The organism is Pseudomonas sp. Leaf58 (genome assembly GCF_003627215.1).
In the GTDB taxonomy this organism is placed as follows: Bacteria; Pseudomonadota; Gammaproteobacteria; order Pseudomonadales; family Pseudomonadaceae; genus Aquipseudomonas.
Genome location: NZ_CP032677.1, coordinates 3,652,074 through 3,767,416, shown reverse-complemented (window position 1 = coordinate 3,767,416; position 115,343 = coordinate 3,652,074). Strand labels below are relative to the sequence as shown.

General features: G+C 63.5%; 97 protein-coding genes, 1 other RNA gene and 2 pseudogenes (2 of these 100 cut by a window edge). 51 read left to right on the top strand and 49 right to left on the bottom strand.

Annotation, left to right across the window (positions count from 1 at the left end; all coding sequences use genetic code 11):
* From DV532_RS17520 to DV532_RS17470, 10 genes are all read left to right on the top strand, one after another.
* On the top strand, positions 1–24 hold the 3' portion of the coding sequence (locus DV532_RS17520; protein WP_162241140.1) for a chemotaxis response regulator CheY. 351 nt of this gene lie to the left of the window's left edge; the window shows 24 of its 375 coding nt (coding positions 352–375); its start codon lies beyond the left edge, outside the window; its stop codon occupies positions 22–24.
* Positions 25–44: 20 nt separating this feature from the next.
* Positions 45–833, top strand: a complete 789-nt coding sequence (locus DV532_RS17515; RefSeq protein ID WP_056805246.1) for a protein phosphatase CheZ — start codon at positions 45–47, stop codon at positions 831–833.
* Positions 834–845: 12 nt separating this feature from the next.
* On the top strand, positions 846–3,074 hold the full coding sequence (locus DV532_RS17510; protein ID WP_056805249.1) for a chemotaxis protein CheA: 2,229 nt from the start codon (positions 846–848) through the stop codon (positions 3,072–3,074).
* Positions 3,075–3,120: 46 nt separating this feature from the next.
* Positions 3,121–4,251, top strand: a complete 1,131-nt coding sequence (locus DV532_RS17505) for a chemotaxis response regulator protein-glutamate methylesterase (RefSeq protein WP_056805252.1) — start codon at positions 3,121–3,123, stop codon at positions 4,249–4,251.
* The gene (locus DV532_RS17500) at positions 4,251–4,991 is read left to right on the top strand and encodes a flagellar motor protein (RefSeq protein WP_056805255.1); all 741 of its coding nucleotides are present in this window, start codon (positions 4,251–4,253) and stop codon (positions 4,989–4,991) included. The genes DV532_RS17505 and DV532_RS17500 overlap by 1 nt, the downstream gene beginning before the upstream one ends.
* A 3-nt stretch (positions 4,992–4,994) precedes the next feature.
* Positions 4,995–5,852 carry a flagellar motor protein MotD gene (motD, locus tag DV532_RS17495; protein WP_056805260.1) on the top strand — a complete coding sequence of 286 codons (858 nt, stop codon included), beginning with the start codon at positions 4,995–4,997 and terminating at the stop codon, positions 5,850–5,852.
* 221 nt (positions 5,853–6,073) lie between these two features.
* Positions 6,074–6,862, top strand: coding sequence for a ParA family protein (locus DV532_RS17485; protein ID WP_056805263.1), 789 nt, complete (start codon positions 6,074–6,076; stop codon positions 6,860–6,862).
* Complete coding sequence (locus DV532_RS17480; RefSeq protein WP_056805264.1) at positions 6,862–7,734, top strand: CheW domain-containing protein; 873 nt, start codon at positions 6,862–6,864, stop codon at positions 7,732–7,734. Before DV532_RS17485 ends, DV532_RS17480 begins: the two co-directional genes overlap by 1 nt.
* 41 nt (positions 7,735–7,775) lie before the next feature.
* On the top strand, positions 7,776–8,255 hold the full coding sequence (locus DV532_RS17475; RefSeq protein ID WP_003254393.1) for a chemotaxis protein CheW: 480 nt from the start codon (positions 7,776–7,778) through the stop codon (positions 8,253–8,255).
* A gap of 1 nt (position 8,256) precedes the next feature.
* Positions 8,257–8,658, top strand: coding sequence for a DUF2802 domain-containing protein (locus DV532_RS17470; protein WP_056805265.1), 402 nt, complete (start codon positions 8,257–8,259; stop codon positions 8,656–8,658).
* Between the two features lie 18 nt (positions 8,659–8,676).
* Here DV532_RS17470 and DV532_RS17465 read toward each other — a convergent pair whose 3' ends face one another.
* The 3 genes from DV532_RS17465 to DV532_RS17455 all read right to left on the bottom strand — a co-directional run bounded on the left by DV532_RS17465 (position 8,677) and on the right by DV532_RS17455 (position 13,345).
* Positions 8,677–11,394, bottom strand: a complete 2,718-nt coding sequence (locus tag DV532_RS17465; RefSeq protein ID WP_056805430.1) for a dermonecrotic toxin domain-containing protein — start codon at positions 11,392–11,394, stop codon at positions 8,677–8,679.
* 68 nt (positions 11,395–11,462) lie between these two features.
* Positions 11,463–11,792 (bottom strand): EscU/YscU/HrcU family type III secretion system export apparatus switch protein, encoded by a 330-nt coding sequence (locus DV532_RS17460; protein ID WP_056805268.1) that lies wholly within the window; start codon positions 11,790–11,792, stop codon positions 11,463–11,465.
* Positions 11,789–13,345 carry a flagellar hook-length control protein FliK gene (locus DV532_RS17455; RefSeq protein WP_056805271.1) on the bottom strand — a complete coding sequence of 519 codons (1,557 nt, stop codon included), beginning with the start codon at positions 13,343–13,345 and terminating at the stop codon, positions 11,789–11,791. The genes DV532_RS17460 and DV532_RS17455 overlap by 4 nt, the downstream gene beginning before the upstream one ends.
* A gap of 265 nt (positions 13,346–13,610) precedes the next feature.
* Here DV532_RS17455 and ccmA point away from each other — a divergent pair, with 265 nt between their 5' ends.
* From ccmA to DV532_RS17385, 14 genes are all read left to right on the top strand, one after another.
* A complete protein-coding gene (gene ccmA / locus DV532_RS17450; protein WP_056805273.1) occupies positions 13,611–14,243 on the top strand; it encodes a cytochrome c biogenesis heme-transporting ATPase CcmA in 633 nt (210 codons plus the stop codon).
* Positions 14,231–14,908, top strand: coding sequence for a heme exporter protein CcmB (gene ccmB / locus DV532_RS17445; protein ID WP_013973563.1), 678 nt, complete (start codon positions 14,231–14,233; stop codon positions 14,906–14,908). Before ccmA ends, ccmB begins: the two co-directional genes overlap by 13 nt.
* Before the next feature lie 46 nt (positions 14,909–14,954).
* A complete protein-coding gene (locus DV532_RS17440; RefSeq protein ID WP_056805275.1) occupies positions 14,955–15,722 on the top strand; it encodes a heme ABC transporter permease in 768 nt (255 codons plus the stop codon).
* The gene (gene ccmD, locus DV532_RS17435; RefSeq protein WP_056805277.1) at positions 15,719–15,895 is read left to right on the top strand and encodes a heme exporter protein CcmD; all 177 of its coding nucleotides are present in this window, start codon (positions 15,719–15,721) and stop codon (positions 15,893–15,895) included. The genes DV532_RS17440 and ccmD overlap by 4 nt, the downstream gene beginning before the upstream one ends.
* Positions 15,892–16,347 (top strand): cytochrome c maturation protein CcmE, encoded by a 456-nt coding sequence (ccmE, locus tag DV532_RS17430; RefSeq protein ID WP_056805279.1) that lies wholly within the window; start codon positions 15,892–15,894, stop codon positions 16,345–16,347. Before ccmD ends, ccmE begins: the two co-directional genes overlap by 4 nt.
* Before the next feature lie 11 nt (positions 16,348–16,358).
* Complete coding sequence (locus tag DV532_RS17425) at positions 16,359–18,332, top strand: heme lyase CcmF/NrfE family subunit (RefSeq protein WP_177339550.1); 1,974 nt, start codon at positions 16,359–16,361, stop codon at positions 18,330–18,332.
* Positions 18,329–18,865, top strand: coding sequence for a DsbE family thiol:disulfide interchange protein (locus DV532_RS17420; RefSeq protein ID WP_056805285.1), 537 nt, complete (start codon positions 18,329–18,331; stop codon positions 18,863–18,865). Before DV532_RS17425 ends, DV532_RS17420 begins: the two co-directional genes overlap by 4 nt.
* Positions 18,862–19,338, top strand: coding sequence for a cytochrome c-type biogenesis protein (locus DV532_RS17415; protein ID WP_056805288.1), 477 nt, complete (start codon positions 18,862–18,864; stop codon positions 19,336–19,338). The genes DV532_RS17420 and DV532_RS17415 overlap by 4 nt, the downstream gene beginning before the upstream one ends.
* Positions 19,331–20,527, top strand: coding sequence for a c-type cytochrome biogenesis protein CcmI (gene ccmI, locus DV532_RS17410; RefSeq protein WP_056805289.1), 1,197 nt, complete (start codon positions 19,331–19,333; stop codon positions 20,525–20,527). Before DV532_RS17415 ends, ccmI begins: the two co-directional genes overlap by 8 nt.
* Positions 20,528–20,539: 12 nt before the next feature.
* Positions 20,540–20,959 (top strand): hypothetical protein, encoded by a 420-nt coding sequence (locus DV532_RS17405; protein WP_056805292.1) that lies wholly within the window; start codon positions 20,540–20,542, stop codon positions 20,957–20,959.
* Positions 20,960–21,730: 771 nt separating this feature from the next.
* Positions 21,731–22,519 carry a PhzF family phenazine biosynthesis protein gene (locus DV532_RS17400; protein ID WP_056801503.1) on the top strand — a complete coding sequence of 263 codons (789 nt, stop codon included), beginning with the start codon at positions 21,731–21,733 and terminating at the stop codon, positions 22,517–22,519.
* Positions 22,520–22,566: 47 nt separating this feature from the next.
* Positions 22,567–22,974, top strand: a complete 408-nt coding sequence (locus DV532_RS17395; protein WP_056801501.1) for a GFA family protein — start codon at positions 22,567–22,569, stop codon at positions 22,972–22,974.
* A 75-nt stretch (positions 22,975–23,049) separates the two neighbouring features.
* Complete coding sequence (locus DV532_RS17390) at positions 23,050–23,388, top strand: FKBP-type peptidyl-prolyl cis-trans isomerase (RefSeq protein WP_056801500.1); 339 nt, start codon at positions 23,050–23,052, stop codon at positions 23,386–23,388.
* A gap of 240 nt (positions 23,389–23,628) precedes the next feature.
* A complete protein-coding gene (locus tag DV532_RS17385; protein WP_056801498.1) occupies positions 23,629–24,291 on the top strand; it encodes a hypothetical protein in 663 nt (220 codons plus the stop codon).
* Positions 24,292–24,331: 40 nt separating this feature from the next.
* Here DV532_RS17385 and DV532_RS17380 read toward each other — a convergent pair whose 3' ends face one another.
* Positions 24,332–24,769 carry an Lrp/AsnC family transcriptional regulator gene (locus DV532_RS17380; protein ID WP_056801496.1) on the bottom strand — a complete coding sequence of 146 codons (438 nt, stop codon included), beginning with the start codon at positions 24,767–24,769 and terminating at the stop codon, positions 24,332–24,334.
* A gap of 133 nt (positions 24,770–24,902) precedes the next feature.
* On the opposite strand from DV532_RS17380, the gene DV532_RS17375 reads away from it, so the two are divergent.
* Complete coding sequence (locus DV532_RS17375) at positions 24,903–25,799, top strand: DMT family transporter (protein WP_056801494.1); 897 nt, start codon at positions 24,903–24,905, stop codon at positions 25,797–25,799.
* 55 nt (positions 25,800–25,854) lie between these two features.
* Positions 25,855–26,781: a class I SAM-dependent methyltransferase gene (locus DV532_RS17370; RefSeq protein ID WP_056801492.1), complete on the top strand. Its 927-nt coding sequence runs from the start codon at positions 25,855–25,857 to the stop codon at positions 26,779–26,781.
* A 72-nt stretch (positions 26,782–26,853) separates the two neighbouring features.
* On the opposite strand, the gene DV532_RS17365 is transcribed toward DV532_RS17370, so the two are convergent.
* The 8 genes from DV532_RS17365 to gcl all read right to left on the bottom strand — a co-directional run bounded on the left by DV532_RS17365 (position 26,854) and on the right by gcl (position 36,422).
* Positions 26,854–27,852 (bottom strand): sulfate ABC transporter substrate-binding protein, encoded by a 999-nt coding sequence (locus tag DV532_RS17365; protein ID WP_056801490.1) that lies wholly within the window; start codon positions 27,850–27,852, stop codon positions 26,854–26,856.
* A gap of 164 nt (positions 27,853–28,016) precedes the next feature.
* Positions 28,017–28,838 carry an ion transporter gene (locus tag DV532_RS17360; protein ID WP_056801488.1) on the bottom strand — a complete coding sequence of 274 codons (822 nt, stop codon included), beginning with the start codon at positions 28,836–28,838 and terminating at the stop codon, positions 28,017–28,019.
* A 45-nt stretch (positions 28,839–28,883) separates the two neighbouring features.
* Positions 28,884–29,756, bottom strand: coding sequence for an urea transporter (locus tag DV532_RS17355; RefSeq protein ID WP_056801486.1), 873 nt, complete (start codon positions 29,754–29,756; stop codon positions 28,884–28,886).
* Positions 29,757–29,884: 128 nt separating this feature from the next.
* Positions 29,885–31,300, bottom strand: coding sequence for a pyruvate kinase (pyk, locus tag DV532_RS17350; RefSeq protein WP_056801484.1), 1,416 nt, complete (start codon positions 31,298–31,300; stop codon positions 29,885–29,887).
* On the bottom strand, positions 31,297–32,571 hold the full coding sequence (locus tag DV532_RS17345; RefSeq protein ID WP_056801482.1) for a glycerate kinase: 1,275 nt from the start codon (positions 32,569–32,571) through the stop codon (positions 31,297–31,299). The genes pyk and DV532_RS17345 overlap by 4 nt, the downstream gene beginning before the upstream one ends.
* Before the next feature lie 244 nt (positions 32,572–32,815).
* Positions 32,816–33,709 carry a 2-hydroxy-3-oxopropionate reductase gene (locus tag DV532_RS17340; protein WP_056801481.1) on the bottom strand — a complete coding sequence of 298 codons (894 nt, stop codon included), beginning with the start codon at positions 33,707–33,709 and terminating at the stop codon, positions 32,816–32,818.
* Positions 33,710–33,806: 97 nt separating this feature from the next.
* Positions 33,807–34,589 (bottom strand): hydroxypyruvate isomerase, encoded by a 783-nt coding sequence (hyi, locus tag DV532_RS17335; RefSeq protein ID WP_056801477.1) that lies wholly within the window; start codon positions 34,587–34,589, stop codon positions 33,807–33,809.
* 57 nt (positions 34,590–34,646) lie between these two features.
* Entirely contained in the window at positions 34,647–36,422 is a 1,776-nt protein-coding gene (gcl, locus tag DV532_RS17330; RefSeq protein ID WP_056801476.1) for a glyoxylate carboligase, read from the bottom strand.
* A 257-nt stretch (positions 36,423–36,679) separates the two neighbouring features.
* Between gcl and DV532_RS17325 the strand changes: the two genes are divergently transcribed.
* Positions 36,680–37,120 carry a heme-binding protein gene (locus DV532_RS17325; protein ID WP_056801474.1) on the top strand — a complete coding sequence of 147 codons (441 nt, stop codon included), beginning with the start codon at positions 36,680–36,682 and terminating at the stop codon, positions 37,118–37,120.
* A 135-nt stretch (positions 37,121–37,255) separates the two neighbouring features.
* Here DV532_RS17325 and DV532_RS17320 read toward each other — a convergent pair whose 3' ends face one another.
* Positions 37,256–37,867 carry a TetR/AcrR family transcriptional regulator gene (locus tag DV532_RS17320; protein WP_013973538.1) on the bottom strand — a complete coding sequence of 204 codons (612 nt, stop codon included), beginning with the start codon at positions 37,865–37,867 and terminating at the stop codon, positions 37,256–37,258.
* A 132-nt stretch (positions 37,868–37,999) separates the two neighbouring features.
* Here DV532_RS17320 and DV532_RS17315 point away from each other — a divergent pair, with 132 nt between their 5' ends.
* On the top strand, positions 38,000–38,914 hold the full coding sequence (locus tag DV532_RS17315; RefSeq protein ID WP_056801472.1) for a DUF808 domain-containing protein: 915 nt from the start codon (positions 38,000–38,002) through the stop codon (positions 38,912–38,914).
* 149 nt (positions 38,915–39,063) lie between these two features.
* Here DV532_RS17315 and DV532_RS17305 read toward each other — a convergent pair whose 3' ends face one another.
* Positions 39,064–41,007 (bottom strand): LTA synthase family protein, encoded by a 1,944-nt coding sequence (locus DV532_RS17305; RefSeq protein ID WP_056801470.1) that lies wholly within the window; start codon positions 41,005–41,007, stop codon positions 39,064–39,066.
* Between the two features lie 151 nt (positions 41,008–41,158).
* Here DV532_RS17305 and DV532_RS17300 point away from each other — a divergent pair, with 151 nt between their 5' ends.
* Positions 41,159–41,452 (top strand): hypothetical protein, encoded by a 294-nt coding sequence (locus tag DV532_RS17300; protein WP_236707524.1) that lies wholly within the window; start codon positions 41,159–41,161, stop codon positions 41,450–41,452.
* A gap of 89 nt (positions 41,453–41,541) precedes the next feature.
* Here the strand turns inward: DV532_RS17300 and DV532_RS17295 are convergent, their stop codons facing one another.
* From DV532_RS17295 to puuE, 7 genes are all read right to left on the bottom strand, one after another.
* Complete coding sequence (locus tag DV532_RS17295; protein ID WP_056801468.1) at positions 41,542–42,324, bottom strand: outer membrane protein OmpK; 783 nt, start codon at positions 42,322–42,324, stop codon at positions 41,542–41,544.
* 352 nt (positions 42,325–42,676) lie between these two features.
* The gene (locus tag DV532_RS17290; RefSeq protein ID WP_056801556.1) at positions 42,677–43,462 is read right to left on the bottom strand and encodes an outer membrane protein OmpK; all 786 of its coding nucleotides are present in this window, start codon (positions 43,460–43,462) and stop codon (positions 42,677–42,679) included.
* A gap of 142 nt (positions 43,463–43,604) precedes the next feature.
* Positions 43,605–44,960, bottom strand: coding sequence for a nucleobase:cation symporter-2 family protein (locus DV532_RS17285; RefSeq protein ID WP_056801466.1), 1,356 nt, complete (start codon positions 44,958–44,960; stop codon positions 43,605–43,607).
* Between the two features lie 224 nt (positions 44,961–45,184).
* A complete protein-coding gene (locus DV532_RS17280) occupies positions 45,185–46,513 on the bottom strand; it encodes a urate hydroxylase PuuD (RefSeq protein WP_056801464.1) in 1,329 nt (442 codons plus the stop codon).
* A gap of 45 nt (positions 46,514–46,558) precedes the next feature.
* Entirely contained in the window at positions 46,559–47,062 is a 504-nt protein-coding gene (locus DV532_RS17275) for an ureidoglycolate lyase (protein WP_056801462.1), read from the bottom strand.
* 49 nt (positions 47,063–47,111) lie between these two features.
* Complete coding sequence (gene uraD, locus DV532_RS17270) at positions 47,112–47,627, bottom strand: 2-oxo-4-hydroxy-4-carboxy-5-ureidoimidazoline decarboxylase (protein ID WP_056801460.1); 516 nt, start codon at positions 47,625–47,627, stop codon at positions 47,112–47,114.
* Positions 47,627–48,553: an allantoinase PuuE gene (gene puuE / locus DV532_RS17265; protein ID WP_056801458.1), complete on the bottom strand. Its 927-nt coding sequence runs from the start codon at positions 48,551–48,553 to the stop codon at positions 47,627–47,629. Before puuE ends, uraD begins: the two co-directional genes overlap by 1 nt.
* 399 nt (positions 48,554–48,952) lie before the next feature.
* Between puuE and uraH the strand changes: the two genes are divergently transcribed.
* The gene (gene uraH / locus DV532_RS17260; protein WP_003259496.1) at positions 48,953–49,306 is read left to right on the top strand and encodes a hydroxyisourate hydrolase; all 354 of its coding nucleotides are present in this window, start codon (positions 48,953–48,955) and stop codon (positions 49,304–49,306) included.
* A gap of 190 nt (positions 49,307–49,496) precedes the next feature.
* Here the strand turns inward: uraH and DV532_RS17255 are convergent, their stop codons facing one another.
* Positions 49,497–50,846 carry an NCS2 family permease gene (locus tag DV532_RS17255; RefSeq protein ID WP_056801455.1) on the bottom strand — a complete coding sequence of 450 codons (1,350 nt, stop codon included), beginning with the start codon at positions 50,844–50,846 and terminating at the stop codon, positions 49,497–49,499.
* 284 nt (positions 50,847–51,130) lie between these two features.
* Between DV532_RS17255 and DV532_RS17250 the strand changes: the two genes are divergently transcribed.
* Positions 51,131–51,886 (top strand): GntR family transcriptional regulator, encoded by a 756-nt coding sequence (locus DV532_RS17250; RefSeq protein WP_056801453.1) that lies wholly within the window; start codon positions 51,131–51,133, stop codon positions 51,884–51,886.
* Positions 51,887–52,036: 150 nt separating this feature from the next.
* Complete coding sequence (gene aqpZ / locus DV532_RS17245; protein ID WP_056801451.1) at positions 52,037–52,735, top strand: aquaporin Z; 699 nt, start codon at positions 52,037–52,039, stop codon at positions 52,733–52,735.
* Here the strand turns inward: aqpZ and guaD are convergent.
* The 4 genes from guaD to xdhA all read right to left on the bottom strand — a co-directional run bounded on the left by guaD (position 52,732) and on the right by xdhA (position 58,813).
* Positions 52,732–54,036, bottom strand: coding sequence for a guanine deaminase (gene guaD, locus DV532_RS17240; protein ID WP_056801450.1), 1,305 nt, complete (start codon positions 54,034–54,036; stop codon positions 52,732–52,734). The genes aqpZ and guaD overlap by 4 nt on opposite strands.
* Positions 54,037–54,046: 10 nt before the next feature.
* On the bottom strand, positions 54,047–54,892 hold the full coding sequence (xdhC, locus tag DV532_RS17235; protein ID WP_056801448.1) for a xanthine dehydrogenase accessory protein XdhC: 846 nt from the start codon (positions 54,890–54,892) through the stop codon (positions 54,047–54,049).
* A 74-nt stretch (positions 54,893–54,966) separates the two neighbouring features.
* Positions 54,967–57,366 (bottom strand): xanthine dehydrogenase molybdopterin binding subunit, encoded by a 2,400-nt coding sequence (xdhB, locus tag DV532_RS17230; RefSeq protein WP_056801446.1) that lies wholly within the window; start codon positions 57,364–57,366, stop codon positions 54,967–54,969.
* Positions 57,359–58,813 (bottom strand): xanthine dehydrogenase small subunit, encoded by a 1,455-nt coding sequence (gene xdhA, locus DV532_RS17225; protein WP_056801444.1) that lies wholly within the window; start codon positions 58,811–58,813, stop codon positions 57,359–57,361. The genes xdhB and xdhA overlap by 8 nt, the downstream gene beginning before the upstream one ends.
* A gap of 268 nt (positions 58,814–59,081) precedes the next feature.
* On the opposite strand from xdhA, the gene DV532_RS17220 reads away from it, so the two are divergent.
* The 8 genes from DV532_RS17220 (at position 59,082) to recR (ending at position 70,637) form a co-directional block, all read left to right on the top strand.
* Positions 59,082–59,741, top strand: coding sequence for a GntR family transcriptional regulator (locus DV532_RS17220; RefSeq protein ID WP_056801442.1), 660 nt, complete (start codon positions 59,082–59,084; stop codon positions 59,739–59,741).
* Positions 59,742–59,744: 3 nt separating this feature from the next.
* Positions 59,745–63,233 (top strand): chromosome segregation protein SMC, encoded by a 3,489-nt coding sequence (gene smc / locus DV532_RS17215; RefSeq protein ID WP_056801440.1) that lies wholly within the window; start codon positions 59,745–59,747, stop codon positions 63,231–63,233.
* Positions 63,234–63,438: 205 nt separating this feature from the next.
* Complete coding sequence (zipA, locus tag DV532_RS17210) at positions 63,439–64,326, top strand: cell division protein ZipA (RefSeq protein WP_056801438.1); 888 nt, start codon at positions 63,439–63,441, stop codon at positions 64,324–64,326.
* A gap of 239 nt (positions 64,327–64,565) precedes the next feature.
* Complete coding sequence (ligA, locus tag DV532_RS17205) at positions 64,566–66,896, top strand: NAD-dependent DNA ligase LigA (RefSeq protein ID WP_056801436.1); 2,331 nt, start codon at positions 64,566–64,568, stop codon at positions 66,894–66,896.
* A gap of 177 nt (positions 66,897–67,073) precedes the next feature.
* Positions 67,074–67,170: signal recognition particle sRNA small type (gene ffs / locus DV532_RS17200), an RNA gene on the top strand.
* A gap of 281 nt (positions 67,171–67,451) precedes the next feature.
* A complete protein-coding gene (dnaX, locus tag DV532_RS17190) occupies positions 67,452–69,476 on the top strand; it encodes a DNA polymerase III subunit gamma/tau (RefSeq protein ID WP_056801434.1) in 2,025 nt (674 codons plus the stop codon).
* Between the two features lie 64 nt (positions 69,477–69,540).
* Entirely contained in the window at positions 69,541–69,876 is a 336-nt protein-coding gene (locus tag DV532_RS17185) for a YbaB/EbfC family nucleoid-associated protein (RefSeq protein ID WP_056801432.1), read from the top strand.
* Between the two features lie 158 nt (positions 69,877–70,034).
* A complete protein-coding gene (recR, locus tag DV532_RS17180; RefSeq protein WP_056801430.1) occupies positions 70,035–70,637 on the top strand; it encodes a recombination mediator RecR in 603 nt (200 codons plus the stop codon).
* Positions 70,638–70,674: 37 nt separating this feature from the next.
* On the opposite strand, the gene DV532_RS17175 is transcribed toward recR, so the two are convergent.
* From DV532_RS17175 to ccoN (DV532_RS17095), 16 genes are all read right to left on the bottom strand, one after another.
* Positions 70,675–71,223 (bottom strand): adenine phosphoribosyltransferase, encoded by a 549-nt coding sequence (locus DV532_RS17175; protein ID WP_009683910.1) that lies wholly within the window; start codon positions 71,221–71,223, stop codon positions 70,675–70,677.
* 54 nt (positions 71,224–71,277) lie between these two features.
* Complete coding sequence (fnrA, locus tag DV532_RS17170; protein WP_016711709.1) at positions 71,278–72,012, bottom strand: Crp/Fnr family transcriptional regulator FnrA; 735 nt, start codon at positions 72,010–72,012, stop codon at positions 71,278–71,280.
* Between the two features lie 187 nt (positions 72,013–72,199).
* Positions 72,200–73,582: an oxygen-independent coproporphyrinogen III oxidase gene (hemN, locus tag DV532_RS17165; RefSeq protein ID WP_056801428.1), complete on the bottom strand. Its 1,383-nt coding sequence runs from the start codon at positions 73,580–73,582 to the stop codon at positions 72,200–72,202.
* A 156-nt stretch (positions 73,583–73,738) separates the two neighbouring features.
* On the bottom strand, positions 73,739–74,422 hold the full coding sequence (locus tag DV532_RS17160) for a sulfite exporter TauE/SafE family protein (protein WP_056801426.1): 684 nt from the start codon (positions 74,420–74,422) through the stop codon (positions 73,739–73,741).
* Positions 74,415–74,630 (bottom strand): cbb3-type cytochrome oxidase assembly protein CcoS, encoded by a 216-nt coding sequence (gene ccoS, locus DV532_RS17155; protein ID WP_056801423.1) that lies wholly within the window; start codon positions 74,628–74,630, stop codon positions 74,415–74,417. The genes DV532_RS17160 and ccoS overlap by 8 nt, the downstream gene beginning before the upstream one ends.
* Positions 74,609–77,083 carry a heavy metal translocating P-type ATPase gene (locus tag DV532_RS17150; RefSeq protein WP_056801421.1) on the bottom strand — a complete coding sequence of 825 codons (2,475 nt, stop codon included), beginning with the start codon at positions 77,081–77,083 and terminating at the stop codon, positions 74,609–74,611. The genes ccoS and DV532_RS17150 overlap by 22 nt, the downstream gene beginning before the upstream one ends.
* A gap of 142 nt (positions 77,084–77,225) precedes the next feature.
* A complete protein-coding gene (locus tag DV532_RS17145) occupies positions 77,226–77,753 on the bottom strand; it encodes a FixH family protein (RefSeq protein WP_056801419.1) in 528 nt (175 codons plus the stop codon).
* Positions 77,754–77,768: 15 nt separating this feature from the next.
* The gene (gene ccoG, locus DV532_RS17140) at positions 77,769–79,184 is read right to left on the bottom strand and encodes a cytochrome c oxidase accessory protein CcoG (protein ID WP_056801417.1); all 1,416 of its coding nucleotides are present in this window, start codon (positions 79,182–79,184) and stop codon (positions 77,769–77,771) included.
* 296 nt (positions 79,185–79,480) lie between these two features.
* On the bottom strand, positions 79,481–80,458 hold the full coding sequence (ccoP, locus tag DV532_RS17135; protein ID WP_056801415.1) for a cytochrome-c oxidase, cbb3-type subunit III: 978 nt from the start codon (positions 80,456–80,458) through the stop codon (positions 79,481–79,483).
* On the bottom strand, positions 80,455–80,646 hold the full coding sequence (locus DV532_RS17130) for a CcoQ/FixQ family Cbb3-type cytochrome c oxidase assembly chaperone (RefSeq protein WP_056801413.1): 192 nt from the start codon (positions 80,644–80,646) through the stop codon (positions 80,455–80,457). Before DV532_RS17130 ends, ccoP (DV532_RS17135) begins: the two co-directional genes overlap by 4 nt.
* A gap of 5 nt (positions 80,647–80,651) precedes the next feature.
* The gene (gene ccoO / locus DV532_RS17125; RefSeq protein ID WP_003254286.1) at positions 80,652–81,260 is read right to left on the bottom strand and encodes a cytochrome-c oxidase, cbb3-type subunit II; all 609 of its coding nucleotides are present in this window, start codon (positions 81,258–81,260) and stop codon (positions 80,652–80,654) included.
* Positions 81,260–82,702 (bottom strand): cytochrome-c oxidase, cbb3-type subunit I, encoded by a 1,443-nt coding sequence (gene ccoN / locus DV532_RS17120; RefSeq protein ID WP_056801411.1) that lies wholly within the window; start codon positions 82,700–82,702, stop codon positions 81,260–81,262. Before ccoN (DV532_RS17120) ends, ccoO (DV532_RS17125) begins: the two co-directional genes overlap by 1 nt.
* A gap of 483 nt (positions 82,703–83,185) precedes the next feature.
* Positions 83,186–84,127, bottom strand: a complete 942-nt coding sequence (gene ccoP / locus DV532_RS17110) for a cytochrome-c oxidase, cbb3-type subunit III (protein ID WP_056801409.1) — start codon at positions 84,125–84,127, stop codon at positions 83,186–83,188.
* Entirely contained in the window at positions 84,124–84,330 is a 207-nt protein-coding gene (locus DV532_RS17105; protein ID WP_056801407.1) for a cbb3-type cytochrome c oxidase subunit 3, read from the bottom strand. Before DV532_RS17105 ends, ccoP (DV532_RS17110) begins: the two co-directional genes overlap by 4 nt.
* A 5-nt stretch (positions 84,331–84,335) precedes the next feature.
* Positions 84,336–84,944 (bottom strand): cytochrome-c oxidase, cbb3-type subunit II, encoded by a 609-nt coding sequence (gene ccoO, locus DV532_RS17100; RefSeq protein WP_013973492.1) that lies wholly within the window; start codon positions 84,942–84,944, stop codon positions 84,336–84,338.
* A 13-nt stretch (positions 84,945–84,957) separates the two neighbouring features.
* Entirely contained in the window at positions 84,958–86,382 is a 1,425-nt protein-coding gene (gene ccoN / locus DV532_RS17095; protein WP_056801405.1) for a cytochrome-c oxidase, cbb3-type subunit I, read from the bottom strand.
* Positions 86,383–86,433: 51 nt separating this feature from the next.
* Here ccoN (DV532_RS17095) and DV532_RS17090 point away from each other — a divergent pair, with 51 nt between their 5' ends.
* A complete protein-coding gene (locus DV532_RS17090) occupies positions 86,434–87,126 on the top strand; it encodes an alpha/beta family hydrolase (protein WP_056801404.1) in 693 nt (230 codons plus the stop codon).
* 113 nt (positions 87,127–87,239) lie between these two features.
* On the opposite strand, the gene DV532_RS17080 is transcribed toward DV532_RS17090, so the two are convergent.
* Both DV532_RS17080 and DV532_RS17075 read right to left on the bottom strand, forming a co-directional pair.
* A complete protein-coding gene (locus tag DV532_RS17080) occupies positions 87,240–87,524 on the bottom strand; it encodes a pyrimidine/purine nucleoside phosphorylase (RefSeq protein ID WP_056801402.1) in 285 nt (94 codons plus the stop codon).
* A gap of 71 nt (positions 87,525–87,595) precedes the next feature.
* The gene (locus DV532_RS17075; protein ID WP_056801401.1) at positions 87,596–88,147 is read right to left on the bottom strand and encodes an exonuclease domain-containing protein; all 552 of its coding nucleotides are present in this window, start codon (positions 88,145–88,147) and stop codon (positions 87,596–87,598) included.
* Between the two features lie 170 nt (positions 88,148–88,317).
* Between DV532_RS17075 and DV532_RS17070 the strand changes: the two genes are divergently transcribed.
* The gene (locus tag DV532_RS17070; RefSeq protein ID WP_056801554.1) at positions 88,318–89,118 is read left to right on the top strand and encodes an ABC transporter substrate-binding protein; all 801 of its coding nucleotides are present in this window, start codon (positions 88,318–88,320) and stop codon (positions 89,116–89,118) included.
* A gap of 61 nt (positions 89,119–89,179) precedes the next feature.
* Positions 89,180–90,193 carry a GNAT family N-acetyltransferase gene (locus tag DV532_RS17065; protein WP_056801399.1) on the top strand — a complete coding sequence of 338 codons (1,014 nt, stop codon included), beginning with the start codon at positions 89,180–89,182 and terminating at the stop codon, positions 90,191–90,193.
* A gap of 79 nt (positions 90,194–90,272) precedes the next feature.
* On the opposite strand, the gene DV532_RS17060 is transcribed toward DV532_RS17065, so the two are convergent.
* Complete coding sequence (locus DV532_RS17060) at positions 90,273–90,803, bottom strand: RNA polymerase factor sigma-70 (protein ID WP_028613383.1); 531 nt, start codon at positions 90,801–90,803, stop codon at positions 90,273–90,275.
* A 344-nt stretch (positions 90,804–91,147) separates the two neighbouring features.
* On the opposite strand from DV532_RS17060, the gene DV532_RS17055 reads away from it, so the two are divergent.
* On the top strand, positions 91,148–104,104 hold the full coding sequence (locus DV532_RS17055; RefSeq protein ID WP_120715359.1) for a non-ribosomal peptide synthetase: 12,957 nt from the start codon (positions 91,148–91,150) through the stop codon (positions 104,102–104,104).
* 89 nt (positions 104,105–104,193) lie between these two features.
* Here the strand turns inward: DV532_RS17055 and dsbG are convergent, their stop codons facing one another.
* The 3 genes from dsbG to dsbD are packed head-to-tail and all read right to left on the bottom strand — an operon-like array spanning position 104,194 to position 107,502.
* Positions 104,194–104,952 (bottom strand): thiol:disulfide interchange protein DsbG, encoded by a 759-nt coding sequence (gene dsbG, locus DV532_RS17050; protein WP_056801397.1) that lies wholly within the window; start codon positions 104,950–104,952, stop codon positions 104,194–104,196.
* Between the two features lies 1 nt (position 104,953).
* The gene (locus DV532_RS17045; RefSeq protein WP_056801395.1) at positions 104,954–105,790 is read right to left on the bottom strand and encodes a TlpA disulfide reductase family protein; all 837 of its coding nucleotides are present in this window, start codon (positions 105,788–105,790) and stop codon (positions 104,954–104,956) included.
* Positions 105,790–107,502: a protein-disulfide reductase DsbD gene (gene dsbD / locus DV532_RS17040; RefSeq protein WP_056801392.1), complete on the bottom strand. Its 1,713-nt coding sequence runs from the start codon at positions 107,500–107,502 to the stop codon at positions 105,790–105,792. The genes DV532_RS17045 and dsbD overlap by 1 nt, the downstream gene beginning before the upstream one ends.
* Positions 107,503–107,745: 243 nt before the next feature.
* Here dsbD and DV532_RS17035 point away from each other — a divergent pair.
* The 6 genes and pseudogenes from DV532_RS17035 to DV532_RS17015 form a co-directional block, all read left to right on the top strand.
* Positions 107,746–108,423, top strand: a pseudogene (locus DV532_RS17035) (xanthine dehydrogenase family protein molybdopterin-binding subunit); the annotation flags it as partial.
* Positions 108,409–108,513, top strand: a pseudogene (locus tag DV532_RS30715) (XdhC family protein); the annotation flags it as partial. The pseudogenes DV532_RS17035 and DV532_RS30715, both read left to right, overlap by 15 nt.
* The gene (locus DV532_RS17030; RefSeq protein WP_056801388.1) at positions 108,510–109,073 is read left to right on the top strand and encodes an NTP transferase domain-containing protein; all 564 of its coding nucleotides are present in this window, start codon (positions 108,510–108,512) and stop codon (positions 109,071–109,073) included. The pseudogene DV532_RS30715 and the gene DV532_RS17030, both read left to right, overlap by 4 nt.
* Positions 109,074–109,803: 730 nt before the next feature.
* Entirely contained in the window at positions 109,804–110,487 is a 684-nt protein-coding gene (locus DV532_RS17025) for a response regulator transcription factor (RefSeq protein ID WP_056801386.1), read from the top strand.
* Positions 110,484–111,806 carry an ATP-binding protein gene (locus tag DV532_RS17020; RefSeq protein ID WP_056801385.1) on the top strand — a complete coding sequence of 441 codons (1,323 nt, stop codon included), beginning with the start codon at positions 110,484–110,486 and terminating at the stop codon, positions 111,804–111,806. The genes DV532_RS17025 and DV532_RS17020 overlap by 4 nt, the downstream gene beginning before the upstream one ends.
* Before the next feature lie 208 nt (positions 111,807–112,014).
* Positions 112,015–113,406 (top strand): aspartate aminotransferase family protein, encoded by a 1,392-nt coding sequence (locus DV532_RS17015; protein ID WP_056801383.1) that lies wholly within the window; start codon positions 112,015–112,017, stop codon positions 113,404–113,406.
* Between the two features lie 41 nt (positions 113,407–113,447).
* On the opposite strand, the gene DV532_RS17010 is transcribed toward DV532_RS17015, so the two are convergent.
* The gene (locus tag DV532_RS17010; protein ID WP_056801381.1) at positions 113,448–114,569 is read right to left on the bottom strand and encodes a cupin-like domain-containing protein; all 1,122 of its coding nucleotides are present in this window, start codon (positions 114,567–114,569) and stop codon (positions 113,448–113,450) included.
* 142 nt (positions 114,570–114,711) lie between these two features.
* Between DV532_RS17010 and DV532_RS17005 the strand changes: the two genes are divergently transcribed.
* On the top strand, positions 114,712–115,343 hold the 5' portion of the coding sequence (locus tag DV532_RS17005) for an alpha/beta hydrolase (protein WP_056801380.1). 337 nt of this gene lie beyond the right edge of the window; the window shows 632 of its 969 coding nt (coding positions 1–632); it begins with the start codon at positions 114,712–114,714; its stop codon lies off the right edge, out of view.

Here is a 115,343-nt window from a genome sequence, read left to right as displayed (position 1 = left end):
ATCTTCGAACGCGTCAACGGCTGAGTCACGTCAGGGGGCGCGCCATGGAATCATCACAAACCTCTTTGGGCGAGTTCGAATCGACCCTGAAGAAGCATGCCCAGGAGCTGGTCGAGAGCCTGGAGCGGGGCCGTTTTGGCGAGGCGGTACAGCTGATTCACGAGCTGAACCAAACCCGCGACCGCGGTCTGTACCAGGAAGTGGGCAAACTGACGCGCGAGCTGCACAGTGCCATCGTCAGCTTCCAGATCGACCCGACCATGCCCCAGGCTGAAGAGGTGTCGCAGATAACCGACGCCACCGAGCGCTTGTCCTACGTGGTCAAGCTCACCGAGGGCGCGGCTAACCGCACCATGGACCTGGTCGAAGAAAGCACCCCGGTGCTCAACGACCTGGCCAGCGAGGCCAAGGCCTTGAGTACTGATTGGCAGCGCTTCATGCGCCGCGAAGTGGCTGCGCCGGAATTCCGTGACCTGGTCAAACGCGTCGACAGTTTCCTGACGCACAGTGCCGCAGGCAACCGCAAGGTCGCCGGCCACCTCAACGACATTCTGTTGGCCCAGGACTACCAAGACCTGACCGGCCAGGTGATCAAGCGCGTCACCACGTTGGTGACCGAGGTGGAGAGCAACCTGCTGAAATTGGTGCTGATGGCCAGCCAGGTGGACCGCTTTGCCGGCATCCAGCATGACCACGATCAATTGCGCGCAGAAAAAGATCTAGAAAAACATCCGACTCGGGGTGAAGGTCCGCAGATTCATGCCGATAAGCGTGAAGACGTCGTGTCCGGTCAGGACGATGTCGATGATTTGCTGTCCAGCCTGGGTTTTTAAGGAGCACGTTTGATGAGCTTCGGCGCCGATGAAGAAATCCTCCAGGATTTCCTGGTAGAAGCCGGCGAAATTCTTGAGCAACTGTCCGAGCAACTGGTCGAGCTGGAAAGCCGGCCCGACGATGCCGACCTGCTCAATGCGATCTTTCGCGGTTTCCACACTGTAAAAGGGGGCGCCGGCTTCCTTCAGCTGAACGAGCTGGTGGAGTGCTGCCACATCGCCGAGAACGTGTTTGACGTCCTGCGCAAAGGTGAGCGCCGGGTCGATGCGGAACTGATGGATGTGGTGCTCGAGGCATTGGATACGGTCAACAGCATGTTTGGCCAGGTGCGCGAGCGTGGTGACGTGACCCCGGCTACCCCCGAGCTGCTGGCGGCATTGTCACGCCTGGCCGAACCCGGTGCTGCCGAAGCCCCGGCAGCGCCAGAGCCTGCGGCGCCGGCGCCGGTGGCCGAGGCACAGGACATTACCGACAGCGAGTTCGAGCAGCTGCTCGATTCGCTCGATGCGGTCAAGGCGCAAGCCGAAGCCGATGAGCAACTGCAGGGCGAGACCCTCAGCGGCGAAGGCGATGACATCACCGACGCCGAGTTCGAGTCGTTGCTCGACCAGTTGCACGGCAAAGGCCAGTTCAGCGCCGAGGTCGCCGTGCCAGCGGCCACCAGCACGGTGGAAGCGGCCAGCGACGAAATCACCGACGATGAATTCGAGTCGCTGTTGGACCAACTGCACGGCAAGGGCACTTTCCAGGCCGATGCTTTGCCTGCCGTCAAGGCGCCGGCACCTGCCGTGGCCGAGGCCAGTGCAACTGCCGCAGCCAGCGATGAAATCAGCGAGCACGAGTTCGAGGCGTTGCTCGACCAGTTGCACGGTAAGGGCAAGTTCGGCGGCGACGTTGCCGCCGTCGAAGCCCCAACTGCGGCCAAGGTGCAGGCACCTGCTGCGGGCAAAGCCGACCGCCAGCCGGTTGCACAGCCAGCGGCCCCGGCCCCGGCCCCGGCGCCAGCCACCAAGCCGGCCCCAGCAGCGCGCGCGCCAGCACCGGCCGCCGACAAGCATGCAGTCAGCGAAGCGGAAACCACCGTGCGGGTCGACACCGCGCGCCTGGACGAGATCATGAATATGGTCGGCGAACTGGTGCTGGTGCGTAACCGCCTGGTGCGCCTGGGCCTGAACAGCGGCGACGAGGCCATGTCCAAGGCCGTGTCCAACCTCGACGTGGTCACAGCCGACCTGCAGACCGCGGTGATGAAAACCCGCATGCAGCCGATCAAGAAAGTTTTCGGCCGCTTCCCGCGCCTGGTCCGCGACCTGGCCCGGCAGCTGAAGAAAGAGATCAACCTGGAGCTGGTCGGTGAAGAGACCGACCTCGACAAGAACCTGGTCGAGGCCCTGGCCGACCCGTTGGTGCACTTGGTGCGCAACGCGGTTGACCATGGTGTCGAGATGCCCGACGAGCGCGAGGCCGCTGGCAAGGCGCGCACTGGCCGGGTGGTGCTGTCGGCCGAACAGGAAGGCGACCACATCCTGCTGTCGATTTCTGACGACGGCAAGGGCATGGACCCGAACATCCTGCGCGCCAAGGCCGTGGAAAAGGGCCTGATGGACAAGGACGCCGCCGAGCGCCTGAGTGAGTCGGACTGCTACAACCTGATCTTTGCGCCGGGCTTCTCGACCAAGACCGAGATTTCTGACGTGTCTGGCCGTGGCGTGGGCATGGACGTGGTGAAGACCAAGATTTCCCAGCTCAATGGCTCGATCAATATCTACTCGGCCAAGGGCCAGGGCTCGAAGATCGTCATCAAAGTGCCGCTGACCCTGGCGATCATGCCTACCTTGATGGTGATGCTGGCTAATCAGGCGTTCGCCTTCCCGCTGGTCAACGTCAACGAGATCTTCCACCTCGACCTGTCGCGCACCAACGTGGTCGACGGCCAGGAAGTGGTGATCGTGCGCGACAAGGCGCTGCCACTGTTCTACCTCAAGCGCTGGCTGGTACAGGGCCAGGTGCACGAAGAGCAGCATGAGGGCCACGTGGTGATCCTCTCGGTCGGCACCCAACGCATCGGTTTTGTCGTCGATCAACTGGTGGGTCAGGAAGAAGTGGTCATCAAGCCGCTGGGCAAGATGTTGCAGGGCACCCCGGGCATGTCCGGGGCCACCATCACCGGTGACGGTCGCATCGCGTTGATTCTCGACGTCCCGAGCATGCTCAAGCGTTACGCCGCGCGGCGTATTTGATTTCGGTGGCGCACCCTGGCGGGTTGCGCCGCCTAATGGAGTGTTTATGGCAGTCAAGGTCCTGGTGGTGGATGATTCCGGTTTCTTCCGCCGCCGCGTCTCGGAAATCCTCTCGGCGGATCCGACGATCCAGGTAGTGGGTACCGCGACCAACGGCAAGGAAGCAATCGACCAGGCGCTGGCGCTCAAGCCCGATGTCATCACCATGGACTACGAAATGCCCATGATGGACGGCATCACCGCGGTGCGGCACATCATGCAGCGCTGCCCGACGCCGGTGTTGATGTTCTCGTCGCTGACCCATGAAGGCGCCCGTGTCACCCTCGATGCACTGGATGCCGGTGCGGTGGATTACCTGCCGAAAAACTTCGAGGACATTTCGCGCAACCCCGACAAGGTCAAGCAGCTGTTGTGCGAGAAGGTGCATACCATTTCCCGCAGCAACCGCCGTTTCGGCAGCTACGCCAGCCACGCGCCGGTTGCCGCGCCTGCGCCGGCCAGCGGCCACGCCACGGCCAGCAGCCTCAGCAGCCCGGCGCCGGTGCGCCCGCCCGTGCCTGCCCGTGCGCCGGCCCCGGCAGCGGCGCCAGCGCACTCGCCGGCACCCAAGCGCAAGCCTTATAAACTGGTAGCCATCGGCACCTCCACAGGTGGCCCAGTTGCTCTGCAGCGGGTGCTGACCCAGTTGCCAGCCAACTTCCCGGCACCGATCGTGTTGATTCAACACATGCCGGCGGCGTTCACCAAAGCCTTTGCCGAGCGCCTGGACAAGCTGTGCCGCATCAGCGTCAAGGAGGCCGAGGACGGCGACCTGCTGCGCCCAGGCCTAGCCCTGCTGGCACCCGGCGGCAAGCAAATGATGATCGACGGCCGTGGCACGGTGAAGATCTTGCCCGGTGACGAGCGCCTGAACTACAAGCCGTGCGTGGACATTACCTTCGGCTCGGCGGCCAAGTCGTATGGCGACAAGGTGCTGTCGGTGGTGCTCACCGGCATGGGTGCCGATGGCCGCGAAGGCGCGCGCCTGCTCAAGCAGGGCGGCAGCACAGTGTGGGCCCAGGATGAAGCCAGCTGCGTGATCTATGGCATGCCCATGGCCATCGTCAAGGCCAACCTGGCCGACGCGGTGTACAGCCTGGATGAAATCGGCAAGCACCTGGTGGAGGCGTGCGTCTGATGGACGTGCTCAGCCTGATTGGCCTGATCCTTGCCTTTGTTGCCATTGTCGGTGGCAACTTCCTTGAAGGCGGCCATGTCGGCGCCCTGGTCAATGGCCCGGCGGCGCTGATTGTGTTGGGTGGCACCTTGGCGGCGGCATTGCTGCAGTCGCCACTGTCGTCTTTCAAGCGCGCCTTGCAGATTCTGCGCTGGATCCTGTTCCCGCCACGGGTCGACCTGGCTGGCGGGATCGACCGTGTCGTCAACTGGAGCCTGACCGCGCGCAAGGAAGGCCTGCTGGGCCTGGAGGGGGTGGCGGATGCCGAGCCTGACCCGTATGCGCGCAAGGGCCTGCAACTGCTGGTGGACGGCGCCGAGCCGGAAGCTATCCGCAGCATCCTTGAAGTTGACTTTCTGACCCAGGAAAGCCGTGATATCCAGGCCGCCAAAGTGTTCGAGAGCATGGGCGGCTACGCGCCGACCATCGGCATCATCGGTGCGGTGATGGGCCTGATTCACGTGATGGGCAACCTGGCCGACCCGTCGCAGCTGGGCAACGGCATTGCTGTGGCCTTCGTTGCCACCATTTACGGCGTGGCCAGCGCCAACCTGGTGCTGCTGCCGGTTGCCAGCAAACTCAAGGCCATTGTCATGCGCCAGTCGCGCTACCGCGAGATGCTGCTCGAAGGCCTGCTGTCGATTGCCGAGGGCGAAAACCCGCGCTCGATCGAGATGAAGCTGCAAGGCTTCATGGAGTAACCCATGCGCCGTCGACGTCATACCGAGGAACCGGAAAACCACGAACGCTGGCTGGTGTCGTATGCTGACTTCATCACCTTGCTGTTTGCGTTTTTTGTGGTGATGTACTCGATTTCCTCGATCAACGAGGGCAAGTACAAGGTCATTTCCCAGGCGTTGTTGGGGGTGTTCAACGACCCAGAACGCAGCATGAAGCCGATTCCCATTGGTGAACAGCAGCCGCTGAGTGTGCGCCCCGCCGAACCGCTGGTGAAGGACAGCGAGCAGACCGAAGCCGGCCTTGCGGCCACCCATGTCGACCCGCTGAAAACCATCAGCGATGACGTGCGCGATGCCTTTGGCGACCTGATCAATAGCAACCAGATGACCGTGCGCGGCAATGAGTTGTGGATCGAGATCGAGCTCAATTCTTCGCTGCTGTTTGGCAGCGGCGATGCCATGCCCAGCGACAAGGCGTTTGCCATCATCGAGAAGGTGGCCAACATCCTCAAGCCGTTCGCCAACCCGGTGCATGTCGAAGGCTTTACCGACAACCTGCCAATTCGCACCGCGCAGTACCCGACCAACTGGGAGCTGTCGTCGGCGCGGGCGGCAAGCATCGTGCGCCTGCTGGCCATGGAAGGGGTGAACCCGGCGCGCATGGCTTCGGTGGGCTATGGCGAGTACCAGCCGGTGGCCGGCAACGACACGGCTGACGGGCGTGCGCGCAACCGCCGTGTGGTGCTGGTGATTTCGCGCAACCTCGAAGTGCGCCGCAGCCTGACCGGCTCGGGCAGCGCCCATGCCACGCCGGATGCGGCACTGCGCCGGGCTGGCACACAAAGTGCACCGGCAACGCCAGCAACGGTGGTGGGGCAGTAACTCGTCAATTCTCTGTCACCGTTATCGAGTTGATGAGATTGTCGGCGATCCCTGTGGGAGCGGGTTTACCCGCGAAGAAGGCGACACGGTGCATGGCACCGGCTGCGCCGGTGTTCGCGGGTAAACCCGCTTCCACACTGATCGCGCGAGCTTTTAAATTTTTGAGCAAGACAGTTGCCCCCTACAGTGTCCCTGCCAAATCAATAGATAGAGTTTGCTTGATGAGAGTCTGGGCAGTAGCCAATCAAAAAGGTGGCGTCGGCAAGACCACCACTACCATCGCCCTGGCCGGCCTGCTGGCCGAGGCCGGCAAGCGTGTGGTCGTCGTCGACCTCGACCCGCACGGCTCGATGACCAGCTATTTCGGGCACAACCCCGATGCCCTGGAGCACAGCTGCTACGACCTGTTCCTGCACAAGGGTACAGTGCCCGATGGGCTGCCTGGGCAATTGCTGCTGCCCACCAGTGACGAGCGCATTTCGCTGCTGCCGTCGAGTACCGCACTGGCAGTGCTGGAGCGCCAGTCGCCGGGGCAGAATGGCCTGGGCCTGGTGATCGCCAAGAGTCTGGCGCAGCTGTGGCAGGACTTCGACTATGCGCTGATCGACAGCCCACCCTTGCTGGGTGTGCTGATGGTCAATGCTCTGGCAGCCAGCCAGCAGTTGGTGATCCCGGTGCAAACCGAATTTTTGGCGGTGAAGGGGCTGGAGCGCATGGTCGGGACCCTGGCCATGGTCAACCGCTCGCGCAAGCAGGCGCTGCCCTACCAGATCGTGCCGACTTTGTTCGACCGCCGTACCCAAGCCTCGCTGGGCACCCTCAAGCTGCTGCGTGATACCTACGGCCAGCAGGTGTGGCAGGGCTACATTCCGGTTGATACCCGCTTGCGCGATGCCAGCCGCAAGGGTGTCACGCCCTCGCAGTTCGACAGCAAGAGCCGGGGGTTGATCGCCTACCGGGCGCTGCTCAAGCACCTGTTGACCTACAAGACCGCAGCGCAGGTGGCCTGATGACCCAGACCCGGCAAACCAGTACCCGGCCACAAATGGCCCTGCAATCTTACCTCGACGGCCTGCTGCAGGAAGCCACCGAGGCCGAAGAGCTGGTCGAGCCCCCGGCCACGGCGGACGCGTTCGCCGAAGCGGTGCGCGAGGAGCAGACGCGTGATGCCCTGGGGCCGGCCGAGGCCGCTGCCAAGGCTCGACCCTTCGCCGAACCGAAGTTAGCGGTATTGCCCAGCGTATTGCCGGTGCAAGCGCCAGTGGTGGCGGTGGTCGAGCAGAAGCAGGTGGCCGAGGCCACCCTTGCGGTAAAGGTCGTAGAACAAACCGTGGAACCGGCGGTGCCGCTGGTGGATGTGCACCTGCCTGCGCCCAACCTGCCGGAGCCACCGACAACCGTCGATGGCCGCCCGGCCTGGGCGGCCGAGCCGTTCGAATGCCTGCTGTTCGACGTCGCCGGCTTGACCCTGGCGGTGCCGCTGGTGTGCCTGGGCTCGATCTACACCCTGGCCGGCCAGGAACTGACGCCGCTGTTCGGCCAGCCCGACTGGTTCCTCGGCATCCTCACGTGCCAGGCCGGTAACCTGAAGGTGCTGGACACGGCGCGTTGGGTGATGCCCGACCGCTACCGCGAAGATTTTCGCCAAGGCCTGCAATACGTGATTTCCGTGCAGGGCTATGAATGGGGGCTGGCCGTGCATCAGGTCAGCCGCTCGCTGCGCCTGGAGCCGTCCGAGATCAAGTGGCGCAGCCAGCGTGGCCAGCGCCCGTGGCTGGCCGGCACGGTGATCGAACACATGTGTGCACTGCTCGACGTCGCCGCACTGGCCGAGCTGATCGCCAGCGGCGCGGTCAAGCAGATGCATGCCAAACAGAAATGACACCGAACACACCGCCAATGGCGGATTTTGAGGGTAGGGGAATGAAAAAGTCGTCCGCACAAGGTTCTGAAGATCCGATCCTGCAGTGGGTTACCTTCCGTTTGGACAACGAGTCCTACGGCATCAACGTGATGCAGGTGCAGGAAGTGTTGCGCTACACCGAGATCGCCCCGGTGCCGGGTGCGCCAAGCTACGTGCTGGGCATCATCAACCTGCGCGGCAACGTGGTGACCGTGATCGACACCCGCCAGCGCTTTGGCCTGATGCCGACCGAAGTCACCGACAATACCCGTATCGTCATCATCGAGGCTGACAAGCAAGTGGTCGGCATCCTGGTCGACAGCGTGGCCGAGGTGGTGTACCTGCGCCAATCCGAGATCGAGACCGCACCGAACGTGGGTAACGAAGAGTCGGCCAAGTTCATCCAGGGCGTGTGCAACAAAAACGGTGAACTGCTGATCCTGGTCGAGCTGGACAAGATGATGACCGAGGAAGAGTGGTCCGAGCTGGAGAATATCTGAGTTGATCCTAGAGGTTGCTGTCATCTTCCTGGCGTTGGTCTGGGCGCTGAGCCTGTGGTTTTTTCTTAACTACAGCAAGCGCCAGCGCGAGTTGGCCGCGCAGCAGGCCGAGGGCGATGCCCTGCGTGACCAGCGCATCAAGGACCTGGCCAAGCGCCTGGACGATTACCAGAACGGTAACGTGCGCATGGGCGAAGCGCTGCACGAGTTGAGCGTGGCGGTTGCGCCGCTGCCAGACAAAATCCAGCAGCTGGAGCAGCGCGACCCCAGCAATGTGACTTTCAGCCAGGCGGCCAAGCTGGTAGGCATGGGCGCCAGCGTGGCCGAGCTGACCGAAAGCTGCGGCCTGACCCAGGCCGAGGCGGAGCTGATGAGCAAACTGCATCGCGGCGAAAGCGCGTAGCCTGGCTTGTACCAACAGCTACGTTCTGCTCCAGGAATGATTCGCGCCGACCTTAGCGAACCGGTTGAGGGGTAACAGCGTATCCATCGCCTGCTGTGCCCCTGGCAGGTCGACGAATTGGTAGGCATTGATCCGCGGCATGATGCACAGGTTGGTAATTTGCCTGAGCGTGCGCAGCGCGGGCAGGTGGCGGTCCACCACATCCGTGAGCAGGGCCGGGCCGGTCAGGCGGCTGAGGCGGTTGGCGTAGCGGTAGAAATTGGCCGGGTCCTGGCTCAGGCTGGGTTTGCTGTCATAGAAGTCCAGGTTGTTCTGGTAGCGCGCATGCATCTCTTCGGAAATCGCTTCCAGCAGTGGGTTGCCGGGCTGGCTGCCGATGAGGCTGGAGTTGTACAGGCAGTTCATGCCCAGCTTTTCATTGGACATTGGCGGCGCCAGTAGCAAACCATCGGAAGCTGCCAGCAGGTCGACCTGGTTGATCGCCTGCGCAGACTCAGCGGGCGCCAGCAGCGCATCATCCACATCCATGTACAACCCCCCTTCATGGTGCAGCATCGGGTAACGCAGCACGTCGGACGCCGATGCATAGTTGCTGGCGATGCCGCCATTGCCGTCCAGCGCCGCGTTGTACTGGGCGTAGAACTTGCTTTGGCGAAAGGCCCTGAAGAAAGCTTGTTCTTCCAGCGGTAGCACTTGCAGCCCAGGCGCCTGTGCTTCCAGCAAGCGCAGGTTTTCGGCGTAGGCCTCCGGCGCAGCACTGGAGAGGAACAAACGCAGGTCGTACTCGGTGCCCTGTAAGCGCGTGGCGTTGCTGGCCAGGTTGGCCACCAGGTACGGGGCGATGACCTTATCGCCCACCCACAGGCAAGAAATCTGCTTGGGTATCGGCGTGCTGCCTACCGGCAAAGAAGGGATTTCCACCGGCAGTGGCAGGTCGACGCCCAGCGCCCGCAAGCTGCGCATGCGCATGGCGTTGGTCACAGTGCGGCCGGCGGGGGCAGGCTGCAGGTCCATGTGACCTTCCTGGGCGATGTAACCTGCCGGGTCGACCTCGTTGAGGTCTTGTTCGCGGATGAACACGTCCCGTTCCATGTCGTACACCACGCGATCGTTGTAGGTGTCTATCCGTGCATCGAGGGTGTCGACCGCGCCGTCGTAGAGCGGCACCCTGATGACTGAATCGGCAATGGCGGGGTCACCGTCGGGCAGTGACGGGATGGGGTCGCGGGTATGGAAATAGGCAGCGCCCTCGGGCTCGGGCCAGCGCGGCGGCGAAACCGGGCTCAACGGGTAGCCAATCTGCTCGTTGAGGCGGCTGGGTGGCACGAAGCCGTCGCCCTTGAACTCGAACAGCGCCTTGGCCCGGTTGGCGGCGCCCAAGGCCAAGGGCAACGCATTGAAAACGCCCCAGGTGATGTTGCCGACACCTTCCTGCTGCTCTTGCAGCGTCTGGCCATTGATGGCTTGGTCCAGACCAAACCCCAACTGGGCGATGCCGCCAACCGCCAGCAGCGGCGCCAGGCCCGGTACCACCAGGCACAAAGGCGCCAGCAGGTTCAGCGTGGTTACCAGGTAACCCCGCCACTTGGCCTTGGTGACATCGCTGTCGCGGGTAATGAGGTAGTCGGCATCGTCGTAACTGCGTTGGCGCTGGCGCTCGGCCATGGCCTGGAACAGGTCGCCGGTGATCCTGGGGTTGTACTTACCAGGGTGGTAGTTGACGTAAAGGCGGGGAGGCCACACGCCGTCGTCATTGAAGTAGCCGTGTTCAGGCGGTAGGCGGTGGGTATTGGGGTAGGCGCCAAGGCCCTCCAGCGCGGTGTCCAGCCCACTGAAGTCGAGGCCCTGGCGGCGGTCGGCCAGCCGGAAGTGCTGCTTGAGCGCTTGGCGCTTGGCCGGGTCTTTGCACTGCTCGCCGAGCCAGTCCTTCATCAGCCCTTCGCTGGCGAACTCCAGCAGCGGCGACCGGTTACCGGGCAGGTAAAGCACCGTGAGGTCGCTGGCCGGCGCTTTGAGGTAGAGCAGGTCGGTGGCCGCGTAGCCGTAGATGTTCAGGGTGCTCATGCGAAAGGCACCGGCGGGTGGCTGCAACCCCGCCGCTTGCCAGATCAGCGTTTGCGCTGCCTCGCTCAGGCTGCCCTCACTGACCTGCTGGTTGCAGGCGGCGATGAAGTTCAGCTTGCAGGCCAGGCGGTGGCCTGGCAGATGCTCACGCCAGTAGCTGTCCAACTGCTGCTTGAAGGGGGTGTGGAAGTCCAGCGCTTCGATGAAGGCCTGAAACGCCTCGGCGGCTACCGGTAGATGCGTTGTCGCGTCATAGCGCTGCGGCTCAGTGCGGCGGAACAGGCCATTGAAAATGCCGAATGGCTCGCCGTAATGGTTGAACGCCGGGGCTGGCAGGGCTTCGACCAGCCGTATTGCGCCGTCGGGCAGCGAACCGGCCCAAGGGGCGCGGAACAGTGCACCGAACAGGTCGTTGGCGGATTCGCCTTGCCAGTTGCCCAGTACCGCCTGGGTCAGGCTCATGGATTGACTGACAGCCGCCAGGTAATTGCCGGGGGTTTCGGCATGGTAATGCAGGGTCACGACGTCGATCTGGTCGGGGTCGGCTTCGTGGCCCTGCTGCTTGAGCCATTCGCGGATCGCCTGGCTGGCTGCGCGATCCGGGCGGGGAATGTGGCTCAGCTGGTCGACGACATACTGCACGCCAGCAGCATTGATGCGGCTTGTGGACATGATCAACACCTTGCTCATTAAAGGGATGGCAAGGCTGAACGGGCAGCGCTGGAAGGGGTGGTAGATAGTTACCTGTTGGCGCCAGGGGGAGCGGGGCTAACGTCGCGTGGCGCGGCAGGCTCGTCACTGAAACCCACCGGAACCTTGCCGCGCAGGTGCCAGGCAAAGGCAATGATTTCGGCAATGGTCAGGTACAGCGCCTCAGGGACCTGCTCGCCCAGTTCCAGGCGCGCCAGCAGGCGCACCAGCTCGGCGTTTTCGTAAATCGGCACCTCGTGTTCGCGAGCCAGGGCCAGGATGGCCTCGGCCAGCGCATCGTCGCCTTTGGCGCTGAGCGTAGGGGCCTGCTGGCCGTCGTAGGTCAGGGCAATGGCCTGGCGCGTGTCGTTCTGGCTCATGCGTTTTCATCCACCCAGCGTTGCTCTACCCGTGTGCGCGGGCCTTGTGGTGGCGTGCCGGGGTGGCATTCCAGGTCGCCGACATCCAGGCCGCGCGCCAGCAGGCGTTCGCGCAGGGCGCTGAGTTGGGTGTCGATCAGCCGCGCGGTTTGTTCGCGTTCGGCCCACAGCTGGCCGCTCAAGCGGCCTTGGTTCAGTTGCGCCTGCACCTGCAGAGGGCCAAGGGGCGGCAGGTCGAAGGCCAGTTCGATGCGCCACAGGGCTTGCAGCGGGTCCGACGGTTCCTGCTGGCGGTCGGCCTGCTGTTGTGGCGTTTCCTCGCGCTGTAGTTTGACCTGCAGCGGGATGAACTCCTGGCCGTGGCGGATCGGCACTTCGGTTTGCCAGGTGGTCTGCAGGTTGCCGTTTTCCAGGTTGCCGGTTTGTTGCAGGCTGCTCATGGCGTGGCTTTGCAGGCGCGAAATGGCCGCTGCGGCCAGGCGCAGCAGTTGTTGCAGGTCGCCTTCTTCCTCCATGGCTTTGAGCAGGCGCGACGGCAGTGGGAACGCACCCGGCTGTAGCTTGGGGGTGACCCGTTCAAGCATGCCCAGCGCACTGCGCGCCAGCATTGGCATGGTCGCGGCCAGGCTGGCGGCGGCCAGGTTAGGCGCGCCAGGCATGCTTGCTGGGGCCTGGGCCATCAACCGCAGCAGGTTGGCCTTGAGGTCGGTGGCGACAGTGGCGGGGAAGCCGCCCAGCAGTTTTGCTTCAAGAAAGGTGCCGCTGTTGTTCAGGGCCTGGGCGAGCGCCTTGGTATCGCCCAGTTGTTTAGCGTCCGGCAGGCTTGCCAGCAGGCGTTCAGCGCTGCTGCGCAGCTCGCCGTCGGCACCTGGGTCACGGCTGAGCTGTTGCAGGGCATTGAGTAGGCCGCTTAGCGAGGCCTGGCGGTTTTGCTGGGCAAGCAGCTGCTGGGCAATGCTGAGCTGGTCCTGGCGGCTACTGAGCGGCACGAAGCGCAGCGACTGGTCGCCCTGCACCTGTGCGCTGAGCAGGCTGCCGACGGCCAGCGGGCGCGGGCTGTCCACGGTCAGGGTAGCGCCGGCCTGGGCACTGTTGAGCAAGCTGACCAGCGCTCGATAGATGGCGGGCTGGCCGGGCGCCTGAGCCAGTGCCTGGTTGGTCAGGACCTTGCCCTGCAGCAGGGTGCCGACCGGCACCTTGTTGGTATCCAAGCGGGTGAGGGTGGTGATTTGGCTGGAACTGGCCTGCTGCAGCATGATCGCCAGGCGATTGCTTTCAGTCTGGCTGACCGTGACCTGGCTGCCCTGGGGCAGAGGCTGGCTGGCGCTGGCCTGCAGTTGGGTCTGGGCGCCGTTGGCCTGCATCAGGCGCAGCACTAGCTGGAAGTCCTGGCCCACCTGGCGCAACGAAATGACCTCGGCCTGCGCGGTCTCGCCGGGGGCCATCAAACCGGGCTGCGGCTGCGCCAGGCGCAGCAGTTCGCCGGTCATGCCGGCCTTGATGGCCTGGGGGCTGATCGCGGTTTGTGCGCCGAGACTATTGATTTCAGTCATGATTGTATACAACCTGTCGAGCCCGCCCTCTTGGCAGCACGGCGGCGCGTGTAATAATGCCGACCGCCCGTGGTTGCCAGTATAACGGCAGCGAGGGGGGCGACTTGAGACACAGGGCTTCAGGCCGGTGTCGCCTGGTTCGCGGGCAAGCCCGCTCCTACAACTATTTGTGCTGCCCTCGAGGCCTGCACTGCACTTGTAGGAGCGGGCTTGCCCGCGAACCAGGCGACACCGCCCCGAAGCCCTACAAAGATAAGGCGAAACCGTGACCCTTCACCTCCAAGCTGCGGGCCTGGCCTGCGAGCGCGACTGGCGCCTGCTGTTCGAGCACCTGGCATTCGAACTGCGGCCCGGCGACATGCTGCAGATCAGCGGCCCCAACGGCAGCGGCAAGACCAGCCTGCTACGGCTGCTGGCCGGGCTGATGCAGCCGACTGCCGGGCACATCCTGCTGGGCGGCAAGCCCTTGGCCGAGCAGCGTCACGCCCTGGCCAGCATCCTGCTGTGGATTGGCCATGCAGCCGGTATCAAGGACCTGCTCACCGCCGAGGAAAACCTCACCTGGCTGTGCGCCCTGCACCAGCCCGCCAGCCACGAGGCGATTTGGGCAGCGTTGGCGGCGGTCGGCCTGCGCGGTTTCGAAGACGTGCCATGCCACACCCTGTCCGCCGGCCAGCAGCGCCGCGTGGCGCTGGCCCGGCTGTACCTGGCCAGCCCGCCGCTGTGGATTCTCGACGAACCGTTCACCGCCCTCGACAAACAGGGCGTGGCGCAACTCGAAGCGCACCTGGCGGCCCATTGCGAGCAGGGCGGCACGGTGGTGCTCACCACCCACCACACGCTGCAACGCAAGCCCTCTGGCTACCGTGAACTGAACCTGGGGCAATGGGCGGCATGAGCGTATTCATCCTGTTGTTGCGCCGCGAAGCGCGCCTGTTGTTCCGTCGCCCAGCCGAACTGGCCAACCCGCTGGTGTTCTTCGCCATCGTGGTGGCGTTGTTCCCTCTGGCGGTCGGCCCGGAAAGCCAATTGTTGCAAACCTTGTCGCCGGGCTTGGTGTGGGTGGCGGCATTGCTGGCGGTACTGTTGTCGCTGGACGGCCTGTTCCGCAGCGATTTTGAGGATGGCTCGCTGGAGCAGTGGGTGCTGTCACCGCACCCGCTGGCGCTGCTGGTGCTGGCCAAGGTGCTGGCACACTGGATCTTTTCCGGGCTGGCGCTGGTATTGTTGGCGCCGCTACTGGCGCTGATGCTGGGCTTGCCCAGCCATTGCCTGCCGGTGCTGCTGGGTTCCCTGCTGCTAGGCACGCCGGTATTGAGCCTGCTGGGCGCGGTGGGCGCGGCGCTGACGGTTGGTCTGAAACGCGGTGGCTTGCTGCTGGCATTGCTGATTCTGCCGTTGTATATCCCTGTATTGATCCTGGGCAGTGGTGCGTTGCAAGCGGCGTTGCAGAATATGCCAGCAACCGGCCACCTGCTCTGGCTCGCTAGCTTGACGGCCCTGGCCGTGACGCTGGCACCCTTTGCGATAGCGGCCGGCCTGAAGATCAGCGTCGGCGAATAACGAGTCCCGGGCTTTCAAGCCCGGCCAATACCCTGGATGTACCCTGATGAAAATAAGCTGGACGTGGTTCCACAAGCTCGGTTCCCCCAAATGGTTCTATGCCATCAGCGGCCGCATGCTGCCGTGGCTTGCCGGCGCCGCCGTGCTCCTGCTGCTGGTCGGCATCACCTGGGGCCTGGCCTTTGCCCCCCAGGACTACCAGCAAGGCAACAGCTTCCGCATCATCTACATCCACGTGCCAGCGGCGATGCTGGCGCAGTCCTGCTATGTGCTGCTGGCAGTGGCCGGGGTGGTAGGGCTGGTGTGGAAGATGAAGCTGGCCGATGTCGCCCTGCAATGCGCTGCGCCCATCGGTGCCTGGATGACCGCCGTGGCGCTGGTCACCGGCGCCATCTGGGGCAAGCCAACCTGGGGCAGCTGGTGGGTCTGGGATGCCCGCCTCACGTCCATGCTTATCCTGCTGTTCCTGTACTTCGGCATTATTGCGCTCGGCCAGGCAATCAGTAATCGTGACAGTGCAGCCAAGGCTTGCGCGGTGCTGGCGATTGTCGGGGTAGTGAACATTCCGATCATCAAGTACTCGGTGGAGTGGTGGAACACCCTGCACCAGGGCGCCACCTTCACCCTCACCGAAAAACCGGCGATGCCAGCAGAAATGTGGCTGCCGCTGCTGTGCACGGCACTGGGTTTCTATTGCTTCTTCGGTGCCGTGCTGCTGCTACGCATGCGCTTGGAGGTGCTCAAGCGCGAAGCGCGTGCCAGTTGGGTCAAGGATGAAGTATTGAATAGCCTGGGGCGGAGGGCCGCACCATGAGTTTTGCCACCTTCGGTGACTTTCTCGCCATGGGCCACCATGGCCTGTACGTGTGGTCGGCCTATGGTATCTGCCTGGCGGTGCTGGCGCTGAACGTCGCCACGCCCCTGCTGGCCCGCCGTCGCTACCTGCAAGATGAGGCGCGCCGTTTGCGCCGGGAGAACAACCAGTGAATCCGCAGCGCAAGAAACGCCTGTTGCTCATCGTCGGCCTGTTGGTCGGTGTCGGGGTTGCCGTCGGCTTTGCCTTGAGCGCATTGCAGCAGAACATCAACCTGTTCTACACACCCACCCAGATCGCCAACGGTGAAGCGCCGCTGGACACCCGCATCCGCGCCGGCGGCATGGTCGAGAAAGGCTCGGTGCAGCGCTCGGCCGACTCGCTGGATGTGCGCTTCGTGGTCACCGACTTCAACAAGTCGGTAGCCATTACCTACCGTGGCATCCTGCCCGACCTGTTCCGCGAAGGGCAGGGCATTGTCGCACTTGGCAAGGTCAACACCGAAGGCGTGGTGGTGGCAGATGAAGTACTGGCCAAGCACGATGAAAAGTACATGCCACCCGAAGTGACCAAGGCCCTGAAGGAAAGCAGCCAGGCCGCCACGGGTGGGGAGGGCAAGCCATGAACGCGGCGCTGGTGATACCCGAACTTGGCCAACTGGCGATGATTTTGGCCATTTGCTTTGCCTTGGTGCAGGCCAGCGTTCCGCTGCTGGGCGCCTGGCGTGGCGACACCCTGTGGATGAGCCTGGCGCGGCCAGCGGCGTGGGGGCAGTTCGCCTTCCTGGCGTTTGCTTTTGCCTGCCTGACCCATGCCTTCCTCACCGACAATTTCTCGGTAGCCTACGTGGCCAGCAACTCCAACAGCGCGTTGCCTTGGTACTACAAGTTCAGTGCCGTGTGGGGTGCCCACGAAGGCTCGTTGCTGCTGTGGGCGTTGATCCTCGGCGGCTGGACCTTTGCCGTATCGGTGTTTTCGCGGCAGTTGCCGCAGGTGATGCTGGCCCGTGTGCTGGCGGTCATGGGCATGATCAGCGTGGGCTTTCTGAGCTTCCTGATCATCACCTCCAACCCGTTCCAGCGCCTGCTGCCGCAAGTGCCGACCGATGGTCGCGACCTCAACCCACTGCTGCAGGATTTTGGCCTGATCGTTCACCCGCCGATGCTGTACATGGGCTACGTGGGTTTCTCGGTGGCCTTTGCCTTTGCCATCGCAGCCTTGCTCGGCGGCCGCCTGGACGCTGCCTGGGCGCGCTGGTCACGGCCGTGGACCATCGTCGCCTGGGCCTTCCTCGGCGTGGGCATCACCCTGGGTTCGTGGTGGGCCTACTATGAGCTGGGCTGGGGGGGCTGGTGGTTCTGGGACCCGGTGGAAAACGCCTCGTTCATGCCTTGGCTGGTGGGCACGGCGCTGATCCACTCACTGGCGGTGACCGAGAAGCGCGGGGTGTTCAAGAGCTGGACCGTACTGCTGGCAATTGCGGCATTCTCACTGAGCCTGCTGGGTACCTTCTTGGTGCGTTCCGGCGTGCTGACGTCGGTGCATGCCTTTGCCGCCGACCCGTCACGGGGCGTGTTCATCTTGATCTTCCTGCTGTTCGTGGTGGGCGGGTCGCTGACCCTGTTCGCCCTGCGTGCGCCCGTGGTCAAGAGCCAGGTCGGTTTTGCCCTGTGGTCTCGCGAAACGCTGTTGCTGGCCAACAACCTGGTGCTGGTGGTGGCCGCTTCGATGATTCTGCTCGGCACCCTGTACCCGCTGGTGCTCGATGCGCTGACCGGGGCCAAGCTGTCGGTCGGCCCGCCGTACTTCGATGCCTTGTTCTTGCCACTGATGGCGCTGCTGATGGTGGTGCTGGGCGTGGGGGTGGTGGTGCGCTGGAAGGACACCCCGGGCAAATGGCTGGCCAGCATGATGACGCCGGTACTGATCGGCAGTACGGTGCTGGCCCCGGTGGCCGGTTTTATCGTCGATGACTTCGACTGGCCGACCCTGAGCGCCTTTGCCCTGGCCGCGTGGGTGGTGCTCAGCGGCCTGCGCGACGTGCTCGATAAAACCCGCCACAAAGGCGTGGCCAAGGGCATGCGCGGCCTGACCCGCAGCTACTGGGGCATGCAGTTGGCGCACTTGGGCCTGGCGGTGTGCGCGCTGGGCGTGGTGCTGTCGAGCAACAACAGCGCCGAGCGCGACCTGCGCATGGCCCCGGGCGAAAGTGTGGAGCTGGGCGGTTATCACTTCCTGTTCCAGGGTGCCAAGCATTTCGAAGGGCCGAACTTCATCTCCGACAAGGGCACCGTCGTGGTCAGCCGCGATGGCCGAGAGGTGACCACCTTGCATCCCGAGAAGCGCCTGTACACCGTGCAGCAGTCGATGATGACCGAAGCCGGCATTGACGCAGGCTTTACCCGCGACCTGTACGTCGCCCTCGGCGAGCCGCTGGAGAACGGCGCCTGGGCGGTACGCGTGCATATCAAGCCTTACGTTCGCTGGATCTGGCTGGGCGGTCTGCTGACCGGCCTGGGCGGGTTGCTGGCGGCCCTCGACCGGCGCTACCGCGTCAAGGTCAAGACCCGGGTGCGTGATGCCCTGGGCGTGTCTGGAGCAGCTGCATGAAGCGTTGGATCATGGTAGTCCCCCTGGCGGTGTTCCTGCTGGTGGCGGTGTTCCTTTACAAAGGGCTGTTCCTCAAGCCTGACGAGTTGCCTTCGGCAATGATCGGCAAGCCGTTCCCGGCGTTTTCTCTGGCTTCGACCCAAGGTGATCGCACCCTGACCCAGGCCGACCTGCAGGGCCGCCCGGCCCTGGTCAACGTGTGGGCCACTTGGTGCCCGTCGTGCAAGGTCGAGCACCCATACCTGAACCAACTGGCCCAGCAGGGCGTGGTGATCCATGGCGTCAACTACAAGGACGACAATGGGGCGGCGCTGAAGTGGCTGGCGGAGTTCCATAACCCCTACCAGCTGGATATCCGTGACGAGCAGGGCAGCCTGGGCCTGGACCTAGGCGTGTACGGCGCACCGGAAACCTTCCTGATCGATGCCAAGGGCATCATCCGCTACAAGCACGTGGGAGTGGTCGATGCCACGGTCTGGCGTGAGCAGTTGGCGCCGCTGTACCAGGGCTTGGTCGATGAGGCCAAGCCATGAAGCGCTGGTTGGCAGCTGCAGTGCTGGGCCTGAGTGTGATCAGTGTGGCCAAGGCGGCGATCGACACCTACCAGTTCCGCGATGAGGCCGAGCGTGAGCGCTACCAGCAGCTGACCAAAGAGCTGCGCTGCCCCAAGTGCCAGAACCAGGATATCGCCGACTCCAACGCGCCGATCGCCGCCGACCTGCGCCGGGAAATTTTCCGCATGCTTGGCGAGGGCAAGAGCAACCAGCAGATCGTCGACTTCATGGTCGACCGCTATGGCGACTTCGTGCGCTACAAGCCGGCGCTCAGTGGGCGCACCTGGCTGCTGTGGTTCGGCCCGGGGATCCTGCTGGCCGGTGGTTTCGTGGTGCTGGCGGTGATCGTGCGCCGCCGCCGCGGGGCGGCCGTCCAGGGCGCCAATGAGTTATCTGCCGAAGAACGCGAGCGTCTCGCCAAACTGCTGGAAAAAGAACAGACCCATGATTGAATTCTGGCTTAGTGCGGGCCTGCTGCTGCTCGCTGCCCTCAGCTTCCTGCTTGTTCCGATTCTGCGTGGCCGTCGTCGCCAGCAGGAAGAAGACCGCACCGCCCTGAACGTGGCCCTGTACCAGGAACGTGTCGGCGAACTAGCCGCCCAGCAGGCCGCTGGCGTGCTCGACGAGGCACAGCTGGCCAAGGGCCGTGATGAAGCGGCCCGTGAACTGTTGGCCGATACCGAAGGCGCAGCGCCGGCGCGCCAGGGCCACTTGGGCAAGGCCTTGCCACTGCTGGCAGCGGTGTTGGTGCCATTGATGGCATTGGGGCTATACCTGCACTTTGGCGCGGCTGACAAGGTGGCGCTGACCCAGGAGTTTGCCGAAGCGCCGAAGTCGATGGAAGAAATGACCACGCGCCTGGAGCGGGTGGTGCAGGCGCAGCCGGAGTCGGCCGAGGCCATGTACTTCCTTGGCCGGGCCTATATGGCTGAGCAACGCCCGGCCGATGCTGCGCGAACCTTCGAGCGGGCCGTGGCCCTGGCCGGTCGCCAGCCCGAGCTGCTGGGGCAGTGGGCTCAGGCGTTGTACTTCGCTGCCGACAAGCAGTGGAGCCCGCAATTGCAGGCGCTGACCGACGAGGCGCTGCAAGCCGACCCTAACGAAGTGACCAGCCTGGGCTTGCGCGGTATTGCCGCCTTTGAGGGCGAGCGTTACCAGCAAGCCATCGATTACTGGAAGCGCCTGCTGGCGCAGTTGCCAGAAGGCGATACTTCACGTGCGGCCTTGCAGGGCGGGATCGACCGCGCTGTCGAGCGCCTGCAGGGTTCGGCTGGCCAGGCCGCGCAGCCGGCGCCGGTGGCGGCGCGCTTGAAAGTGCGGGTGGAGCTGGCGGCGGCGCTGAAGGACAAGGTCAAGCCGCAGGACACGGTGTTCATCTTCGCCCGCGCCAGCAACGGCCCGCCCATGCCGCTTGCGGCCAAGCGGGTGACCGTGGCGCAGTTGCCAATTGAGGTGGAGTTGTCTGATGCTGACGCGATGATGCCGCAGATGAAACTGTCCGACTTTGCCGAAGTCCAACTGGTTGCACGTGTCTCGCGGGCCGGCCAGCCTACCCATGGCGAGTGGATTGGCCAGGGCATGCCATTGCCTAGCGCCACGCAGGCCACCCAGCACCTGACCATCGACAGCCCCGACCCGTAAGAGAGCAATGCCATGCACAGCACCGTCCGCCTGACCCTGATCACCCTGGCCCTGGGTTTGTCTGCGTGTACGGTGCATGAGCCGTACGAGCAGCCCGAGCCACCGATCGAGCGCGTGCCGCCGCATCAGGGGCCGGCGGTCAAGCCGCTGCCGGGCGGGCAGCCGTCTACCCAGCCGAGCAAGCCGGCGGCTATTCCCAAGCCGATGCCGCGTACCTCGGCAAGCTTTGCACCGCCGCCTGGCGGGGCTAGCCATTGGGACCCCAAGCTGGGGGTGTATGTGCTGGAGAAGAAGCCCAATACCTTTTACCGCCAGCGGACCTATTACCGGTTCGACAACGGCTGGAGCTGGTCGCTGAGCCCGGATGGGCCTTGGCAGGAGACTGACAGCAGCGGTGTGCCGGGTGGCTTGGGACGTGCCTTTGCCCAATAGCTGCAACGTTGCTAATTGCTAATTGCTAATTGCTAGTTGCTTTTGCTTCTAAGCGCGCGATAGTTCAGGCGCCGCCGATTGCGACTTCAGGAGCAAGACCGTAGCGAGGGAACCCCGGAGCGCAGCGTCGGGGCCGGATGATGGCGACCTTCGGCAATGAATGTTGACCCCGTTTTCAAAGCCTATGCCCGAAAAGCGAAAAGCGAAAAGCAGGATAGCGCTGGTTTTTCTATTGCGCATAGTCCAGCAGCGATGGCGACACTGACTCACCTTTTCGCCCTTACGGCGAGTCACTTTTTGTCAAACGCGACAAAAAGTAACCAAAAAACGCTGCGCTCCCATCATCCGGCCCCTACGCTGCGCTCCGGGGTCCCCTCTCTCCGGCCTTGCTCCCGGGAGGACCGCGCTGCAGGCCCCATCCTGGGGCCCAGCGCTTGACGGGCATCCATGCCCGTCACCTCCCTCCGCAAGACCTGCGTTCGGCCTCCTGAAGTCGCGAAGATCAAGATCAAGATCAAGATCAAGATCAAGATCAAGATCAAGGTCAAGAGCGCAAGCGCAAGCGCAAGCGCAAGCGCGAGCGCGAGGGTAGGAGCTGTAGCGGTACAGTACAGTTATGGCTCGTTATTTCGGTTGACTGTACTGGCTGGTGAGTCCGCATAATGCCCCTCGAAATGATCCGAAGGTGGTCTGCGTGCTGATGGAAATCGTCGACGATGACCACCTTTTTCAGACATCAGCCTGGCCGCGACCAGGCACAAGGAGTCGTGCATGCAGCTCGAGATATTCCAGGTCGATGCTTTCTCCGCCGAACCCTTCGGCGGCAACCCGGCAGCAGTGATCCCACTGCAAAGCTGGCTGCCGGATGATGTGCTGCAGCGCATCGCCGCAGAGAACAACCTGTCGGAAACCGCGTATTTCGTGCGCAACGGCGAAACCTACGACCTGCGTTGGTTCACCCCGGCCGTGGAAGTCAACCTGTGCGGCCACGCCACCCTGGCTTCGGCCTACGTGCTGTTCGAGCAACTAGGCGAACAGGCGCAGGTGCTGCGCTTCAATACCCGCAGTGGCGAGCTTCGCGTCAGCCGCAGCGCCGACGGGCTGCTGGCCATGGACTTCCCGGCCAAGCAGCCGGTCGCCGTGGACATTCCGGCAGGCCTACTGCAAGCGCTGGGCCTGAGCCAGGCGCTGGCGGTGCTGCGCAGCGATGACTATGTGGTCGTGATCGATGACGCCCTGTTGCTCGACACATTGCAGCCGGACTTCGTTGCCCTGTCGGCCTTCGACGTGCGCGGCATCGCCGTGACGGCCGCAGGCCGTGGCTTTGATTTCGTCACCCGCTGGTTCGGCCCGCGGGTAGGCTTGAACGAAGACCCGGTGACCGGCTCGGCGCACACCTCGCTGGCACCGGTGTGGGCCGAGCGGCTGGGCAAGCAAGTACTGGACTGCGAACAGGGTGGCCGGCGCAAAGGCCAGCTGCAGTGCCAAGTGCCGGGTAATGGCCGGGTAATCATCAGCGGGCGGGCGGCGTTGTACCTGCGCGGAACTGTATACATCTGAACTGGCATCTATACTTGCTGGCCCATCTTCCGCTCAAGGAGCCAACCATGGCCCTGGAAAAGCACGGCACCTGCCTGTGTGGCGCGACCCGGCTGACGGTCACCGTCGACAACACCCATGTCAGCGCCTGCCATTGCAGCATGTGTCGCAAGTGGACCGGTGGTCCACTGTTGGTGGTTGACTGCACACGCCCTCCACTGATCGAAGGGCGGGCGCCCAGCGTCTACGACTCCTCCGACTGGGCTCAGCGAGCTTTTTGCGGCCAGTGCGGCACACACCTGTATTATCGACTCAAGGCCAACGACTTCCATGCCGTGCCAGTCGGCCTGCTCGACGGCGACCAGGAGTGGGATTTCAACATGCAGATTTTCGTCGAAGAAAAACCCGCTTGGTACTGCTTCGCCAACCAGACCAAGCAACTGACCGGCCAAGAAGTGTTCGAGCAAAACAGCTGAAAGGCCAGGCGAACTTGCCAAACCGGTGCATTCCTGAGAAAAGGGCGGCTTTGTTTTCAGCGTTGGAGTGTGCCTGTGAGCCAAGAACTGCAGATCATCGAGTTGGTCGAGGGTGATGGCAAAGCCGCCGTCAAAGGCGCCCTGATCACCACCCAGTACACCGGCTGGCTGGCCGACGGCAGCGAGTTCGATTCGTCCTGGTCACGTGGCAAACCGTTCCAGTGCGTGATCGGCACTGGCCGGGTAATCAAGGGTTGGGACCAGGGCCTAATGGGGATGCGCGTGGGCGGCAAGCGCAAGTTGCTGGTACCGGCACACCTGGGTTATGGCGCACGCAGCGTAGGCACGATTCCGCCGAATTCGGATTTAACCTTCGAGATCGAGTTGCTGGAAGTGCTGACGCGGGATGATTGAGTGGGCCACATTGCAACCCCTTGTTCTCGTTCGCTACACAATTCAGCAACACCCATCCTCTAACGTAAGCCTTGCCTAGGGAACGGCATTCACCGCCAGGGAGGAACCAAACGGGTTCAGGGCACTCTGACCCTCACTCGTTGCCAAGGATGGCCTTCACTACAAGGATGCCCTGCAATGCTGCAGGCAGGGCAATGTGGCGGGTAACCCCGATTTTCTTTGCCACACGAGCCTGCTTTGATGAAGTTGCCACCACTCTTGCGCCGTCGTCGTCACTTGTTGCTGAGCCTGCTGCTCACAGCCATCGCCGTACCGCTGGCACTGAAGGCTGTCGAAAGGCGGGCACAACCGGTGGATGGCACCCAAACCCTGGTGTTCCTGCGCCACGCCGAGAAGCCGGGCGAGGGCTTGGGCCAGTTGAACTGCCAAGGCCTCAACCGTGCGCTGGACCTGGCTACCGTGCTGCCCGAGCGTTTCGGCAAGGCCGACTACGTGTTTGCCGCCAACCCCTCGCGGCATGTCGAGGAAGGCAGCAAGGACGAGAGCTACAGCTACATCCGCCCGCTGATGACCATCACCCCCAGCGCCATCCGCCTCGGTTTGCCGGTGAACATCGACTATGGCGCCAATGACACCGAGGCACTGGCCGATGAGCTGCTCAGCGACAAATACCGCAATGCCACCGTCTACACCGCCTGGTCCCACGGTTACCTGCCGGAATTAATCAATACCGTGGCTGGCAAGGCCTTGGGTGAACAGCGGGTGATCACCGAGGACTGGAACGGTGACGATTTCGATACCCTCTACGTACTGACCCTGACCTGGCAAGACGGCAAGGCCAGCCTGCTCAGCCGCAACGTGCGCCAGGGCCTGAATGACGGTGCGCATAGCTGCCCGAGCTGATCCGCGGGTACTGCTGGGCAGGGAGCCAGAACAGGAGACCTCAATCCATCGGTGGCAACCGCCGCTTTACCGGGGTCTTCTTGATGATCGCGGTATTGGTCCCAGCCAGCACATTGATGCGGTCGAGCAGGATGTCCAACTGCTCCATTGAGCGCACATGCAGCCGTGCGATGAAGCAATCCTCGCCGATAACCTTGTCGCACTCGGTGAACTCGGGAATGGCGATGATCTGCCGCTCAACCTCTTGCAACTGCCCGGGCAATGGGCGGATGCGTACGATGGCCTGCAACTGGTAACCAAAGGCGCGCGGGTCGACCTCCACGGTGTAACCGCGCAACACGCCGCGTTCCTCCAGCCGGCGCAGGCGCTCGCTGACGCTGGGCGCGGACAGCCCGCTGATCTGGGCCAAGGCTTTTAGCGAGCGGCGCGAGTCTTCCATCAGCGCATTGAGCAGCAATTGGTCGATGGCGTCGGTCATGGTTACCTCGTCAGGTTAATCAGCTTATTTGCCTTGATAGTAAAGGCAAGCGCGCAAACTTACCTTCGTTATCCGCTGGAAGGACGACAAGCAACCTTTGCATACTGTTGCCATGGTCAACAGGAGTTGTGAGATGGACAGTTCATTACGTCGTGGTTCGCTGGAAATGGTCGCCGCCATGTTGATTTCCGGGACCATCGGCTGGTTCGTGTTGGTGTCGGGCCAGCCGGTGCTGGAGGTGGTGTTCTGGCGCTGTGTGTTCGGTGCCGGAACCTTGCTGGTGATTTGCGCGGGGTTCGGCTTTCTGCGGCCGGGCGTGATCAGCCGCACGGCGTTCCTCCTGGCGATTGCCAGCGGTGTGGCCATCGTCGGCAATTGGGTGTTGTTGTTCGCTTCCTACTCGCGGGCGTCGATTGCCATCGGCACGGCGGTGTACAACGTGCAACCGTTCATGCTGGTGGGCCTGGCGGCGCTGTTCCTGGGCGAGAAAATCACCTTGGCCAAGGTTACCTGGTTGAGCGTGGCGTTCCTCGGCATGTTGGCAATCGTCAGTGCCCATGGTGTGGGGCAGGGGAGTGGGGAGGGCTATCTCCTGGGCATTGCCCTGGCGCTCGGCGCGGCGTTGTTGTATGCCATTGCAGCGCTGATCATCAAGCGCCTGAGCGGCACCCCGCCGCACTTGATCGCTTTGATCCAGGTGACCACGGGTATGTTGCTGCTGGCACCTTGGGTCAAATTGGGCGGGTTGCCGGGCGAAGTACCGGCGCTGGCCAGCCTGGTGACCTTGGGTATGGTGCATACCGGCTTGATGTATGTGCTGCTGTACAGCGCCATTCAGCGTTTACCCACGGCGTTGACCGGGGCGCTGTCGTTCATTTACCCGATTGCGGCGATTCTGGTGGACTGGGTAGCGTTTGGGCACCGGTTGGCGCCGCTGCAGTGGCTGGGGGTGGGGTTGATCTTGCTGGCGGCGGCGGGGATGCAGCAGGGGTGGTGGTTCCGGCCCAGGGCGCTGGCTTGCCGGCGATAGGGCGCAAAGCGCCCTCAGGGGGTAGAATGCCGCTTTTGCCAGCTTGCGACCCCTCATGACTTCGCCGATCCAGATTCTGGAGCAACACCTGCTCGCCGCCCTCGACCCTGCCCCGCAGGAAACCCGCCGCCTGTTCCATGGCCGTGGCCGCTGCTGGGCGGGCCTGGAACAGGTTACCGTCGACTGGCTGCAAGGCGTGCTGTCGGTCGCCCTGTTCCGCGAGCCGCCCGAGGGCCAGTTGGGCGAACTGGAAGCGATGTTGCGCAGCCTTGCCGAGCGCCCGCAGTGGGCGGGCCAGGCCATCATCATCCAGCACCGCTACCTGCCCGACAGCCCCGGCCAGTGGCTGCTGGGCGAGCCGTGTCAGCAACGCGAGGTGGTCGAGGACGGCCTGACCTACCTGCTGGACCTGGGGGTGCGACAGAACAATGGCCTGTTCCTCGACATGCGTTATGGCCGGCGCTGGGTGCGTGAGCAGGCGGCAGGTAAACGCGTGTTGAACCTGTTCGCGTACACCTGCGGCTTTTCGGTGGCGGCCATTGCCGGGGGCGCCGAGCAGGTGGTGAACCTGGATATGGCCAAGTCGGCGTTGTCCCGCGGCCGCGACAACCATCGCCTGAATGGCCACGATGCATCGCGGGTGGCGTACTTGGGGCATGAGCTGTTCAAATCGTGGGGCAAGGTGCGCAAGTACGGGCCTTACGACCTGGTCATCATCGACCCGCCGACCTTCCAGCGTGGCAGCTTCGTGCTGACCCAGGATTACGCGAAGATCCTGCGGCGCTTGCCGGAGTTGTTGAGCGCGGGCGGCACCGTGCTGGCGTGCGTCAACGACCCGGGGATCGGGCCGGAGTTTCTGATCGAGGGGATGGCACAGCAGGCGCCGGGGTTGGCGTTTGTCGAGCGGCTGGAGAACCCGCCGGAGTTTCCTGATGTGGACCCGGCGGGTGGGCTGAAGGCCTTGGTATTCCGCCAGGTGTGATGCTGCCTCGGCTGGCCTCTTCGCGGGTAAACCCGCTCCTACAGGCGAAGAGGCCGGGCCTGGCTACATCAATTACTGATTGGTGTAGATCTGGTCAAATACCCCACCATCATTGAAGTGGGTCTTCTGCACGGTGCGCCAGTCACCGAAGGTTTTCTCCACCGACAGAAAGTCCACTTTCGGGAAGCGATCGGTGTACTTGGCCAGTACCGTCGCATCACGCGGGCGCAGGTAGTTTTGCGCGGCGATTTCCTGCGCTGCGGGTGACCACAAGTATTTCAGGTATTCCTCGGCGGCAGCCTGGGTGCCCTTTCTGGCCACCACTTTGTCGACCACACTCACCGGCGGTTCGGCTTCAGCAGAAACGCTTGGGTAGACCACTTCGAACTGGTCGCGGCCGAACTCGCGGGCGATCATCTCGGCTTCGTTCTCGAAGGTGACCAGCACATCGCCGATCTGGTTGGTCATGAAGGTGGTGGTGGCGGCACGGCCACCGGTGTCCAGCACTGGCGCCTGCTTGAACAGCTTGCCGACGAACGCCTTGGCTTTGTTTTCATCACCGCCCTGCTTGAGCACATAGCCCCAGGCCGACAGGTAGGTGTAGCGGCCGTTACCCGAGGTCTTGGGGTTGGGCACGATCACCTGCACGCCGTCCTTGAGCAGGTCGGGCCAGTCTTTCAGCGCCTTTGGGTTGCCTTTGCGCACGATGAATACCGTGGCCGAGGTGAACGGCGCGCTGTTGTTTGGCAGGCGGGTTACCCAGTTGTCCGGCACCAGCTTGCCGTTGTCAGCCAGGGCGTTGATGTCGGTGGCCATGTTCATGGTAATGACATCGGCTGGCAGCCCATCGATCACCGCACGCGCCTGCTTGCTCGAGCCGCCGAAGGACATTTGCACGTTGACCTTCTCGTTGTGCTCGGCTTCCCAGTGCTTCTGGAAGGCCGGGTTGTAGTCCTTGTAGAAGTCGCGCATCACGTCGTAGGAGACGTTGAGCAGGGTCGGGGCAGCCTGGGCGAAATTGCCCAAGGCAAGGCCTGCGGCGAGCAGCGAGGCGGTGAAGAGTTTTTTCACGTTGCTTCCTTGTTATCGAGAAGGTGTTGGCAGTTTGCCTGCGACTATAGCCGGTGGGTTTGGGGGGGCTAAAGAACAAAAAAGACTTTGGTTATGCCGCAGCCTGGGCCGGACCTTTTGCTGTAGGAGCGGGCTTGCCCGCGAAGTGGCCGGCCCAGGCAGCCTCACTGCTTGGGAAACAGCATATTGCCGCAGCGGGAACAGAACGCTGCCCCATGCTCATGGCTCTTCTTGCTGCAGGTCGGGCAATCATGCTGCAACTGCTCCCCGCGCATGGCATTGGCCAGTTCGGCGGTAAAGATCCCGGTTGGCACGGCAATGATCGAATAACCGGTAATCATCACCAGCGACGACAGCACCTGCCCCAGTGGTGTCTTCGGCACGATGTCGCCAAAGCCCACTGTGGTCAGGGTGACGATGGCCCAGTAGATGCCTTTGGGAATACTGGTAAAGCCATGCTCAGGCCCTTCGATCACATACATCAAGGTGCCGAACACCGTGACCAGGGTCGATACCGTCACCAGGAACACGATGATCTTCTGCTTGCTGCCGCGCAGCGCCTCCATCAGGTAATGAGCCTGCTTCAGGTAGGGGCTGAGCTTTAGTACGCGGAAGATCCGCAGCATCCGTATCACGCGGATGATCAACAGGTACTGGGCGTCGCTGTAGTACAGCGCAATGATCCCCGGCACGATCGCCAGCAAGTCGACCAGGCCATAAAAGCTGAAGGCATAACGCAGGGGCTTGGGCGAGCAGTACAAGCGGGTCAGGTACTCGACCAGGAAGATCGCGGTAAAGCCCCATTCGATGGCCGCCAGAAGGCCTGCGTAGCTCTGGTGTACTTCGTCGATGCTGTCGAGGATGACCGTGACCAAGCTGGCCAGAATAATCAGCAGGAGAATCTTGTCAAAGCGCCTTCCAGCCACGGTATCGGTCTGGAAGACGATGATGTAGAGCTGCTCGCGCAGGCTCGCAGGGTTGTTCATTGGCTCGTTCCACAAAAGCGATGGGCTGAGCCTAGGGGCTGCGTTTCAGCTGTGCAAGCGGCTGGCGATTCGCTGTTTGAACTGGGCCAGGTGGCTACCCAGGTGCATCAGCCAGCAAGCGCCGACGAAGGGCGCGGTCAGGCCGGGCACCGGCAGCATTTTGAACAGCGGTTGCAGCAGCAACGCCAAGGCAATCGCCAGTAGCGTCACCCAGGGTTTTTCACCTTGCCTGCTGAAGGCCAGTGCCGCCAGCGCTGCGTTGAAGCCGTACAGGCCTAGCCACGCCGCCTGCGCCTGGTCAGCGAGCAATGCCACGCCGCCACCGATGGCCGAGCCGATCACCGCCCACATTGCCGCATAAGGGTTGGCGATGAACATGCCGACGATGATCAACAAACCGGCCAGCGGCTGGTCGAGCAAAAAGATCTGCCCCACGCCACGCGCCAGGGCATACAGCGGGTCGGCTTCGACGAAGCCGCTGGGCGAGGGGCTGGCTAGTTGCAGTGTGGCCCAGCCTAGCAACACGAACGGCGCAGTGTAGGCGACCAGCAGCTTGCCGCCGCGCTTGCGCCATTGATGGGTGATGATGCTGGACAGGCCGCCGGCGGCGATGACCAGCGGCGGCAAGATGGCTGACCAGGGCAGCACGGCACTGATCAGGATGCCGATCAGCACGCCGTTGTAGCAGTACAGGCCGGCCTGGCGGTCGGCGCGGTTGTAGCCGCGGCGCTGGGCAGTGAGCAGGCCGGCGAGGGCGCCCAGCAGCGCGCCACCGACCAGGCTGGGGGCGGTCAGCAGGATGGCCAGCAGGCAGCATAGGCCGCACAAGGGGTTGCGTAGCAGCAGCACCTGGCTGAAGCCGTTGAGTAGCGCCGTGGCCCAGTCGGGGCACGGGTTGACGAAATGTTTGCTGTACATGGGGCAGTCAGTAAGGTTGTTGGGGGCGCGGTGGGCCTCTTTGGGCCTCGGGTTTTCCGCCGTTGTGTGCGACACCACCGACCCTGTGGGGGCGGGCACGCCCGCTCCCACAGGAGAGATGCAGTGGTTTAGATCAGCGTCTCGATCCGCAGTGTGTTAGTCGACCCCGGCTTGCCGAAAGGCACGCCGGCAGTGATCAGCAGGGTGTCGCCACGGCTGGCCATACCTTGTGCTTGGGCAATCTCCAGCGCAGTAGACACCACCTCGTCCACTTGACGCAGGCGGTCGTTGACCACCGAGTGCACGCCCCAGGCCACGCTCAGGCGGCGTGCGGTGTTCAGGTTCGGAGTCAGGTTGAGGATCGGCGCCCGTGGCCGCTCACGCGCCGCGCGTAGGGTAGAGGCGCCCGATTCGCTGTAGTTGACCAGCACCGCCACCGGCAGGATGCCGCTGATTCGGCGAATGGCGCAGCTGATGGCGTCCGACACGGTGGCTTCGGCCTTCGGCCGGCCTACGTCGAGCTGAGCCTGGTAGTCCGGGCCGTTCTCCACCTGGCGGATGATCTTGCTCATCATCTGCACGGCTTCCAGCGGGTAGTCACCCGAGGCGGTCTCGGCCGACAGCATCACCGCATCGGCACCCTCGGCCACGGCGTTGGCCACGTCGGTGACTTCGGCGCGGGTGGGCGCAGGCGAGAAGCGCATGGACTCGAGCATCTGCGTGGCCACCACCACCGGTTTGCCCAGCTGGCGGCAGGTGCCGATGATGCGCTTCTGGATCTGTGGCACGCTTTCGGCCGGCACTTCCACGCCCAGGTCGCCACGGGCCACCATGATCGCATCCGCCAGTTCCGCGATGGCCTGCAGTTGTTCGACTGCCGATGGCTTTTCGATCTTGGCCATCAGGTAGGCGCGGTCGCCGATCAGCTGGCGTGCTTCGACGATGTCTTCCGGGCGCTGCACGAACGACAGGGCCACCCAGTCCACGCCCAGTTCCAGGCCGAAGGCCAAGTCGCGGCGGTCTTTCTCGGTAAGCGGGGAGAGGTCGAGCACGGCTTGCGGCACGTTGACCCCCTTGCGGTCGGACAGCTCGCCGCCGTTCAGCACTTCGGTGTCAATCGCATCGCTGTGCTTGGCAGTAACGCGCAGGCGCAGCTTGCCGTCGTCCAGCAGCAAGTCCATGCCAGGCTCGAGCGCGGCGATGATTTCCGGGTGTGGCAGGTTAACCCGGCGGCTGTCACCCGGAGTTTTGTCCAGGTCCAGGCGCAAGGCCTGGCCGCGCTGCAGCTGCACCTTGCCGTCGGCAAAGCGGCCGACCCGCAGCTTGGGCCCTTGCAGGTCCATGAGGATGCCCAGTGGGTAGTTCAGCTGCTGCTCGACTTCGCGGATCCACTGGTAGCGCAGGGCGTGGTCGGCGTGTTCGCCGTGGCTGAAGTTGAGGCGGAAGATGTTCACCCCGGCTTCGACCAGTTGGCGGATGTCGTCGATGCCGTTGATCGCAGGGCCGAGGGTGGCGAGGATTTTGACTTTTTTATCAGGCGTCATGATTGGGCAGTCTCGAGGATCAGGATGGCGCGGAAGTCGTTGACGTTGGTGCGGGTCGGCTCGGTGACGATCAGCGCATCCAGCGCAGCGAAGTAGCCATAGCCATTGTTGTTGTCCAGCTCATCGCTGGCCGACAGGCCCAGGGCTTCGGCGCGGGCGTAGCTGCCCGGGGTCATGAAGGCGCCGGCGTTTTCTTCCGAACCATCGATGCCATCGGTGTCACCGGCCAGGGCGTACACGCCTGGCAGGCCTTTCAGGTTTTCGGTGAGGCTTAGCAGGAACTCGGCGTTGCGCCCGCCACGGCCGTTGCCGCGCACGGTCACGGTGGTTTCGCCACCGGACAGGATCACGCACGGCGCCTTCAGCGGCTGGCCGTGCTGAACGATCTGCCGGGCAATACCGGCGTGCACCTTGGCCACCTCACGCGATTCGCCTTCCAGGTCGCCGAGGATCAGCGGGCTGAACCCGGCTTGGCGGGCTTTGACCGCAGCAGCTTCGAGCGACTGTTGGGGCTTGGCGATCAGCTGGAAGTGGCTGCGGGCCAGGGCCGGGTCATCGGCCTTGACGGTTTCCGAGGCCGGGTTGTTGAGCCAATCGATGACGGCTTTCGGCGCCTCGATGTTGTAACGCTTGAGGATGGCCAGGGCATCGGCCGAGGTGCTCGGGTCGGCGACGGTGGGGCCAGAGGCGATTACCGTGGCGAGGTCGCCCGGTACGTCGGAAATGGCATAGGTGTACACCGTGGCCGGCCAGCAGGCCTTGGCCAGGCGGCCGCCCTTGATCGCCGAGAGGTGCTTGCGCACGCAGTTCATCTCGCCGATGGTGGCGCCGGATTTGAGCAGCGCTTTGTTGATCTGTTGCTTATCGGCCAGGGTCAGGCCTTCGGCTGGCAACGCCAGCAGGGCGGACCCACCGCCCGACAGCAGGAAGATGACGCGGTCGTCTTCATTGAGGTTGCTGACCAGCTCCAGCACGCGTTTGGCCACGGCCAGGCCGGCGGCGTCAGGGACCGGGTGGGCGGCTTCGACCACCTCGATCTTCTGGCAGTTGGCGCCATGGCCGTAACGGGTTACGACCAGGCCGGAGACTTCGCCCTGCCAGCTTTTCTCGACCACTTCGGCCATGGCGGCTGCGGCCTTGCCGGCGCCGATGACGATGACCCGGCCGCTACGGTCGGCGGGCAGGTAGGGTTCGAGGACTTGGCGCGGGTGGGCGGCAGCGATGGCTGTGTCGAACAGCTCGCGGAGAAGTTTTTGCGGATCGACCGACATGGCAGGCTCCCAAATTATTGTTGTTCTGCAGAATCAAAAACGCCCCTGGAACTGCCTCCGTGCAGGCCGAACCAGGGGCGGGTGTTGCTCGGTGCCACCTAGGGGCCGGTGGTCGCAGGCTCCTAGGTGTTGGTTTCTTCGCGGGTGAACCCGCTCCTACAGGTACTGCACAGGGTTCAGGGATTGCGTGGTCCCTGTAGGCGCGGGCTTACCCGCGAAGAGGCCATTGAGACTTACATCAACATCACTTGTCGTCGCGGATCGAGAAGTTGGCCATGTGCTCCAGGCCCTTGATCAGCGCCGAGTGGTCCCAGTTGCTGCCGCCCAGCGCGGCGCAGGTGTTGAACACCTGTTGCGCATTGGAGGTGTTGGGCAGGTTGATGCCCAGCTCACGGGCGCCTTCCAGGGCCAGGTTCAGGTCCTTCTGGTGCAGGCTGATGCGGAAGCCTGGGTCGAAGGTACCTTTGATCATGCGCTCGGCATGCACTTCCAGAATCTTCGACGAGGCGAAGCCGCCCATCAGCGCTTCACGCACCTTGGCAGGGTCGGCGCCGTTCTTGGCGGCGAACAGCAGTGCTTCGCTGACAGCCTGGATGTTCAGGGCAACGATGATCTGGTTGGCAACCTTGGCGGTCTGGCCGTCGCCGTTACCGCCGACGCGGGTGATGTTCTTGCCCATGGCTTCGAACAGCGGCAGGGCGCGCTCGAAGGCTTTCGGGCAGCCGCCGACCATAATGCTCAGGGTCGCGGCCTTGGCACCGACTTCACCACCGGACACCGGCGCGTCCAGGTAGGCGGCGCCAGTGGCCTTGATTTTCTCGGCAAACGCTTTGGTCGCGGTAGGCGAGATCGAGCTCATGTCGATCACTACCTTGTTCGGGCCCACGCCTTCGGCCACGCCGTTTTCACCGAACAGCACGCTTTCGACCTGCGGGGTGTCGGGGACCATGACAATGATGAATTCGGCTTCCTGGGCAACCTCTTTCGGGTTGGCCAGGGCCACGGCGCCAGCGGCGATCAGGTCAGCCGGGGCAGCGTCGTGGTGGGTGGAAACGAAGATGCTGTGGCCTGCTTTCTGCAGGTTTTGGGCCATGGGCTTGCCCATGATGCCGGTGCCGATGAAGCCGATTTTAGCCATGAGAGATTACCTCGTTGTATTTGTTGGATCTCGATGGAGCAGGCGGTATAGGCCACTTGGTTGGATGCCAAATCCCACAGCGGCCTGTGCTCAGCCCTTAGATTGCATTGTGCGTCTTCAGCCAGCCCAGGCCGGCTTCGGTGGTGGTCAACGGCTTGTATTCCGCGCCCACCCAGCCCTGGTAGCCGATGCGGTCCAGGTGCTCGAACAGGAAGCGGTAGTTGATCTCGCCGGTGCCAGGTTCGTTACGGCCTGGGTTGTCGGCCAGCTGGATGTGGTTGATCAGCTTCAGGTTGGCTTCCATGGTGCGCGCCAGGTCCCCTTCCATGATCTGCATGTGGTAGATGTCGTACTGCAGGAACAGGTTGTCGCTGCCCACTTCGGCTTGAATTTCCAGGGCCTGTTGGGTGGTGTTCAGGTAGAAGCCCGGGATATCGCGGGTGTTGATCATTTCCATGACCAGGCGGATACCGGCGGCTTGCAGCTTGTCAGCGGCATACTTGAGGTTGTCGACGAAGGTTTTGCGCACGTCGGCGCACTGCAAGCCTTGCGGGCGAATGCCGGCCAGGGCGTTGACCTGGGTGTTGCCCAGCACCTTGGCGTAGGCGATGGCCTTGTCGACACCGGCGCGGAACTCTTCGATGCGGTCAGGGTGGCAGGTAATGCCGCGTTCACCTTTGGCCCAGTCGCCGGCAGGCAGGTTAAACAGCACCTGGGTCAGGCCGTTGGCGTCCAGCTGCTGCTTGATTTCGGCAGCGCTGAAGTCGTAGGGGAAAAGGTATTCGACACCGCTGAAGCCCGCATCGGCGGCGGCTTTGAAGCGGGCCAGGAAATCCTGTTCGGTGAACAGCATGGACAGGTTGGCAGCGAAGCGAGGCATGGTTGTCTCCTTGCAGATTAAAGCCCCCGGCAACCGCGGCGCGGGGGCATCAGGCAATCAGTCGAGCATCGAGATCGCGGTTGGCGCATCGTTGCCAACCAGGGCCAGGTCTTCGAATTCGTTGACCGCGTTGATCTCGGTGCCCATGGAAATATTGGTCACACGCTCGAGAATCACTTCGACCACTACCGGCACGCGGAACTCTTCGGCCATTTTCTGTGCCTTGAGCAGGGCAGGGGCGATCTCAGCCGGCTCGAATACACGGATGGCTTTACAGCCCAGGCCTTCGACGACGGCGACGTGGTCGACACCGTAGGTGGCCGCTTCAGCCGAGTTGATGTTCTCGAACGCCAGTTGTACACAGTAATCCATGTCGAAGCCACGCTGCGCCTGGCGGATCAGGCCCAGGTAGGCGTTGTTCACCAGCACGTGGACGTAGGGCAGGTTGAACTGCGCGCCCACGGCCAGCTCTTCGATCATGAACTGGAAGTCGTAGTCACCCGACAGCGCGACAACCTTGCGCTTGGGGTCGGCTTTTACCACGCCCAAGGCGGCAGGGATGGTCCAGCCCAGCGGGCCGGCCTGGCCGCAGTTGATCCAGTGGCGTGGCTTGTACACGTGCAGGAACTGCGCGCCGGCAATCTGCGACAGGCCGATGGTGCTGACGTAGCAGGTGTCCTTGCCGAACACTTGGTTCATTTCTTCGTACACGCGCTGCGGCTTGACCGGCACGTTGTCGAAGTGGGTCTTGCGCTGCAGGCTGGCTTTGCGCTGCTGGCAATCTTCCAGCCAGGCTTTGCGGCACTTCAGCTTGCCGGCGGCTTTCCACTCGCGGGCTACTTCGAGGAACACGTCCAGCGCCTTGCCTGCGTCGGAGACGATGCCCAGGTCGGGGGTGAACACGCGGCCGATCTGGGTTGGTTCGATGTCCACATGGACGAACTTGCGGCCTTCGGTATAGACGTCGACCGAACCGGTGTGGCGGTTGGCCCAGCGGTTACCGATACCGAACACCAGGTCGGATTTCAGCAGCGTGGCGTTGCCATAACGGTGCGAGGTTTGCAGGCCAACCATGCCGACCATTTGTGCGTGGTCGTCCGGGATGGTGCCCCAGCCCATCAGGGTTGGGATAACCGGTACGCCGGTCAGTTCGGCGAATTCCACCAGTTTGTCGCTGGCGTCGGCGTTGATGATGCCGCCGCCGGCTACCAGCAATGGGCGCTCGGCGTCATTGAGCAGGGCCAGGGCTTTTTCGGCCTGGACGCGGGTGGCGGTTGGCTTGTTGATTGCCAATGGCTCGTAAGCGTCGATGTCGAATTCGATTTCGGCCATCTGCACATCGAACGGCAGGTCGATCAGCACGGGGCCTGGGCGGCCGGAGCGCATTTCAAAGAAGGCCTTCTGGAAGGCGTAAGGCACTTGGCCGGGCTCCAGAACGGTGGTGGCCCACTTGGTCACCGGCTTGACGATGCTGGTGATGTCGACGGCCTGGAAGTCTTCTTTGTGCAGGCGGGCACGTGGGGCCTGGCCGGTGATGCAGAGGATCGGGATGGAGTCGGCAGAAGCGCTGTACAGGCCAGTGACCATGTCGGTGCCAGCTGGGCCGGAGGTGCCGATGCACACGCCGATATTGCCTGGGTTGGCACGGGTGTAGCCCTCAGCCATGTGCGAGGCGCCTTCGACGTGGCGAGCGAGGACGTGATCGATGCCACCGACTTTCTTCAGGGCCGAGTACAACGGGTTGATGGCAGCCCCTGGGATGCCGAACGCGGTATCTACACCTTCACGGCGCATGACCAGAACGGCTGCATCGATTGCTCTCATTTTGCTCATGGGTTGTGCCTCATCGATTTTGTAATTGTATACAACTTGCTTTGCGACAGAGTGTATTCATGGCTGGCGGCTAAGGTCAATGGGTTTTCATCGGCTGGGCTGGCTTTCGTCAGAGCGCCCGTGAAAACAGGGGTTTGCGCCATCGCATACGATCGTTTCAAAATATTGTATACAAAAAAATCTCTTGTTGTGTTCTATTTGTGTGATCGGTTTTCAACTGCCCTCAGGGCTTCTCACAACAAGAAGAGGACCTTTTCATGAACGCTTTGAACCTGAAAGTTGCCGTCAGCCTGGTGAATGCCGCGTTGGCGGCGGGCCGCAAGATCAACGCTGCGCCGCTGACCGTGGCGGTGCTGGATGCCGGCGGGCACTTGCTGGCACTGCAACGCGAGGATGGCGCCAGCCTGATTCGCCCCGAGGTGGCCACCGGCAAGGCCTGGGGGGCGATTGCCCTGGGCAAGGGTTCGCGCCTGCTGGCGCTGGATGCGCAGCAGCGGCCGGCATTTTTTGCCGCGCTGAACGGGATGGGCGAGCGGCCGGTGGTGCCGGCGCCGGGTGGGGTGCTGGTGCGTGATCAGGACGGCAAGGTGCTGGGGGCGGTGGGGATCAGCGGCGATACATCGGATATCGACGAGCAATGTGCGATCAGTGCGATCGAGGAGGTGGGGCTGCGGGCGGATGCCGGGGTCGTTGCCTGAGTCTCTATTACCTGGTCTGACCTCATCGCCGGCAAGCCAGCGCCCACAGGTACACCACAGTCTTCAGGGGCTGTGGAAGTCCTGTGGGCGCTGGCTTGCCGGCGATTGGGCTGCGAAGCAGCCCCACTGGCCCTGTCAGGCTACTTCGGGCTCACAGCCCTTGAGCACCATGCGGATGATGGTCTCGGCTGCCGCGTCATAATCGCTGTCGGCCAGCTTGGCCTTGCCGGTCACTGCCGATATCTGCCAATCGAAATCCGCATAGGTTTGCGTCGCCGCCCAGATGCTGAACATCAGATGATGGGCGTCCACATGGGCGATCTGCCCACGGTCGATCCAGCGCTGGATACACTCGATGTTATGCCGCGCCTGCTCGTTCAGCTGCGCCACCTGGTTGGGTGACAGGTGCGGGGCGCCGTGCATGATTTCGCTGGCGAACACCTTGGAGGCATGCGGCAGGTCGCGCGAAATGCGGATTTTCGAACGAATGTAGGCACTCAGCACTTCCTTCGGGTCACCGTCAGCATTGAACGGTGTAGAGGCCTGCATGATCGGCGCGATGATGCTTTCGAGGACTTCGCGGTACAGGTTGTCCTTGGACTTGAAGTAGTAATACACGTTCGGCTTGGGCAGGCCGGCCTTGGCCGCAATATCGCTGGTCTTGGTGGCGGCGAAGCCCTTGTCGGCGAATTCCTCGCTGGCCGCGCGCAGGATCAATTCCTTGTTGCGCTCGCGAATGGTGCTCATGGTCAGGGATCTTCCTCGTGTCTGGCCACCTCTAAGAGGGGTCGGGCATGGTAGCACCGGGCTCGACGGGCGCTCAAGGCAGCGGCTTTGGGCTAGAATCCGAAGCACTCACTCATTTGGACACAGGCAAACATGGCAGGAAGCAGTCTACTGGTACTGATCGACGACATCGCCACGGTGCTCGATGACGTCTCGGTGATGACCAAAGTAGCGGCGAAAAAGACCGCGGGTGTGCTTGGCGATGACCTGGCGCTGAATGCCCAGCAGGTGACCGGCGTGCGTGCCGAGCGCGAGATCCCGGTGGTGTGGGCAGTGGCCAAGGGCTCGCTGGTGAACAAGGCCATTCTGGTGCCGGCGGCGCTGCTGATCAGTGCGTTCATCCCGTGGGCGGTGACGCCGTTGCTGATGTTGGGAGGGGCCTATTTGTGCTTCGAGGGCTTCGAGAAGCTGGCGCACAAGTTTTTGCACAGCAAGGCCGAGGATGACGCCGAGCATGAAGCGCGCAAGGAGGCGGTGGCCGATGCCAATATCGACCTGGTGGCCTACGAAAAAGCCAAAATCAAAGGTGCAGTGCGTACCGACTTCATCCTGTCGGCGGAAATTATCGCCATTACTTTGGGTATCGTGGCGGACTCACCGTTGAGCCAGCAGATCATCGTGCTGTCGGGCATTGCGGTGGTGATGACCATCGGTGTGTACGGGTTGGTGGGCGGCATCGTCAAGCTCGATGACCTTGGGCTGTGGATGACTCAGAAAGCTTCACGCCTGGTTCAGGCGGTAGGTAGCGGCATCTTGCGGACAGCGCCGTACATGATGAAGAGCCTGTCGGTGATCGGTACCGCGGCCATGTTTTTGGTCGGTGGCGGGATTCTGGTGCATGGCATCGCGCCGCTGCATCACGCCATCGAGGCGTTCAGCGAGGGGCGCGGTGGCGCGCTGACCGGTGGGCTGCTCAACGGCGTGGCTGGGGTGGTGGCGGGTGCCGTGGTGCTGGCAGTGGTAGCGCTAGCCGGGAAGCTGTGGCGTGCGCTGCGCCCAGCCAATTGAGCGCCAGGCTGCGGCGAGTGCGGTCTTTGTAGGAGCGGGTTCACCCGCGAAGCAGGCACCGCGGTTGCTGGCGCGGGCTGTGCCCGTGTTCGCGGGCAAGCTCGCTCCTACAGTGATCGCGCAAGCGTTCAGGTTTGCTGTGGGCAGGTTCAGTCCTCTGTTATGACGGCGCCCTGTTGCGGCATCCAGCCCAGCAGGCCCTTGCTGAAGTCGTTGGCCGCACTCTGGTAGTAGGCAATCGCTCGCCGTACCAGCGGGTTGTCACTGTCCACAATCGTTTCCTGGCTGTTGCCCAAAGCATCCTGGTGCACGCGCATGCCGCCGCGTGGGCTGAGGATCGCCAGGTCCTTGCCGTCGAACAACCCCAGGTGCTGGTAGTTGCCGATCAGCACCCGTGGCGGCAAGGCTGCTTCGCGCAGCAGGTCACGGCCAAAGAAGGTCGAGCTGTAGCTCAGGTTGAGCAGGCCGAGCAGGGTGGGCGCAAGGTCGATCTGGCTGGCCAGTTGCGCCTCTTCGCGCGGGGCGATCAGCTTGGGTGCGTAGATCCACAGCGGGATCTGGTAATTGCTTACTGGCAGGTCTTCCACCCCGGCACTACCGGCGGTGTGGTCGGCGACGAACACGAACAGGGTATTGTCGAACCATGGCTTGCCCTTGGCCTCTTGCAGGAACTGCGCAATGGCATGGTCGGTGTACTTCACCGCGCCCTCTCGGCCTTCGCCCGACGGAATGTCGATACGGCCATCCGGGTAGGTGTAGGGGCGGTGATTGGACGTGGTCATCAACTGCAGGAAAAACGGCTGCTGCTTGGCATGGTCGGCATCGGCCAGTTTGAGCGTTTGCCGGTACAGGTCTTCGTCGGCCATGCCCCAGGCGTTCTTGAAGCTGATGTCACTCTCGGCAATGCTGCTCTGGTCGACGATGCGGTAGCCGTTACCGCTGAAGAACGCGTTCATGTTGTCGAAGTAGCCGCGCCCGCCATAGACGAACACCGCGTCATAGCCGACAGCCTTCAACTGTTGACCGAGGCTGCCATAGCCACTTTCACGGCCGATACGCTTGACGATCGAGCGGCCCGGGGTGGGTGGGATCGACAGGGTAATGGCTTCCAGGCCGCGGTCGGTACGCGTGCCGGTGGCGTAGAAGTTGTTGAAGTACAGGCTTTGCTGGCGCAGCACGTCCAAGTTGGGCGTGAGGTTGCGCGGGTCGCCGTTGCTGCCCATGTACTTGGCGCTGAAGCTCTCGATGGTGACCAGGATAATGTTCGGCTTGCGTGGTTCGCCGCTGGCGTTGATGTGGCGGCGGATATCCTCGGGTTCGCTGGCGGTAAACTGCGCGTTGGGTTCGGCCAATTCCTGCTGCATTTGCGCGCCGACTGCACTGGCATCGAGGCTGGCGTAGAACTGGGTGTAGTCGAGTTCGTTGTTACGGAACGCGGCAAAGAACTGGTAGGGCCCGTTGCTGGCCAGTTCGCGCTGATAGGCGTTGCCGCCTTGGCCACGCGGGAACTGCTGGTCGACCAGCAGCACGCTCAGCCCACCCAGCACCGCCAGCAGCGCAATGCCGCCAAGGCGCTGGCGCAAGTTGGCGTTGGGCGCCGCAAGCGCCCGGGCCAGCGGTTTGCGCAGGATCAGCGTGAGCAGCACGGCAACCACGGCGATGCTGCCCAGCAGGGTCGGCAGCGGGTAGGACTCGCGTATGTTGTCCAGTACTTCCTTGGAGTACACCAGGTAGTCGACTGCGATGAAGTTGAAGCGCACCCCAAACTCGTCCCAGAACTGCCATTCGGCCACCGCGACGAACAGCATCACGAACAGGCTGACGATCAGCACGCCGGCCATCAACCGACGATGCAGGCCCGTGCGCCACAGCGCAGCTGGGCACACCGCCAGGTACAGCCCCAGCGGCAGGGCGGCGTAAGTAAGGAAGCTCAGGTCGTACAAGGCACCGCTGAAGAATAATGAGAAGTAATCGCCATGTACTTCATCCAGGTGGGTGACCAGCAATACCAGGCGGGTCAGCAAGAAGATGCCGAACCACAGTGAGCAAACTAACAGAAGATAACGCCAAGGTGCGGCGAGGGAGGTGCGCATTAAGTAGGCCTGTTTCTTTTTTTGGGTGCGAGAAGGCCGGCATATTAAATGGGCAAGTGCAAAAAATTTGTCAAAAGTTTACAGCGATTAACTGACGCGTGGGCCTATATTGGATACTTTGCTTTTTTCCTACACGCCGAGGGGTAAAACCATGTTCGGGAAAGTATTGACATACGATGTCTACCACTTGGCCTTGTACCTGGGTTCGGCCTTGGCGTGGGGCGCCGTTGGCCTGTGGCTGTTGCTGCGTGGGGTGGGCGTAGTGGCGCTGTACAAGGGCTGTGTGGTGTTCGGCCTGGGCTTGGCACTCAGCAGCATCATATTGGTGCTGGACATCGTGCGCGTGCTCGAACACTGGCAGGTGGAACTGGGGCTGCTGCTGTTTGGGTTGTTGTTGCCGTGCGTGATTTTTTTGACTTTTAAGGCAAGGCTTAAGTATGTGTAAGAATAATCTTACTAAATTGTAGGAGAGTGCTTACATGGGGTGGCGTGACAGCATGTTGATAGACCAACGCGCTGTCACGATTCAGCGTATCAGAAGTGCACTTTTACCAAGAAACTCATGGTGTTCTGGTCGGTCGTGAAAGCATCGCTGTCCTTGATGCCGTACTTGTTCTTCCAGTAGTCGTACTCGACACCCACGTACAGCTGCTTCTCGCCCAGATGCAGCGCCTTGCCCAGGTCATACTTGATCTGCGGGTTGAAGTGCAGGTTGGCCTGATAGGTGCCACGACGGTTCTCGTCGTTGTCCACCACCCAGTCCATGAAGCCGTCGATGAGCACGTCGGAATCGCCCACCGGGATGGTGTACGACCACACCGGGGTGATTTGCCACACGTTGTCGCCGGCACGGCTGCCGTCGGTGGTGCGGTTGTAGAAGTTCAGCTGGAAGTAGTCAAAGCCTGGTATGGCCAGGTCGAAGCCGGGGCCGATCAGGTACGACTCGGTGTCACCCTCGCCAAACTCGTAGGTCATGGCCAGCAGCACGTCTTTGACTGGGCCGAATTCCAGCTTCTGGTCGAAAATCTTGCCGAACGACAGGCGTGGGCTGAATTCGCCGTAGTAGGTGTTGGGGCCGTTGTTGGCGTCCTTATTGCCTTGGTAGAAAATCTTGTCGACGAAGAAGAAGTTGTCGCCGTACTTCCAGCCATCGGCGTGCTCGAAGGTGAGGGTTTGCTGGGTCTGCGGGTTGACCTTGAAGTTCTTGCCCCACAGGTAGGTCAGGCTGTTGTTCTGCCACTGCAGCAGGTCGCCGCCGAAGGTGGTGCCACAGGCCAGCAGGCCGCCGGCGAGGATCAGGCTGTTGATGGTACGCATTGCGAGTGTCGCTCCCTTGATTGATCTGTTGTCAGCGCTCGTTATTGGCGCTTTTTTGTCTTTTGAGTCAGCTTTTTTCGATAGGCCACAGCTGTTTGGCAAGGGTTGAGCCAACTTTTCCGGGTTGGCAAAACTTTCCTGCTCGACTTCGTTCTGAACGGATGAAAAGGGTCTTTCAGGCTGGCAACACGTTGGCCAACCGCCCATATTCATTGACTGAGCGGTCAGTAAACGCAGGCAGAATCCGTTCTGCCCTGATCGAGGGGGCGCGCAGATTACTGGCTTGCGCGCCTTGCCTCAAGTGCTCCGTCCTGGAGCAGTGTGGATCAAACTTGTGCGTTTGGTCAGTTTTTTAGAAGTGTACCTTGATCAGGGCACTGGTGACGCTTTGGTTGCTGTCGAGGTTGCCCTGGCTGTCGATGCCGTACTTGTCCTTCCAGTAGCTGTACTCAATGCCCACATACAGCTGCTTGGCGCCCAGGTTCAGGGCCTTGCCCAGGTCGTACTTGACCTGCGGGTTGAACTGCAGGTTGGCGTGGTAGGTGCCGCGACGGGTTTGGTCGTTGTCCACCACCCAGTCCATGTAGCCGTCGATCAGAATGTCGGACTTGCCCACCGGGATCGTGTAAGACCAGGCCGGGGTGATCTGCCAGACGTTATCACCGGGGCGGCTGCCTTCGGTGTTGCGCACGTAGAAATTCAGGGTGAAATAGTTGAAGCCGGGGATGTCCAGGTCGAAGCCGGGGCCGATCAGGTAGGCCTCGTTGTCGCCCTCGCCACGCTCGTAGGTCATGGCCAGCAGCACGTCCTTGATCGGGCCGAACGCCAGCTTCTGGTCGAAAATCTTGCCGAATGACAGGCGCGGGCTGAATTCACCGTAGTAGCTGGTGACGCCTTTGCCCGGGTCGGGCTTGCCGTTGTAAAAGACCTTGTCGACGAACATGAAGGTGTCGCCGTACTTCCATTTGTTGGCGTGCTCGAAGGTCACCGTCTGCTGGATGCTGGGGTTGACCTTGAAGTCCTTACCGTACAGGTAGCTCAGGCTCTCGCCGTGCCACAGCAGCCAATCGCCGGCGTGGGCGGGGAGGGTGGCCAGCAGGCTGCTGCCCAGCAGTAGGGACGAAGTGATGCGTTTCATGTTGTGGTTCCCGGACTTATTGTTTTTGTTGGCGGTTTTTTTGGCGCACAGGCGCCCCGAGCGGCCCATTCCGGCGGGCCGACGGTGAAACGGTTGTTGGGCAAGCGGGCGGGGGCGGCAAACGGTGCCGCCCCCTGTTGGCTCAATGCTGGTGACAGACGTCGTTGTGCGCCGCGCGGTCAGCACCACCGAGGATGTTGAACAGTACGTTCAACACCAGGGCACTGACTGTGGCCATGGCGATACCACTGTGGGTGATGGGTTCCATCCACTGTGGCATCTGGGCGAAGAACTCCGGGCGCACCACGGGGATCAACCCGAAGCCGACGCTCACGGCAACCAGCAACTGATTGCGGCGGTCGCCGATGTCCGCCTCCTGAAGAATCTTGATCCCGGTGGCGGTGACCATGCCGAACATGGCGATGGATGCGCCGCCCAGTACCGCAGGTGGGATCGAGGCAATCAGGAAGGCCGCCTTGGGCAGCAGGCTGAGCACGATCAGCAGTGCGCCGGCGACGATGGTGACAAAGCGGCAGCGCACCCCGGTCATCTGCACCAGGCCGATGTTTTGCGCAAACGAGGAGTGGGTGAAGGTGTTGAAGAAGCCAGCGATGAACGATGCACCGGCATCGCACAGCAGGCCGCGCCGCAACATCCCAGGGGTCACTTCACGGTCGGTCACCTTGCCCAGGGCCAGGAACATGCCGGTGGATTCGACGAAGATGATCACCACCACCAGGCACATGGACAGGATCGGCGCCAGGCTGAACGTTGGCATACCGAAGTGCAGCGGGGTTACCACTTGCAGCCACGGTGCGTCGTTCAGGCCCGACAGGTCGACCATGCCGATGGAGCCGGCCAGGATGTAGCCCAGACCCATGCCCACCAGCACTGACACGTTGACCCAGAAGCCGCGCATGAAGCGGTTGATCAGCAAGATCACCGCCAGCACCAGGCCGGCCACCAGCAGGTAGATTGGCGCACCGAAGTGCTCCGCTTCTTGCCCACCACCGGCCCAGTTGACCGCCACCGGGAACAGTGACAAGCCAATCGAGGTGATCACCGTGCCGGTGACCAGTGGCGGGAAGAAGCGTACAACCTTGGACATGAACGGCGCGATCAGCATGCCGAAGAACCCGGCGGCGATGGTCGCGCCGAAGATCCCCTGCAGGCCCACGCCGGGCATGCCGGCCATGGCTACCATGCTGCCGACGGCAGCAAAACTGGCACCCATCATCACCGGCATGCGGATGCCCACCGGGCCGATACCGAACGACTGGATGATGGTAGCGACGCCAGCGACCAGCAGATCGGCGTTGATCAGAAAAGCAACTTCTTCACGGGACAGGCCGGCAGCCTGGCCGATGATCAAAGGTACGGCAATGGCGCCACCGTACATCAGCAGAACGTGTTGCAGGCCAACCAGGATCAGTTGGAACAAGGGCAGAGGCTCTCGCGGCGGCGCAATGGGGATGTGCGCCTTGCGTGACTCGGACATGCAGCACCTCGAGTTTTGTTTTTATTCTCGGATCCAAGCGCCGGCCTCGGGCAGCAGGCTCCCGGTGAAGAGAGCCTGGGGTTTGCGCCAGAGGTCGAACGCTCGATGCTTGCTTGTTGCGTAACACATCAAACGTGAGGTCGGCTGTACCGGCCTCTTCGCGGGCAAGCCCGCTCCTACAGGGGAGGTGATCCCCCGGGAACGGGTTGCCTGGCAGGGTGCTCTCAGTTGACCGGGGCGCCTTTGGCGATCCAGTCGCCGACCAGCTTGCGCTCTTCGGTGGTCATCTGGGTGATGTTGCCCAGCGGCATGATCTGGCTGGCGACCGCTTGCGCTTGAATGCGCGCGGCCTGGGCCTGGATTTGCTGCGGGGTGTCGAACATCACGCCGGCAGGGGCGGCGCTGAACAGTGGGCTGGTCGGTTTGGACGAGTGGCACACGGTGCAGCGTTCCTGGATGACATTGTGGATCTTGTCAAAGGTCTCGCCGCCGGCCTGGGCTGTGGCCTGAGCCGGGGCTTCAGCGGGGGCGGCAGGTGCTGCGGCAGCCTTGGCGGCGTCCTCGGCACGCTGTTCGGCAGCGGTCTTGCCACCGACGGCGGTCGCGGGCAGCGGTTGGTACTCGACCTTCGCAGCGGCCTGCTCAGGGCTTACGGCCATCGGCTTGGGGCCGGTGACGTAGGCCAGGCAGATCATTGCCAGGGCGCCGACTGGCAGGGTCCAGGCATACTTGTTGCTGTCGTGGCGGGTGTTGAAGTAGTGGCGGATCAGAACCGCGGCTACTGCAATGCCCGCCAGGATCAGCCAGTTGTACTGGCTACCGTAGGTGCTCGGGAAATGGTTGCTGATCATGATGAACAGCACCGGCAGGGTGAAGTAGTTGTTATGGCGCGAGCGCAGCAGGCCTTTGGCCGGCAGGCGCGGGTCGGGCGTGGTGTTGGCTTCGATCGCCGCCACCAGCTGGCGTTGGGCCGGCATGATGATGCGGAACACGTTGCCGACCATGATGGTGCCGATGATCGCACCGGTGTGCAGGTACGCACCACGGCCGCTGAACACCAGGCTGAAGCCCCAGCAGGCGGCAATGATCAGCACGAACAGCACACCACCGAGCAGCGCTGGCTTCTTGCCCAGGGGCGAGTCGCACAGGAAGTCGTAGATGAACCAGCCAGCGACCAGCGAGCCGATACCGATGGCCACGCCTTCGGCACCGCTCAAGGTGCTGCCAGGGGCCAGCAGGTACAGCGCCGGGTTCCAGTAGAACACCACGCACAGCAGGGCGATACCGGACATCCAGGTGAAGTAGGCTTCCCATTTGAACCAGTGCAGGTTCTCGGGCATTTTCGGGGGGGCGAGTTTGTATTTCTCCAGGTGGTAGATACCACCGCCGTGAATTGCCCAGAGATCACCCGACAACCCATCGCGCGGGTTGCTTCGGTTCAGGTGGTTCTCCAGCCAGACGAAGTAGAACGATGCACCGATCCAGGCGACGCCGGTGATCATGTGAACCCAGCGAATGCTCAGGTTCAGCCATTCGTGAAGGTGTGCTTCCACAGTATGTACCTCTGCCAATCACCGTGAACGATGATCGACCTTTTCTTATTGGTGGGGATTGAGGATCAGCATCTGTTCCTCGGTGAAGTAATGCTCATCGCAGTTGTTGCCAGAACCACTGCGATCAACCACCAGGAAATCATCCCGCTTTTCGATCGTCAGCACCGGGTGGTGCCAAACGCCGCGATGGTAATTAACGCCCTGCCTGCCGTTACTGCGGAAGGCGCGGACCAAGCCTGATACAGGTGCATCGCCAACGGGCGCGACCACGATCAGAAAGGGGTTGCCGAGCAGCGGGATGAAAGCCTGGCTGCCCAGCGGATGGCGTTCCAGCATGCGCACGGTCAGCGGCATGTCCAGCGCATCGGCGCGGAAGATGCTGATGATCGCCTTGTCTTCAGGCTCGGCGGTTTCCACTGTGGCGAGCTTGTGAAAACGCATGGTCGAGCCGTTGTTGATCATGAAGTGGTCGCTGCCATCGGTTTCGATCACGTCTCCGAAGGGGGCGAAGGCTTCTTTGCTCAGGGGCTCGATCATCAGGGTGCGCATGCGGGTCTCTCTTATATGTTCGTTGTACTGAATGAGGTTCGGCTGTTACTTACAGCTGCAGCAGGCGGAACAGGGCGATCAGGTTGATCTGCGCCAGGGCTTCCTTGAATTCGGCATCGGTGTCGTTGTGGATGCGTTTTTCGAAGGAGGCGAGGATCTGGTGCCGGTTGCTGCCCTTGACCGCCATGATGAACGGGAACTTGAACTTGGCCTTGTAGGCGTCGTTCAGTTCGGTGAAGCGGGCGAACTCTTCGGCGGTGCACTGGTGAATGCCGGCGCCGGCCTGCTCGTTGGTGCTCGATTCGGTCAGCTCGCCCTGCACGGCGGCTTTGCCGGCCAGGTCCGGGTGAGCGTTGATCAATGCCAGCTGGTCGGCGTGGTTGGCGCTGAGCAGGATGTCGCTCATGCGCTGGTGCAGCGCCTCGATCTCGTCCAGCTCGCCCAGTTGGCCCAGGTCGTAGGCTTTTTCGGCCACCCACGGCGAGTGCTCGTAGATGTCGGCGAAGGCCTTGACGAAGGCGTCACGGCCCAGGGCGGATGGCTTGAGGGTGTTGAAGGCAGTCATCAGGCGTTCTCTTTCTGGTACGGGTGGGTGGTGTGCCAGTGGCGGGCGATGTCCACGCGACGGGCGAACCAGACCTGGTCATGGCTTTTTGCGTAATCGACGAAGCGCTTCAGTGCAGCCAGGCGCGCTGGGCGGCCGACCAGCCGGCAGTGCAGGCCGATGGAGAGCATTTTTGGCGCTTCGGCGCCTTCGGCGTACAGCACATCGAAGGCGTCCTTAAGGTACTGGAAGAACTGCTCGCCGCAGTTGAAGCCCTGTACCTGGGTGAAGCGCATGTCGTTGGTGTCGAGGGTGTAGGGGATCACCAGGTGCGGCTTGCCGGTGGGGTTGTTCGGCTCCCAGTAGGGCAGATCGTCGTCATAGGTGTCACTGTCATACAGGAAGCCGCCTTCCTCCATCACCAGGCGACGGGTGTTCGGGCCAGTGCGGCCGGTGTACCAGCCTAGTGGGCGTTCACCGGTGATTTCGGTGAGGATGCGGATGGCTTCGAGCATGTGCTCGCGCTCCTGGGCCTCGTCCATGTTCTGGTAGTCGATCCAGCGGTAGCCGTGGCTGCAGATTTCGTGGCCGGCTTCGGCCATGGCGCGGATCACGTCGGGGTGGCGCTGGGCGGCCATGGCCACGGCGAAGATGGTCAGCGGCACGCCGCTGTCCTTGAACAGCTTCAGCAGGCGCCACACACCGGCACGGCTGCCGTACTCGTACAGCGACTCCATGCTCATGTTGCGCGCGCCCTGCAGTGGCTGGGCAGCGACCATTTCGGACAGAAAGGCTTCGGATTCCTTGTCGCCGTGCAGGATGTTGCGTTCGCCACCTTCCTCGTAGTTGAGGACGAAAGACAGCGCGATGCGAGCGTTGCCCGGCCATTGCGGGTGAGGGGGGTTATTGCCGTAACCGATCAGGTCGCGAGGGTAGTCAGCGCTCACTGCAGTCTTCCTTCTTGTGCGTTAGTGCGGGGGGTGGGCGGGCCGCGTCGGTATGTCGCACCACCGGATGGGCTGATTGTATACAACTTCTGAAATCTTTTGTAAGCCTGTTTTTCCGCATTTCTTCCCTTTTGTCGCCTCGAAGCGCGCGCTGAAAACAGTGCAAGAAACCTGCCTGACTGGTCAGCTAATGACGTTGTCGTCGGCACAGCGTCTGTATTCGCGACCGATGGGGCGTTTCTTAGCATGAACAGGAGTGCGCGGAGGAAGGGATCAAAAAATTGTGTACAATTTTGCGATGGAATGTCTTAATGGTGTCATTCCCGCACATCGCAGGCCTGCTGGCGTGCTGATGGCCGTGTATTTTTTGCCCACAGATTGAACAAGAGGCGACAAGCAATGGGACGTTTGACCACACACGTACTGGATGCCGCGCATGGCTGCCCGGGCAGCTCGATCAAAGTCGAGCTGTACCGTGTCGAAGGCCAGCAGCTGGAGCTGGTGAACACTGCCCTGACCAACAGCGATGGCCGCGTCGATGCGCCGTTGCTGCAGGGCGACGACTACCGCACTGGCGTTTACCAGCTGCAGTTCAGCGCCGGCGACTATTACCGCGCCCGCGGCGTGCAGCTGCCGGCTCAAGCGTTCCTGGATGTTGTTGTGCTGCGCTTTGGTATCGATGAGCAGCAGGAGCACTACCACGTGCCACTGTTGATCTCGCCGTACAGCTATTCGACCTATCGTGGAAGCTAGTTGGTCGCTAGAAGAATCTTCGTAGGTCCTTTGGCCCGCTCTCACACTGGCGGGCTTTTTTTCGTCTGCTGTTTTTGTATTGCCTGTGCCGGCCTCTTCGCGGGCAAGCCCGCTCCTACGGGGATGTCACGGCCTTCATGACGCACACTAAAGAAAGGGCGCCGAGGCGCCCTTGCTGGGTGCAGCAGGGTTAGAGGAACACGAACTTGGCAATGAAGATCGCGCACAGCACCCACAGGCTGGCGGAGATTTCCTTGTACTTGCCGGTACCTGCCTTCAACGCCACATAGCTGATGAAGCCCAGGGCAATGCCATCGGCGACCGAGAAGGTCAGCGGCATCATGATCACCGTGACGATTGCCGGAATGCTGTCGGTGGCTTCATCCCAGTGGATGTGCGCCATGCTGCCCATCATCAGCATCGCTACGTAGATCAACGCACCCGCTGTCGCGTAAGCCGGAATCATCCCAGCCAGTGGGGCGAAGAACATCGCTGCGACGAACAACAGGCCAACCACCACCGCCGTCAGGCCAGTACGCCCCCCCGCAGCAACGCCCGCGGCGCTTTCTACATAGCTGGTTACCGGCGGAACACCCACCACGGCACCGAATACACTCGACGCGCTGTCAGCCTTCAATGCCCGCGACAGGTTCTCGATACGCCCATCCGGTGCTACCAGGTTGGCCCGCTGCGCCACGCCCATCAGGGTGCCGGCGGTGTCGAACATGTGCACGAACAGAAACGCCAGCACTACGCTGATCATGCTGACGTTGAATACGCCCGCCACATCCATCGCCATCCAGGTCGGTGCCAGGCTTGGCGGCATCGACATCACCCCGCCGAACTTGACCAGGCCCAGGCCCCAGCCGGCCAGGGTGACGCCGATGATGCTGATCAGGATGGCGCCGAACACCCGCTTGTAGCTGAGGATGGCGATCAGCAAAAAGCACACGGCCGCCAGCAGTGGCCCTGGTTCATGCAGCGAGCCCAGCTTGATCAGGGTGGCCGGGCTGTCGACGATGATGCCCGCCGTCTTCAGGCCGATCAGCCCGAGGAACAAGCCGACGCCGGCCCCCATGGCATGGCGCAGGCTGACCGGGATGCTGTTAAGCAACCATTCGCGCACTTTCGACAAGGTCAGGAACATGAACAGCACGCCCGAGACGAACACCGCCCCCAGCGCCGTTTCCCAGTTGTAGCCCATGGTGCCAACCACGGTGTAGGTAAAGAAGGCGTTCAGCCCCATGCCCGGCGCCAGGCCCACCGGCCAGTTGGCGTACAGGCCCATCAGCAGGCAGCCCAGTGCGGCGGCGATGCAGGTGGCGACGAAGGCGGCACCATGGTCGATGCCGGCGTCGGCCATGATGTTGGGGTTGACGAAGATGATGTAGGCCATGGTGATGAAGGTGGTCACCCCGGCGATCATTTCGGTTTTGACAGTGCTGCCGTGTTGCTTGAGTTTGAAAATCCGCTCCAGCCAACTCGTTTCGAGCGGTGGGGCGAGATCCAGCGTAGGGGCTTCGGATTTGCGGCTTTCCACAGCGAGTACTCCTCAAGTCTTTCTTGTTGTTGTTGGGCCTGGAACCTGAGCGATGCACGTGGCGGCCCTACGAGGGAAGGCAGACGTCTGACCGTTTTATTGACTCAAGGGTCAAGAAGTTGCTCGATGGATTATGCTTTTGTGTACAAAGAATGCAAATAATGTTTTATCTTTTGTGCGCGCAATGCGTCGTGCAACGGCTATATAGGTGAAAACGCCCCCTGCGGAATCGCCTCAGCCTGTGTACAATGACGCCATACTTTCTCTTCGTGCCTCGAGAGCCCATGAACGAACAGCTGCAACCTCTGAAAAAACCTGCACGTGTCGGCAAGGCCGGCCGCAGCGGTACCCAGGACGACATCGTCTACGCGCATATTTTCGAGGCGATCCTCGAGCAGCGTCTGGCCCCGGGCACCAAGTTGAGCGAGGAAGCGCTGGGCGAAATCTTCGGCGTCAGCCGCACTATTATCCGCCGCGCCTTGTCGCGTCTTGCCCACGAAAGCGTGGTGCTGCTGCGGCCGAACCGCGGCGCGGTGGTAGCCAGCCCGACCGTGGAAGAAGCACGCCAGGTATTTTTCTCGCGGCGCATGGTCGAACGGGCCATTACCGAACTGGCTGTGCAGCACGCCACCCTCGAGCAGCTCAACGAGCTGCGGCAGATGGTGCGCGATGAGCGCGACAGCTTCTCGCGCGGTGACCGCGGCGCCGGTATTCGCCTGTCCGGCGAGTTCCACCTCAAGCTGGCTGAAGCCGCAGGCAATGCGCCGCTGGTGAGCTTCCAGCGCAGCCTGGTATCGCAGACCTCGCTGATCATCGCCCAGTACGAAAGTGGCAACCGCTCGCATTGCTCGTATGACGAGCACATGCAGTTGATCGATGCCATCGAGGCACGCGATGCCGAGCAGGCGGTGAGCCTGATGATGCACCACATGGACCACATCGACAGCAAGCTGAACCTGGACGAGGAGAGCGCCTCGGACGACCTGCATGCGGTGTTCTCGCATTTGCTGAAAAAACCCAAGGTTTCGGCCAAGGGTTGATCGCTTGCCTAGATGAATGAAGGGGCCGCTGCGCGCCCCCAGCCATGTGTGGCCTTTAACCAAACGTCTGCTAAATTCTTGTGAGCAAACCTTCATCAAGCAGTTGGGCTTGCGCATCCATTGCGTCCACGACTTGCTGAGGAACGGTTAATGACCATGTCTCTGGGTAAACGAATGGGTGCCGAGCTGATCGGTACCTTCTGGTTAGTGCTTGGCGGCTGCGGCAGTGCGGTGCTTGCAGCCAGTTCCCCCGTCGGCATCGGTGTTCTGGGTGTCGCCTTCGCTTTCGGCCTCACCGTGCTGACCATGGCCTTCGCCATTGGCCATATCTCCGGCTGCCATCTCAACCCCGCCGTGTCGTTCGGGTTGGTGGTGGGAGGGCGCTTCCCGGCCAAAGAGTTGCTGCCCTATGTGATCGCCCAGGTAATCGGCGCCATCCTCGCTGCCGGAGTGATTTATCTCATCGCCAGCGGCAAGGCCGGCTTCGAGCTGTCTTCAGGGTTGGCTTCGAACGGTTACGCCGACCACTCGCCTGGCGGTTACACGCTGGGCGCTGGGTTCGTCAGTGAAGTGGTGATGACCGCCATGTTCCTGGTGGTCATCATGGGGGCCACTGACGCCCGGGCGCCGGCGGGCTTTGCGCCGATTGCCATCGGCCTGGCCCTGACCCTGATTCACCTGATCTCGATCCCGGTGACCAATACCTCGGTCAACCCCGCGCGTAGCACGGGGCCGGCACTGTTCGTCGGCGGCTGGGCCCTGCAGCAGCTGTGGCTGTTCTGGGTGGCGCCGCTGATCGGTGCGGCAATCGGCGGCGCGCTGTATCGGGGCCTGGCGAAAGAGCCTTAACGCTGGTGCACGCAACGCCCGGCAGCGTAGGTTTCGCGTACGCTGCGGTCGTCGCCCAGGGTGGTGAGCACGAACAGGGTTTCCTCGATACTGTTGGATTGCTGGATGCGGTAGTCCAGCAGTGGCGTGGCCTTGTAGTCCAGCACCACGAAGTCGGCATCGTTGCCCGGGCGCAAGCTGCCGATGCGGTCGTCCAGGCGCAGCGCGCGGGCGCCGCCGAGGGTGGCCAGGTACAGCGACTTGTACGGGTGCAGGCGCGCGCCTTGAAGCTGCATCACCTTGTACGCCTCGTTCAAGGTGTGGAGTAGCGAGAAACTGGTGCCGGCGCCAACGTCGGTGCCCAGGCCCACGTTGACCTTGAAGCGCTCGGCCTGCGGCAGGTTGAACAGGCCGCTGCCGAGGAACAGGTTGGAGGTAGGGCAGAACGCTACCGCCGAACCGGTTTCGGCTAGGCGTTGGCATTCTTCGTCACACAGGTGCACACCATGGGCGAACACCGAGCGCTCGCCCAGCAGCTCGAAGTGGTCGTACACGTCGAGGTAACCCTTCTGCTCGGGGAACAGCGACTTGACCCAATCGATTTCCTTGAGGTTTTCCGACAGGTGCGTGTGCATGTACACGCCTGGGTGTTCCTTGAGCAATTGGCCCGCCAGGGTTAGTTGTTGCGGGGTGCTGGTCGGGGCAAAACGTGGGGTGACGGCATAGTGCAGGCGGCCCTTGCCGTGCCAGCGTTCGATCAGCGCCTTGCTTTCGGCATAACCGGACTCGGCGGTATCGGTCAGGTATTCGGGTGCGTTGCGGTCCATCATCACCTTGCCGGCGATCAGGCGCAGGTCCAGGCGCTCGGCTTCTTCAAACAGGGCATTGACCGATTCTGGGTGCACGCTGCCGAACACCAGCGCGGTGGTGGTGCCGTTGCGCAGCAGTTCCTTGAGGAAAATCTTCGCCACCTGGTCAGCGTGGTCTTTATCGGCAAACTGCTTTTCGCAGGGGAAGGTATAGGTGTTCAGCCAGTCCAGCAGCTGTTCGCCGTAGGAGCCGACCATGCCGGTTTGTGGGAAATGGATGTGGGTGTCGATGAAACCCGGGGTGATCAGCGCGTCCTGGTAGTGCTCGACCGGAATGTCGGCGTCCAGGGTCGGCAGCAGTTCGCTGGCGTGGCCCACGGCGCGGATGCGGCCATCGTCGACCACCAGCAGGCCGTCCTCGAAGTATTCATGGGAAGCCTCCAGGCCCACCTCGGCCGGGTCGGCGATGCTGTGCAGAATGGCGGCACGGTAGGCTTTGCGGGTAACGGTCATAACACACTCGTCAATTGGCTTGGCTGCGCCGGGAGGGCGGCAGCAACTGGGCAATGGGGCCGGCATTGGCGGCAGCGTCGTGCTGGCCGAAGCAGGCGTTGTAGGTGGCGATGATTTCACCGGCGATGGACACTGCGATCTCGATGGGCAGCTTGCCCTTGACCTCGGCCAGGCCCATCGGGCAGCGCATGCGCGCCAGCACCGCATCGTCGTAGCCGCGCTCGCGCAGGCGATGCTCGAACTTGACCCGTTTGGTTTTCGAGCCGATCAGGCCGAACCAGGTAAAATCGTTGCGTTTGAGGATGGCGGCGGTCAGCTCCAGGTCGAGCTGGTGGTTGTGGGTCATGACGATGCAGTAGCAGCCTGGTGGCAGGCTTGCCACTTCGTCGACCGGTTCCTCACTGATGACCTTGGTCACCCCGTCGGGGATCAAGGCAGGGAACTCCTGCTCGCGCGAGTCGATCCAGCGCACCCGGCAGGGCAGCGCGGCGAGCAAGGGTACCAGAGCCCGGCCGACATGGCCCGCGCCGAACACGGCGATCTGCGCCTGCACGGCAGCCATGGGTTCGAACAGCAACACGGTCACGCCGCCGCAGCACTGGCCCAGGCTGGCGCCTAGGCTGAAGCGCTCCAGGTGCGGGGTAGTACGCTGCTCTTCGAGCATTTGCCGGGCGATGTGCAGGGCCTTGTATTCCAGGTGGCCACCGCCGATGGTGTCGAACAGGCCGCTGGCGCTGACGACCATTTTCGAGCCGGCGTTGCGCGGGGTCGAGCCGCGCTCCTCGATGATGGTGACCAGCACGCAGGCTTCGCCACGGGACTGGTGGTCGGCGAGGGCGTTGATCCATTGGTGCATGATGCAACCTCTCTAAGCCATGCTGCAGATCCTGTGGAGGCGGGTAAACCCGCCCCCCACAGGGCCCTGCATTGTCAGTGAGACACGGTTTCCAGTTCCTGTTCGGCAGGCTGCGCGGCAGCCAGCGCTTTGCGCATCTGCTCACACCCCCACAACACCCGCTCCGGTGTCGCCGGTGCATCCACCTGTGGCTGCACGCGGTAATCGGCAATGCTGGCCACGGCGTCCTTGATCGCACACCAGGCTGCAATGCCAAGCATGAACGGCGGCTCGCCCACGGCCTTGGAGTGGAACACGGTGTCTTCCGGGTTCTTGCGGTTTTCCACCAGCTTCACGCGCAAATCCAGCGGCATGTCGGCCACTGCCGGGATCTTGTAGCTGGCCGGGCCGTTGGTCATCAGCTTGCCCTTGGCGTTCCACACCAGCTCTTCGGTGGTCAACCAGCCCATGCCCTGGATGAAGCCGCCTTCCACTTGGCCAATGTCGATGGCCGGGTTCAGCGAATCGCCCACGTCATGCAGGATGTCGGCGCGCAGCACCTTGTACTCGCCGGTCAGGGTGTCGACGACCACTTCTACGCAAGCGGCGCCGAAGGCGTAGTAGTAGAACGGCCGACCACGCGCCTGGCTGCGGTCGTAGAAGATTTTCGGCGTGCGGTAGAAGCCGGTACTGGACAGTGACACCTGAGCGAAGTAGGCCTGCTGCACCAGTTGCTCGAAGCTGACGATCTGATCGCGCACGCGCACATGACCATTGCGGAATTCGACGTCTTCCTCGGTCACCTGGTAATGCCGCGCGGCAAACTCGGTCAGGCGCTGCTTGAGAATTTCGGCAGCGTTCTGCGCCGCCTTGCCATTCAAGTCGGCACCGCTTGACGCAGCGGTGGGCGAGGTGTTGGGCACCTTGTCGGTGTTGGTGGCGGTGATCTGGATGCGGCTGAAATCAACCTGGAAGATCTGCGCTACCACCTGCGCCACCTTGGTGTTCAGGCCCTGGCCCATTTCGGTGCCGCCGTGGTTCAGGTGGATGCTGCCGTCGGTGTAGATATGGATCAGCGCACCCGCCTGGTTGAGGAAGGTGGCGGTGAACGAGATGCCGAACTTGACCGGGGTCAGCGCCAGGCCCTTCTTCAATATCGGGCTGTGGGCGTTGAAGCGGCGGATCGACTCGCGGCGTTCGGCGTAGTCGCTGCTCGCCTCCAGCTCGGCGGTCATCTCTTCGAGCATGTTGTGCTCGACGGTTTGGTAGTAGTGGGTGACGTTACGCTCGGTCTTGCCGTAGTAGTTGGCCTTGCGCACCGCCAGCGGGTCGCGGCCCAGGTGGCGGGCGATGTGGTCCATCACCTGCTCGATGGCGACCATCCCCTGCGGGCCGCCAAAGCCGCGGTAGGCGGTGTTGGAGGCGGTGTTGGTCTTGCATCGGTGGCCGTGCACGGTGGCATCGCCCAGGTAGTAGGCGTTGTCGGAGTGGAACATGGCACGGTCGACGATCGAGCCAGACAGGTCGGGCGAGTAACCACAGTTGCCAGCCAGGTCGAGGTTGATGCCGTGCAGGCGGCCGTCGTCGTCGAAGCCCACGTCGTACTCGACGTAGAACGGGTGGCGCTTGCCGGTCATGGTCATGTCTTCGACCCGCGGCAGGCGCATCTTGGTCGGCTGGCCGGTCAGGCGCGCGATGACTGCGCACAGGCACGCCGGGCTGGCGGCCTGGGTTTCCTTGCCGCCAAAACCACCGCCCATGCGGCGCATGTCCAGCACCACCTTGTTCATCGGCACATCGAGCACTTCGGCGACCAGCTTCTGCACTTCGGTGGGGTTTTGCGTGGAGCAGTAGACGATCATGCCGCCGTCTTCGGTGGGCATCACCGAGGAAATCTGCGTTTCCAGGTAGAAATGCTCCTGGCCGCCGATGTGCAGGGTGCCTTGAATACGGTGGGGGGCAGCGGCCAGGGCGGCAGCGGAATCGCCGCGCTGGTGGGTGTGGCTGTCGAGTACGAAGTGCTTCTTGCGCAGTGCCTCGACCACGTCCAGGACCGGCTCTAGGTCTTCGTACTCGACGATCGCGGCCATGGCTGCACGGCGCGCAGTTTCAAGGTCGCGGGCGGCCACGGCGAGCACCGGCTGGCCGAAGAACTCGACCTTGTCGATGGCCAGCAGGGGGTCACCGGCCACCACTGGGCCAATGTCTTTCAGGCCGGGGATGTCTTCGTGGGTGATGGCGATGCGCACACCTTCGAAGGCATAGCACGGGGCGGTATCGATGCGCAGGATGCGCGCATGGGCACGGTCGGCGGTGCGCGCATAAACGTGCAGCTGGTTGGGAAACTCCAGGCGGTCGTCGATGTACAGCGCCTCGCCGGTCACATGCTTGTCGGCGCTGTCGTGCTTGACGCTGCGGCCGACCCCGCTGGTGAGGTCCTGGCTGAACAGTTCGGCCATCTCGGCCTGGCTCTTGGCTACGTGATGGTTAGACATAAGCGGTCACCCGGGTTTCGATGTACGGCGTTTGCTGTTCGATGAAGTACTTGCGCAGCAGGTTCTGCGCGGCCAGCAGGCGGTATTCCTTGCTGGCGCGGAAGTCGCTGAGCGGGGTGAAATCTTCGGCCAAGGCCTGGCAGGCGCGTTCGATAGCGGCCTGGTTCCACGGCTTGCCGCGTAGCGCTGCTTCGCAGGCATGGGCGCGTTTGGGGATTGCCGCCATGCCTCCGAAGGCAATGCGCACGCCACTGACCACGCCCTCTTCGATGCTGAGGTTGAAGGCCGCGCACACCGCGGAGATGTCATCGTCCAGGCGCTTGGACACTTTGTAGGCGCGGAACGCCCAGTCGCGGGTGGCGCGCGGCACGATGATCTTCTCGATGAACTCGCTGTCTTGGCGGGCCGTGATGCGGTAGTCGATGAAGTAGTCTTCCAGGGGCATTACCCGCTGGCGCTCGCCCTGGCGCAGGACGATCTGCGCATCCAGGGCAATCAGCAGGGGGGGCGAGTCGCCAATCGGCGAAGCGTTGCCGATGTTGCCGCCCAGGGTGCCCTGGTTGCGGATTTGTAGCGAGGCAAAGCGGTGCAGCAGGGCGCCGAAGTCGGGGTATTCCTCGTTCAGCGCGCCGTAACAATCGGTGAGCGAGGTGGCGGCGCCGATTTCCAGGTGGCTGGCGGTTTTCTCGATGCGCTTGAGTTCAGCCACGTGGCCGACGTAGATCATTACCGGCAGGGTTTTGTGGAACTGAGTCACTTCCAGCGCCAGGTCGGTGCCGCCAGCCAGCAGCCGTGCTTCGGGGTGCGAGCTGTACAGGTCGGCCAGGTCGGCCACGGTCAGGGGTACCAGGCAGCGCTTGTCGCCGCTGTTCAGCTCGCCGGTCTGGGTCGGGGCAATGGCCTTGAGGCGGCTGATGGTCTGCGCCTGCTGGGCATCGAACTGGTCGCGACAGGGTTGCCGGCAGCTCTGTGCGGCGGCGTCGAGGATTGGCCGGTAGCCGGTGCAGCGGCACAGGTTGCCGGCCAGGGCTTCCTGGGCCTGGTGCAGGTCGGGGCCGCTGCTGTTCTTTTGCAGGGCGAATAGCGACATGACGAAGCCCGGGGTGCAGAAGCCACACTGCGAACCATGGCAATCGGCCATGGCCTGTTGCACGCTGTGCAGTTGGCCCTGATGCTTCAGGCCCTCGACGCTGATCAGTTGCTTGCCGTGCAGGGATGAAACAAATGTCAGGCACGCATTGAGGCTGCGGTAGCGCAGGCTGTCGTTGCCCTGGTCGTCCTGGGTCAGTTCGCCGACCACCACGGTGCAGGCGCCACAGTCACCACTGGCGCAGCCCTCCTTGGTGCCAGGTTTGCCCAGGTGCTCGCGCAGGTACTGCAGCACCGTCATGTTCGGGTCCAGGGCATGCTCATTACGGAGCTCCTGGTTGACGAGAAACTGGATCACGGGGATGGCCTCGCAAGGGTTTTATTGTTGTTGGGCGGACTCTAAGCAAGAGCTGTTCAGCTGGTCAATATTTTTCTGACTCAAAGGTCAAGAAAATGAACATGTCCATACCCGGCCGAACCTGTTGCCCCTATTGCAAGCATAGATCGCGCCGGCCAATTGGCGGTTTGGCAGGTCAAATAAACCGCACGGCCCCTCTGCGCGATGAGCGAGCAAGTACGCTACAATCCGCCCCTTGTGTACAGTTCAATGATTTTGAAGGAAAACCATGACGTTCAAGGCCCCGGACAGCCTCTCCGAGCAGATTGCCGATTACCTGGCCGAACGCATCATCCGTGGTGAGCTGGCGCCAGGCGAGCGGATCCAGGAGCAGAAGGTCACCCAGGCCCTCAACGTCAGCCGCGGCTCGGTGCGCGAAGCGCTGCTGATCCTCGAACGCCGGCACCTGGTGGCGATCTTGCCGCGCCGTGGGGCCCATGTGACCGAGCTTGATGAGCGCAGCGTACGCAGCTTGTGCGGGCTGATGGGGGAGTTCTACATTCTGCTGGGTAACGCGGTTGCGCAAAAATGGCGCACCGATGCCGACCTGCGCCCGTTTCTGGAGATCCAGCAGCGTTTACAGCTCGCCCATGACCAGTTGGACATCAAGGCCTTCGTCGCCGACAGCTTCGCGGTCATGCGTGCGGCCTATCCGTTCGCCGACAACCCCTATTTGCAGGAAACCGTCGAAAACCTGCAGCCGGCCATGAGCCGTGCCTACTACCTGTCGCTGGACCAGCGCCAGGCCAACATGATCGATTACCTGGAGCTATTCGCCCGCCTGCTCGACGCCGTGGTCGCCCGTGACCTGCCGCGCATTCGCGAGGTGCTCACCGCCTATGGCCAGCGCAGCTGCGAACTGGTGCTGGCGGCGCTGGCCCGAGGCTGATCGATGCGCCTGAAGTGTATTCGTCTGGCCGGGTTCAAGTCGTTCGTCGACCCGACCACGGTCAATTTCCCCAGCAACATGGCGGCCGTGGTCGGCCCCAACGGCTGCGGCAAATCCAACATTATCGACGCCGTGCGCTGGGTGATGGGCGAGAGTTCGGCAAAAAACCTGCGCGGTGAGTCGATGACCGACGTCATCTTCAATGGCTCCAGTGGGCGCAAGCCGGTCAGCCAGGCCAGCATTGAGCTGGTGTTCGACAACAGCGAAACCACCTTGGTCGGCGAATATGCCGCTTACGCTGAGATTTCGATCCGGCGCAAGGTCACTCGCGACGGCCAGAACAGTTATTACCTCAATGGTGCCAAGTGTCGCCGACGTGACATTACCGACATTTTCCTTGGCACTGGCCTGGGGCCGCGTAGCTACTCGATCATCGAGCAGGGCATGATCTCCAAGCTGATCGAAGCCAAGCCCGAGGAGCTGCGCAACTTCATCGAGGAAGCCGCCGGCATTTCCAAGTACAAGGAACGCCGCCGCGAAACCGAAAACCGCATTCGTCGCACCCAGGAAAACCTGGCGCGCCTGACTGACCTGCGCGAAGAGCTGGAGCGCCAGCTGGAGCGCCTGCAGCGCCAGGCCCAGGCGGCCGAGAAGTACCGCGAATACAAAGCCCAGGAACGCCAGCTGAAGGCGCGCCTGGCGGCCTTGCGCTGGCGCGACCTGGACCAACAGGTGCGCCAGCGCGAGTCGGTGATTGGCGACCAGGATGTGTCCCACGAGGCACTGGTGGCCGAGCAGCGCAATGCCGATGCCAGCATCGAACGCCTGCGCGATGGCCATCACGAATTGTCCGAACGCTTCAACCAGGTGCAGGGCCGCTTCTATTCGGTGGCCGGTGACATCGCCCGGGTTGAGCAGAGCATCCAGCACGGTCAACAGCGCCTGCGCCAGTTGCAGGACGACTTCAAGGAAGCCGAGCGTACGCGCCTGGAGACCGAATCGCACCTGGGCCACGATCGCACCCTGCTGGCCACCCTGGGCGAAGAGCTGGCCATGCTCGAACCCGAGCAGGAAATGACCCTCGCCGCTGCAGAAGAAGCCGCCGCCGCCCTTGAAGAGGCCGAGCTAGGCATGCACGGCTGGCAGGAACAATGGGACAGCTTCAACAGCCGCTCCGCCGAGCCGCGCCGCCAAGCCGAAGTGCAGCAGGCGCGCCTGCAGCAGCTGGAAGCCAGCCTCGAGCGCCAGGCCGAGCGCCAGCGCAAGCTGGGCGAGGAGCGCGAGCAACTGGGTAGCGACCCGCAGGACGCCGCGATGCTCGAATTGTCCGAGCAGTTGGCCAGCAGCGAAATGCTGCTGGAAGAACTGCAACTGTCCGAAGAGCAGGTGGTCGAGCGCCTGGAAGGTGCGCGCGAGCAACTGCAACAGGCCACTCAGGCACAGCAGCAGGCGCAGGGTGACCTGCAGCGCCTGGGCGGCCGCCTGGCTTCGCTCGAGGCCTTGCAGCAGGCAGCCCTGGAGCCAGGCGCCGGCGCTGCCGACTGGTTGCGTGGGCAAGGCCTGGAGCAACAACCCCGCCTTGCCGAAGGGTTGCGCGTGGAACCGGGCTGGGAGCTGGCGGTGGAAACGGTGCTTGGCGCCGATCTACAGGCGGTGCTGGTGGACGATTTCAGTCGCCTCGAATTCGCTGGCCTGGAGCAGGGCGAATTGCGCTTGCTGCAAGCCGGCAGCCCTGGCTCAGCGTTGCCCGGCAGCTTGCTGGAGAAGGTCAAAGGCCCTGTCGACCTGGCGCCCTGGCTAGGCCAGGTCATGCCCGTGGAGAGCTTGGCTCAGGCGCTGGCGCAACGCGCGTCGCTCGGCGCCGGCCAGAGCCTGGTCAGCCGCGATGGTTATTGGCTTGGCCGGCATTTCCTGCGGGTACGTCGTGGTGGTGAAGCCGAAGGCGGTGTGCTCGCCCGCGGCCAGGAAATCGAACGCCTGGGCCACGAGCAAGTGGCGCAGGAAGCGGCGCTGGAGCAGCTAGAGCAGCAACTGCAGGCCCTGCGCGAGCAGCAACTGGGCCTGGAAGAGCAGCGTGAACAGCTGCGCCGCCGCACCCAGGAAGAAAACCGCCTGCACGGCGAGCTGAAGGCCAACCTGTCGGCTAGCCGCGCCCGCGCCGAGCAGGTCGAGCTGCGGCGCCGGCGGCTGCAAGAAGAACTGGCCGAGCTGGAAGAGCAGCGCGCCCTTGAGCACGAGCAACTGGGTGAGGCTCGCCTGCTGTTGCAGGAGGCCCTGGAACTGATGGCCCAGGACACCGAGCAGCGCGAACAGTTGATGGCTCGGCGCGACACTTTGCGCGAAAGCCTCGACCGCGTTCGCCAGGACGCCCGCCAGCACAAGGATCACGCCCATCAGCTGGCGGTGCGCTTGGGCTCGCTACGCGCCCAGCACGATTCCACCCGGCAGGCCTTGGAACGGCTGGAGCAGCAGGCCGCGCGCCTGACCGAGCGCCAGGAGCAACTGAGCCTGAACCTGGAGGAAGGTGAAGCACCGCAGGAGGAGCTGCGCCTGAAGCTCGAAGAGCTGCTGGAGCGGCGCATGAGCGTCGACGAAGAGATGCGCCTGGCCCGCCTGCACATGGACGAAGCCGACCGCGAACTGCGCCAGGCCGAGAAGCGCCGCACCCAGGCCGAGCAGCAAGCGCAGCTGCTGCGTGGCCAGCTGGAGCAGTTGCGCCTGGAATGCCAGGGCCTGGACGTGCGGCGCAAGACCGTGCAAGAGCAGTTGCTGGCCGATGGCTATGACCTGCCAGGCGTACTCGCCACCCTTGACGCCGACGCTACTGAGCAGGGCACCGCGCAGGAGTTGGAACAGCTCGACGCGCGTATCCAGCGTCTTGGGGCAATTAACCTGGCGGCCATCGAAGAATACGAGCAGCAGTCCGAGCGCAAGCGCTACCTGGACGCCCAGGACGCCGACTTGGTCGAGGCCCTTGAGACCCTGGAAAACGTCATTCGTAAGATCGACAAGGAAACCCGCAACCGCTTCAAAGATACCTTTGATCAGATAAATGCCGGATTACAGGCACTTTTCCCAAAAGTTTTCGGTGGTGGCAGCGCTTATCTGGAACTGACGGGCGAAGATCTACTCGATACAGGGGTGACGATCATGGCGCGACCACCGGGCAAGAAGAACAGCACCATCCATTTGCTGTCCGGCGGCGAGAAGGCCCTGACCGCATTGGCGCTGGTGTTTGCCATCTTCAAGTTGAACCCCGCACCGTTCTGCATGCTCGACGAGGTCGATGCGCCGCTGGACGATGCCAACGTCGGGCGTTACGCGCGCCTGGTCAAGGAAATGAGTGAAGCCGTGCAGTTCATCTACATCACCCATAACAAGATTGCCATGGAGATGGCCGACCAACTGATGGGGGTGACCATGCATGAGCCCGGTTGTTCACGCCTTGTTGCTGTGGATGTGGAGGCGGCCATGGCCATGGTCGACGCCTGATGCGCGACGATAGGGGCACATTATGTAGCGAAATGCCCCCGTCAGGTGCGACAGACGGTGTAAAGTTGTCTTTGGTCGTGCTAGCTTAATGTCACTCGTTTTTTGCGTGGGTAAAACGCCTGTCAGAACATAGAGTTGGCGCCACGTGTTAAAGGGCTTTGAACCCTTTGTTTTCAAGCATATTTTTATAGAGGCACGGGATTACATGGAAATCGGTCTGCGCGAGTGGCTGATCGTCATCGGCATCATTGTCATTGCCGGGATTCTTTTCGACGGCTGGCGCCGCATGCGCGGCGGGAAAGGCAAGTTGAAATTCCGTCTGGATCGCAGTTATACCAACCTGCCGGACGAAGAGGGCGGTAGCCCCGAAGTGCTTGGCCCGTCGCGGGTGCTGGATGCCCATAAGGAACCTGAGCTGGACGAAAGCGATCTGCCGTCGCTAAGCGCCTCTGCGCGTGATCGCGAGCGCGAGCCCAAACCAGCCAAGGCCAGCAAGCGTGGCAAGCGTGCTGCTGCTGAAGTGCAGCAGGGTGACTTGAACCTGAGCGCTGAGCCGCGTGAGACCGACTTGTTTGCCGACAGCGATGACGACTTTGCCGCGGACAACACCCGCAGCAGTGGTGCAGCGCCTGCCAGCAACAGCGTCAAGGAGCTGCCGCCGGCCGAAGAAGTGCTGGTCATCAGCGTGATCTCGCGCGACGAGGGTGGCTTCAAGGGGCCGGCGCTGTTGCAGAACATTCTGGAGAGCGGCCTGCGCTTTGGCGAAATGGACATCTTCCACCGTCACGAGAGCATGGCCGGCCACGGCGAAGTGCTGTTCTCCATGGCCAACGCCGTCAAGCCTGGTGTGTTCGACCTGGACGACATTGACCACTTCAGCACCCGTGCCGTGAGCTTCTTCCTCGGCCTACCGGGCCCGCGTCATCCGAAGCAGGCCTTCGACGTGATGGTGGCTGCGGCGCGCAAGTTGGCCCACGAACTGAACGGTGAGCTCAAGGACGACCAGCGCAGCGTGCTGACCGCCCAGACCATCGAGCACTACCGCCAGCGCATCGTCGAGTTCGAGCGCCGCGCGCTGACCCAAAAGCGCTGACAGATCCAGACGAAAGAGCAGCCTGAGGGCGTGCTGGTCGGTTCGGGTATCGTTGTAGCTTGTGCCGGCCTCTTCGCGGGTAAACCCGCTCCTACACGGGTATATCGCCGCCCTTGGGTATGTGATGCCCCTTGTAGGAGCGGGTTTACCCGCGAAGAGGCCGGCACAAGCTAAAAATACCCTGAACCCCATGCACCACCCCCAGGCTGCTCTTTTGCTTTGCAAGAGAAGACAATCCCATGACCGCCGAAACCCGCATCCACGAGCTCCGTCATCAGCTCGACCAGCACAACTACCGCTACTACGTGCTCGACGAGCCCAGCGTGCCCGATGCCGAATACGACCGACTGTTCAACGAGCTCAAAGCGCTTGAAGCCGAACACCCGCACCTGATAACCCCCGACTCGCCCACTCAGCGCGTGGGCGGCCAGGCCCTGGCTGCGTTCAGCCAAGTGCGCCACGAAGTGCCCATGCTCAGCCTGGGCAACGCCTTCGAAGAAGCCGACCTGCGCGAGTTCGGGCGCCGTGTGGTAGAGGGCCTCGACCAGCCCGGCGCGGTCGATTACAGCTGCGAACCCAAGCTCGACGGACTAGCCGTAAGCTTGTTGTACCGCGACGGCCAGTTGGTACAGGGTGCCACCCGTGGTGACGGCACCACCGGCGAAGACATCAGTGCTAACGTGCGCACCGTGCGCAATATCCCGCTCAAGCTGCAGGGCGAGGGCTGGCCGGCGGTGCTGGAGGTGCGCGGCGAGGTGTACATGAGCAAGGCCGGTTTCGACCGGCTTAACGCCGCCCAGGCCCAAGCTGGCGGCAAGACCTTTGCCAACCCGCGCAACGCCGCCGCAGGCAGCCTGCGTCAGCTGGATTCGAAGATTACCGCCAGCCGCCCGCTGGAGTTCTGCTGCTATGGTGTCGGCCAGTTGTCCGAAAGCATCGGCGACAGCCACATCGGCACCCTCGAGCAGCTCAAGGCCTGGGGCCTGCCAATTAGCCGCGAGCTCAAGCATGCGGCGGGCATCGAAGAGTGCCTGGCCTACTACCGTGACATTGGTGAACGGCGCAACAGCCTGCCGTACGAGATCGACGGGGTGGTGTTCAAGGTCAATAGCCTGGCCGCCCAGCGTGAACTGGGCTTCCGCGCCCGTGAGCCCCGTTGGGCGATTGCCCACAAGTTCCCGGCCATGGAAGAGCTGACCGAGGTGCTGGACGTCGAGTTCCAGGTTGGCCGCACCGGCGCGGTAACGCCCGTGGCACGCTTGAAGCCGGTCAAGGTGGCCGGCGTGACCGTGTCCAACGCCACCCTGCACAACATGGATGAAATCGCCCGCCTGGGCCTGCGCATTGGTGACACGGTGATTATTCGCCGCGCCGGTGACGTGATTCCGCAAGTGATGCAGGTGGTGCTGGAGCGCCGCCCGGAACATGCCCGCCCGGTAGAAGTGCCCAGCGCGTGCCCGGTGTGCGGCTCGCAGGTCGAGCGTACCCAACTGGTGAAGCGCAGCAAGGGCAAGGAAACCACCAGCGAAGGCGCGGTGTACCGCTGCGTCGGTCGTCTGGCCTGTGGCGCGCAGCTGAAGCAGGCGATCATTCACTACGTGTCGCGCCGGGCCATGGATATCGACGGCTTGGGCGAGAAGAGCGTCGAGCAACTGGTGGATGAAGGCCTGATCGGTTCGCCGGCGGACCTGTACAAGTTGGAATTCGACCAGATCGTCGGCTTGGAAGGCTTCGCCGAAGTGTCCAGCAAGAAGCTGCTGGATGCCATCGAAGCCAGCAAACGGCCAGGCCTGGCGCGCTTCATTTATGCCCTGGGCATCCCGGACGTCGGCGAAGAGACCGCCAAGGTGCTGGCCCGCTCGCTGGGCAGCCTGGAGCGCGTGCAGCAGGCGCTACCGCAGGTGCTCACCTACCTGCCGGACATTGGCCTGGAGGTTGCGCACGAGATCCACAACTTCTTTGAAGATGAGCACAACCGCAAGGTCATCAAGCAACTGCTCGATAGCGGCATGCAACTACAGGACGAAGGCGAACTGGCTGCCGAATTCGCCGCCAGCACCACCCTGGCCGGGATGATCGCCAAGCTCGACATCGCCTCGGTTGGCCCGACCGGTGCCGAGAAGCTGGTAGCCAAGCTCGACAGCCTGGACAAGATCATCGCCGCCGACGGCATCGACCTGCGCCAGGCCCTGGCGGCCAAGCAGGCCGAAGCCGTGCGCGAGTTCTTCAAGGATGAAGCCAATCAGCAACTGGCGCGGGCTATCGAAGCGCAGTTGCTGGCATTTGGCATGCACTGGAGCAGCGAGAAGAAAGTGGCCGAAGGCTTGCCACTGGCCGGGCAGACCTGGGTGCTTACCGGCACCTTGGAGCGCATGAGCCGTGACATTGCCAAGGACAAGTTGGAAAGCCTGGGGGCCAAGGTGGCCGGTTCGGTTTCCGGCAAGACCCACTGCGTGGTGGCCGGGCCGGGGGCGGGCTCCAAGCTGGCCAAGGCCAGCGAGTTGGGGGTGAAGGTGCTCGATGAAGATGCTTTCGTCACCTTCCTGGGCGAGCAGGGCATCGCGGTTTAACGCCCTGCGCGGCCTTTGTAGGAGCGGGTTTACCCGCGAAGAGGCCCGCCCAGGCCACCTCAACCCTGACAAGTCATTGAGAAGTGATGACTTTTTCTCGCCGCAGAGGTTGTATCTGCCCCCAAGACCGGTACAATGGCGCCACTCGCTGCTCAGCGAGCCATGTTGTGGTGGCCCCATCGGTCCCCCCGCATTGATTACCCGTTAACCTGGTCAGGCCCGGAAGGGAGCAGCCATAGCGGGAACATCGAGTGCCGGGGTGTGGCTGGTGGGGCCGCCTCCATTTCTGGGGTCCGAAACCTCAATCTGCAGCGAACGCCTTCGTTCTCTGTTGCCTCTCGCTCAATGCCCCTGCAACCGACAGTTTCATCAGCCGCTGGGATTTCGGGCAAACCTTGCCCCGCGAAGCGCCGCGCGGGTGGTGCTCAATCGTGAGAGCGACACATTCCTCAATGCGAGCAGGGTGGTTGTATCCACGCTGCGCAGGGTGCAATTTTGCCCCCGGTCCGCTAGCATTAGCGATCTTCCGCTCGATCAGGCTACGATGGTTTTTCGATGAGTTATCAGGTTCTTGCACGTAAATGGCGTCCGCGCTCGTTTCGCGAAATGGTCGGCCAGGCCCATGTGCTCAAGGCCTTGATCAATGCCTTGGACAACCAGCGCTTGCACCACGCCTACCTGTTCACCGGTACCCGTGGCGTGGGCAAGACCACCATTGCGCGTATCATCGCCAAGTGCCTGAACTGCGAAACCGGCATCACCTCCACGCCCTGTGGCACCTGTTCGGTGTGCCGGGAGATCGACGAAGGCCGCTTCATCGACCTGATCGAGATCGACGCCGCCAGCCGCACCAAGGTAGAAGACACCCGCGAACTGCTCGATAACGTGCAGTACGCCCCGAGCCGTGGGCGCTTCAAGGTATACCTGATCGACGAAGTGCACATGCTGTCTACGCACTCGTTCAACGCCTTGCTCAAGACGCTGGAAGAGCCGCCGCCCCACGTCAAGTTCATCCTTGCCACCACCGACCCGCAGAAGCTGCCGGCCACCATTCTGTCGCGCTGCTTGCAGTTTTCGCTGAAAAACATGAGCCCGGAGCGGGTGGTCGAACACCTCAGCCACGTACTGGCTGCCGAAAACGTCCCGTTCGAGGCCGATGCCCTGTGGCTGCTGGGCCGCGCGGCCGATGGCTCGATGCGCGACGCCATGAGCCTGACTGACCAGGCCATCGCCTTTGGTGAAGGCAAAGTGCTGGCTGCCGATGTGCGGGCGATGCTCGGCAGCCTTGACCATGGTCAGGTCTACGGTGTGCTGCAGGCGCTGCTTGACGGCGATGCGCGGGCCTTGCTGGAGGCCGTGCGTAGCCTGGCCGAGCAGGGGCCGGATTGGGCGGGCGTGCTGGCCGAGATGCTCAACGTGCTGCACCGCGTGGCCATTGCCCAGGCACTGCCGGAGGCGGTGGACAACGGCCAGGGCGATCGCGAACGGGTGCTGGCACTGGCTGCGGCCTTGCCGGCCGAGGATGTACAGTTTTATTACCAGATGGGCCTGATTGGCCGGCGTGACCTGCCCTTGGCGCCAGACCCACGTGGCGGCTTCGAGATGGTCCTGCTGCGCATGCTGGCGTTCCGGCCGGCCGACACCGACGACGCGCCGAAGCCGATACTAAAGCCAGTGGGGATCAGCCAGGCCACAGCTGATCCTGCAACGCCGGTGGCAGCGCCAGCGGTTGCCGTGGCCCCTGTCGCACCGGTCGAGCCCGCGCCACAGCCGGCTGTCGAGCCTGTGCTGGTCGCTGAGCCGGTCCCGGTCATCGAGGCTACACCAGAACCAGAGCCAGAACCCGAGGTAATTGACCTGCCTTGGGAAGAGCCCGCGGCAGCGCCCGCACCAGTCGTGGCCGAGCCTGTGCCAGCGCTGGCGCCAGTAGCGGCGCCCGCGCCAGCCGCCCCAGCTCCGCAGGCCAGCACGGCACACGACGAGCCGCCCTTCGACCCGTCCGCCTACGCCGCCGTGGGCATGGACCGCGACGACGAGCCGCCACTGGATGAAGACTATTACGGCGGCGAGAGCGACCCCGTCGGTTTCAGCTATCTGGACGAACTGGCCGAACACGTCCAAGAAGAGGTGTCCAAGCCTGTCGCCGAACCGTTGCCAGCGGCCAAGCCGGCCACTGGCCTGGCCTTGCAATGGCTGGAATTATTCCCACAGTTGCCTGTGTCGGGGATGACGGGCAACATCGCGGCAAACTGTACGCTGATCGCCGCCGACGGCGACGACTGGCTGCTGCACCTGGACCCTGGCCAAGGTGCGCTGTTCAACGCCACCCAGCAGCGGCGCCTGAACGATGCGCTCAACCAGCACTTGGGGCGCACGCTGAATCTGCGCATCGAATTGATCCTGCCCGAGCAGGAAACCCCAGCCCAGGCGGCAGCGCGCAAGCGTAGCGAGCGCCAGCACGAGGCAGTGGTGTCGATCGAGCAAGATCCGTTGATCCAGCAGATGATCAAGCTGTTCGGTGCCAAGGTCCGGCAGGATACTATTGAGCCTGTAGAAGCCCTGGCCGATCAGGGCCAGTAACGGATAACCATGCGGCCGGCCGAGTGCTTGGCCGCATCACATGACCCAATCGAGGTATACCCCCATGATGAAAGGTGGCATGGCCGGCCTGATGAAGCAGGCCCAGCAGATGCAGGAAAAGATGCAAAAGATGCAGGAAGAGCTGGCTAACGCCGAAGTTACCGGCCAGTCCGGTGGCGGCCTGGTGAGCGTGGTGATGACCGGTCGTCACGACGTCAAACGCGTCAGCATCGACCAAAGCCTGATGTCGACTGATGAAGACGACAAGGAAGTGCTCGAAGACCTGATCGCCGCTGCGTTGAATGACGCCGTGCGCAAGATCGAGCAGAACAGCCAGGAGAAAATGGGTGGCATGACCGCTGGCATGCAACTGCCGCCGGGCTTCAAGATGCCGTTCTAAGGGCATTGCGCTGTCGAAGACCGCCGCTGACCAACAGCGGCGGTTTTTTTGTGCACTGTTGCAGCCGGCGCTGTCATTATTCCTGAATCCGGCTTGATTTGACGCCACTGCCACCGCTGGGTATAAACCGCCTCTTATTGATTTGTCAGGCCTTTCCCATGAGCTTCAGCCCTCTCATCCGCCAACTGATCGACGGCCTGCGTATTCTGCCCGGTGTCGGCCAGAAAACCGCCCAGCGCATGGCGCTACAACTGCTCGAGCGTGACCGCAGCGGTGGCCTGCGCCTGGCCCAGGCCTTGACCCAGGCCATGGAAGGGGTGGGCCACTGCCGTCAGTGCCGCACGCTGACCGAGCAGGAGCTGTGCCCGCAATGTGCCGACACGCGCCGTGACGATACGCAACTGTGCGTGGTCGAGGGGCCGGTGGATGTGTATGCCGTGGAGCAGACCGGCTACCGTGGTCGCTACTTTGTGCTCAAGGGTCATTTGTCGCCGCTGGACGGCCTGGGGCCGGAGGCGATCGGCATTCCGCAGCTGATGGCGCGGATTGAGCAGCAGGGCACCTTTACCGAGGTGATCCTGGCGACCAACCCGACGGTGGAAGGGGAGGCGACGGCGCACTACATCGCCCAGTTGCTGAACGAGAAAGGCTTGGTGGCATCGCGGATTGCCCATGGCGTGCCGCTGGGTGGCGAGCTGGAGCTGGTGGATGGTGGGACCTTGGCCCATGCGTTTGCCGGGCGTCGGCCAATTTCGCTCTGATTCAGCAGTGCTGGGGCCGCTTTGCGGCCCCGAATACTCAGTATTCGCTGAGGGAAAACTCGGTCAGGCAGAACGTCGGCACACCTGCTGCCTGCAGCCGGCGCGACCCGTCCAGTTCCGGCAGGTCGATGATCGCCGCCGCCTCGAATACTTGCGCCCCGGTGCGGCGCACCAGGTTGGCCGCCGCCAGCAGCGTGCCGCCAGTGGCAATCAGGTCGTCGAAGATCAACACCGAATCGCCTTCGCACAGGCTGTCAGCATGCACTTCCAGGAAGGCTTCGCCGTACTCGGTCTGGTAACCCTCGCTCAGCACATCAGCCGGCAGCTTGCCTTGCTTGCGGAACAGGATCAGCGGCTTGTTCAGTTGGTGGGCGATGATCGAGCCGATCAAGAAGCCCCGCGCATCCATGGCACCAATGTGGCTGAACTCAGCCTCGACATAGCGCTCGATAAACTGGTCGGCCACATAGCGCAGCCCGCGGGGTGACTGGAACAGCGGGGTGATGTCGCGAAAGATGACGCCCGGTTTGGGGAAGTCCACTACCGGGCGGATCAGGGCTTTGAGGTCGAAGGCGTCGCTGTGCATTGTTGCGGGTATCCTGGGAAAACGAATGCCCAAGTATACCCGCTAATACCGGCCTCAGGCCTCGATTGCGCCACCGGCCAGCGCACACAACTGGATCGGGTCGAGGATGTGCACTTCCTTGCCTTCGGCGCGGATCAGGCCGTTCTGCTGGAAGCGAGTGAACACCCGAGACACGGTTTCTACCGCCAGGCCCAGGTAGTTACCAATTTCGTTGCGCGACATGCTCAAGCGGAACTGGTTGGCCGAATAGCCGCGGGCGCGGAAGCGCGCCGACAGGTTGACCAAGAAGGTGGCGATGCGCTCGTCAGCGGTTTTCTTCGACAGCAGCAGCATCATTTGCTGGTCGTCGCGGATTTCCCTGCTCATTACCCGCATCAGCTGGCGCCGTAGTTGCGGCAGTTGCACCGACAGCTCATCAAGGCGCTCGAACGGGATTTCACACACCGACGTGGTTTCCTGGGCCTGGGCCGACACCGGGTAGGCCTCGGTGTCCATGCCTGACAGGCCGACCAGTTCGCTGGGCAGGTGGAAGCCGGTGATCTGCTCTTCACCGCTGTCGCTGAGGCTGAAGGTTTTCAGCGCGCCGGAACGTACGGCGTAGACCGAGCCAAAATTATCGCCCTGGCGGAACAGGAACTCGCCCTTTTTCAGCGGTCGCCCGCGTTTGACGATTTCATCCAGTGCATCCATGTCTTCCAGGTTCAGCGAAAGAGGCAGGCACAGTGGGGCCAGGCTGCAGTCCTTGCAATGGGCCTGGTTGTGTGGGCGCAGTTTGACTGGCTCGGACATTTGAATCGATCCTTGTGGGAAAGCACACATAAGTCGTAAGGGTAACCCACGACACAGGGTGTAGGCCAGCGTGCGCGTTAATGGTGCGCGCTGGCGAAGCCCCGGCAACCGGCCTGCCGGGAGTTCTTGTGTGCCCATAGTGTGCCCGTCAAGGAAACTTGTCCATGCGGTTGAACGCCTCGGTTTTTCAGATCACCCGCGAGAAACGTTGGCGGTTGTGCATCGCCAGGTAGGCGTCGAACACCATGCATACCGAGCGTGCCAACAGGCGGCCGGCCGGCAGGATGCGGATGCCCTTATTGTCCAGGCTGATCAGGCCGTCGCGCTGCAAAGTCTGCAGTTCGGGCCAGAGCTCGTTGAAGTAACCGCGAAAATCGATGGTGAAGGCCTGTTCGATTGGCTCGAAGTCCAGCTCGAAATGGCAGATCAGCTGTTGGATCACCGCCCGGCGGATGCGGTCGTCATGGTTGCACACCAGGCCGCGCTGGGTAGCCAGCTGGGCGTTGGCCAAGCTGCCCTGGTAAGTGTTGAGGTCGCTGCTGTTCTGGCAGTACAGGTCGCCGATCTGGCTGATGGCCGATACGCCCAGGCCAATAAGGTCGCAGTGGCCGTGGGTGGTATAGCCCTGGAAGTTGCGTTGCAAGGTGCCTTCTTCCTGGGCGATGGCCAGTTCGTCGTCGGGCAGGGCGAAATGGTCCATGCCGATGTAGCGGTAGCCGGCAGCGGTCAGTTGGTCGATGGTGGCGTGCAGCATCTCCAGCTTGGCGGCCGCACTGGGCAGGTCGTTGCTATCGATGCGCCGCTGTGGCATGAAACGCTCGGGCAGGTGGGCGTAGTTGAACACCGACAGGCGGTCGGGTTGCAGGCGGATCACTTCTTCGACGGTGCGGGCAAAGCCTTCCGGGGTTTGCTTGGGCAGGCCGTAGATCAGGTCGAGGTTGACCGAGCGGAACTGCAACGTGCGCGCGGCCTCGATCAGGGTGCGGGTCTGTTCCAGGCTCTGCAGGCGGTTGACTGCGCGCTGCACGACCGGGTCGAGGTCCTGCACGCCCAGGCTAACGCGGTTGAAGCCCAGTTCGCGCAGCAGGCCCATGGTCGACCAGTCGGCCTCGCGTGGGTCGATCTCGATGCCGTAGTCACCGGAGTCGTCGTCCAGCAGGTGGAAGTGCTGGCGCAGGGTGGCCATCAGCTGGCGCAGTTCCACATGGCTGAGGAAGGTCGGTGTGCCACCGCCGAAATGCAGCTGTTCAACACGCTGTTTAGGGTCCAGGTGGCAGGCGATCAGCTGGATTTCCTGCTCCAGGCGCTGCAGGTAAGGCGCGGCGCGGGCGCGGTCCTTGGTGATGACCTTGTTGCAGGCGCAGTAATAGCAGATGTTGGCGCAGAACGGCACGTGGACGTACAGCGACAGCGGGCGCACCGCCCGACGGCTCTCGCGCAGGGCGTGGAGCAGGTCGAACGAGCCTACTTCGCTGTGCAGTTGCACGGCGGTCGGGTAAGAGGTGTAGCGTGGTCCGGCCAGGTCGTAGCGGCGGATCAGGTCGGTATCCCAACGTAGGGCGTCGAGCATGAGGGCGGTCCCCGGAAAGAGCAGCAGTGCACCGGAGTCTAGGGTTGTCTGTAGGAATCTGTGTTGATTTGTATCAAGCGCCAAGCCGCGGGCTACACGCTACAAGCGAAGCACATCGGCTTGCCCTTGAGGCTTGTAGCTTGCCGCTTGCCGCTCTCAGTGCCCCATCAGCCAATGTTGGTGCGGACCCGGCAGGGTCCACACCCCAAACAGCATCACCAGCACCCCGCCAGCGACGCGCACACTGCGCCGTTTCAACAAAGTGTTTAGCCGCTCTGCCGCCAACCCGGTGGCCAGCAGTACCGGCCAGGTCCCCACCCCGAACGCCAGCATCAGCGCCGCGCTGTACCCGGCATTGCCCTGGCTGGCCGCCCACAGCAAGGTGCTGTACACCAACCCGCACGGCAGCCACCCCCACAGCGCCCCCAGCAGCAATGCGCGGGGCAGGCTGGACACCGGCAGCAAGCGCGACGCCACGGGCTGGATATGCCGCCACAGCCCCCGGCCGAGCGCCTCGATGCGGGTTAAGCCGCTCCACCAACCGGCCAGGTACAGCCCCATGGCGATCAACAGCAGCGCTGCCACCACGCGCAGCGCCAGCGCCACGGGGCTGCTGGCCACGGCCCAGCCGGCCAGACCCAGCAGCAGGCCGGCACTGGCATAGCTGAGAACCCGCCCAAGGTTGTATGCCAGCAGCAGGCGCACGCGCCGGCCACGCTGTTCGGGCGGGATGGCCAGGGTCAGCGCGCCCATCAGGCCGCCGCACATGCCCAGGCAATGGCCGCCGCCAAGCAGGCCAAGGACCACTGCCGAACCCAGCAGGGGAAGCAGGTCAGGCACGAGGTGGCAGGTCCTTTTCGGTGTTGGCTTGGCTGTCGTCAGGTTTCACCGCGGCCTGGTGGCGTGGGTCCTGTTCGTCGAACAGGATGCTATGGGCGGGGCCTTCAAGGTCGTCGTACTGGCCGCTGTCCACCGCCCAGAAGAAGATGTACACGGCCACGCCGACCAGCAGCAGGGCTGCAGGGATCATGACATAGAGGGCGGGCATGGTGACTTCCTCCCGGGCAAGGGGGCTTCAAGGGGCAGCAGGCCCGCTGCCAGTGGCATGCGGGTCAGGCGCAAGGCATTGAGCACCACGATCAGCGAGCTGACCGACATACCGATGGCCGCCCACACCGGGGTGATCCAGCCAAGCGCGGCAAACGGCAACATCAAGCCATTATACAGCGTCGCCCACAGCAGGTTCTCCAGGATGTTGCGGCGGGTACGGCGGGCCAGTTCAAAGGCTTGCACCAGCGCCTGCAAGCGGTTGGACAGCAGCACGGCATCGGCGCTGGTCTTGGCCAGGTCGGTGGCGCTGCCCATGGCAATGCTGATGTCGGCAGCCGCCAGTACCGGCACGTCGTTGACCCCGTCGCCCAGCATCAGCACCTTGCGCCCAGTCGCCTGCAGCGCTTTCAGCCGGTCCAGTTTGTCATCTGGGCGCAGGCCGCCGATAGCCTGGTCGATGCCCAACTGCGCTGCCACTTCGGCGACCATTGGCGAGCTGTCGCCCGACAGCAGCAGGGTGCGCCAGCCACGCGCCTTGCAGGCCGCCAGCAGGGCCGGGGCGTCGTCGCGCAGGCGGTCGTCCAGGCCGAACCAGGCCAGTGGCCCGTGGCGGTCGCCCAGCAGCAGCCACTGGCCGCGCGGTTCCGGTACGCCGGGGATTTCTGCGCCGCTCAGGGCGCAGACGAAGGTCGCTTGGCCTATGCGCAAGCGTTGCCCTTCGACCAGCCCTTCCAGGCCCAGGCCCGGCACGGTCTGCACGTCGTCGGCAGGCGTGGCGGTGCGGCCAAAGGCGCGGGCAATGGGGTGTTCGGAGCGGTTTTCCAGTGCTGCCGCCAGGGCCAGGCAACGGTCGGCAGGCAGGCTGCCGAGCGGGCGAATGCTACGTAACGTCAGGCGCCCTTCGGTCAGCGTGCCAGTCTTGTCGAAAATCACCGTGTCGATCTGGTTCAAGCCTTCCAGCACATGGCCACGGGTCACCAGCAGGCCGAGCTTGTGCAAGGTGCCGGTGGCAGCGGTCAGCGCCGTGGGCGTGGCCAGCGATAGCGCGCAAGGGCAGGTTGCCACCAGCATGGCCAGCACGATCCAGAACGCCCGCGCCGGGTCCAGGTACCACCACCCCAGGCCGATGACCACGGCGGCCAGCAGCGAGAACAACAGGAACCATTGCGAGGCGCGGTCAGCGATTTCGGCCAGGCGCGGTTTTTCGGTCTGGGCGCGTTCCAGCAGGCGGACGATGGCCGACAGCCGCGAATCGTGGCCGAGGGCTTCGACCTCCACGTTCAGGGTGCTTTCGACATTAAGCGTGCCGCCGGTGACCCGTTCGCCAACCCGGCGCGGTTGCGGCAGGTATTCGCCGGTCAGCAACGATTCGTCGACGCTGGAGCGGCCTTCGACGATGCGCCCGTCTGCCGGGATCACCGCGCCTGGCAGCACCTGCACGGTGTCGCCACAGTGCAGTTCGCTGAGCAGGATGCGCTCGCTACGGCCCAGGGCGTCCAGGCGCAGGCACGAGGCGGGTAGCAGGTTGACCAACTGCGCAGTGGCTGCTGCGGTGCGTTCGCGGGCGCGGCGCTCCAGATAACGGCCGGTGAGCAAGAACAGCGCGAACATGCCAACGGTGTCGAAATACAGCTCGCCGCTGCCGGTGATGGCGGTCCAGATGCCAGCGCCAAACGCCAGGGCAATGGCCAGTGACACCGAAACGTCCATGGTCAGGTGGCGGGTGCGCAAGTCGCGTGCCGCGCCTTTGAAAAACGGCGCGCAGCTGTAGAACACGATGGGAATGGTAAGGAACAGCGCCACCCAGCGCAGGATAGTGTGCAGCTCTGGCGACAAGTCGATGTTGAATTCTGGCCAGGTGGCCATGGTTGCCATCATCGCCTGGAACCACAGCAGCCCGGCCACGCCCAGGCGGCGCAGGGCGCTGCGGTTTTCCCGGGCCAGTTGCTCGGCGGCCTGGTCCGGCTGGTAGGGGTGGGCGGCGTAGCCGATCTGGCGCAGCTCGGCCAGCAGGCGTGACAGCGGCAGTTGCTTGTCGTCCCAGTTCAGCTGCAGGCGGTGGTTGGACAGGTTCAGGCGCGCCTCGGCGACGCCGGGCAGGTTGCGCAGGTGCTTTTCGATCAGCCAGCCACAGGCGGCGCAACTGATGCCTTCGACCAGCAAGGTGGTTTCGGCCAGGTCGCCAGCATGGCGGACGAAGGTCTGCTGGACGTCGCTGCGGTCGTACAGAGCCAGTTCGTCCTGCAGTTGTTTGGGCAGCGCTTCGGGGTTGGCACTGTTGTCGCTGCGGTGCTGGTAGTAGTGCTCCAGGCCGCCGGCGACGATCGACTCGGCCACCGCTTGGCAGCCGGGGCAGCAGAACTGCCGGGGCTCACCGAGGACCACGGCGGTGAAGCGGCCGCCGGTGGGGACGGGCAGGGCGCAGTGGTAGCAGGGGGTGGGCTGGGTCATAAGGCAAACACTTCTGCTCGGGCAGATATGAAACCTTGTGGGAGCGGGCGTGCCCGCGAAAGCGTCAGGCCTGAAAACACCTTTGCCTGAGCTATCGCATTCGCGGGCATGCCCGCTCCCACAGGGATTGGCGGTGGTGCGGTTATTGGTGTTCGGCGCCCTGGAGGGCTTCATCACCCAGCTGCAAGGTCACACCATGCTCCACTTTCTCTTCCTCGAACAGGCGCCACACCTGGTCATTTTGGCTACCCAGCAGCTCGACAAAGCGTCGCCCGTCAACCGTGTCTTCCAACTGCCCCACATAACGCCCAGGCTCGACCCGGCTCAGCAGCACTTTGCGGTCCTTCTCCGGCTGGGTTGGCGAAATCAGGTTCAGCTCCAAGCTTTGTGGGTCGCTATTGCCGGTCAGGCGCAGGTCCACTTCACCGGTCAGCTCGTCCAGGTGCAGGCTGGCCTTAAGGCCCAGGTTCTGCGCCAGTAATTCACGGTCCAGCGAGCGGTTGATGCCTTTCCCGGCCTCGTAGTAGTTGTCGTTTACCAGGTTGTCCGGGTTGCGCACAGCGATGCTGACCATGGTCAGGCTCAGGCACACCGAGGTGGTCAGGATGCCGATGATGATCCAGGGCCAAAGGTGCTTGTACCATGGGCTGGCGGCGGTAGCAGCAGGCATTGTGGGTTATCTCTCTTAGCGGATCTGTGGGCCGATGAAGCGGCTCTTGGCTTCAACCTTGGCGTCGCTGTCGTCGGCGCTTTTGAGGATGAAGGTGATTTCGTTGGTGGTCGATGGCAGCTTCTCGGGGGCGACCGACAACTGCACCGGCAGGCTGACGATATCGCCGGCCGCTACGCGGATCTCCCGCTGGCCTTCGAGCTTCAGGTCCGGCAGGCCGGCGGCGTCCAGCACGTAGACGTGGTCGCGTTGGTCTTTGTTCATCACTTTCAGGCTGTACACGTTCTCGATCCGACCCTGGGCGTTTTCGCGGTACAGCACGCGGTCCTTGCTGACGTCGAAACCGACCAGCGAGCGCGTGGCGAAGGCCGTGGCCAGGCCGATGATCATCACCAGCAACACCAGCGCATAACCGATCAGGCGCGGCCGCAGCATGTGGGTTTTTTGCCCGGACAGGTTGTGCTCGGTGGTGTAGCTGATCAGCCCTTTGGGGTAGTTCATCTTGTCCATGATGCTGTCACAGGCGTCGATGCACGCGGCGCAGCCGATGCACTCGATCTGCAGGCCGTCACGGATGTCGATGCCGGTGGGGCAGACCTGCACGCACATCGTGCAATCGATGCAGTCACCCAAGCCTTGGGCCTTGTAGTCAGCGTCTTTCTTGCGTGGCCCGCGGGTTTCACCACGGCGCGGGTCGTAGGACACGATCAGGGTGTCTTTGTCGAACATCACGCTCTGGAAGCGTGCATACGGGCACATGTACACGCACACCTGCTCGCGCAGCCAGCCGGCATTGCCGTAGGTGGCGAGGGTAAAGAAGCCGACCCAGAAATAAGCCCAGCCGTCAGCCTGGCCGGTGAAGAACTCGATGACCAGTTCACGGATCGGCGAGAAATAGCCGACGAAGGTCATGCCGGTGACAAACCCGATCAGCAGCCACAGGCTGTGCTTGGCGAATTTGCGCAGGAACTTGTTGCTGCTCATGGGGGCTTTGTCGAGCTTCATGCGCTGGTTGCGGTCACCTTCGGTGACTTTTTCGCACCACATGAAAATCCACGTCCACACGCTTTGCGGGCAGGTGTAGCCGCACCACACCCGGCCGGCGTAGACCGTCACGAAGAACAGGCCGAAGGCGGCGACGATTAGGATGCCCGAGAGCAGGATGAAGTCTTGCGGCCAGATAGTGGCGCCGAAGATGTAGAACTTGCGCTCGGGCAGGTTCCACCACACCGCTTGGTGGCCGCCCCAGTTCAGCCACACGGTGCCGAAGTACAGCAGGAACAGCACCGCACCGCCGACCATGCGCAGGCGACGGAACAGGCCGGTGAAGGCGCGGGTGTAGATTTTTTCGCGCGAGGCGTAGAGGTCGACGGAATCCTTCCCTTTGCTGGCAGGCGGGGTGACGTCATGTACCGGAATTTGCTTGCTCATCATCAAGTCCCACGGCAGTGGAGAAACGCCGCGGCCAGTGCGTGCCGGCCGCAGTCTCGCGCAATCTGCTAGCGCTCTGCGACCCATGATACGCCGCTGATGGCAGTATGGGGTCGCGCTGCGACCTTTAGTCGCATTGGGTTCGTGGCATGAATCGTGTTATGGCGGGTGTCAATTGATCCAGGTCATTTGCCTGTGAGAAATGCTGCACCGGCCTATTCGCGGCTAAAGCCGCTCCTACAAGTGACCGTGATCGTTGTAGGAGCGGCTTTAGCCGCGAATAGGCCAGGCCTGCCTTACTCAGCCTTGGTAGGCTCACCCTGATGCGACAGGCTGTAAACATAAGCCGCCAGCAGGTGCACCTTGTCATTACCCTGCAGTTGTTCCTGTGCCGGCATCTGCCCCTGGCGACCATAGCGGATGGTCTGCTGCAGCTGGGCAAAGCTCGAACCGTAGATGAACGCCTGCGGGTGCGTCAGGTTAGGCGCGCCCATGGCTGGCGTACCCTTGCCTTCCGGCCCGTGGCAGGCCACGCAATTGGCCGCGAAGATCTTCTGCCCGTTGTCGACATCGGCCTTCGCGCCTTCTGGCAGCGTGCGGCCATCCAGCTTGCTGACCACGAACGCCGCCACGTCAGCCACGCCCTGATCACCGATCACCTCGGCCCAGGCCGGCATCACGCCATGGCGACCGCCCATGATGGTGGTCTTGATGGTGTCCGGCTCGCCACCCCAACGCCAGTCGTTGTCGGTCAGGTTGGGGAAGCCGAAGGCACCCTTGGCATCGGAGCCATGGCACACCGAGCAGTTGGAGGCGAACAGCCGCGCACCCATCTTCAGGGCTTGCGGGTCCTTGGCTACTGCCTCGATGGGCATGGCCGCGAACTTGGCGAAGATCGGCCCGAAGCGGGCGTCGGCCTTGGCCATTTCCTTTTCCCACTCGTGTACGCCAGTCCAGCCCGGCTGGCCATTGGCGAACTCGGTCTGCTTGTCGTTATCCAGGTACGAGTAGCCCGGCAAAATGCCTTTCCAGTTGCCCAGACCCGGGTACAACACCAGGTAGCCGAGGGCGAAGATGATGGTGCCGACGAACAGCCAGAACCACCATTTTGGCAGCGGGTTGTCGTATTCCTCGATGCCATCGAAGGCATGCCCGACGGTTTCGTCGGTGACCTCTTCGCGCTGGCCCTTGCGGGTGGACAGCAGCAGCCAGGTCAACGAGAAGATGGTGCCCAGGGTCAGGACGGTAACGTACAGACTCCAGAAGGTTGTCATTGTTGTTTGCTCCCAGAAGCTTTTGCTTGCTCGACGTGCCGGCTGGCCTCGGGGTCATCCGCGAAGGGCAGTTGGGTCGCTTCGTCGAAATCCTTTTTACGCCGTGGGTTGAACACCCACAGCGCCAGGCCCACGAAGGCCACCATCACCACGACGGTGCCCAGGCCGCGAATCATCCCGATATCCATCAGCGTCACCGTTTGCTTTTGATGATGGTGCCAAGACCCTGCAGGTACGCGACGATGGCGTCCATTTCGGTCTTGCCCTTGACCGCGTCACGGGCGCCGGCAATGTCGGCGTCGGTGTAGGGGGTGCCGAGGGTGCGCAGCACTTCCATTTTCTTCGCGGTGTCCTTGCCGTCGAGCTTGTTCTCGACCAGCCACGGGTAGGACGGCATCTTCGACTCAGGTACCACGTTGCGCGGGTTGTACAGGTGCGCACGGTGCCAGTCATCGGAATAGCGGCCACCCACCCGGGCGAGGTCTGGCCCGGTCCGCTTGGAGCCCCACAGGAACGGGTGGTCCCACACGCTTTCACCGGCTACCGAGTAGTGGCCGTAGCGTTCGGTTTCGGCGCGGAACGGGCGAATCATCTGCGAGTGGCAGCCTACGCAGCCTTCGCGGATGTAGATGTCGCGGCCTTCAAGTTCCAGCGCGGTACGCGGCTTCATGCCCTCGACCGGCTTGTTGGTAACGTCCTGGAAAAACAGCGGGACGATCTGGGTCAGGCCACCAACGCTCACGGCGATGACCATGAAGAAGGCCAGCAGGCCTATGTTCTTCTCGACGGCTTCATGCTTCATCAGTGCGCTCCCACGACGACGATCTTGGCGGCTTCCTCAGCCTGTACCGGGTTGGCGGCACGTACGGTACGGAACACGTTGTAGGCCATCAGCAGCATGCCGCTGGCGAAGAACGCACCGCCCAGGGCGCGGACGATATAGCCGGGGTGGCTGGCCTGCAGGGCTTCGACGAACGAGTAGGTGAGGGTGCCGTCATCGTTGATGGCGCGCCACATCAGGCCTTGGGTGATGCCGTTGACCCACATCGAAGCGATGTACAGCACGGTGCCGATGGTGGCCAGCCAGAAGTGCGCGTTGATCAGCCCGACACTGTGCATCTGCTCGCGGCCATACAAGCGCGGAATCATGTGGTACACGGCACCGATCGAGATCATTGCTACCCAGCCGAGGGCGCCAGCGTGGACATGGCCGATGGTCCAGTCGGTGTAGTGCGACAGCGAGTTCACGGTCTTGATGGCCATCATCGGGCCTTCGAAGGTGGACATGCCGTAGAACGCCAGCGACACCACCAGGAAGCGCAGGATCGGGTCGGTGCGCAGTTTGTGCCAGGCGCCCGACAGGGTCATCATGCCGTTGATCATGCCGCCCCAGCTGGGTGCCAGCAGGATGATCGACATCACCATGCCCAGCGACTGCGCCCAGTCAGGCAGGGCGGTGTAGTGCAGGTGGTGCGGGCCAGCCCAGATGTACAGGGTGATCAGCGCCCAGAAGTGCACGATCGACAGGCGGTACGAGTAGATCGGCCGTTCGGCTTGCTTGGGCACGAAGTAGTACATCATCCCCAGGAAGCCGGTGGTGAGGAAGAAACCTACGGCGTTGTGGCCGTACCACCACTGGATCATCGCGTCGGTGGCGCCGGAGTAGGCCGAGTACGACTTGAACAGGCTCACCGGCAGCGAGATGTGGTTGACGATGTGCAGCATCGCGGTCACCACGATGAAGGCACCGTAGAACCAGTTGCCGACATAGATGTGCTTGGTCTTGCGCTTGACGATGGTGCCGAAGAACACCAAGCCGTAGGTGACCCAGACGACGGCCAGCAGGATCGCCAGCGGCCACTCGAGCTCAGCGTATTCCTTGGTGGTGGTGTAGCCCATCGGCAGGGTGATCAGCGCGCCGACGATCACCGCCTGCCAACCCCAGAAGGTGAAGGCGGCCATGCTGTCGGAGATCAGCCGGGTTTGGCAGGTGCGCTGCACCACGTAGTAGCTGGTGCCGAACAGCGCACAGCCCCCGAAGGCGAAGATCACCAGGTTGGTGTGCAGCGGGCGCAGGCGGCCGAAGCTGGTCCAGGGCAGGTCCAGGTTCAGTTGCGGCCACACCAGCTGCGAGGCGATGAAGACGCCGAGGCCCATGCCAAGGATCCCCCAGACCACCGTCATGATGGCGAACTGGCGGACGACCTTATAGTTATAAGCAGTCGGACTGATTGCTGTGCTCATTGCTAAGGTTCCACGGTTTTGATGTTCTTGTTGGTCGAAAAATCGGCGCCAGTATTGATAACTGTCAGGGTTACCGCAACGCAACTTTGGTACGCCGACCCGTGTCCGAGCCCGTTCACTGAGGTCCCGCAGTGCTCGGGTTCGAACGATTGTACACAAATAAATATTTGTAATGTGTACCGTTTTTCATCTTTTTCTGATCGATCGGTCAAGCTTTTGGTGGGGCGGCGAGAGGCTCGGCGCTGCGTCTGCTTCGCTTCTTTCGGAGTGAAGCCCACTGAGGCAACAAGCTTAGTTGTGTTCGGAGGGGGTGCAAGGGAGGGGGAGGGGACGGCTTGGGTGTTGGGGGGTAAGGTCTGAGTGTTGGGGTGGGGGGTAAGGTTTGAGTGTTGGGGTGGGGCGGATATCGAGCGCCGCGCGGGCGGCGCTCGATCTCACAGGCGCCGAACCACTCTCGGCGAACTCATTACGCGCTCGGCAAACTCACTTGGCCGTCACAGTTTCAGCTGCACCCTCCTGCGACAGGCTATACACATAAGCCGCCAGCAGGTGCACCTTGTCGTTGCCCTGGATTTCGGCCTGCGCCGGCATCTGCCCTTGGCGGCCATAGCGAATGGTCTGCTGCAGCTGGGCAAAGCTCGAACCGTAGATGAACGCCTGCGGGTGGGTCAGGTTTGGCGCGCCCATGGCTGGCGTACCTTTGCCTTCAGGCCCGTGGCAGGCCACGCAGTTGCCGGCGAAAATTTCCTTGCCCTTGGCAACGTCGGCCTTGCTCCCTTCCGGCAGGCTGCGGCCGTCAAGGTTGGTCAGCACGAACGCGGCCACATCGGCCACACCCTGCTCGCCGATCACCTCAGCCCAAGCTGGCATCACGCCGTGGCGGCCGTTCATGATCGTAGCCTTGATGGTGTCCGCTTCGCCCCCCCAGCGCCAGTCGTTGTCGGTGAGGTTGGGGAAGCCGAAGGCACCTTTGGCGTCCGAGCCGTGGCACACCGAGCAGTTGGAAGCAAACAGGCGGCTGCCCATTTTCAGCGCCTGCGGATCCTTGGCCACTTCTTCCACGGGCATGGCGGCGTACTTGGCGAAGATCGGGCCGAATTTTGCGTCAGCCTTGTCCATCTCCTTCTGCCATTCATTGGCACCGGTCCAGCCATTTTCATAGCCAGGCAGAATGCCTTTCCAGTTGCCCAGGCCCGGGTAGAGGATCAGGTAACCAACCGAGAACACCAAGGTGCCGACGAACAACCAGAACCACCACTTGGGCAGCGGGTTGTCGTACTCCTCGATGCCATCGAAGCTGTGGCCCATGGTCTGGTCGGTGGTGTTGTTGCTCTGGCCCTTGCGGGTGGCGAGCAGCAGCCAGGTCAGGCCAATCAGGCTGCCGATAGTCAGTACGCAGATGTACGTACTCCAGAAGGTAGTCATTGCCCGTTACTCCTTACAACTGCAGTCATGGCAGCAGGTTCCTGCCCGGCAGGGGGCAGGCGGTCGTCGACGAAGGGCAGCAGGCGCGCTTCGGCGAAATCACGGTCGCGGCGGCGGTTGAATACCCACAGGGTGAGGCCGATGAAGGCGATCATCACCACCAGGGTGCCCAGGCCGCGGATCATGCCGATGTCCATTTCCATCGCACTCACCTCTTGTTCTTGATCGCGGTGCCGAGCACCTGCAGGTAGGCGACCAGCGCGTCCATCTCGGTCTTGCCCTTGACCGCGTCACGGGCACCGGCGATATCGTCGTCGGTATACGGTACGCCCAGGGTGCGCAGGGTGCGCATCTTGGTGTCGGTGTGGCTGTTGTCGACCTGCTGGGCGACCAGCCACGGGTACGACGGCATCTTCGATTCCGGCACCACGTTGCGCGGGTTATACAGGTGCGCACGGTGCCAGTCGTCCGAGTAGCGGCCACCGACCCGGGCCAAGTCCGGCCCGGTGCGTTTGGAACCCCACAGGAACGGGTGGTCCCACACGCTTTCACCGGCCACCGAGTAGTGGCCGTAGCGCTCGGTTTCGGCGCGGAACGGGCGGATCATCTGCGAGTGGCAGCCCACGCAGCCTTCGCGGATGTAGATATCACGGCCTTCCAGTTGCAGTGCGGTGTAGGGCTTCATGCCTTCTACCGGCTTGTTGGTGACGTCCTGGAAGAACAGCGGGACGATCTGGGTCAGGCCGCCGATACTGACGGCGAACACCATCAGCAGGGCCAGCAGGCCGACGTTTTTCTCGATGACTTCATGTTTCATCAGGCAGGTCTCCTCAAGCCAGCTGGGCGTTCGCAGGGGCCACATCGAGCGCCGTCGAACGGACGGTGCGCCAGGTGTTCCAGGCCATCAGGAACATGCCGCTGAGGAAGATCGCCCCGCCAACGAAGCGCACGATGAAGCCTGGGTGGCTGGCCACCAGGGTTTCCACGAACGAGTAGGTGAGCGTGCCGTCGCTGTTGACCGCGCGCCACATCAGGCCTTGGGCGATACCGTTGACCCACATCGAGGCGATGTACAGCACGGTGCCGATGGTGGCCAGCCAGAAGTGCGCGTTGATCAGGCCAATGCTGTGCATGCGCTCTTTGCCGAATACTTTCGGGATGGTGTGGTACAGCGCACCGATCGAGATCATCGCTACCCAACCAAGGGCACCAGCGTGCACGTGGCCGATGGTCCAGTCGGTGTAGTGGGACAGGGCGTTGACGGTCTTGATGGCCATCATCGGGCCTTCGAAGGTGGACATGCCGTAGAACGCCAGCGAAACCACCAGGAAGCGCAAAATCGGGTCGCTGCGCAGTTTGTGCCAGGCGCCGGACAGGGTCATCATGCCGTTGATCATGCCGCCCCAGCTGGGTGCCAGCAGGATCAGCGACATCACCATGCCCAGCGACTGCGCCCAGTCAGGCAGGGCGGTGTAGTGCAGGTGATGCGGGCCAGCCCAGATGTACAGGGTAATCAGTGCCCAGAAGTGCACGATCGACAGGCGATAGGAATACACCGGGCGTTCGGCCTGCTTGGGCACGTAGTAGTACATCATCCCCAGGAAGCCTGCGGTCAGGAAGAAGCCCACCGCGTTGTGACCGTACCACCACTGCACCATGGCATCGGTGGCGCCAGCGTAAACCGAGTATGACTTGGTCAGGCTGACTGGCAGCTCCAGGTTGTTGACGATGTGCAGCATCGCCACGGTGAGGATGAAACCGCCGAAAAACCAGTTACCCACGTAGATGTGCTTGGTGTTGCGTTTCATCAGCGTGCCGAAGAACACGATGGCGTAGCTCACCCAGACAATGGTGATCAGGATATCGATCGGCCATTCCAGTTCGGCGTATTCCTTGGAGCTGGTGTAGCCCAGCGGCAGGCTGATAGCTGCCAGCAGGATCACCAGTTGCCAGCCCCAGAAGGTGAACGCGGCCAGGCCCGGTGCGAACAGGGTGGTTTGGCAGGTGCGTTGCACCGAATAATAGGAGGTGGCGAACAGCGCACAGCCGCCGAAGGCGAAGATCACCGCATTGGTATGCAGGGGGCGCAGGCGGCCGAAGCTGGTCCAGGGGAGGTCGAAGTTGAGGGAAGGCCAGGCGAGCTGGGCGGCGATGAAGACGCCGAGCCCCATCCCGACGATTCCCCACACCACCGTCATGATGGCGAATTGGCGGACCACCTTGTAGTTATAGGCGGTACTGCTGGTTGTGTTCATGTATGGGTTCCCATCCACGGTTATTTGGCAGGCTTTTACAGCGAGGCAAGCATGATTAATGGGCAAAGTGCCGGTATTGACGGGGATCAATGGGCGAAGGTCGGAAATGTCCCAGGCTTGCGCTGCGATCCTCCGCACTTGGAGGGCAAGAACGGCTACAAGGGGTGCCTGATCCTGGCCCATGGTGCGGGTGCGCCGATGGACAGTGGGTTCATGGACGAAATGGCGCAAAGGCTTGCGGCGCTTGGGGTAGCGGTGGTGCGCTTCGAGTTCCCGTACATGGCCGAACGCAGGGTGAGTGGTGGCAAGCGGCCGCCGAACCCGCAGAAGGTGTTGCTGGAATGCTGGCGCGAGGTGTACCGGCAGGTGCGACCTTTGGTCGCGGGCAAGCTGGCGGTGGGCGGCAAGTCCATGGGCGGGCGCATGGCCAGCTTGTTGGCCGACGAGCTGGGCGCGGATGCACTGGTGTGCCTGGGTTATCCGTTCTATGCGGTGGGCAAGCCGGAAAAGCCACGGGTCGAGCACCTGGCTGAATTGAAGACGCCGACGTTGATCGTGCAGGGTGAGCGCGATGCGCTGGGCAACCGCGAAGCGGTGGCCGGGTATGCGTTGTCGCCGGCGATCGAGGTGAGCTGGCTAGTAGCGGGGGACCATGACCTGAAGCCGTTGAAGGCCTCAGGGTTCAGCCATGCGCAGCATATGCAGGCGGCGGCTGAGCAGGTTGCAGCATTCCTCTCGCAATAGCGTTGGATTCTTCGCGGGTGAACCCGCTCCTACGGGTTCATCACAGGCGTTGAAAGCTGCGCAGTACCTGTGGGAGCGGGCATGCCCGCGAAGAGGCCGGAGCAGGTTGACGCTTAGTCGCGGTACTCGCACAGGTAAGCGGTATCCACCTTCACCTGCAGCTGGAACTTGCTGTCAGCCGGCACGTTGAACATGTCGCCCGCCTTGAAGGTTTCCCAATTGTCGCTACCCGGCAGTTTCACGGTCAGCGCACCCGAAACCACATGCATGATTTCACGCTTGGCAGTACCGAATTCGTATTCGCCCGGGGCCATCACACCGACAGTGGCCGGGCCTTCTTCACCCGCGAATGCGATCGACTTGACGGTGCCGTTGAAGTACTCGTTGACCTGGAACATGGGCGACTCCTGAAGGGGGGATAAAAAGGGCAGGCCAGTATGCCCAAGCCCACAGGCTCCGTCATCTGCTTTCAGATAGCCCCGGCAGGCAGGCTCAACGGCAGTAGCCGCGCGGTGTTGCGCGCATCTTCCAGGGCCCGGTGCTGCTGCCCGCAAAAGTGCATACCGGCCAAATTCAGGGCGCCGTTCAGGCCGGTTGGGCGCTGTAGGTGGCGGGCTTTGGCAAAGCGTTGCTTGAGGTTGATGTGCGGCAGGGTTCGCAGCAGGCTGTGCAACCCATGTTGCTGCCATTCCTGGTGCAGTTGCTGGCGGTCGTAGTCGCCCCAGCTAACCCAGGCCTGCAACTGCTCACCGTGTTGCCCAAGCCAGCGCTCGAAGCTTGCCCACACCTCGCGAAAGGGCGCGGCACTGTCTACGTCGGCCTGGCTGATGTGCGTCAACTGGCGGCAGAACGGCGTCAGCTGTGGTCGCCGCCGGGGCTTGACGAAACACTGGAAGTGGTCGACCTCGCGGCCATCGCGGGTTACCAGGCTTGCGCCAATTTCAATGACTTCCATTTCTGTGACCGGCCACCCACCATCGTCGGTGGTGGCTTCCAGGTCGATCACCAACCAATGGCCCATACCAGGCTCCCTTGCAAATTCTGCTAGAGCGTAGCCAAACTCGCGGCATCCGGCACCCCCTGGCATTTTGCCCCTGCTTTGGCACAAAGAACGGAAACCAGCAGTTGTGCCGCCTCTGGAAAACGCCTAGCTTAGGCGGATACAGGCATGAACCGTGATGAGTGTCCGTCTTGACTCCAGTGCCCGGCCTCAAGGCCTTGTCCACCCTGATGCTGCTGGCCGTGTTCTGGCTGGCGGCGCCGGCATGGGCTGCAGATGCGGTCGAAGTAAAGATTGGCGCGGCACATTTCCCGCCTTACACGGTACGCCCTGAGCAAGGTGCCGACAGCGGCCTGCTGCCGCAGCTGGTCGACGCACTGAACCGCGCGCAGCAGCACTACCGCTTCGTCTTGGTGCCCACCTCTATCCAGCGGCGTTTTGGTGACTTCCAGCAAGGCCGCACCGACATGGCCATTTTCGAGAACCCGCAATGGGGCTGGCAGCAGATTGCCCACCAGGCGGTGGACATGGGCCTGGAAGATGCCGAAGTGTTCGTCGCTCGCCAGGCCAATAGCCGCGACCCCCACTACTTCGACGACTTAAACGGCAAGCGCTTGGCGCTGTTCAACGGTTATCACTATGCGTTCGCCGGGTTCAATCCCGACCCGGACTACCTGCGCAAGGCCTACAACGCGACCCTGACCTATTCCCACGACAGCAACCTGCTGATGGTGCAGGCCGGCCGTGCCGACATCGCCTTGGTCACGCGTTCCTACCTCAGCGATTTCCTGGCACGCAACCCGGCTAGCCGGGAGCAACTGGTGCCCTCGCAACGCATTGACCAGGTCTACCACCACTACGCTTTGCTGCGCCCGGGTGGGCCCATCGGCGAGCAGTCGTTCGCGGCGCTGATGCGTGCCCTGCGCGACAGCGGTGAGCTGACGCGCATTTTCGAGCCCTACCGCATCACGGTGGCCGCACCGCGAAACTAAATTACGGTGTTGCGGCAACGTTCTCGGCAATGAGCCTTTTTCATTATCGTGAGTCCAGCCCATGCCGTTCGATGCCGCTTCGCAGCCCCAGTCACCGCCACGCTGGCGCAGCCTCAGTGCCGAGGCGGGCGACCGCCGGCTTAGCCTGGCGCTTGAAGGCCGCCCGCTGATCCAGTTGCGCCTGGAGGCGGGTGCCACCTTGCATGTTCACCTTGAGCGCCTGTGCCCCGAGCGCCCCTATCAAGCTTTGTGGGCGGCCTGCTATTGGCTGTTGTCGCGCGACACGGCCTGCCAGCGCCTGGCCTGGCACTTGCCCGACGTGCTGCCGCAGGCATTGGCCAGTGGCCTGCTTCTGGTTGGCGAACGAGCGGGTGAGTACTTGTGCGAGCGGGCGCTGTTCTGGCAACTGCCGCAGCCGTGGCTGGGCGATTCGATTGCCGCGCTGTACCCGCAGCACATGCAGATCAGCAACGGCAAGCGCCACCCACGGCGCGCGCCCAAGCCTCGGGGTGAGGTGTACCGGCGCTTCGATGCACGCCTGGGCAGCTGGGTGTCGTTGCGCACCCTGGAAATCGAGCAGGACCTGGAACGTTTCAACCGCTGGCAGAACAACCCGCGGGTGGAAGCGTTCTGGCAGGAGGGGGGCACGCTTGCGCAGCACCGTGAGTACCTGGGCAAGCTTGCGGCCGACCCGCATACCCTGACGCTGATCGGTTGCTTTGATGATGAGCCGTTTGCCTACTTCGAGGCGTACTGGGCCAAGGAAGACCGCATTGCGCCGTTCTACCCAGCCGATGATTACGACCGTGGCATCCACATGCTGGTGGGAGAGGAATGCCATCGCGGCCCGCACAAGGTGGCCAGCTGGCTGTCGGCGCTGGTGCACTACCTGTTCCTCGACGATCCGCGTACCCAGCGGGTGGTGGCCGAGCCGCGTGCAGACAACGGCAAGATGATCGGCTACATGCACGACCAGTGCTTCCATTGCGACAAGGAGTTCGATTTCCCGCACAAGCGTGCGGCGTTGATGATGCTGGGGCGGGAGCGGTTTTTCGATCGCTGCAAGCTCGCCTAGGGGAGAGCTGCAAGCTGCAAGCTGCAAGCAAAAGCGGATCGCGAGCTCCTGGGCTTTTTCTTGAAGCTTGCAGCTATCTTCAAGCCTGCCGATTGGCGGTCTTGCGGCAATGTACCAGCGCATCGCGGATCATGAAGTTGACCAGCGTCGGCGATACCCCCAGCTCCTTGGCGATGTCCTTCTGCGGCACGCCATGCAGGCGGTACATCTCGAAGGCATAGCGGGTACGCTGCGGCAGTTCGTTCAAGGCTTGGGCAATGTCATCCAGCGCGGCAAGGTTGATGTGGGTGGCTTCGGGCGAGGCATTCTGAATGACCACATTCAGGCCTTCTTCCTCGCTGCCGGAGTACTTCAGTTCCATCGCCTGCTTGCGGTAATGGTCGATGGCCAGATTGCGCACGATCTGGAACAGGTAGCTTAGCTGCGCCTTGAACGACGAGGTAATCTGCGGGGCGGCACTGAGCCGGAAAAAGGCGTCCTGCACCACATCTTCGGCGCGCGAGCGGCAGCCGGTGATGCGGGCGGCGATCTTGACCAGGATGCTGCGGTTGTCGACGAAGGCCTGCAGTAATGGTGAATCGCACTTACTTGTGGATAGTTGTTCCGCCATGGAAATCACCTTGTCACAGAGGGGAAAGGACGCACCCAAATTTGGGAAGCTTCCTACGACGGGCGACAAGCTATTCAGAATGATAATGATTGTCAAATGCGAAATGTAATTGGTAGCGGTAGGTTTGGTTCTAGGGTTGGGCGGCGCTCGATCTCCCAGGCGCCGCACCTCTAATGTCTTCACCTCGCTGCCCTAACGCCGCCCCAACGTTGGTCACCCCCAATCTCGCTAATTTCTCCCCCCGCCCATCCGTTCCCCTGTGTACATCCCGCCGCCGCACGCCGCCCCGCCAACGTTCGCGGAGCAGCCGGCGCGCCCCCACCAGACACTGGCAGGAACACCCCATGACGGACGCCTTCGAACTCCCGCTTTCGCTGGTCCAGGCCCTGGCGCAACGCGCCGCGCAGACCCCGGACAAGATCGCCTTGCGCTTTTTGGCCGACGCGCCCGGCGAGCAGGCCGTGCTCAGCTACCGGGACCTCGACCAGCGTGCCCGTACCATCGCCGCAGCCTTGCAAGCGCGAGCCGGCTTCGGCGACCGGGCAGTGCTGTTGTTCCCCAGCGGGCCAGACTACGTGGCGGCGTTCTTTGGCTGCCTGTATGCCGGGGTAATCGCCGTGCCGGCCTACCCACCGGAATCCGCACGCCAGCACCACCAGCAGCGCTTGCTGTCGATCATCGACGACGCCGAACCGCGCCTGCTGCTGACCGTCACCGCCCTGCACGACAACCTCCAGAACCTGGGCGCCCTGGCGGCGACCAACGCTCCCGCGCTGCTGGCCGTGGATGGCCTGGACCCGGCGCTGGCCGCCAGCTGGCGCGAGCCCGTACTCAACGGTGATGACATCGCCTTCCTGCAGTACACCTCCGGCTCCACCGCCCTGCCCAAAGGCGTGCAGGTCAGCCATGGCAACCTGGTGGCCAACGAGCAGCTGATCCGCCACGGCTTTGGCATCGACCTCAACCCCGACGACGTGATTGTCAGCTGGCTGCCGCTGTACCACGACATGGGCCTGATTGGCGGGCTGCTGCAGCCCATCTTCAGCGGCGTACCTTGCGTGTTGATGTCGCCAGGCTACTTCCTCGCCCGGCCGTTGCGCTGGTTGCAGGCCATCAGTGACTACGGCGGTACCATCAGCGGCGGCCCCGACTTCGCCTACCGCCTGTGCAGCGAGCGGGTCAGCGACGCGTCCCTCACTGGGCTCGACCTGAACCGCTGGCGCGTGGCCTATTCCGGCTCCGAACCAATCCGCCAAGACACCCTGGCCAGCTTCGCCGACAAGTTCCACGCCTGCGGCTTCGACCGGCAGAGCTACTTCGCCAGCTACGGCCTGGCCGAAGCCACCCTGTTCGTCAGCGGTAGCCGCCGTGGCCAGGGCATCGCCGCGCTGGAGCTGGACGCCGAAGCGCTCGCCGGCAACCGTGCGCAACCGGGCAAGGGCAGCGTGCTGATGAGCTGTGGCTACCCGCAGCCAGGGCATGCGGTACGCATTGTCGACCCCCAACGCCGGCAGGTGTTGGCTGACCACCAGGTGGGCGAGATCTGGGCCAGCGGCCCGAGCATCGCCCGGGGTTACTGGCGCAACCCGGAAGCCAGCGCCACCACCTTCGTCGCAATGGACGGCCAGACCTGGCTGCGTACCGGCGACCTGGGCTTTATGCGCGAAGGTGAAGTGTTTGTTACCGGGCGCCTGAAAGACATGCTGATCGTACGCGGGCAAAACCTCTACCCGCAGGACCTGGAACAAACCCTCGAACGTGAAGTCGAGGTGCTGCGCAAAGGCCGGGTGGCGGTGTTTGCCGTCGAGCATCAGGGCGAGGAGGGCATTGGCGTCGCGGTAGAAATCAGCCGCAACGTGCAAAAGGCAAGCACGCCCCAGGCGCTGATCAAGACCCTGCGCCAAGTGCTCGCCGACGCCTGCCGCCAGGCCCCGGCCGTGGTCCTGCTGCTGAACCCGGGCGCACTGCCGAAGACCTCCAGCGGCAAGCTGCAGCGCTCGGCCTGCCGCCTGCGCATGAACGATGGCAGCCTCGATTGCTACGCCCGCTTCCCTGAAAACAGCGAAGCCGTTGCCGCCGATATGGCCGGTGAAGGAGTGCAGGCGCGTATCGCTGCTGTGTGGCGCGACGTTCTCCAGGTAGAAGCGCTGACGGCAGACGACCACTTCCTGTTGCTGGGCGGCAACTCCATCGCCGCCACCCAGGCAACCGCGCGCCTGGCTGATGAGCTGGGCATCCACCTGAGCCTGCGCACCTTGTTCGACGCGCCGGTACTGGCCGATTACAGCAAGGCTGTGGCCGCGATACTTGCCGCAGGTGGTGACCAGGCATCGGCCATCGCCACCTTGCCACGCGCTGCTGCACTGCCACAGTCGCTGGCGCAAAATCGCCTTTGGTTGCTGTGGCAACTGCAGCCTCAATCGGCGGCCTACAACATCCCGGCCGGCCTGCATCTGCGTGGCGATCTGGATGAAAACGCCCTGCAAGCGGCCTTCGAGGCACTGGTGGCGCGCCACGAATCACTGCGTACCGTGTTCTGTGAGCAACAGGGGCAGGCGCTTCAGCGCATCTTGGCGCAGCAGCCGTTCAAGCTGCACCACCTGAACCTCGAAAGCCAAGCGCCGGAACAGGTTGCCGCCCAGCGTGAAGCCGAGGCCCGCCAGCCGTTCGACCTGACCCAAGGGCCGTTGCTACGGGTGACGCTGGTGCGCCTGGACGATGAAGACCATCAACTGTGGCTGACCCTGCATCACATTGTCGCTGACGGCTGGTCGCTGAACATCCTGCTCGACGAGTTCGCCAAACTGTACGCCGCCCACTGCCAGGGCCTGCAAGCCAACCTGGCGCCGCTGCCCCTGGGGTATGCGGACTACGGCAACTGGCAGCGGCAGTGGCTGGCCGCCGGTGAAGGCGAACGCCAACTGCAACACTGGAAGGCACAACTAGTAGGTGCTGAGCTGCCGGTGCTCGACCTGTGCACCGACCACCCGCGCAGCCGCCAGCGCGAGCACCGCGCCGCGCGTTTCACCCTTAAGCTGCCGGCCAAGCTTGGCGAAGCGCTTAAAGGCCTGGCCCGCGAACAGCAAACCAGCCTGTTCATGGTCTTGCTGGCTGGCTGGCAGGCCCTGCTGCACCGCTACAGCGGCCAGGCCGATATCCGCATCGGGGTGCCCAACGCCAACCGCCCGCGCCTGGAAACCCAGGGCATGGTTGGCTTCTTCATCAATACCCAAGTGCTGCGCGCGCACGTTGATGGCCGCCTGCCCTTCACCCAGCTGCTGGCCCAGGTGCGCCAAGCTACCCTGGATGCCCAAGCCAATCAGGACCTACCCTTCGAGCAGCTGGTCGAAGCCCTGCCCGAAGCCCGCGAGCAAGGCCTGTTCCAGGTCATGTTCAACCACCAGCAGCGCGACCTGTCGGCCCTGCGCCGCCTGCCGGGGCTGCTGGCCGAAGAGTTGCCGTGGCACAGCCGCGAAGCCAAGTTCGACTTGCAATTGCACAGTGAAGAAGACCACCAAGGCCGCCTGAGCCTGGCTTTTGACTATGCCGCCGAGCTGTTCGAAGCCAGCACCATCAAGCGCCTGGCCGAGCATCTGCTGGCCCTGCTGCAGCAGGTGTGCGCCGCGCCGCAACGGGCGTTGGGCGAGGTGCAATTGCTCGACGAGGCTGGCCGCGCGCAACTGCTGGGTTGGGGCCAGGCAGCGGCCACGGCGCCGCAGTGCCTGGTGGTCGAACAGCTCAACGAACAGGCACGCCTGACCCCGCAACGCACCGCGCTGGTGTGGGCGGGTGGCAGCCTTGACTATGCCGAACTGCACCAGCAAGCCAACCGCCTGGCCCATTACCTGCGCGACAAAGGCGTCGGCCCCGACACCTGCGTGGCCATTGCCATCGAGCGTTCGCCGCAGCTGCTAGTCGGCCTGCTGGCCATTCTCAAGGCCGGCGGCGCCTACGTGCCGCTGGACGTCGACTACCCGGCCGAGCGCCTGGCCTACATGCTTGCCGACTGCAACGCCGGCCTGCTGCTGAGCCACAGCGGCCTGCTGGGCACGCTGCCGCAGGTCGAAGGGGTGAGCGTCATCGCCCTCGACCAACTGCACCTGGACAGCTGGCCCAGCCACGCGCCCGGCCTGCACTTGCACGGCGACAACCTGGCCTATGTGATTTATACCTCCGGCTCCACCGGCCAGCCCAAGGGCGTAGGCAACACCCATGCGGCCCTGGCCGAACGCCTGCAATGGATGCAGGCCAACTATGCGCTGAACGACAGCGATGTGCTGATGCAAAAGGCGCCGATCAGCTTCGACGTTTCGGTGTGGGAGTGCTTCTGGCCGCTGATGACAGGCTGCAAATTGGTGCTCGCCGGCCCCGGCGAACACCGCGACCCGCAGCGCATCGCCGCGCTGGTACAAGCCCACGGTGTAACGACACTGCACTTCGTGCCGCCGTTGTTGCAGGTGTTCGTTCAGGAGCCACAGGCGGCAGCCTGTAACAGCCTGCGCCGGCTGTTTTCCGGTGGCGAAGCGCTGTCTGCCGCGCTGCGCGACCGTGTGCTACAAGTGCTGCCGCAGGTGCAGCTGCACAACCGCTACGGCCCGACCGAAACCGCCATCAACGTCACCCACTGGCATTGCCAAACAGCGGATGGCGAGCGCTCGCCGATTGGCCGCCCGCTGGCCAATGTGCTGTGCCGCGTGCTGGACGACGAGCTTGAACTCACTGCGCCCGGTGTACCGGGCGAGCTCTACCTCGGCGGTGCAGGCCTGGCCCGTGGCTACCTGGGCCGCCCGGGCCTCACCGCCGAGCGCTTCGTGCCACAGGTCGACGGCGATGGCCTGCGCCTGTACCGCAGTGGCGACCGTGCCCGCTGGCAGGTGCAGCTTGAGGCTCTGGAATACCTTGGCCGCCTTGACCAACAGGTAAAGGTGCGTGGTTTCCGTGTCGAGCCTGAGGAAGTGCAGGCTTGCCTGCTGGCGCAAGCGGGGGTCGAACAGGCGCTGGTGCTGGTTCATCAGGACGCTGTTGGCGCGCAACTGGTTGGCTACTACTGTGGCAGCGCCCAGCCCACCGCGTTGTTGGCCGTGCTGGCCGAACAGTTACCGGCTTACATGGTGCCGGCACAACTCATCCTGCTCGCACAGCTGCCACTGGGCCCCAGCGGCAAGGTCGACCGCAAGGCGCTACCGGCCCCGGTGTGGCAGCAGCGTGAACATGTGGAGCCACACACCGAGTTGCAGCAACAGGTCGCCGCCATCTGGCGCGAGGTGTTGAACCTGCCGCGTGTCGGCCTGCAGGACGATTTTTTTGCCCTCGGCGGCCACTCGCTACTGGCCACCCAGATCGTTTCGCGCACACGGCAGGCCTGCGATGTCGAGTTGCCACTCAAGGCCCTGTTCGACGCCAGCGAGCTGGGGGCTTTCTGTGTGCAGATAGCGCGCATCCGAACTGCCGGTGAGCGCAACTTGCAAGGCCAGATCGCCCGCGTCGACCGCCGCCAGGCAGTGCCACTGTCGTACTCGCAGCAGCGCATGTGGTTCCTTTGGCACATGCAGCCAGACAGCCCCGCCTACAACGTCGGCGGCATGGCGCGGCTGCGCGGTGCCCTGCATGTAGATGCCTTCGAGCGAGCGCTGCAGGCGCTGAGCGTGCGCCACGAAACCCTGCGCACCACCTTCCCCAGCATCGACGGCGTGCCATACCAGTGCGTGGCCGAAGACAGCAGCCTGCAGCTGGGCTGGCAGGACTTCAGCACCTTGCCTGCCGAGGCCCGACAGCAACGGCTGCAACAACTGGCCGACGATCAGGCGCACCAGCCGTTTGACTTGGAGCGCGGCCCGCTGCTGCGCGCCTGCCTGGTCAAGGCTCAGGAACGCGAGCACTACTTTGTCCTGACCTTGCACCACATCGTCACCGAAGGTTGGGCCATGGACATCTTTGCCCGTGAACTGGGCGAGTTGTACGAAGCGTTCGTCGATGACCGCGAATCGCCGCTGGCGCCATTGCCCGTGCAATACCTGGACTACAGCGTGTGGCAACGGCAATGGCTGGAAAGCGGCGAGGGCGCGCGTCAGCTGGCCTACTGGCAGGCTCAGTTGGGTGATGAGCACCCGGTGCTGGCGCTGCCTGCCGACCGCCCGCGGCCGGCGGTGCAAAGCCACCGTGGCGAGTTGTATCGCTTCGAACTCGACCCGGCACTGGTCGCCCGTGTCCATGCCTTCAACAGCCAGCGCGGCCTGACCCTGTTCATGACCATGACCGCCACCCTGGCCGCCTTGCTGCACCGTTACAGCGGCCAGCGCGACCTGCGCATCGGCGCGCCGGTGGCTAACCGCATTCGCCCGGAAAGCGAAGGGCTGATTGGCGCCTTCCTCAACACCCAGGTGCTGCGTTGTGAGCTGGATGGCCAAATGACCGCCAACGCGCTGCTGGCCCAGGTGCGCCAGGCCACCATCGACGGCCAGTCGCACCAGGACCTGCCATTCGAGCAACTGGTGGAGGCGCTGCAGCCTCCACGCAGCAGCGCCTACAACCCGCTGTTCCAGGTGATGTGCAACGTGCAGCGCTGGGCCTTCCAGCAAAGCCGCACGCTGGCTGGCATGCAGGTGGATTACCTGGTCAACGATGCCAGCGCCACCAAGTTTGACCTGTACCTGGAGGTGACCGACCTCGACGGCCGCCTGGGGTGCTGCCTGACTTACAGCCGTGACCTGTTCGATGAGCCACGCATCGCGCGCATGGCCGAGCACTGGCAGCAGCTGCTGGTCGGCCTGCTGAACGACCCGCAACAGCGCCTGTGCGAGCTGCCGATGCTGAGCAGCGCCGAGCAGCAGCTGCTGGTCGGCCAGTTGCACGGCGAGCACGGTCAGCCCCTTGACCAGACCCTGCACGGCCTGTTCGCCGCCCAGGCCGCGCGCACACCGCAGGCCGCTGCGTTGACTTTCGCCGGCCAGCACATGACCTATGCCGAACTCGACCAGCAGGCCAACCGCCTGGCCCGCGCCCTGCGCGAGCGCGGTGTCGGCCCGCAGGTGCGCGTGGGCCTGGCGCTGGAGCGCTCGCGGGAGATGGTGGTTGGCTTGTTGGCCATCCTCAAGGCCGGCGGCGCCTATGTGCCGCTTGACCCCGAGTATCCACTCGACCGGCTGCGCTACATGATCGAAGACAGCCGCCTCGGCCTGCTGCTAAGCCAGCGCGCGTTGCTTCACAGCCTCGGCGAGTTGCCCGACGGTGTAGCGCGCTGGAGCCTGGAAGATGATGCCGCCAGCCTGTCGGCCTACAGCGATGCACCACTGGATAACCTCAACCTGCCGCAGCACACGGCCTACCTGATCTACACCTCCGGCTCCACCGGCAAACCCAAGGGTGTGGTGGTCAGCCACGGTGAGTTCGCCATGCACTGCCAGGCGGTGATCTCGGCATTCGGCATGCGCAGCGATGACTGCGAGCTGCATTTCTATTCGATCAACTTCGATGCCGCCAGCGAACGCCTGTGGGTGCCGCTGCTGTGCGGCGCCCGCGTGGTGCTGCGCGCTCAGGGCCAGTGGGGCGCCGAGGATATCTGTCAGCTGGCGCGTGAGCAGCAGGTGAGCGTCCTCGGCTTCACGCCCAGCTACGGCAGCCAACTGGCGCAGTACCTGGCCGGGCAGGGCGAGCAGTTGCCAGTACGCCTGGTGATTACCGGTGGTGAAGCGCTAACCGGCGAGCACCTGCAGCGCATCCGCCAGGCCTTCGCACCGCAGCAGTTCTTCAACGCCTATGGCCCGACCGAAACGGTGGTCATGCCGTTGGCTTGCCTGGCACCCGAAACGCTGCCAGCGGCGCTGGGCAGTGTGCCGATTGGCCGGGTTATTGGTAGCCGCACGGCCTACATCCTCGACGACGACCTGGCCCTGTTGCCGCAAGGTGGCATTGGCGAGCTATACATAGGCGGTGCGGGCCTGGCCCAGGGTTACCACGACCGCCCAGGCCTGAGCGCCGAGCGTTTCGTCGCCGACCCGTTCAGCGTTGAAGGCGGGCGCCTGTACCGCACCGGTGATCTGGTGCGCCTGGGCAGCGATGGCCTGGTCGAGTACGTCGGTCGTGCCGACCAACAGGTGAAGATTCGCGGCTTCCGCATCGAACTGGGCGAAATCGAGAGCCGCCTGCAGGCGCATGCCGAGGTCGACCAAGCCGTAGTGCTGGCCCTCGACTTGCCGGGCGGCAAGCAACTGGTGGGCTACCTGGTGTGCCAGCAGGCGGGCGGCGACAGCGAGGCCCAGGGCCTGCTGCGTGAAGCGGTGAAAGCCGCTGCCCGCCAGCACCTGCCAGACTACATGGTGCCCGCGCACCTGGTCCTGCTGCACAGCCTGCCGCTGATGGGCAATGGCAAGCTCGACCGCCGCGCGTTGCCGCTGCCGGACCTGGAACAGGCGCGTCAGCAGTACCAGGCCCCGGGCAACGCAGTAGAAGCGCAGTTGGCGCAGATCTGGTGCGACGTGCTCAACGTTGCCCGGGTTGGTGTGCAGGACAACTTTTTCGAACTGGGTGGCGACTCGATCCTGTCGATCCAGGTGGTCAGCCGCGCCCGCCAGGCCGGCTTGCAATTCACCCCGCGCGACCTGTTCCAGCACCAGACCATCCAGACCCTGGCGGCAGTGGTTCGCCACAGCGACGCCAGCAGCAGCGTCGACCAAGGCCCGCGCCAGGGCCAGACCGGCCTGACGCCAATCCAGCACTGGTTCTTCGACAGCGAAGTGCCGCAGCCCCAGCACTGGAACCAGGCGCTGTTGTTGGAAGTGTGCCAGCCGCTGGAGCAAGCAGCCCTGGAGCAGGCACTGGACGCCTTGGTGCAACACCACGACAGCCTGCGCTTGCGCTTCCGCCAGGCCCAGGGCCGCTGGCAAGCTGCATACGCGCAGCCTGCTGCCGGGCAATTGCTGTGGGCGGCCACCGTTGCCGACTTCACCGACTGCCAGGCGCTGTACAGCGACCTGCAGCGCAGCCTCGACCTGCAGCAAGGCCCGCTGCTGCGCGCCTTACTGGTAGATGACGGCCAAGGCAACCAGCGCCTATTGCTGGCGATCCATCACCTGGTGGTCGATGGTGTGTCCTGGCGCGTGCTGCTGGAGGACCTGCAGGCGCTGTACCGTGGCCAGCCGCTGGCGGCCAAAACCCACACCATGGGCGACTGGGCCGCACGCCTGGCCAATTATGCCGGCAGCGATTCGCTGCGCGACGAGCTGGGTTGGTGGCAAGGCCAACTCGGCGCTGTGCGCCGTGAGCTGCCGTGCGATCACCCGCAGGGTGGCAACCTGCACCGCCACGCCCGCACCCTGGCCATCGGCCTGGACGTGGCGCAGACCCGGCAATTGCTGCAGCAGGCCCCGGCGGCTTACCACACCCACGTCAACGACCTGCTGCTGACCGCGCTGGCGCGTACCGTGTGCCGCTGGAGCGGCGATGAAGAAGTGTTGCTGCAGCTCGAAGGCCATGGCCGCGACGGCTTGTTTGAAGACCTGGACCTGACCCGCAGCGTCGGCTGGTTCACCAATGCTTATCCGCTGAGCTTGCGGCCGTTGCCGGGCGAGGACGATGCAGCGCGGGCCGGTTCGATCAAGCACATCAAGGAGCAACTGCGCCAGGTGCCGCACAAGGGCCTGGGCTACGGCGTGCTGCGCTACCTGGCCGACGCGCCCGCGCGCGAGCGTATGGCGGCCTTGCCGCAGGCGCGCATCACCTTCAACTACCTGGGCCAGTTCGATCAGCAGTTCGACAGCGCGGCACTGTTCCAGCCGCTGGATGCCCCGGCCGGCCTGGCCCACGACCTCGATGCCCCGTTGCCCAACTGGCTGAGTGTCGATGGCCAGGTCTATGGCGGTGCCCTGCAACTGCGCTGGACTTACAGTGCCGAGCGTTATGACGAGCGGACCATCGCCCGCCTGGCCGAGGCCTATCGCCAGGAACTGCTGGCGCTGGTCGCGCACTGCCTGGCCGATGGCAACGGCAGCTTCACCCCGTCGGACTTCCCGCTGGCGCACCTGACCCAGGCGCAAATCGACGCATTGCCGGTACCGGCTGCGCAGATCGAGGACGTCTACCCGCTGACGCCGATGCAAGAAGGCATGCTGCTGCATACCCTGCTAGAGCCGGGCACCGGCCTGTACTACATGCAGGACCGCTACCGCATCAATAGCGCGCTCGACCCCGAGCGCTTTGCCCAGGCCTGGCAAGCAGTGGTAGCGCGCCACGAAGCGCTGCGCGCATCGTTCAGCTGGAACAGCGGCGAGGCGATGCTGCAGATCATCCACAAACCGGGCAAGCTGGCGGTGGACTACCAGGACTGGCGCGGCCTTGATGATGCCGCCCAGGAGCAGCGCTTGCAGGCGCTGCACAAGCAGGAGCGCGAGGCCGGCTTCGCCCTGCTGAGCGAAGCGCCATTCCACCTGCGCTTGGTGCGGGTGGCTGCTGAGCGCTACTGGTTCATGATGAGCAACCACCACATCCTCATCGATGCCTGGTGCCGCTCGCTGCTGATGAATGACTTCTTCGAGGTCTATCAGGCCCTTGGCGAAGGCCGCCCGGCGCAACTGCCGGTGCCGCCGCGCTACCGCGACTACATCGGCTGGCTGCAACGCCAGGGCTTGGATGACGCGCGGGCCTGGTGGCAAGCCAACCTGGCCGGCTTCGAGCGCGCCACGGCCATCCCCAGCGACCGCCCGCTGCGCCACGACCACGCCGGCAGCGGCATGCTGGTGGGTGACTGTTACACCCGCCTGACGGTGAGCGACGGCGTGCGCCTGCGCGAACTGGCCCAGGCCCACCAGCTCACCGTCAATACCTTTGCCCAGGCGGCCTGGGCCTTGGTGCTGGCGCGCTACAGCGGCGACCGCGACGTGGCCTTCGGCGTGACCGTGGCTGGGCGCCCGGTAAGCCTGCCGCAGATGCAGCGCACTGTCGGCCTGTTCATCAACAGTGTTGCCCTGCGCGTGCAATTGCCGGCTGCTGGCCAGCGCTGCAGCGTGCGCCAGTGGCTGCAAGGCCTGCTGGAACGCAACATGGAGCTGCGCGAGTACGAATACCTGCCGCTGGTGGCGATCCAGGACTGCAGCGAACTGCCCAAAGGCCAGCCGCTGTTCGACAGCCTGTTCGTGTTCGAGAATGCGCCGGTGGAAACCGCCGTGCTTGACCACGCCCAGCAACTGAACGCCAGCTCCGACTCGGGCCGCACCCACACCAACTTCCCGCTGACGGCAGTGTGCTACCCGGGCGATGAGCTGGGCCTGCACCTGTCGTTCGACCAGCGTTACTTTGACCACGCGACCGTCGAGCGCCTGCTGGCCGAGTTCAAGCGCTTGCTGCTGGCGCTGGTCGAGGGCTTTGCAGGGGAGGTGAGCGAGCTGCCGTTGCTTGGCGCTGAAGAACAGCGCTTCCTGCTGCAAGACTGCAACCGTACCCAGCGCGCGTATCCGCTGGAGCAAAGCTACATTGCGCTGTTCGAAGCGCAGGTTGCCGCGCATCCGCAGCGTACTGTGGCCCGTTGCCTGGAAGCGTCCTATGACTACGCCGGGCTGAACCTGGCGGCCAACCGCCTGGGCCATACCTTGATTGCGGCGGGTGTGCGCATGGACCAGCCGGTAGCGCTGTTGGCCGAACGCGGGTTGCCGTTGCTGGGCATGATCGTCGGCAGCTTCAAGGCCGGTGCTGGCTACCTGCCGCTGGACCCAAGCCTGCCGGCGGCGCGCTTGCAAAGCATCGTCCAGCTCAGCCGCACCCCGGTGCTGGTGTGCAGCGCGGCCTGTGCCGAGCAAGCGCGACAGTTGCTGGCTGGGCTGCAAGCAGCGGTTCGGCCGCAGTTGCTGGTATGGGAAGAGGTGCAGGCCAGCCAGCTTGCCAGCCATAACCCGGGCATTCACAGCGGGCCAGACAACCTCGCCTATGTGATCTACACCTCAGGCTCCACCGGCGTGCCGAAAGGGGTGATGGTGGAGCAGCGCGGTATGCTCAACAACCAACTGAGCAAGGTGCCGTACCTGGCCCTTAGCGAGCAGGACGTGATCGCCCAGACTGCCTCGCAGAGCTTCGATATTTCGGTGTGGCAGTTCCTTGCAGCACCGCTGTTCGGGGCCAAGGTACAGATCGTGCCAAACGCCATCGCCCATGACCCGCAGGGCCTGCTGGCGCATGTGCAGGCCAGCGGCATCACCGTGCTGGAAAGCGTGCCGTCGCTGATACAGGGCATGCTGGCCAGCGACCACCTAGCCCTCGACGGCCTGCGCTGGATGCTGCCGACCGGCGAAGCCATGCCGCCGGAGCTGGCGGCGCAGTGGCTGCAGCGTTACCCGCAGATCGGCCTGGTCAACGCCTACGGCCCGGCAGAGTGCTCGGATGATGTGGCGTTTTTCCGCGTCGATGCTGGGTCGACCCAAGGCAGTTACTTGCCAATTGGCACGCCGACCGACAACAACCGCCTGTACCTGTTGGGTGAGGAGCAGCTGCTGGTGCCGCTGGGCGCGGTCGGTGAGCTGTGCGTGGCTGGCACGGGCGTTGGCCGCGGCTATGTCGGCGACCCGCTGCGCACTGCGCTGGCATTTATCCCGCACCCTTACGGCGCGCCGGGGGAGCGGCTGTACCGCACCGGTGACCTGGCGCGGCAGCGCCCGGATGGCGTGCTGGAGTATGTCGGGCGCATTGACCACCAGGTGAAAATTCGCGGCTACCGCATTGAACTGGGCGAGATCGAAGCCCGCTTGCACGAGCAGGCCGAGCTTCGCGACGCTGCCGTTGGCGTGCAGGAGGGCGTGAAGGGTAAGCACTTGGTGGGCTACCTGGTGGCGCATCAGGGCATTGCCGCCGACGCTGCGTTGCTGGAGCAGCTCAAGCAGCGCCTGCGTGCCGAGTTGCCGGAGTACATGGTGCCGCTGCATTGGGGCTGGTTCGACAGCCTGCCGCACACCGCCAACGGCAAGCTCGACCGCAAGGCGTTGCCGGCCATCGACATCGGCGGCCAGCACAGCCAAGCCTACCAGGCGCCGCGTAATGAGTTGGAGGAGGTGCTGGCCGGCATCTGGGCCGATGTGCTCAAGGCTGAGCGGGTTGGGGTGCACGACCACTTCTTCGAGCTTGGTGGGCACTCGTTACTGGCCACCCAAATCGCCTCGCGGGTGCAGAAGCAGCTGCAGTTGAACGTACCGCTGCGGGCGATGTTCGAGTGCAGCACGGTAGCGGAGCTGGCGGTGTATGTGCAGGGGCTGCAGGGCAGTGCGCTGGATGGCGACAAAGTCGACCGGCTCAGTGACCTGATGGCCGAGCTCGAAGGCCTGTAGGCTAACGGTCTGCCTGAACAGGCCCTTTCGCGGGTAAACCCGTAGGAGCGGGTTTACCCGCGAAAGGGCCTGTTCAGGCAACCCAGCTTTCAGCGCTTGCCGAGAATTTTGCCGAGCATCTCTGGCCGCGGTGCCCCTTGCTGGCTCTGCAGGTTGCCCTGCTCATCCTGGTAGAAAATCGCCGGGGTCGCCTGCAAGCCCATCTCTTCCATCAACGCCATGTTCACTGCCAACTGCTGCTGCACCGCCTCGGGCACCTTGTCCAACGCTTTCAGGGTACTGGCCTTGCCGGCCTGTTCATGCTGCTGCAGTGCCTTGGCCGGGTCTTTCGCTGCCAGCAGCGCCGCCGACTTGCCCGGGCTGTCTTCGCGGATGATGCCCACCATAATGTGGCGCAACTGCACCTTGCCCGACTCTACCCACGGCCGCGCCTGTTCCCAGAACATGTTGCAGTACGGGCAGTTGGGGTCGCTGAACAGGTACACCTTGCGCGGCGCATCGGCCTTGCCGTCGGCGATCCAGGCGGTTTTCTCCATTTTTGCCCAGATCGCCTTGCTCATCGGCGCGTACACCAGCTTTTGCAGGGGCTCGGCACTGAGGTCCTGGCCCTGTTCGTCGAACAGGCTGCCGACCAGTACATGCTTGCCGTCGGGGGTGAGGTACAGGGCCAGGCCGTTGTTCTGGTACTCGGCGGCATACCCGCGCAGGCCGTTGGGGGCGTCGAAGCTGCCTTTGATCACAGCGCCCTTGGCTTGCAGTTGCTGAACCGCCTTGGGTAATTCTTCGGCTTGCAAACTGGGGGCAGCCAGCAGGGCCAGGGACAGGGGCAGCAGTGCAGTCAATCGCATGTCAGTTTCCTTGTGCGGCAGGGGCGGGCGCGGCGGCCCGGTCGAAAGGCTCCAGGGCATGGCGCAGGCTGGCCCGGGATAACTCGCCGAGGTGGCTGCCGACCAGCCGCCCGTCGGCGTTGTAGAACAGGGTGGTGGGCAGGGCCATGGACCCGACGCGCTGGGCCAGCAGGCCGGTGCCGTCGAACAGTACGTGGGTCAGGCTCAGGCCGGTGGTAGCGAGAAAGGTGCTGACGTTTTCCGGGGTTTCGCCTTGGTTGACGAACAGAAAGGTCACGTGCGGGTAGTCGCTTTGCGCCTGTTGCAGCACCGGCATTTCGCGCCGGCAGGGCGGGCACCAGGTGGCCCAGATGTTGATCACCAGCGGCTTGCCGCGGTAACTGTGCAGCGCCACCGGCTGGCCGCCAGCGTTGCGCAGGCTCAGTTCGGGCAGTTCGGTGCCTTTGCTGTACAGGTGGCCCCCCAGGCTGGCCAGGCCCCAGAACAGCGCGCCGCTGAACAGCGCCCAGCCTAGCGGGCGGCGCAGGCCCGGGTGGCGCCAGCCCTGCCACAGGGCACCGAGCACGATGCCGGCAAGGCCAGACCAGAGCAGGAAGCCCCCGTCACGGATGTCGATGATCTGCAGCGGATCACCCTGGTACATCGGCCAGTAGGCCAGTACGAAGCCGGCGCGGGCGCACAGCAGGCCGACCAGGAACAAGTTGAACAGCGCAGATTCCGGGCTCTCGCCGCCACGCCGGGCGACCCACCAGCCGACCACGCTGGCGATCACCAGGGCGGTGAGCATCAGCAGGTGGTTGAGGGCCATGGTCAGGGGCCCGAGGGTTACGGTCAGCATCAGCCTTGGCTCCTGGTCTGGGCCCAATGTTGCAGGAACGCAGCCGCATCCACTTCGCCGGTGATGCGCCGCGCGCGGCGTTCGTCGCCTTCCGGGCCGACCCAGATGATGCTGGGCGGGCCGGGTACCTGGTAGCGCTGCAGCAGGGCCTGGCTGGCCGGGGTGTCGGCGGTCACGTCCAAGCGCAGCAGGTGCACGCCGGCCAGGCTGGCCTGCACGTCGCTGCGGGCGAACACCTGTTTTTCCATGACCTTGCACGACACGCACCAGTCGGCATAGTAGTCGAGCATCACCCACTGGCCCCGGGCCTTGGCGGCATCCAACTCGCGTTGTAAGTCTTCGGGGCGGCTGACGCTGACAAAGGCGTCTTCGGCGTGCTGGCCGGCGGCGGGTGCAGGGCCGCCAGCAAATGGGCGCAAGGGCTGCCAGAGGTCGTCGCCACCGGCCGCTGCCCCCACCAGCAACAAGCCGCCCCACAGGGCACCCAGCAGGGGTATTGCACGCAAGGCCGGCAACCGTTGCAGGGCCGGCCAGGCCGCCCAGGCCAGGGCAATCAGCAAGGCGCCGCTCAGGGCCAGCAGCAACGCCGCCGGCAGCAGGCTGCGCACGGTGTACAGCGCCATGGCCAGGAACACGAAGCCGAACACGCCCTTGACCCGGTTCATCCAGGCGCCTGGGCGTGGCAGGTAGCGATTGCCCAGGGTTACCAGCAACAGCAGCGGCACGCCCATGCCCAGGCCCAGGCTGAACAGCACCAGCGCCCCCTGTAGCACGTCACCGCTCTGGGCGATGTACAGCAGCGCGCCGGCCAACGGCGCGGTCATGCACGGGCCCATCAGCAGGCCAGACAACGCCCCCAGCAGCGCCGCGCCATACAGGTTGCCGCCACGCGTGCCTTGCCCGGCGCGGTCGAGGCGGTCGCGCAGGGCGGCCGGCAGTTGCAGCTCGAAGGCGCCGAACATCGGCAGGGCCAGGACCACGAACAGCCCCGCCAGGCTGCCCAGCAGCCAGGGTTGCTGCAGCCAGGCCTGCAGGCTGGCGCCGAGCAATGCGGCGACCACGCCGAGGGCGGCGTACACCAGGGCCATGCTCAGCACATAGACCCCAGCTAGCAGCCAGCCGCGCCGGGCACTGGCGCCGTTGCCAAGGACCAGCCCGGCGAGGATTGGCAGCATTGGCAGCGAGCAGGGGGTAAAGGCCAGCAACAGGCCAAGGCCGAAGAACGCCAGCAGGCTCCAGGCCAGGTGGCCCTGCTGCAGGCCGCTGGCCAAGGCCTGATCACTGGCTTGCTCGACCGCAGGCGCCACACTGCCACCCAGGTCGATCGACGTGGTTTGTGGCGGGTAGCACAGGCCGGCGTCGGCACAGCCCTGCCAGCCCAGGCGCAGCTGGCCCTGGGCATTGGCGGGGAGCCGCAGTTCGAGTTGGTCGCGGTACACCGCACTGTCGCCGAAAAACTCGTCATGGTGGTTCAGGGCTGGGGGCAGTTGCGGGTGCTGGTCGGCGGGCAGGCCGTCGAACTTCAGGCGTTTCTGGTACAGGTAGTAGCCAGGTTTGATCTGGAAGTACAGGCGCATCTGGCCATCGGCCTGGCGGTCGTGGGTCAGCACGAAGGCCTGGTTGACCGGCAGGAAGTCGGGTTTGACCTCGAACGGGTTGGCCTGCAACGGGCCGGCCAGCAGCAGTGTCAGGAAGAGCAGGAGGACGCGCATGTCTTCGCCTTGGCAGATCTAGGAATGGGGCCATGCTGGCTGGGGTCGATTAACCCAAGGTTAACGCTGGTGTTAGTCAGTGGTGGCATTACGGCATTAACGAGGCAAACACCTTTCTTCGCTGTAGAGTTGACACATAAGTCAGATTTTTTGACTCGCGTGACAAGGTTCTTACCCGTCCGAGTCCCCCGCACTAGAATCAGAAAGAGTGGGCAGAACCCCCTACTGCCCAGAGGATCCAGCATGTCCAACCGTGATGTTTCCCGGCGCGCCTTCTTGCAAGGCGGCCTGATCGCTGGCGTCGGCGTGACCATGGCGCCGCTTGGCAGCCAGGCGTTCGCCGCGCTGATGGAGGACCGCGTCACCACCTCGCCGCAAAAGTGGATGAACCATGACGGCAAGGCGCGTTTCCGTAACGACGCCTTGTCCAAGGTTTGCGGCGACAAGGTGTTCGCCCGTGACATCCGCGCCAAGGACATGCCCGGCTGGCCAGCACAGCAGGGCCATGCGTTGCTGCTCAAGGCAACCAAGGCCGACCGCATCTATGCCGGGCATGACCTCAGCCTGCTGGGCGCCGAGCTGCAGCCGGACCGCATCGTCACCGCCGCTGATCTGGTGCAGGACGGCATCGCCTGGCCCGAGGCGCACTCGCCCGACCCGCTGCTGCCGCCCGGCAAGGTGCCGATGTTCATCGGCCACCCGGTGGCGATTTTGATCTGGCACGACTTCGAGCGCTTCCGCCAGGCCAAGCGCAAGTTGCAGTTCAACGACCAGGCGATCCGCTACGGCGCCCAGGCGCCGCTGTACCAGCGCGACCCTTACGGCAGTTTCCGCTTTGTGCGCGTGGGCGGTGCGACAGCGTTCGACGACGATGAGTTCTCCAGCCTGAAGAACGCCATGCTGTTCCCGACCATCCTCAACCTGGGTAGCAAGACCCCGGCCGAAATCGCCCTAGCGGTGCTGGCCGATATCCTGCGGGTGCGCAACGGTATCGAGCGGGCCGCGCTGTGACAGTGGTCGCATTGGTGCTGGCGGCTGGGCGCGGCACGCGATTCGGTTCGGACAAGCGCCGGGCGACATTGGCCGACGGTCGCAGCTTGCTGGCGCACAGCGTGGCGCGGGCGCAGGCGGTGTTCGATGATGTGCGGGTGGTGTTGCGCGCGGGGGAGCGGGGCGAGGATTTTGGCTTGCCTGCCGGTTGCCAGGTCATCATCAGCCCGCATGCGGCATCGGGAATGGGGCATAGCCTGGCGGCTGGGGCAAGGGCGTTGGGCGATAGCCAGGCGCAGGCGGTGGCGATTTTGCTGGGTGATATGCCGTGGATCGAATGGGCAACCTTGCGCCGCTTGGCCGAGGCCGCCAGCGCTTCGCGTATCGTGTTGCCGCAGCATGCCGGGCAGCAGGGGCACCCGGTAATCTTCGGGCGGCAGTTCTGGCCGGCGCTGGGGCAGCTGTCGGGTGATGAAGGGGCGCGAGCGGTGGTGCGGGCGCAGCGGGATTGTTGTGAGGTGGTTGAAGTGGAGGATGCCGGGGTATTGCGGGATGTCGACACGCCGCAGGGGTTGATCTAGGTCCCAGGGGTCAGCCGCAACATTTGCTGCGCCTGGCAGATCGAGCGCCGCCCGCGCGGCGCTTCGCGGGGCAAGCCCGCTCCCACATCTGTTTCAGGCCAGTGCCTCCTGTGAGGTCACCTTTGTTCGCCTTGTTTGTTCCATTCAATATCGAAGATTGCGCAGCTGATCTTCATCCGTCTTCAGTCATGCACCAAGGCTGCAACCCACCTGGCACAGGAATAACTGGCCTGAAACATCGTTTCAGGCCAGTGCCTCCTGTGAGGCCACCTTTGTTCGCCTTGTTTGTTCCATTCGATATCGAAGATTGCGCAGCTGATCTTCATCCGTCTTCAGTCATGCATCAAGGCTGCAACCCACCTGGCACAGGAATAACTGGCCTGAAACATCGTTTCAGGCCAGTGCCTTCTGTGAGGTCACCTTTGTTCGCCTTGTTTGTTCCATTCGATATCGAAGATTGCGCAGCTGATCTTCATCCGTCTTCAGTCATGCACCAAGGCTGCAACCCACCTGGCACAGGAATAACTGGCCTGAAACAGATGTGGGAGCGGGCTTGCCCCGCGAAGCGCCGCGCGGGCGGCGCTCGATCTGCCAGGCGCAGAAAATAATGTGGCGAACACCCAGCCCACCACCGCACCAAAGACGAACACCCCCCCCCACAAAAGGTCCATAATCCCCCCTTAATCCGCCCAAGGTGCAATGCCAGCCACAACTCTCCGGGAGCCCCAACATGCACGTTCTGCTCTGCGAGGACGATGACCTGATCGCCGCCGGTATCTGCGCCGGCCTTACCGCCCAGGGCCTGACCGTGGACCGGGTGGGTAACGCTGCCGATGCGCGGGCGATGCTGCAGGCTGCGCAGTTCGACGTGATGATCCTCGACCTCGGCTTGCCCGACGAAGACGGCCTCAAGCTGCTGCGGCGCCTGCGCCAGCAGGGCGAGACGCTGCCGGTGCTGGTGCTCACCGCGCGTGATGCAGTCACTGATCGGGTCGATGGCCTGCAGGCCGGCGCCGACGATTACCTGCTCAAACCCTTCGACCTGCGCGAGCTGGCGGCCCGCCTGCACACCCTGCTGCGGCGAGTGGCCGGGCGGGCGGTGAATGCTATCGAACACGGCCCTCTGCGTTATGACCCGAGCAGTTGCGAGGCCACCCTGGCCGGCCATCCGGTCGACCTGTCGCGTCGTGAACAGGCGCTGCTCCAGGCGCTGCTGCAGAACCCCGGGCGGGTGTTGTCCAGCGAGCAACTGAAAGACTGCGTGTACGGCTTCAGCGACGAAGTCGAGAGCAACGCCCTCAACGTGCATATTCACCACCTGCGGCGCAAGCTGGGCAACGGCATCGTCGAGACCGTGCGCGGCCTGGGCTACCGGCTGGGCCCGGCGCAGGCGCCCGACGAGGCAGCCTCGTGAGCCTGCGAGTCCGTTTGAGCCTGATCCTGGGCAGCGCTTTCGTCATCATCTGGGTGCTGGCCGCTGCGTGGATGCTGCGTGACCTGCGCCAGCAGATGATGTTTTCCCTCGACCAGCGCCTGGTGGCTTCGGCGCGTATGGTCGCCGGGTTGATCGACCAGCTGCCGCAGCCGCTGACCGCCAAGGGCGGCGAGGCGCACATTTCCGCCGACCAGTTCAGCGTACCGGACGGCATGGCCTGCCAGGTCAGCTCGCTGCGTGGCGAGATCCTGGCCAGCAACCACAAGCACGATGGCACCATGGACGACGAGCGCAGCGGCTTCCGTGACCAGACCATCGACGACGCGCTGTGGCGCACCTTTACCTACCACCATGGCGATGTGCGCATCACCACCGCCGACCGGCACATGGAGCGCGAGGCGCTGAACCAGTCGATTCTGCTGGCGGCCTCGGCGCCGGTGCTGATGGCCTTGCTCGGCAGCTTGGGGTTGTTGTGGATCGGCCTGGGCAAGGGCCTGGAGCCGCTCAACCGCATGCGCGATGCGCTGCGCCGCAGGCGCGCGGACAGTGTCGAGCCGTTGCAGGTGGCGGGCATGCCTAGCGAACTGCAGCCGTTGCTGGAAACCCAGAACCAGCTGTTTCTGCGCATTGCCCAGACCATCGAGCGTGAGCGGCGCCTGACCGACGATGCCGCGCATGAACTGCGCAGCCCGCTGACGGCGATCAAGACCCACCTGCAAGTGGCGCGCATGACCGAGGGTGCCGTGCGTGAGCAAGCGTTGGAGCATGCCGAGCAGGGTGCTGACCGCATGCACCGCACGCTGGAACAGTTGTTGATGCTGGCGCGCGTGGAAGGCAGCCTGTCGTTCGAGGACGGTGTGCAGTGCAGCGCCGAACAGGTGGCCCGGCAGGCGGTGCAGGATGCCGGCGGCGGTGACAACCGGCGTATCGTGCTGCGTTTGCCAGAAGAGGCCGCACAAATTTACCTGGGTATGCCGGCACCGTTGGCAGTGGCAGCATTGCGCAACCTGCTGGACAACGCCTTGCGCCATGGCGGCGATGAGGCGGTGGAGCTGGAGGTACAGCTGGCCGACGGGCAGGTGGGCTTCATGGTGCGTGACCATGGGCCGGGGATTGCCGAGGCCGATCTCGTGCACCTGACCGAGCGCTTCTGGCGTAATGGGCAGAGTGGCGGCTGTGGGCTGGGGTTGGCGATTGTGCAGGCGATCGTGCAGCGCTGTGCCGGTAGCCTGAAGTTCGACAGCCGCAGTGATGGGTTGCGGGTGTGGTTGCAGGTACCGGCACGTTTGGGGCATTGATCGCTACCGCCTGCGCCGGCCTCTTCGCGGGTAAACCCGCGCCCACAATACCCCTGAGATCTGTGCAAATCCTGTGGGAGCGGGTTTACCCGCGAAGAGGCCGACCGTGCTTGCAAAAATCCCACAGCAACCGCTAAATCCTCCCCGCACTCAAGCGTTTTTCAAGCGACGAACACCCGCACTTTCGCTTGCTTGCGAGGATTCACCCATGTCCACCGCTTCCTGCCTTGCCCAGGTTCTGCCGGCCAGCGCGCCGCGTCCTTTGTACGAATTTACCGACTCGCCTTTGCTGCAACGCCAGCAGCAACAAGAATCCAACGCCCGCAGCTACCCGCGGCGCATCCCGCTGGCGCTCAAGCGTGCCCGTGGCATTCATGTGGAAGATGTCGAAGGCCGCCAGTTCATCGATTGCCTGGCCGGCGCTGGCACCCTGGCGTTGGGCCATAACCACCCGGTGGTGGTCGCGGCGATCCAGCAGGTGCTGGCCGATGAGCTGCCCCTGCACACCCTGGACCTGACCACACCGGTCAAGGACCGCTTCGTCCAGGACTTGTTCGGCATACTGCCCGAGGCCCTGCGCCGCGAGGCCAAGGTGCAGTTCTGTGGCCCAACCGGTACCGATGCGGTGGAAGCAGCGCTCAAGCTGGTACGCAGCGCCACCGGCCGTAGCACCGTGCTGGCCTTTCAGGGTGCCTACCATGGCATGAGCCAGGGTGCCCTGAGCCTGATGGGCAGCCACGCGCCGAAGCAGCCGCTGGCGGCCTTGCTCGGTAACGGTGTGCAGTTCATGCCGTACCCCTACGACTACCGTTGCCCATTCGGCCTGGGCGGCGAAGCCGGGGTCAAGGCCAACCTGCATTACCTGGAGAACCTGCTGCTCGACCCGGAAAGCGGCGTACCGCTGCCAGCGGCGGTGATCCTTGAGGTGGTGCAGGGTGAGGGCGGGGTCATTCCGGCCGATATCGAATGGCTCCAGGGCGTGCGGCGTATCACCGAGCAGGCCGGCGTGGCGCTGATCGTCGATGAGATCCAAAGCGGTTTTGCCCGTACCGGGCGCATGTTCGCCTTCGAGCATGCCGGCATCGTGCCGGATGTGGTTACCCTGTCCAAAGCCATTGGCGGCAGCCTGCCGCTGGCGGTGGTGGTGTACCGCGACTGGCTGGATACCTGGCAGCCAGGCGCCCACGCCGGTACCTTCCGTGGCAACCAGATGGCCATGGCGGCGGGGTCGGCAGTCATCGATTACCTGGTCGAGCATCGCTTGGCCGAACATGCCGAGGCCATGGGCCTGCGCTTGCGCACACATTTGCAGCAGTTGCAGCGGGATTATCCGCAGTTGGGGGATATTCGCGGGCGTGGGCTGATGCTTGGGGTGGAACTGGTGAGCCCGCACGGCCAGCGTGATGCCCTTGGCCACCCGCTGGCCAACCGCGAGCTGGCGACGAAGGTGCAGCGTGAATGCCTCAAGCGTGGGTTGATTCTTGAGCTGGGTGGGCGGCAGGGTGCGGTGGTGCGCTTTCTGCCGCCGCTGATCATCACGGCTGCGCAAATCGATGAAGTGGCGCAGCGGTTTGCCGAGGCGTTGATCGCGGCGGTCTGATCGATTACCGGGGGGGCGCAAAGCGCCCCCGGTAATCCCTGCTACCCCCCGCGCCCAGAATTCACCCAGAAGTTCACCGACAACGAGGTGGACACCGACTCCACTTGGTGGAACCAGCCCTCAGGCAGGAACAGCAGGTCGCCGGCCTGCAGCAGCACGCGCAGAAACGGCACGTCGCGCGCCGCCGGGAAGCGTTGGTAATCCGGCGCGTCGGGGTTGAAGTCGCAGCCGTCCAGGCCGCCCTTGGGGCTGGTCGACCAGGTGCCCAGGGCCGGGCGCTGATGCGGCGCAGCAAGGATGAACGACTTCTGCCCCCAGACCTGAGCGAACAGGTTGTCGGTATCGTCGCGGTGCAGCGGCGTGAGGGTGCCCTTGGGGCCGATCCAGATGCGCGGAGCAATGTACTGGTCGCGGGCGAAATACTGCGGGTAGCGGATCAGCGTCAGCAGCTTTTCCGGGACGATGTTGTTGCCCATGTAGGCCGGGGTTTCGCCCGGTTTGGCCGGGGTGTCCAGCGAGGCGATGAAAGCGGCCATGGAGGTGGAGCGGAAGTCGCGGTCAGTGGAAAAGGTTTTCTTCACGTAATCGCCATGCCGGGTGATGCCCTGCAGTTCGGCAAAATGCTCCAGCGAGGCCTCGCGGCCCATGGTGAACAGCGGCCAGTCCTGCAGGGCGTCGCTAATCACCACCGGTGTGCCGTGCACCAGGTATTCGTTGTGGAAGCGCGCCAGCGGCATGTCGGCGCGGGCGATGCGTGCCACTTCGCGCTGCACGGGTTGGGCAGCCGACAGCCGTTCACTGAGGCGCGCCGGCGTTGGGTAGCGTTGGTTCATCGACACCTTGGTCGCCGTTGCTCCGCGGCGGGCATTGCTGATGATCTGCGGCAGCAGGGTGGCCAAGCCCATATTGCCGGTGATCTTCAGGCGCGCGCTGGCGAACAACTCCTCGACGTTGGCCGTGCCGCCCATGATGCCAAGAAAGTCGCGTTCGGCCAGCTCGATGGTGACGTCCGGGGCGCTGTGCCGGCCGGCACCGGTACGGCTGCTGTCGCGCACCTCCGCCCAAAACGCCCGGTCCTGGCTGAAGACGAACTGGAAGACGCCTTCGATGCCGACGGCATGGGCGTTGGCGAACAGTTTGCTGAGGATGCTCTGAAGGTCCACGGTGTGCCTCTGGCGGTGTTTCGTTGTGCAGGGATAACGAGCGCCTGCGCCAACGATTTAGCCGTAGGGACGGGTAATTTTTGGCGGTGCTGCTACGTCCCGTAGGGAGGCTCAAGGCACATTGTTCACCCAAGGAACCCCCATGGCACTGCACCCTGATTTGGCGGCATTTCTGGAACTGGTCGAATTTGGCCGGCTGACGGGCAAGAGCTTGCCCATGCACGCGATGGATGTGGCCCAGGCGCGCGCCGAGTTCGCCGGCAGTTCGCAGGTGCTCGACCCGAGCCCGCCGGGCAGTGTCACGGTCAGCGAACTGCAAATTCCCGCGCGTGACGGCGCCCGCCTGGGCGCTCGCTTGTATCGCCAGGGCGATGCCGGCGCGGCCTTGCAGCCGGTGATTCTGTACCTGCACGGTGGTGGATACGTGGTCGGCAGCCTCGACTCGCACGACTCGGTGTGCCGCCGCCTGGCGGCCCTGGGCGAGTTCGCGGTGCTGGCGGCGGACTACCGGCTGGCCCCGGAGCAGCAGTTTCCGGTGGCCTTGCACGATGTGCTCGATGCCGCCAACTGGCTGGCCGAACAGGCGGCGGCGCAGGGCCTGGACAACCGCCGGGTGGTGTTGGCGGGGGACAGTGTGGGGGCCAGCCTGGCGGCAGTGTTGGCCATTACGGCGGTCGAGCAGCCTGAGGCGCTGGCGTTCAAGCCGCTGGCGCAGTTGCTGTTCTACCCGGTGACCGATATCTCCTGCCAGCGTGACTCGCATCGCGAGCATGC

Bases quoted from the DNA above. Each gene is read 5' to 3' on its own strand.
- DV532_RS17515 (WP_056805246.1), top strand. From the start codon at position 45: ATGGAATCATCACAAACCTCTTTGGGCGAGTTCGAATCGACCCTGAAG.
- DV532_RS17510 (WP_056805249.1), top strand. From the start codon at position 846: ATGAGCTTCGGCGCCGATGAAGAAATCCTCCAGGATTTCCTGGTAGAA.
- DV532_RS17505 (WP_056805252.1), top strand. From the start codon at position 3,121: ATGGCAGTCAAGGTCCTGGTGGTGGATGATTCCGGTTTCTTCCGCCGC.
- DV532_RS17500 (WP_056805255.1), top strand. From the start codon at position 4,251: ATGGACGTGCTCAGCCTGATTGGCCTGATCCTTGCCTTTGTTGCCATT.
- motD (WP_056805260.1), top strand. From the start codon at position 4,995: ATGCGCCGTCGACGTCATACCGAGGAACCGGAAAACCACGAACGCTGG.
- DV532_RS17485 (WP_056805263.1), top strand. From the start codon at position 6,074: ATGAGAGTCTGGGCAGTAGCCAATCAAAAAGGTGGCGTCGGCAAGACC.
- DV532_RS17480 (WP_056805264.1), top strand. From the start codon at position 6,862: ATGACCCAGACCCGGCAAACCAGTACCCGGCCACAAATGGCCCTGCAA.
- DV532_RS17475 (WP_003254393.1), top strand. From the start codon at position 7,776: ATGAAAAAGTCGTCCGCACAAGGTTCTGAAGATCCGATCCTGCAGTGG.
- DV532_RS17465 (WP_056805430.1), bottom strand. From the start codon at position 11,394: ATGTCCACAAGCCGCATCAATGCTGCTGGCGTGCAGTATGTCGTCGAC.
- DV532_RS17460 (WP_056805268.1), bottom strand. From the start codon at position 11,792: ATGAGCCAGAACGACACGCGCCAGGCCATTGCCCTGACCTACGACGGC.
- DV532_RS17455 (WP_056805271.1), bottom strand. From the start codon at position 13,345: ATGACTGAAATCAATAGTCTCGGCGCACAAACCGCGATCAGCCCCCAG.
- ccmB (WP_013973563.1), top strand. From the start codon at position 14,231: ATGGGCGGCATGAGCGTATTCATCCTGTTGTTGCGCCGCGAAGCGCGC.
- DV532_RS17440 (WP_056805275.1), top strand. From the start codon at position 14,955: ATGAAAATAAGCTGGACGTGGTTCCACAAGCTCGGTTCCCCCAAATGG.
- ccmD (WP_056805277.1), top strand. From the start codon at position 15,719: ATGAGTTTTGCCACCTTCGGTGACTTTCTCGCCATGGGCCACCATGGC.
- DV532_RS17420 (WP_056805285.1), top strand. From the start codon at position 18,329: ATGAAGCGTTGGATCATGGTAGTCCCCCTGGCGGTGTTCCTGCTGGTG.
- DV532_RS17415 (WP_056805288.1), top strand. From the start codon at position 18,862: ATGAAGCGCTGGTTGGCAGCTGCAGTGCTGGGCCTGAGTGTGATCAGT.
- ccmI (WP_056805289.1), top strand. From the start codon at position 19,331: ATGATTGAATTCTGGCTTAGTGCGGGCCTGCTGCTGCTCGCTGCCCTC.
- DV532_RS17405 (WP_056805292.1), top strand. From the start codon at position 20,540: ATGCACAGCACCGTCCGCCTGACCCTGATCACCCTGGCCCTGGGTTTG.
- DV532_RS17400 (WP_056801503.1), top strand. From the start codon at position 21,731: ATGCAGCTCGAGATATTCCAGGTCGATGCTTTCTCCGCCGAACCCTTC.
- DV532_RS17395 (WP_056801501.1), top strand. From the start codon at position 22,567: ATGGCCCTGGAAAAGCACGGCACCTGCCTGTGTGGCGCGACCCGGCTG.
- DV532_RS17385 (WP_056801498.1), top strand. From the start codon at position 23,629: ATGAAGTTGCCACCACTCTTGCGCCGTCGTCGTCACTTGTTGCTGAGC.
- DV532_RS17380 (WP_056801496.1), bottom strand. From the start codon at position 24,769: ATGACCGACGCCATCGACCAATTGCTGCTCAATGCGCTGATGGAAGAC.
- DV532_RS17375 (WP_056801494.1), top strand. From the start codon at position 24,903: ATGGACAGTTCATTACGTCGTGGTTCGCTGGAAATGGTCGCCGCCATG.
- DV532_RS17370 (WP_056801492.1), top strand. From the start codon at position 25,855: ATGACTTCGCCGATCCAGATTCTGGAGCAACACCTGCTCGCCGCCCTC.
- DV532_RS17360 (WP_056801488.1), bottom strand. From the start codon at position 28,838: ATGAACAACCCTGCGAGCCTGCGCGAGCAGCTCTACATCATCGTCTTC.
- DV532_RS17355 (WP_056801486.1), bottom strand. From the start codon at position 29,756: ATGTACAGCAAACATTTCGTCAACCCGTGCCCCGACTGGGCCACGGCG.
- pyk (WP_056801484.1), bottom strand. From the start codon at position 31,300: ATGACGCCTGATAAAAAAGTCAAAATCCTCGCCACCCTCGGCCCTGCG.
- DV532_RS17345 (WP_056801482.1), bottom strand. From the start codon at position 32,571: ATGTCGGTCGATCCGCAAAAACTTCTCCGCGAGCTGTTCGACACAGCC.
- DV532_RS17340 (WP_056801481.1), bottom strand. From the start codon at position 33,709: ATGGCTAAAATCGGCTTCATCGGCACCGGCATCATGGGCAAGCCCATG.
- hyi (WP_056801477.1), bottom strand. From the start codon at position 34,589: ATGCCTCGCTTCGCTGCCAACCTGTCCATGCTGTTCACCGAACAGGAT.
- gcl (WP_056801476.1), bottom strand. From the start codon at position 36,422: ATGAGCAAAATGAGAGCAATCGATGCAGCCGTTCTGGTCATGCGCCGT.
- DV532_RS17325 (WP_056801474.1), top strand. From the start codon at position 36,680: ATGAACGCTTTGAACCTGAAAGTTGCCGTCAGCCTGGTGAATGCCGCG.
- DV532_RS17320 (WP_013973538.1), bottom strand. From the start codon at position 37,867: ATGAGCACCATTCGCGAGCGCAACAAGGAATTGATCCTGCGCGCGGCC.
- DV532_RS17315 (WP_056801472.1), top strand. From the start codon at position 38,000: ATGGCAGGAAGCAGTCTACTGGTACTGATCGACGACATCGCCACGGTG.
- DV532_RS17305 (WP_056801470.1), bottom strand. From the start codon at position 41,007: ATGCGCACCTCCCTCGCCGCACCTTGGCGTTATCTTCTGTTAGTTTGC.
- DV532_RS17300 (WP_236707524.1), top strand. From the start codon at position 41,159: ATGTTCGGGAAAGTATTGACATACGATGTCTACCACTTGGCCTTGTAC.
- DV532_RS17295 (WP_056801468.1), bottom strand. From the start codon at position 42,324: ATGCGTACCATCAACAGCCTGATCCTCGCCGGCGGCCTGCTGGCCTGT.
- DV532_RS17290 (WP_056801556.1), bottom strand. From the start codon at position 43,462: ATGAAACGCATCACTTCGTCCCTACTGCTGGGCAGCAGCCTGCTGGCC.
- DV532_RS17285 (WP_056801466.1), bottom strand. From the start codon at position 44,960: ATGTCCGAGTCACGCAAGGCGCACATCCCCATTGCGCCGCCGCGAGAG.
- DV532_RS17275 (WP_056801462.1), bottom strand. From the start codon at position 47,062: ATGCGCACCCTGATGATCGAGCCCCTGAGCAAAGAAGCCTTCGCCCCC.
- uraD (WP_056801460.1), bottom strand. From the start codon at position 47,627: ATGACTGCCTTCAACACCCTCAAGCCATCCGCCCTGGGCCGTGACGCC.
- uraH (WP_003259496.1), top strand. From the start codon at position 48,953: ATGGGACGTTTGACCACACACGTACTGGATGCCGCGCATGGCTGCCCG.
- DV532_RS17250 (WP_056801453.1), top strand. From the start codon at position 51,131: ATGAACGAACAGCTGCAACCTCTGAAAAAACCTGCACGTGTCGGCAAG.
- aqpZ (WP_056801451.1), top strand. From the start codon at position 52,037: ATGACCATGTCTCTGGGTAAACGAATGGGTGCCGAGCTGATCGGTACC.
- guaD (WP_056801450.1), bottom strand. From the start codon at position 54,036: ATGACCGTTACCCGCAAAGCCTACCGTGCCGCCATTCTGCACAGCATC.
- xdhC (WP_056801448.1), bottom strand. From the start codon at position 54,892: ATGCACCAATGGATCAACGCCCTCGCCGACCACCAGTCCCGTGGCGAA.
- xdhB (WP_056801446.1), bottom strand. From the start codon at position 57,366: ATGTCTAACCATCACGTAGCCAAGAGCCAGGCCGAGATGGCCGAACTG.
- DV532_RS17220 (WP_056801442.1), top strand. From the start codon at position 59,082: ATGACGTTCAAGGCCCCGGACAGCCTCTCCGAGCAGATTGCCGATTAC.
- smc (WP_056801440.1), top strand. From the start codon at position 59,745: ATGCGCCTGAAGTGTATTCGTCTGGCCGGGTTCAAGTCGTTCGTCGAC.
- zipA (WP_056801438.1), top strand. From the start codon at position 63,439: ATGGAAATCGGTCTGCGCGAGTGGCTGATCGTCATCGGCATCATTGTC.
- ligA (WP_056801436.1), top strand. From the start codon at position 64,566: ATGACCGCCGAAACCCGCATCCACGAGCTCCGTCATCAGCTCGACCAG.
- dnaX (WP_056801434.1), top strand. From the start codon at position 67,452: ATGAGTTATCAGGTTCTTGCACGTAAATGGCGTCCGCGCTCGTTTCGC.
- DV532_RS17185 (WP_056801432.1), top strand. From the start codon at position 69,541: ATGATGAAAGGTGGCATGGCCGGCCTGATGAAGCAGGCCCAGCAGATG.
- recR (WP_056801430.1), top strand. From the start codon at position 70,035: ATGAGCTTCAGCCCTCTCATCCGCCAACTGATCGACGGCCTGCGTATT.
- DV532_RS17175 (WP_009683910.1), bottom strand. From the start codon at position 71,223: ATGCACAGCGACGCCTTCGACCTCAAAGCCCTGATCCGCCCGGTAGTG.
- fnrA (WP_016711709.1), bottom strand. From the start codon at position 72,012: ATGTCCGAGCCAGTCAAACTGCGCCCACACAACCAGGCCCATTGCAAG.
- hemN (WP_056801428.1), bottom strand. From the start codon at position 73,582: ATGCTCGACGCCCTACGTTGGGATACCGACCTGATCCGCCGCTACGAC.
- ccoS (WP_056801423.1), bottom strand. From the start codon at position 74,630: ATGCCCGCCCTCTATGTCATGATCCCTGCAGCCCTGCTGCTGGTCGGC.
- DV532_RS17150 (WP_056801421.1), bottom strand. From the start codon at position 77,083: ATGACCCAGCCCACCCCCTGCTACCACTGCGCCCTGCCCGTCCCCACC.
- DV532_RS17145 (WP_056801419.1), bottom strand. From the start codon at position 77,753: ATGCCTGCTGCTACCGCCGCCAGCCCATGGTACAAGCACCTTTGGCCC.
- ccoG (WP_056801417.1), bottom strand. From the start codon at position 79,184: ATGAGCAAGCAAATTCCGGTACATGACGTCACCCCGCCTGCCAGCAAA.
- ccoP (WP_056801415.1), bottom strand. From the start codon at position 80,458: ATGACAACCTTCTGGAGTCTGTACGTTACCGTCCTGACCCTGGGCACC.
- DV532_RS17130 (WP_056801413.1), bottom strand. From the start codon at position 80,646: ATGGATATCGGGATGATTCGCGGCCTGGGCACCGTCGTGGTGATGGTG.
- ccoO (WP_003254286.1), bottom strand. From the start codon at position 81,260: ATGAAGCATGAAGCCGTCGAGAAGAACATAGGCCTGCTGGCCTTCTTC.
- ccoN (WP_056801411.1), bottom strand. From the start codon at position 82,702: ATGAGCACAGCAATCAGTCCGACTGCTTATAACTATAAGGTCGTCCGC.
- ccoP (WP_056801409.1), bottom strand. From the start codon at position 84,127: ATGACTACCTTCTGGAGTACGTACATCTGCGTACTGACTATCGGCAGC.
- DV532_RS17105 (WP_056801407.1), bottom strand. From the start codon at position 84,330: ATGGAAATGGACATCGGCATGATCCGCGGCCTGGGCACCCTGGTGGTG.
- ccoO (WP_013973492.1), bottom strand. From the start codon at position 84,944: ATGAAACATGAAGTCATCGAGAAAAACGTCGGCCTGCTGGCCCTGCTG.
- ccoN (WP_056801405.1), bottom strand. From the start codon at position 86,382: ATGAACACAACCAGCAGTACCGCCTATAACTACAAGGTGGTCCGCCAA.
- DV532_RS17090 (WP_056801404.1), top strand. From the start codon at position 86,434: ATGATTAATGGGCAAAGTGCCGGTATTGACGGGGATCAATGGGCGAAG.
- DV532_RS17080 (WP_056801402.1), bottom strand. From the start codon at position 87,524: ATGTTCCAGGTCAACGAGTACTTCAACGGCACCGTCAAGTCGATCGCA.
- DV532_RS17075 (WP_056801401.1), bottom strand. From the start codon at position 88,147: ATGGGCCATTGGTTGGTGATCGACCTGGAAGCCACCACCGACGATGGT.
- DV532_RS17065 (WP_056801399.1), top strand. From the start codon at position 89,180: ATGCCGTTCGATGCCGCTTCGCAGCCCCAGTCACCGCCACGCTGGCGC.
- DV532_RS17060 (WP_028613383.1), bottom strand. From the start codon at position 90,803: ATGGCGGAACAACTATCCACAAGTAAGTGCGATTCACCATTACTGCAG.
- DV532_RS17055 (WP_120715359.1), top strand. From the start codon at position 91,148: ATGACGGACGCCTTCGAACTCCCGCTTTCGCTGGTCCAGGCCCTGGCG.
- dsbG (WP_056801397.1), bottom strand. From the start codon at position 104,952: ATGCGATTGACTGCACTGCTGCCCCTGTCCCTGGCCCTGCTGGCTGCC.
- DV532_RS17045 (WP_056801395.1), bottom strand. From the start codon at position 105,790: ATGCTGACCGTAACCCTCGGGCCCCTGACCATGGCCCTCAACCACCTG.
- dsbD (WP_056801392.1), bottom strand. From the start codon at position 107,502: ATGCGCGTCCTCCTGCTCTTCCTGACACTGCTGCTGGCCGGCCCGTTG.
- DV532_RS17025 (WP_056801386.1), top strand. From the start codon at position 109,804: ATGCACGTTCTGCTCTGCGAGGACGATGACCTGATCGCCGCCGGTATC.
- DV532_RS17015 (WP_056801383.1), top strand. From the start codon at position 112,015: ATGTCCACCGCTTCCTGCCTTGCCCAGGTTCTGCCGGCCAGCGCGCCG.